This is a genomic window from Rhodococcus pseudokoreensis, assembly GCF_017068395.1.
In the GTDB taxonomy this organism is placed as follows: domain Bacteria; phylum Actinomycetota; class Actinomycetes; order Mycobacteriales; family Mycobacteriaceae; genus Rhodococcus_F; species Rhodococcus_F pseudokoreensis.
Genome location: NZ_CP070619.1, coordinates 3,726,433 through 3,838,766, shown reverse-complemented (window position 1 = coordinate 3,838,766; position 112,334 = coordinate 3,726,433). Strand labels below are relative to the sequence as shown.

Annotated in this window: 114 protein-coding genes, 5 tRNA genes and 1 other RNA gene (1 of these 120 running past the window's edge); 57 read left to right on the top strand and 63 right to left on the bottom strand. The window is 68.5% G+C overall.

The annotated features are described in order from the left end of the window. Window positions 1-187: 187 nt before the first annotated feature. Window positions 188-895 (top strand): MspA family porin, encoded by a 708-nt coding sequence (locus JWS13_RS22675; RefSeq protein WP_206011692.1) that lies wholly within the window; start codon window positions 188-190, stop codon window positions 893-895. On the opposite strand, the gene JWS13_RS22670 is transcribed toward JWS13_RS22675, so the two are convergent. The 4 genes from JWS13_RS22670 to JWS13_RS22655 form a co-directional block, all read right to left on the bottom strand. Further along, window positions 892-1,167: a hypothetical protein gene (locus JWS13_RS22670; protein WP_124390688.1), complete on the bottom strand. Its 276-nt coding sequence runs from the start codon at window positions 1,165-1,167 to the stop codon at window positions 892-894. The genes JWS13_RS22675 and JWS13_RS22670 overlap by 4 nt on opposite strands. 111 nt (window positions 1,168-1,278) lie before the next feature. Continuing rightward, window positions 1,279-3,171 (bottom strand): galactan 5-O-arabinofuranosyltransferase, encoded by a 1,893-nt coding sequence (locus JWS13_RS22665; RefSeq protein ID WP_206007562.1) that lies wholly within the window; start codon window positions 3,169-3,171, stop codon window positions 1,279-1,281. 11 nt (window positions 3,172-3,182) lie between these two features. Then, the gene (locus tag JWS13_RS22660) at window positions 3,183-3,944 is read right to left on the bottom strand and encodes a decaprenylphospho-beta-D-erythro-pentofuranosid-2-ulose 2-reductase (protein ID WP_206007561.1); all 762 of its coding nucleotides are present in this window, start codon (window positions 3,942-3,944) and stop codon (window positions 3,183-3,185) included. Beyond that, the gene (locus tag JWS13_RS22655) at window positions 3,944-5,377 is read right to left on the bottom strand and encodes a decaprenylphosphoryl-beta-D-ribose oxidase (protein ID WP_087561249.1); all 1,434 of its coding nucleotides are present in this window, start codon (window positions 5,375-5,377) and stop codon (window positions 3,944-3,946) included. The genes JWS13_RS22660 and JWS13_RS22655 overlap by 1 nt, the downstream gene beginning before the upstream one ends. 80 nt (window positions 5,378-5,457) lie before the next feature. Here JWS13_RS22655 and JWS13_RS22650 point away from each other — a divergent pair, with 80 nt between their 5' ends. The 3 genes from JWS13_RS22650 (at window position 5,458) to JWS13_RS22640 (ending at window position 8,215) form a co-directional block, all read left to right on the top strand. Next, window positions 5,458-5,934, top strand: a complete 477-nt coding sequence (locus JWS13_RS22650; protein WP_072938553.1) for a GtrA family protein — start codon at window positions 5,458-5,460, stop codon at window positions 5,932-5,934. A 148-nt stretch (window positions 5,935-6,082) separates the two neighbouring features. Further along, window positions 6,083-7,030, top strand: a complete 948-nt coding sequence (locus tag JWS13_RS22645) for a PIN domain-containing protein (protein ID WP_206007560.1) — start codon at window positions 6,083-6,085, stop codon at window positions 7,028-7,030. Between the two features lie 147 nt (window positions 7,031-7,177). Further along, window positions 7,178-8,215: an alpha/beta hydrolase gene (locus JWS13_RS22640; RefSeq protein WP_206007559.1), complete on the top strand. Its 1,038-nt coding sequence runs from the start codon at window positions 7,178-7,180 to the stop codon at window positions 8,213-8,215. Here JWS13_RS22640 and JWS13_RS22635 read toward each other — a convergent pair whose 3' ends face one another. From JWS13_RS22635 to JWS13_RS22625, 3 genes are read right to left on the bottom strand one after another with little or no spacing between them, the layout of a single operon-like run. Further along, complete coding sequence (locus JWS13_RS22635) at window positions 8,216-9,292, bottom strand: S1C family serine protease (protein ID WP_206007558.1); 1,077 nt, start codon at window positions 9,290-9,292, stop codon at window positions 8,216-8,218. A 27-nt stretch (window positions 9,293-9,319) separates the two neighbouring features. Further along, complete coding sequence (locus tag JWS13_RS22630) at window positions 9,320-9,727, bottom strand: TIGR03618 family F420-dependent PPOX class oxidoreductase (protein ID WP_206007557.1); 408 nt, start codon at window positions 9,725-9,727, stop codon at window positions 9,320-9,322. A 60-nt stretch (window positions 9,728-9,787) separates the two neighbouring features. Then, on the bottom strand, window positions 9,788-10,807 hold the full coding sequence (locus tag JWS13_RS22625) for a LacI family DNA-binding transcriptional regulator (protein WP_206007556.1): 1,020 nt from the start codon (window positions 10,805-10,807) through the stop codon (window positions 9,788-9,790). Window positions 10,808-11,113: 306 nt separating this feature from the next. Here JWS13_RS22625 and JWS13_RS22620 point away from each other — a divergent pair, with 306 nt between their 5' ends. The 9 genes from JWS13_RS22620 to JWS13_RS22580 all read left to right on the top strand — a co-directional run bounded on the left by JWS13_RS22620 (window position 11,114) and on the right by JWS13_RS22580 (window position 22,384). Next, complete coding sequence (locus tag JWS13_RS22620; RefSeq protein ID WP_206007555.1) at window positions 11,114-12,625, top strand: sugar ABC transporter ATP-binding protein; 1,512 nt, start codon at window positions 11,114-11,116, stop codon at window positions 12,623-12,625. Then, window positions 12,622-13,677, top strand: a complete 1,056-nt coding sequence (locus JWS13_RS22615; protein WP_206007554.1) for an ABC transporter permease — start codon at window positions 12,622-12,624, stop codon at window positions 13,675-13,677. Before JWS13_RS22620 ends, JWS13_RS22615 begins: the two co-directional genes overlap by 4 nt. After that, window positions 13,667-14,716 carry an ABC transporter permease gene (locus JWS13_RS22610; protein WP_206007553.1) on the top strand — a complete coding sequence of 350 codons (1,050 nt, stop codon included), beginning with the start codon at window positions 13,667-13,669 and terminating at the stop codon, window positions 14,714-14,716. Before JWS13_RS22615 ends, JWS13_RS22610 begins: the two co-directional genes overlap by 11 nt. A 69-nt stretch (window positions 14,717-14,785) precedes the next feature. Further along, complete coding sequence (rhaS, locus tag JWS13_RS22605) at window positions 14,786-15,862, top strand: rhamnose ABC transporter substrate-binding protein (protein ID WP_206007552.1); 1,077 nt, start codon at window positions 14,786-14,788, stop codon at window positions 15,860-15,862. A 9-nt stretch (window positions 15,863-15,871) separates the two neighbouring features. Then, window positions 15,872-16,234: an L-rhamnose mutarotase gene (locus JWS13_RS22600; protein WP_206007551.1), complete on the top strand. Its 363-nt coding sequence runs from the start codon at window positions 15,872-15,874 to the stop codon at window positions 16,232-16,234. Window positions 16,235-16,240: 6 nt separating this feature from the next. Then, entirely contained in the window at window positions 16,241-17,422 is a 1,182-nt protein-coding gene (gene rhaI, locus JWS13_RS22595; RefSeq protein WP_206007550.1) for an L-rhamnose isomerase, read from the top strand. Continuing rightward, the gene (locus JWS13_RS22590) at window positions 17,422-18,867 is read left to right on the top strand and encodes an L-fucose/L-arabinose isomerase family protein (protein WP_206007549.1); all 1,446 of its coding nucleotides are present in this window, start codon (window positions 17,422-17,424) and stop codon (window positions 18,865-18,867) included. The genes rhaI and JWS13_RS22590 overlap by 1 nt, the downstream gene beginning before the upstream one ends. 29 nt (window positions 18,868-18,896) lie before the next feature. Next, entirely contained in the window at window positions 18,897-20,936 is a 2,040-nt protein-coding gene (locus JWS13_RS22585; protein WP_206007548.1) for a bifunctional aldolase/short-chain dehydrogenase, read from the top strand. Beyond that, on the top strand, window positions 20,936-22,384 hold the full coding sequence (locus JWS13_RS22580) for a rhamnulokinase (RefSeq protein WP_206007547.1): 1,449 nt from the start codon (window positions 20,936-20,938) through the stop codon (window positions 22,382-22,384). The genes JWS13_RS22585 and JWS13_RS22580 overlap by 1 nt, the downstream gene beginning before the upstream one ends. Here the strand turns inward: JWS13_RS22580 and JWS13_RS22575 are convergent. The 3 genes from JWS13_RS22575 to rfbA form a co-directional block, all read right to left on the bottom strand. Beyond that, window positions 22,381-23,190 (bottom strand): enoyl-CoA hydratase, encoded by an 810-nt coding sequence (locus tag JWS13_RS22575; RefSeq protein WP_206007546.1) that lies wholly within the window; start codon window positions 23,188-23,190, stop codon window positions 22,381-22,383. The genes JWS13_RS22580 and JWS13_RS22575 overlap by 4 nt on opposite strands. 77 nt (window positions 23,191-23,267) lie before the next feature. Next, window positions 23,268-23,855, bottom strand: coding sequence for a dTDP-4-dehydrorhamnose 3,5-epimerase family protein (locus JWS13_RS22570; RefSeq protein WP_206007545.1), 588 nt, complete (start codon window positions 23,853-23,855; stop codon window positions 23,268-23,270). 1 nt (window position 23,856) lies between these two features. Beyond that, window positions 23,857-24,732 carry a glucose-1-phosphate thymidylyltransferase RfbA gene (gene rfbA, locus JWS13_RS22565; RefSeq protein WP_206007544.1) on the bottom strand — a complete coding sequence of 292 codons (876 nt, stop codon included), beginning with the start codon at window positions 24,730-24,732 and terminating at the stop codon, window positions 23,857-23,859. 63 nt (window positions 24,733-24,795) lie between these two features. Between rfbA and rfbB the strand changes: the two genes are divergently transcribed. Then, on the top strand, window positions 24,796-25,800 hold the full coding sequence (rfbB, locus tag JWS13_RS22560) for a dTDP-glucose 4,6-dehydratase (RefSeq protein ID WP_087561232.1): 1,005 nt from the start codon (window positions 24,796-24,798) through the stop codon (window positions 25,798-25,800). 10 nt (window positions 25,801-25,810) lie between these two features. Here the strand turns inward: rfbB and JWS13_RS22555 are convergent, their stop codons facing one another. From JWS13_RS22555 to JWS13_RS22545, 3 genes are all read right to left on the bottom strand, one after another. Next, on the bottom strand, window positions 25,811-26,602 hold the full coding sequence (locus JWS13_RS22555; protein ID WP_206007543.1) for a class I SAM-dependent methyltransferase: 792 nt from the start codon (window positions 26,600-26,602) through the stop codon (window positions 25,811-25,813). A gap of 10 nt (window positions 26,603-26,612) precedes the next feature. Then, window positions 26,613-27,605: a lysylphosphatidylglycerol synthase transmembrane domain-containing protein gene (locus tag JWS13_RS22550; protein WP_206007542.1), complete on the bottom strand. Its 993-nt coding sequence runs from the start codon at window positions 27,603-27,605 to the stop codon at window positions 26,613-26,615. A 69-nt stretch (window positions 27,606-27,674) separates the two neighbouring features. Further along, window positions 27,675-28,394, bottom strand: a complete 720-nt coding sequence (locus tag JWS13_RS22545; protein ID WP_206007541.1) for an LbetaH domain-containing protein — start codon at window positions 28,392-28,394, stop codon at window positions 27,675-27,677. Between the two features lie 105 nt (window positions 28,395-28,499). Between JWS13_RS22545 and JWS13_RS22540 the strand changes: the two genes are divergently transcribed. Then, the gene (locus JWS13_RS22540) at window positions 28,500-29,600 is read left to right on the top strand and encodes a DegT/DnrJ/EryC1/StrS family aminotransferase (protein WP_206007540.1); all 1,101 of its coding nucleotides are present in this window, start codon (window positions 28,500-28,502) and stop codon (window positions 29,598-29,600) included. After that, window positions 29,600-30,565 (top strand): Gfo/Idh/MocA family protein, encoded by a 966-nt coding sequence (locus JWS13_RS22535; protein WP_206007539.1) that lies wholly within the window; start codon window positions 29,600-29,602, stop codon window positions 30,563-30,565. The genes JWS13_RS22540 and JWS13_RS22535 overlap by 1 nt, the downstream gene beginning before the upstream one ends. On the opposite strand, the gene JWS13_RS22530 is transcribed toward JWS13_RS22535, so the two are convergent. Continuing rightward, on the bottom strand, window positions 30,555-31,511 hold the full coding sequence (locus JWS13_RS22530) for an NAD(P)/FAD-dependent oxidoreductase (protein WP_206007538.1): 957 nt from the start codon (window positions 31,509-31,511) through the stop codon (window positions 30,555-30,557). The two genes, JWS13_RS22535 and JWS13_RS22530, sit on opposite strands and share 11 nt — an antisense overlap. Window positions 31,512-31,605: 94 nt before the next feature. Here JWS13_RS22530 and JWS13_RS22525 point away from each other — a divergent pair, with 94 nt between their 5' ends. After that, window positions 31,606-32,220: a helix-turn-helix domain-containing protein gene (locus JWS13_RS22525; protein WP_206007537.1), complete on the top strand. Its 615-nt coding sequence runs from the start codon at window positions 31,606-31,608 to the stop codon at window positions 32,218-32,220. 61 nt (window positions 32,221-32,281) lie between these two features. Then, window positions 32,282-33,136, top strand: a complete 855-nt coding sequence (locus tag JWS13_RS22520; protein WP_206007536.1) for an SGNH/GDSL hydrolase family protein — start codon at window positions 32,282-32,284, stop codon at window positions 33,134-33,136. Here JWS13_RS22520 and JWS13_RS22515 read toward each other — a convergent pair. Then, a complete protein-coding gene (locus JWS13_RS22515) occupies window positions 33,108-35,324 on the bottom strand; it encodes a glycosyltransferase family protein (protein ID WP_206011691.1) in 2,217 nt (738 codons plus the stop codon). The two genes, JWS13_RS22520 and JWS13_RS22515, sit on opposite strands and share 29 nt — an antisense overlap. Window positions 35,325-35,373: 49 nt before the next feature. Here JWS13_RS22515 and JWS13_RS22510 point away from each other — a divergent pair, with 49 nt between their 5' ends. From JWS13_RS22510 to JWS13_RS22500, 3 genes are all read left to right on the top strand, one after another. Next, window positions 35,374-36,177, top strand: a complete 804-nt coding sequence (locus JWS13_RS22510; RefSeq protein ID WP_206007535.1) for a glycosyltransferase — start codon at window positions 35,374-35,376, stop codon at window positions 36,175-36,177. 81 nt (window positions 36,178-36,258) lie between these two features. Further along, a complete protein-coding gene (locus JWS13_RS22505) occupies window positions 36,259-38,148 on the top strand; it encodes a glycosyltransferase (protein ID WP_206007534.1) in 1,890 nt (629 codons plus the stop codon). Further along, a complete protein-coding gene (locus JWS13_RS22500; RefSeq protein ID WP_206007533.1) occupies window positions 38,145-39,668 on the top strand; it encodes a glycosyltransferase family 39 protein in 1,524 nt (507 codons plus the stop codon). The genes JWS13_RS22505 and JWS13_RS22500 overlap by 4 nt, the downstream gene beginning before the upstream one ends. On the opposite strand, the gene JWS13_RS22495 is transcribed toward JWS13_RS22500, so the two are convergent. The 6 genes from JWS13_RS22495 to JWS13_RS22470 all read right to left on the bottom strand — a co-directional run bounded on the left by JWS13_RS22495 (window position 39,640) and on the right by JWS13_RS22470 (window position 45,150). Then, entirely contained in the window at window positions 39,640-40,515 is an 876-nt protein-coding gene (locus JWS13_RS22495; RefSeq protein ID WP_206007532.1) for a class I SAM-dependent methyltransferase, read from the bottom strand. The genes JWS13_RS22500 and JWS13_RS22495 overlap by 29 nt on opposite strands. A gap of 64 nt (window positions 40,516-40,579) precedes the next feature. Further along, window positions 40,580-41,620, bottom strand: a complete 1,041-nt coding sequence (rsgA, locus tag JWS13_RS22490; RefSeq protein ID WP_206007531.1) for a ribosome small subunit-dependent GTPase A — start codon at window positions 41,618-41,620, stop codon at window positions 40,580-40,582. A 198-nt stretch (window positions 41,621-41,818) separates the two neighbouring features. Further along, window positions 41,819-42,730 (bottom strand): galactofuranosyltransferase GlfT1, encoded by a 912-nt coding sequence (glfT1, locus tag JWS13_RS22485; protein WP_206007530.1) that lies wholly within the window; start codon window positions 42,728-42,730, stop codon window positions 41,819-41,821. After that, entirely contained in the window at window positions 42,727-43,623 is an 897-nt protein-coding gene (wzt, locus tag JWS13_RS22480; protein WP_124394231.1) for a galactan export ABC transporter ATP-binding subunit Wzt/RfbE, read from the bottom strand. Before wzt ends, glfT1 begins: the two co-directional genes overlap by 4 nt. A gap of 12 nt (window positions 43,624-43,635) precedes the next feature. Next, complete coding sequence (wzm, locus tag JWS13_RS22475) at window positions 43,636-44,508, bottom strand: galactan export ABC transporter permease subunit Wzm/RfbD (RefSeq protein ID WP_124394232.1); 873 nt, start codon at window positions 44,506-44,508, stop codon at window positions 43,636-43,638. Window positions 44,509-44,556: 48 nt separating this feature from the next. Beyond that, window positions 44,557-45,150: a bacterial proteasome activator family protein gene (locus JWS13_RS22470; protein WP_124394233.1), complete on the bottom strand. Its 594-nt coding sequence runs from the start codon at window positions 45,148-45,150 to the stop codon at window positions 44,557-44,559. A gap of 132 nt (window positions 45,151-45,282) precedes the next feature. On the opposite strand from JWS13_RS22470, the gene JWS13_RS22465 reads away from it, so the two are divergent. Continuing rightward, window positions 45,283-46,485, top strand: a complete 1,203-nt coding sequence (locus JWS13_RS22465) for a cysteine desulfurase-like protein (protein ID WP_012691164.1) — start codon at window positions 45,283-45,285, stop codon at window positions 46,483-46,485. Between the two features lie 68 nt (window positions 46,486-46,553). Here the strand turns inward: JWS13_RS22465 and JWS13_RS22460 are convergent, their stop codons facing one another. Continuing rightward, window positions 46,554-47,549, bottom strand: a complete 996-nt coding sequence (locus JWS13_RS22460) for an NAD(P)H-quinone oxidoreductase (protein ID WP_206007529.1) — start codon at window positions 47,547-47,549, stop codon at window positions 46,554-46,556. Between the two features lie 122 nt (window positions 47,550-47,671). Between JWS13_RS22460 and JWS13_RS22455 the strand changes: the two genes are divergently transcribed. The 4 genes from JWS13_RS22455 to JWS13_RS22440 all read left to right on the top strand — a co-directional run bounded on the left by JWS13_RS22455 (window position 47,672) and on the right by JWS13_RS22440 (window position 49,673). After that, window positions 47,672-48,154, top strand: a complete 483-nt coding sequence (locus tag JWS13_RS22455) for a MarR family winged helix-turn-helix transcriptional regulator (protein ID WP_087561581.1) — start codon at window positions 47,672-47,674, stop codon at window positions 48,152-48,154. 42 nt (window positions 48,155-48,196) lie between these two features. Beyond that, window positions 48,197-48,283 (top strand) — tRNA-Ser (locus JWS13_RS22450). Between the two features lie 227 nt (window positions 48,284-48,510). Next, window positions 48,511-49,035: a hypothetical protein gene (locus tag JWS13_RS22445; protein ID WP_206007528.1), complete on the top strand. Its 525-nt coding sequence runs from the start codon at window positions 48,511-48,513 to the stop codon at window positions 49,033-49,035. Next, window positions 49,032-49,673: an RES family NAD+ phosphorylase gene (locus JWS13_RS22440; RefSeq protein WP_206007527.1), complete on the top strand. Its 642-nt coding sequence runs from the start codon at window positions 49,032-49,034 to the stop codon at window positions 49,671-49,673. Before JWS13_RS22445 ends, JWS13_RS22440 begins: the two co-directional genes overlap by 4 nt. Before the next feature lie 453 nt (window positions 49,674-50,126). On the opposite strand, the gene JWS13_RS22435 is transcribed toward JWS13_RS22440, so the two are convergent. The 4 genes from JWS13_RS22435 to JWS13_RS46475 are packed head-to-tail and all read right to left on the bottom strand — an operon-like array spanning window position 50,127 to window position 52,604. Continuing rightward, window positions 50,127-50,489, bottom strand: coding sequence for a TfoX/Sxy family protein (locus JWS13_RS22435; protein ID WP_206007526.1), 363 nt, complete (start codon window positions 50,487-50,489; stop codon window positions 50,127-50,129). A gap of 1 nt (window position 50,490) precedes the next feature. After that, window positions 50,491-51,282, bottom strand: coding sequence for a VOC family protein (locus tag JWS13_RS22430; protein ID WP_206007525.1), 792 nt, complete (start codon window positions 51,280-51,282; stop codon window positions 50,491-50,493). A gap of 24 nt (window positions 51,283-51,306) precedes the next feature. After that, on the bottom strand, window positions 51,307-52,290 hold the full coding sequence (locus JWS13_RS22425) for a TIGR03086 family metal-binding protein (RefSeq protein WP_206007524.1): 984 nt from the start codon (window positions 52,288-52,290) through the stop codon (window positions 51,307-51,309). Further along, window positions 52,290-52,604: an ArsR/SmtB family transcription factor gene (locus JWS13_RS46475; protein WP_225858314.1), complete on the bottom strand. Its 315-nt coding sequence runs from the start codon at window positions 52,602-52,604 to the stop codon at window positions 52,290-52,292. Before JWS13_RS46475 ends, JWS13_RS22425 begins: the two co-directional genes overlap by 1 nt. A gap of 94 nt (window positions 52,605-52,698) precedes the next feature. Between JWS13_RS46475 and JWS13_RS22415 the strand changes: the two genes are divergently transcribed. Continuing rightward, window positions 52,699-53,331 carry a maleylpyruvate isomerase family mycothiol-dependent enzyme gene (locus JWS13_RS22415; RefSeq protein ID WP_206007523.1) on the top strand — a complete coding sequence of 211 codons (633 nt, stop codon included), beginning with the start codon at window positions 52,699-52,701 and terminating at the stop codon, window positions 53,329-53,331. Window positions 53,332-53,475: 144 nt separating this feature from the next. After that, window positions 53,476-54,477: an alpha/beta hydrolase gene (locus JWS13_RS22410; protein WP_206007522.1), complete on the top strand. Its 1,002-nt coding sequence runs from the start codon at window positions 53,476-53,478 to the stop codon at window positions 54,475-54,477. Window positions 54,478-54,486: 9 nt separating this feature from the next. Here the strand turns inward: JWS13_RS22410 and JWS13_RS22405 are convergent, their stop codons facing one another. Then, entirely contained in the window at window positions 54,487-56,184 is a 1,698-nt protein-coding gene (locus tag JWS13_RS22405) for a bifunctional metallophosphatase/5'-nucleotidase (RefSeq protein ID WP_206007521.1), read from the bottom strand. Between the two features lie 89 nt (window positions 56,185-56,273). Next, window positions 56,274-57,350, bottom strand: coding sequence for a histidinol-phosphate transaminase (hisC, locus tag JWS13_RS22400; protein ID WP_206007520.1), 1,077 nt, complete (start codon window positions 57,348-57,350; stop codon window positions 56,274-56,276). 61 nt (window positions 57,351-57,411) lie between these two features. Between hisC and JWS13_RS22395 the strand changes: the two genes are divergently transcribed. The 3 genes from JWS13_RS22395 (at window position 57,412) to JWS13_RS22385 (ending at window position 58,455) form a co-directional block, all read left to right on the top strand. Then, window positions 57,412-58,137, top strand: a complete 726-nt coding sequence (locus JWS13_RS22395; protein WP_206007519.1) for a dienelactone hydrolase family protein — start codon at window positions 57,412-57,414, stop codon at window positions 58,135-58,137. A gap of 99 nt (window positions 58,138-58,236) precedes the next feature. Next, window positions 58,237-58,328, top strand: a tRNA-Ser gene (locus JWS13_RS22390). Between the two features lie 54 nt (window positions 58,329-58,382). Continuing rightward, window positions 58,383-58,455, top strand: a tRNA-Arg gene (locus tag JWS13_RS22385). Window positions 58,456-58,529: 74 nt separating this feature from the next. On the opposite strand, the gene JWS13_RS22380 is transcribed toward JWS13_RS22385, so the two are convergent. After that, window positions 58,530-59,003, bottom strand: a complete 474-nt coding sequence (locus JWS13_RS22380; protein WP_087561568.1) for a hypothetical protein — start codon at window positions 59,001-59,003, stop codon at window positions 58,530-58,532. A gap of 74 nt (window positions 59,004-59,077) precedes the next feature. After that, complete coding sequence (locus JWS13_RS22375; protein WP_160096199.1) at window positions 59,078-59,443, bottom strand: YybH family protein; 366 nt, start codon at window positions 59,441-59,443, stop codon at window positions 59,078-59,080. Between the two features lie 101 nt (window positions 59,444-59,544). Here JWS13_RS22375 and JWS13_RS22370 point away from each other — a divergent pair, with 101 nt between their 5' ends. Continuing rightward, window positions 59,545-60,450 (top strand): LysR family transcriptional regulator, encoded by a 906-nt coding sequence (locus JWS13_RS22370; protein ID WP_206007518.1) that lies wholly within the window; start codon window positions 59,545-59,547, stop codon window positions 60,448-60,450. A gap of 4 nt (window positions 60,451-60,454) precedes the next feature. Here the strand turns inward: JWS13_RS22370 and JWS13_RS22365 are convergent, their stop codons facing one another. The 3 genes from JWS13_RS22365 to JWS13_RS22355 are packed head-to-tail and all read right to left on the bottom strand — an operon-like array spanning window position 60,455 to window position 63,356. Further along, window positions 60,455-61,222, bottom strand: a complete 768-nt coding sequence (locus tag JWS13_RS22365) for an SDR family oxidoreductase (protein ID WP_206007517.1) — start codon at window positions 61,220-61,222, stop codon at window positions 60,455-60,457. Next, window positions 61,219-61,959, bottom strand: a complete 741-nt coding sequence (locus tag JWS13_RS22360) for a fumarylacetoacetate hydrolase family protein (protein WP_206007516.1) — start codon at window positions 61,957-61,959, stop codon at window positions 61,219-61,221. Before JWS13_RS22360 ends, JWS13_RS22365 begins: the two co-directional genes overlap by 4 nt. Next, complete coding sequence (locus JWS13_RS22355) at window positions 61,956-63,356, bottom strand: MFS transporter (RefSeq protein WP_206011690.1); 1,401 nt, start codon at window positions 63,354-63,356, stop codon at window positions 61,956-61,958. Before JWS13_RS22355 ends, JWS13_RS22360 begins: the two co-directional genes overlap by 4 nt. A gap of 227 nt (window positions 63,357-63,583) precedes the next feature. On the opposite strand from JWS13_RS22355, the gene JWS13_RS22350 reads away from it, so the two are divergent. Beyond that, window positions 63,584-64,657, top strand: coding sequence for a D-2-hydroxyacid dehydrogenase (locus JWS13_RS22350; RefSeq protein WP_206007515.1), 1,074 nt, complete (start codon window positions 63,584-63,586; stop codon window positions 64,655-64,657). Between the two features lie 78 nt (window positions 64,658-64,735). Here the strand turns inward: JWS13_RS22350 and JWS13_RS22345 are convergent, their stop codons facing one another. After that, complete coding sequence (locus tag JWS13_RS22345) at window positions 64,736-65,074, bottom strand: SHOCT domain-containing protein (RefSeq protein WP_206007514.1); 339 nt, start codon at window positions 65,072-65,074, stop codon at window positions 64,736-64,738. 28 nt (window positions 65,075-65,102) lie between these two features. After that, on the bottom strand, window positions 65,103-65,531 hold the full coding sequence (locus JWS13_RS22340) for a DUF6325 family protein (RefSeq protein ID WP_124394252.1): 429 nt from the start codon (window positions 65,529-65,531) through the stop codon (window positions 65,103-65,105). A 183-nt stretch (window positions 65,532-65,714) separates the two neighbouring features. Between JWS13_RS22340 and JWS13_RS22335 the strand changes: the two genes are divergently transcribed. From JWS13_RS22335 to JWS13_RS22320, 4 genes are all read left to right on the top strand, one after another. After that, entirely contained in the window at window positions 65,715-66,959 is a 1,245-nt protein-coding gene (locus JWS13_RS22335) for a cation:proton antiporter (protein ID WP_206007513.1), read from the top strand. Continuing rightward, window positions 66,956-68,524, top strand: coding sequence for an MFS transporter (locus JWS13_RS22330; RefSeq protein WP_206007512.1), 1,569 nt, complete (start codon window positions 66,956-66,958; stop codon window positions 68,522-68,524). Before JWS13_RS22335 ends, JWS13_RS22330 begins: the two co-directional genes overlap by 4 nt. A gap of 103 nt (window positions 68,525-68,627) precedes the next feature. Beyond that, on the top strand, window positions 68,628-69,950 hold the full coding sequence (locus JWS13_RS22325) for a serine hydrolase domain-containing protein (RefSeq protein WP_206007511.1): 1,323 nt from the start codon (window positions 68,628-68,630) through the stop codon (window positions 69,948-69,950). 76 nt (window positions 69,951-70,026) lie between these two features. Continuing rightward, complete coding sequence (locus JWS13_RS22320) at window positions 70,027-70,848, top strand: NAD(P)H-binding protein (protein WP_206007510.1); 822 nt, start codon at window positions 70,027-70,029, stop codon at window positions 70,846-70,848. Here the strand turns inward: JWS13_RS22320 and JWS13_RS22315 are convergent. The 5 genes from JWS13_RS22315 to JWS13_RS22295 all read right to left on the bottom strand — a co-directional run bounded on the left by JWS13_RS22315 (window position 70,823) and on the right by JWS13_RS22295 (window position 73,960). Continuing rightward, window positions 70,823-71,254, bottom strand: coding sequence for a nitroreductase family deazaflavin-dependent oxidoreductase (locus JWS13_RS22315; RefSeq protein WP_206007509.1), 432 nt, complete (start codon window positions 71,252-71,254; stop codon window positions 70,823-70,825). The genes JWS13_RS22320 and JWS13_RS22315 overlap by 26 nt on opposite strands. Before the next feature lie 54 nt (window positions 71,255-71,308). After that, window positions 71,309-71,965, bottom strand: a complete 657-nt coding sequence (locus JWS13_RS22310; RefSeq protein WP_206007508.1) for a class I SAM-dependent methyltransferase — start codon at window positions 71,963-71,965, stop codon at window positions 71,309-71,311. Window positions 71,966-72,026: 61 nt separating this feature from the next. Next, complete coding sequence (locus tag JWS13_RS22305) at window positions 72,027-72,296, bottom strand: hypothetical protein (protein ID WP_206007507.1); 270 nt, start codon at window positions 72,294-72,296, stop codon at window positions 72,027-72,029. Window positions 72,297-72,397: 101 nt separating this feature from the next. Then, complete coding sequence (locus tag JWS13_RS22300; RefSeq protein WP_160096219.1) at window positions 72,398-72,799, bottom strand: very short patch repair endonuclease; 402 nt, start codon at window positions 72,797-72,799, stop codon at window positions 72,398-72,400. A 15-nt stretch (window positions 72,800-72,814) separates the two neighbouring features. Next, window positions 72,815-73,960: a DNA cytosine methyltransferase gene (locus JWS13_RS22295; protein ID WP_206011689.1), complete on the bottom strand. Its 1,146-nt coding sequence runs from the start codon at window positions 73,958-73,960 to the stop codon at window positions 72,815-72,817. 175 nt (window positions 73,961-74,135) lie between these two features. On the opposite strand from JWS13_RS22295, the gene JWS13_RS22290 reads away from it, so the two are divergent. Genes JWS13_RS22290 through JWS13_RS22280 form a run of 3 tightly spaced genes read left to right on the top strand, consistent with a single transcriptional unit; the run spans window position 74,136 to window position 77,439 of the window. Further along, window positions 74,136-75,716 carry a cation:proton antiporter gene (locus JWS13_RS22290; RefSeq protein ID WP_206007506.1) on the top strand — a complete coding sequence of 527 codons (1,581 nt, stop codon included), beginning with the start codon at window positions 74,136-74,138 and terminating at the stop codon, window positions 75,714-75,716. Window positions 75,717-75,757: 41 nt separating this feature from the next. Next, window positions 75,758-76,855 carry a hypothetical protein gene (locus tag JWS13_RS22285; RefSeq protein ID WP_206011688.1) on the top strand — a complete coding sequence of 366 codons (1,098 nt, stop codon included), beginning with the start codon at window positions 75,758-75,760 and terminating at the stop codon, window positions 76,853-76,855. After that, a complete protein-coding gene (locus tag JWS13_RS22280; RefSeq protein ID WP_087561551.1) occupies window positions 76,852-77,439 on the top strand; it encodes a putative glycolipid-binding domain-containing protein in 588 nt (195 codons plus the stop codon). The genes JWS13_RS22285 and JWS13_RS22280 overlap by 4 nt, the downstream gene beginning before the upstream one ends. Window positions 77,440-77,488: 49 nt before the next feature. On the opposite strand, the gene JWS13_RS22275 is transcribed toward JWS13_RS22280, so the two are convergent. Further along, window positions 77,489-78,457, bottom strand: a complete 969-nt coding sequence (locus tag JWS13_RS22275) for a prephenate dehydrogenase (protein WP_206011687.1) — start codon at window positions 78,455-78,457, stop codon at window positions 77,489-77,491. Window positions 78,458-78,506: 49 nt separating this feature from the next. Here JWS13_RS22275 and JWS13_RS22270 point away from each other — a divergent pair, with 49 nt between their 5' ends. From JWS13_RS22270 to JWS13_RS22250, 5 genes are all read left to right on the top strand, one after another. Continuing rightward, entirely contained in the window at window positions 78,507-79,046 is a 540-nt protein-coding gene (locus tag JWS13_RS22270) for a tRNA adenosine deaminase-associated protein (RefSeq protein WP_087561549.1), read from the top strand. Window positions 79,047-79,057: 11 nt separating this feature from the next. After that, the gene (locus tag JWS13_RS22265) at window positions 79,058-79,516 is read left to right on the top strand and encodes a nucleoside deaminase (protein WP_005561213.1); all 459 of its coding nucleotides are present in this window, start codon (window positions 79,058-79,060) and stop codon (window positions 79,514-79,516) included. A 139-nt stretch (window positions 79,517-79,655) separates the two neighbouring features. Then, window positions 79,656-79,847, top strand: a complete 192-nt coding sequence (locus tag JWS13_RS22260) for a CsbD family protein (RefSeq protein WP_009477222.1) — start codon at window positions 79,656-79,658, stop codon at window positions 79,845-79,847. 56 nt (window positions 79,848-79,903) lie between these two features. After that, window positions 79,904-79,994, top strand: a tRNA-Ser gene (locus JWS13_RS22255). A 124-nt stretch (window positions 79,995-80,118) separates the two neighbouring features. Beyond that, window positions 80,119-80,802, top strand: coding sequence for a YceI family protein (locus JWS13_RS22250; RefSeq protein ID WP_087561547.1), 684 nt, complete (start codon window positions 80,119-80,121; stop codon window positions 80,800-80,802). Here the strand turns inward: JWS13_RS22250 and JWS13_RS22245 are convergent. After that, window positions 80,734-81,702 carry a sterol desaturase family protein gene (locus JWS13_RS22245; protein ID WP_206007505.1) on the bottom strand — a complete coding sequence of 323 codons (969 nt, stop codon included), beginning with the start codon at window positions 81,700-81,702 and terminating at the stop codon, window positions 80,734-80,736. The genes JWS13_RS22250 and JWS13_RS22245 overlap by 69 nt on opposite strands. A 107-nt stretch (window positions 81,703-81,809) precedes the next feature. On the opposite strand from JWS13_RS22245, the gene JWS13_RS22240 reads away from it, so the two are divergent. Next, window positions 81,810-82,307 carry an RrF2 family transcriptional regulator gene (locus JWS13_RS22240; protein WP_124394269.1) on the top strand — a complete coding sequence of 166 codons (498 nt, stop codon included), beginning with the start codon at window positions 81,810-81,812 and terminating at the stop codon, window positions 82,305-82,307. Here JWS13_RS22240 and JWS13_RS22235 read toward each other — a convergent pair. The 5 genes from JWS13_RS22235 to JWS13_RS22215 form a co-directional block, all read right to left on the bottom strand. Continuing rightward, window positions 82,273-83,025, bottom strand: a complete 753-nt coding sequence (locus JWS13_RS22235) for an IclR family transcriptional regulator (protein ID WP_206007504.1) — start codon at window positions 83,023-83,025, stop codon at window positions 82,273-82,275. The genes JWS13_RS22240 and JWS13_RS22235 overlap by 35 nt on opposite strands. Before the next feature lie 15 nt (window positions 83,026-83,040). Next, window positions 83,041-84,000, bottom strand: coding sequence for a PDR/VanB family oxidoreductase (locus JWS13_RS22230; protein ID WP_206007503.1), 960 nt, complete (start codon window positions 83,998-84,000; stop codon window positions 83,041-83,043). 17 nt (window positions 84,001-84,017) lie between these two features. Then, window positions 84,018-84,233 carry a hypothetical protein gene (locus JWS13_RS22225; RefSeq protein WP_206007502.1) on the bottom strand — a complete coding sequence of 72 codons (216 nt, stop codon included), beginning with the start codon at window positions 84,231-84,233 and terminating at the stop codon, window positions 84,018-84,020. A 3-nt stretch (window positions 84,234-84,236) separates the two neighbouring features. Further along, on the bottom strand, window positions 84,237-85,304 hold the full coding sequence (locus tag JWS13_RS22220) for an aromatic ring-hydroxylating oxygenase subunit alpha (RefSeq protein ID WP_206007501.1): 1,068 nt from the start codon (window positions 85,302-85,304) through the stop codon (window positions 84,237-84,239). Between the two features lie 140 nt (window positions 85,305-85,444). Then, window positions 85,445-86,260: a class I SAM-dependent methyltransferase gene (locus JWS13_RS22215; protein ID WP_206007500.1), complete on the bottom strand. Its 816-nt coding sequence runs from the start codon at window positions 86,258-86,260 to the stop codon at window positions 85,445-85,447. Window positions 86,261-86,381: 121 nt separating this feature from the next. On the opposite strand from JWS13_RS22215, the gene JWS13_RS22210 reads away from it, so the two are divergent. From JWS13_RS22210 to JWS13_RS22195, 4 genes are all read left to right on the top strand, one after another. Beyond that, window positions 86,382-86,984 carry a TetR/AcrR family transcriptional regulator gene (locus JWS13_RS22210; RefSeq protein WP_206007499.1) on the top strand — a complete coding sequence of 201 codons (603 nt, stop codon included), beginning with the start codon at window positions 86,382-86,384 and terminating at the stop codon, window positions 86,982-86,984. A 51-nt stretch (window positions 86,985-87,035) separates the two neighbouring features. Continuing rightward, on the top strand, window positions 87,036-89,384 hold the full coding sequence (locus JWS13_RS22205) for an MMPL family transporter (protein ID WP_206007498.1): 2,349 nt from the start codon (window positions 87,036-87,038) through the stop codon (window positions 89,382-89,384). A gap of 146 nt (window positions 89,385-89,530) precedes the next feature. Then, window positions 89,531-91,264, top strand: coding sequence for an ABC transporter ATP-binding protein (locus tag JWS13_RS22200; RefSeq protein ID WP_206007497.1), 1,734 nt, complete (start codon window positions 89,531-89,533; stop codon window positions 91,262-91,264). Beyond that, window positions 91,261-93,207, top strand: a complete 1,947-nt coding sequence (locus JWS13_RS22195) for an ABC transporter ATP-binding protein (protein ID WP_206007496.1) — start codon at window positions 91,261-91,263, stop codon at window positions 93,205-93,207. The genes JWS13_RS22200 and JWS13_RS22195 overlap by 4 nt, the downstream gene beginning before the upstream one ends. 42 nt (window positions 93,208-93,249) lie before the next feature. Here JWS13_RS22195 and JWS13_RS22190 read toward each other — a convergent pair whose 3' ends face one another. Next, window positions 93,250-94,491, bottom strand: a complete 1,242-nt coding sequence (locus JWS13_RS22190; RefSeq protein WP_206007495.1) for a hypothetical protein — start codon at window positions 94,489-94,491, stop codon at window positions 93,250-93,252. 5 nt (window positions 94,492-94,496) lie between these two features. Then, entirely contained in the window at window positions 94,497-96,380 is a 1,884-nt protein-coding gene (locus JWS13_RS22185; RefSeq protein ID WP_206007494.1) for a sulfatase-like hydrolase/transferase, read from the bottom strand. Window positions 96,381-96,486: 106 nt separating this feature from the next. Here JWS13_RS22185 and tgt point away from each other — a divergent pair, with 106 nt between their 5' ends. After that, the gene (gene tgt, locus JWS13_RS22180) at window positions 96,487-97,731 is read left to right on the top strand and encodes a tRNA guanosine(34) transglycosylase Tgt (protein WP_206007493.1); all 1,245 of its coding nucleotides are present in this window, start codon (window positions 96,487-96,489) and stop codon (window positions 97,729-97,731) included. A 43-nt stretch (window positions 97,732-97,774) separates the two neighbouring features. On the opposite strand, the gene JWS13_RS22175 is transcribed toward tgt, so the two are convergent. From JWS13_RS22175 to JWS13_RS22165, 3 genes are all read right to left on the bottom strand, one after another. Further along, on the bottom strand, window positions 97,775-98,503 hold the full coding sequence (locus tag JWS13_RS22175; RefSeq protein ID WP_206007492.1) for a queuosine precursor transporter: 729 nt from the start codon (window positions 98,501-98,503) through the stop codon (window positions 97,775-97,777). 134 nt (window positions 98,504-98,637) lie between these two features. Further along, complete coding sequence (locus tag JWS13_RS22170) at window positions 98,638-99,306, bottom strand: RDD family protein (RefSeq protein WP_206007491.1); 669 nt, start codon at window positions 99,304-99,306, stop codon at window positions 98,638-98,640. Window positions 99,307-99,450: 144 nt separating this feature from the next. Next, window positions 99,451-100,458, bottom strand: a complete 1,008-nt coding sequence (locus JWS13_RS22165; RefSeq protein ID WP_241032264.1) for a DUF2189 domain-containing protein — start codon at window positions 100,456-100,458, stop codon at window positions 99,451-99,453. 207 nt (window positions 100,459-100,665) lie between these two features. On the opposite strand from JWS13_RS22165, the gene JWS13_RS22160 reads away from it, so the two are divergent. Beyond that, window positions 100,666-101,253, top strand: coding sequence for a DUF4190 domain-containing protein (locus JWS13_RS22160; RefSeq protein ID WP_206011686.1), 588 nt, complete (start codon window positions 100,666-100,668; stop codon window positions 101,251-101,253). On the opposite strand, the gene gluQRS is transcribed toward JWS13_RS22160, so the two are convergent. The 3 genes from gluQRS to JWS13_RS22145 form a co-directional block, all read right to left on the bottom strand. Beyond that, window positions 101,222-102,178, bottom strand: coding sequence for a tRNA glutamyl-Q(34) synthetase GluQRS (gene gluQRS / locus JWS13_RS22155; protein ID WP_206007489.1), 957 nt, complete (start codon window positions 102,176-102,178; stop codon window positions 101,222-101,224). The two genes, JWS13_RS22160 and gluQRS, sit on opposite strands and share 32 nt — an antisense overlap. 12 nt (window positions 102,179-102,190) lie before the next feature. Next, window positions 102,191-102,802: a TetR/AcrR family transcriptional regulator gene (locus JWS13_RS22150; protein ID WP_206007488.1), complete on the bottom strand. Its 612-nt coding sequence runs from the start codon at window positions 102,800-102,802 to the stop codon at window positions 102,191-102,193. Window positions 102,803-102,882: 80 nt separating this feature from the next. After that, a complete protein-coding gene (locus JWS13_RS22145; protein WP_206007487.1) occupies window positions 102,883-103,461 on the bottom strand; it encodes a dihydrofolate reductase family protein in 579 nt (192 codons plus the stop codon). Window positions 103,462-103,543: 82 nt separating this feature from the next. Here JWS13_RS22145 and JWS13_RS22140 point away from each other — a divergent pair, with 82 nt between their 5' ends. Continuing rightward, on the top strand, window positions 103,544-104,125 hold the full coding sequence (locus tag JWS13_RS22140; RefSeq protein ID WP_206007486.1) for a TetR/AcrR family transcriptional regulator: 582 nt from the start codon (window positions 103,544-103,546) through the stop codon (window positions 104,123-104,125). Here the strand turns inward: JWS13_RS22140 and JWS13_RS22135 are convergent. Beyond that, window positions 104,109-104,777, bottom strand: coding sequence for a lysophospholipid acyltransferase family protein (locus JWS13_RS22135; protein ID WP_206007485.1), 669 nt, complete (start codon window positions 104,775-104,777; stop codon window positions 104,109-104,111). The two genes, JWS13_RS22140 and JWS13_RS22135, sit on opposite strands and share 17 nt — an antisense overlap. 52 nt (window positions 104,778-104,829) lie before the next feature. On the opposite strand from JWS13_RS22135, the gene JWS13_RS22130 reads away from it, so the two are divergent. Continuing rightward, window positions 104,830-105,417 carry a TetR/AcrR family transcriptional regulator gene (locus tag JWS13_RS22130; protein ID WP_206007484.1) on the top strand — a complete coding sequence of 196 codons (588 nt, stop codon included), beginning with the start codon at window positions 104,830-104,832 and terminating at the stop codon, window positions 105,415-105,417. On the opposite strand, the gene JWS13_RS22125 is transcribed toward JWS13_RS22130, so the two are convergent. From JWS13_RS22125 to JWS13_RS22115, 3 genes are read right to left on the bottom strand one after another with little or no spacing between them, the layout of a single operon-like run. Continuing rightward, window positions 105,401-106,939, bottom strand: a complete 1,539-nt coding sequence (locus JWS13_RS22125; protein WP_206007483.1) for a metallophosphoesterase — start codon at window positions 106,937-106,939, stop codon at window positions 105,401-105,403. The two genes, JWS13_RS22130 and JWS13_RS22125, sit on opposite strands and share 17 nt — an antisense overlap. A gap of 48 nt (window positions 106,940-106,987) precedes the next feature. Further along, entirely contained in the window at window positions 106,988-107,548 is a 561-nt protein-coding gene (locus JWS13_RS22120; protein WP_206007482.1) for a TIGR03086 family metal-binding protein, read from the bottom strand. Further along, window positions 107,545-108,354 (bottom strand): helix-turn-helix domain-containing protein, encoded by an 810-nt coding sequence (locus JWS13_RS22115; RefSeq protein ID WP_206007481.1) that lies wholly within the window; start codon window positions 108,352-108,354, stop codon window positions 107,545-107,547. Before JWS13_RS22115 ends, JWS13_RS22120 begins: the two co-directional genes overlap by 4 nt. Window positions 108,355-108,509: 155 nt before the next feature. On the opposite strand from JWS13_RS22115, the gene JWS13_RS22110 reads away from it, so the two are divergent. Continuing rightward, window positions 108,510-109,025: a COG4315 family predicted lipoprotein gene (locus tag JWS13_RS22110; RefSeq protein ID WP_206007480.1), complete on the top strand. Its 516-nt coding sequence runs from the start codon at window positions 108,510-108,512 to the stop codon at window positions 109,023-109,025. Here JWS13_RS22110 and JWS13_RS22105 read toward each other — a convergent pair. The 4 genes from JWS13_RS22105 to JWS13_RS22090 form a co-directional block, all read right to left on the bottom strand. Beyond that, window positions 109,000-109,683 (bottom strand): YoaK family protein, encoded by a 684-nt coding sequence (locus JWS13_RS22105; RefSeq protein ID WP_206007479.1) that lies wholly within the window; start codon window positions 109,681-109,683, stop codon window positions 109,000-109,002. The genes JWS13_RS22110 and JWS13_RS22105 overlap by 26 nt on opposite strands. Before the next feature lie 84 nt (window positions 109,684-109,767). Then, entirely contained in the window at window positions 109,768-110,727 is a 960-nt protein-coding gene (locus JWS13_RS22100) for an alpha/beta hydrolase (protein ID WP_206007478.1), read from the bottom strand. A gap of 209 nt (window positions 110,728-110,936) precedes the next feature. Beyond that, window positions 110,937-111,024 (bottom strand) — tRNA-Ser (locus JWS13_RS22095). Window positions 111,025-111,083: 59 nt separating this feature from the next. After that, on the bottom strand, window positions 111,084-111,578 hold the full coding sequence (locus tag JWS13_RS22090) for a DUF3558 family protein (RefSeq protein WP_206007477.1): 495 nt from the start codon (window positions 111,576-111,578) through the stop codon (window positions 111,084-111,086). A 124-nt stretch (window positions 111,579-111,702) separates the two neighbouring features. On the opposite strand from JWS13_RS22090, the gene ffs reads away from it, so the two are divergent. Together ffs and JWS13_RS22080 are read left to right on the top strand one after the other, a co-directional pair. Further along, an RNA gene (gene ffs, locus JWS13_RS22085) (signal recognition particle sRNA small type) lies at window positions 111,703-111,797 on the top strand. A 43-nt stretch (window positions 111,798-111,840) separates the two neighbouring features. After that, on the top strand, window positions 111,841-112,334 hold the beginning of the coding sequence (locus JWS13_RS22080; RefSeq protein WP_206007476.1) for an aspartate aminotransferase type Ic. The gene runs 805 nt beyond the window's last position; the window shows 494 of its 1,299 coding nt (coding positions 1-494); its start codon is at window positions 111,841-111,843; its stop codon lies beyond the right edge, outside the window.

Sequence of the window (112,334 nt, the reverse complement as noted above, 5' to 3'; positions counted from 1 at the left end):
ATGTCAATCGGTCGAGGGTACCGGAGGTCGCTGAGAGCTTCCTGGGTTGCGATCGGGTAATTGTTGCGTGTATCACATCAAGTTGATTTGTGAACTTCTGATCAATACAGGGATATTCTTCTGCCCCACTGGTTACGCTCAGCATGCTTTTCCGTATCGGTTGCAGTGCATTCTGAATGGGGTCGGCATGACGGACATCAGCACATCTCGATTTGGGTACAAACGCTTCACACGGACGGTTGCAGTCGCAGGCATCGCAGCGCTTGCCATGGTAATAGGCAACGGCTCGGCGTCGGCCGGCGTGGACAATTCCAGCTCCGTGATCGATTCACGAGGAAATCGCATCGAAGTCGTCCAGGGCGACACGCAATATCAGACCGTACCGCCGCTCGACGGCGTACCAACCAGCGTGGAGTTCTTCCACAACGGTTACGCGGGGGTCGCCATCACCGGCCCGAACTCGGAGGAGTTCGAGGGAACGCAGCTCACCGTCGGCTATCAGATCGGTTACCCGGTCTCGTTGGCAGGCGCGACGATCGTGTTGAACACGCCCGGACTCGGGTTCGCGATCGGGTCGAGTAATGGAATCGACATCGGTTTCGGCACGATGGGGTTCGAAAGTCTCAACCTGAACGCAGGAACCAACGCGGAACTCGCCGGTGACATCATTCCGTCGCAGGAACTCGACATCGACCTGGAGCCCGGCGGAATCACCACGGTTCCGATCCTGGAGGGTCAGGAGTTCGACGGATCGGCGGCTGTGGTCAGGATGCAGGGAGTTCACGGCTCCATCTCCGGTGCTATCGGGCCGGTCACCATCCGTCCGTACGCCATGGCAGTGACGGAGAACGGTGACACCGTGATGACTTACGGTGTGCCGCAGAAGCTCAACTAGGCAGCCCGCCCGACAGGGTGCCTGACACGGGTCGCCGGACCGAGGTCCGGCGACCTTTGTCGGCTCATGTGGACGACGACGTCGCCGGCGACGAACACGGCGGCGCCGAGCAGTGCGATCACGAAAAGCGCCCAGTGCCCGACGTAGACACCGATGATCGCGCCGATCGTCGCGGCTAGTCCGGCATGCACGATCACCTCACCGGGAGCGGTGCCGAGAAGATAGTCTTCGGCACCGCTACCGGCGCGTCGAGGCTCCACTGCATCCGGCATGACCGCTCCTCGCGACGACCCGACATTTCCCCTCGGGTCGCGGAAAATACCCGCTTCCCTGATTGGCTGCGGTGTTCCCGCGGCGCGGCGAAATAAACGCGAACAGACCGATCAGTTTCTTGTGACGACGACGAACGGCCCGGTCTCCGACACGGTGAAGCGCGGGTCGTCGAACAGTTCCTTCGGGAACGTGACCGTGTAGCGGCGCACGTTGGGGTCGTTGGGATACACGTCCTCGGCGAGCCGCAGCGTGTACCCGTCGGGGCCCTGGCGGAACACGAACGCGTCGGGCGCCCGCCACGGCGCCGCGTCGAGTGCGGACACCAGCTGGCCGGGGGTCTCGAGCTCGCTCCACTCCGCGATGGTCCGGGCGCGTCCGGCGAAGTCCGCCAAAGGATTCGAGTAGTGCGACGTCAGCGCCTGGAACCCGAGGTAGGGGTAGAAGCTGAGGAAGCTGGTGTCGGCGGTGAGGACCACCGTGTCGTCACGGTCGCGGGGGACCTGCGCCCGGATCAGCTCGTCGACTGCTCCGTAGTGGGCGGCGGCACCGGGCGGACGCTGGTCGGCGCGTTCGCCGTTGCCGTCGGTGTCGGTGTAGGCGACGGCGATGTCGGAGTCGAGAAACTTCGGGATGTTCTGGACGAACGACAGCGCACCCAGCACGCCGATCACCAGGACCGCCCCCTTGACCCGCGGGTTCTCGCTGGTCGCGAGCACGAGCCACCCGGCGAATTCGACGAATCCGAAGACGCCTGCCGCGCCGAGCAGGACGATGAGCACTGGCTCGAGCCGGAACGAGAGGAGGGTGCTGCCGAGCACTGTGAACGCCATCGACAGCAGCGACCACAGGTAGATGGCCACCACTCCGACGCCGAGTGCCTGCGCGCGCCGCGACGTCGACGCGCGGGCGACGAGCCAGATGGTGCCGAGCAGGCACAGCGCCCCGGTGAGGGAAAAGTGGATCATCGGCAGCGGCAGTTGCGCGCCTGCCTCGGGCAGGTAGTGCATCGCGGTTCCCGACGCGGCGGGCGAACCGCTCACGACCTCCAGTAGATACGGCAGCCACACGGTGAGGGCGAGGAGCCCGGACACGGCGGCGATCACGATCAGCCGGACCAGCGGGTCGATCGCCGCCCGCCAGGACTTCCGGTCGCGCACCCGCAGCGCCGCCGCCAGCAGTGCCAGCAGGGTGATCGCGAAGGCGGCGAGTCCGAGATACAGCGTGTAGAACGTGGCGGCGAGACCGAGAAACAGGCCGGTGCCGATCACGGCACCCCAGCCGCCACGGCCGTCGACGCGATTCAGGCCGCCCCAGGCGAGGACGAGCGCGGGACCGATCAGCAGCGTGATGACGGCGCCGTACGGCTCGGGCGAACCGTAGGCCAGGACGAGGGCCGTCGTCGCGAGGGACACGACAATGGCGAGGTCGTGGCGGATCAGGTTGCTCCACAACACCAGTGCCACGACGGCGGCGACGGCGAGGGACCCGATGGCGTACGGCTTGAACGCTTCCCAGCCGTCCATGCCGAGGAGGTTGGCGACGCGTCCACCGGCCCAGAACCAGCCGGCCGGGTAGTACGGCGGCAGGTCGGCGTACGTCATGTCGCGCAGGGCGGCCGAGTCGGTCAGCCGCGTGAGGTATTCGGTGCGGAACTCCTGGTCGACGGAGACGCCGTGCAGGTACAGCTTGGTCGCGGCGAGCGGCAGACCGAGCGTGACGGTGACGAACCCGGACAGGCTCGCCCACGACAGCAGCCGGGCGAATCGCGCGGCCCGGTGCAGCCGAACCAGCAGCACCGACACCGCGATACCCGCGATGGCCACGACCTGGCCGACCGTCGTGACGGCCTGGGTCACGTTGGACGAGTTGAACGCCGGCCACTGCACCCGCCCGAACGCGAACAGTCCGACCGCTGCCACCACCGCGGCCACGACGGCCCCCAGTAGCATTTCGACAGCTGTCGACAGGGACCGTCGGGCCGGTGCTACGTCTGCTTCCGTCACGAGGGCGAAGCTTAGATGGGCAGCTTCTTGAAGATCGGTCGCGGGATGTGCCGCAGGATCATCATCACGTACCGGAATGCGCCGGGCGCCCAGACGAGATCCTTGCCCTTCTCCGCCGACGTGACGGCGAGCTTGGCCACGTCTTCCTTGTTCACCGTCAGCGGGGCTTCCTTCACGTCCGCGGACATGCGGGTGCGGACCTGACCGGGACGGATGACGAGGACGCGCGGACCGAACTCGCGCAGGGCCTCACCGAGTCCGAGGTAGAAGCCGTCGAGTCCGGCCTTGGTGGAGCCGTAGACGAAGTTGGAGCGGCGCACGCGCTCGCCGGCGGCGGACGACATGGCGATGATCTGGCCGAAGCCCTGTGCCTTCATCTTCTCGCCGACGAGGACGCCGACGGACACGGCCGCGGTGTAGTTGACCTCGGCGATCTGGACGGCCTTGCGCTGGTTCTGCCACAGTTCCTCGGCGTCGCCGAGCAGGCCGAACGCGACGATGGCGACGTCGACGTCGCCCTTCGCCCAGGCGTCGTCGACGACTTTCGGGTGGCTCTCGGTGTCGACGGCGTCGAAGTCGATGACATCGACGGCGTTGGCGCCTGCCGCCTTCAGCTGGGCGACCGCGCCGTCGCGACCGGGGTCGCCCGGCAGTGCGGCGAGGATCACCCGCATCGGCGCCTTCTTCAGGTACTCCTCGCAGATCGCGAGACCGATCTCGGAGGTGCCACCGAGCAGCAGCAGGGTCTGGGGGTTCCCGACAGCGTTGATCACTACAGTTCCAACCTTCTGGACATATCGGAGGCGAAGACATTGGTGGGGTCGTACTTGCGGCGGGTGGCGATCCACTCGTCGATCCGCGGGTACATGGCGTGGAACGTCTCGGCGGTGGTCCGCGAGTCCTTGGCCGTGTAGAGACGGCCGCCGAACTTCAGGACCCGCTTGTCGAGTTCGGTGACGAACTCGTTCAGGCCGGGCTTGATACGGAAGTCGACGCAGATGTTCCAGCCCGGGATCGGGAAGCTCAGCGGCGCCTGGTTGCCCTCGCCGAACAGCTTGAACACGTTGAGGAACGAGTAGTGCCCGGACGTCTGGATGTCGCGGATGATGGCCTTGAACTCCTCGACCGCGGTGGTCGGCACCACGAACTGGTACTGCAGGAATCCGTTCGACCCGTAGGCGCGGTTCCACTCACCGAACATGTCGAGCGGGTGGTAGAACTGCGTCAAGTTCTGAACCTTGTCGCGGTAGGTGCCGGACTTCCGGAACCACAGCTCGCCGATCATCGAGAAATTGAATTTGTTGGCGAGGCCGTTCGGGAACACGTCCGGGAACGTCAGCAACTGCGGCGCGTCGAACGCCAACGGGTTCTTCTGCAGCTTCGCCGGCAACTGGTCGAGTTTCGCCAGCGAGCCCCGGGAGATCGCGGCCCGGCCCAGCTTCGGCGGCGCGGCGATGGCGTCGAACCACGCGCTCGAGTACTCGTAGTTGGCCTCGCTGCCGTCGCTGTGCAGCGCGATCGTCTCGTCGAGCGTCTGGGTGACGTCGCCGTCGGCGATGAAATACGCCGTTTCGGTCGGCGTCATCTTGATGGTCGCCTTGAGGATGATGCCCGTCAGGCCCATGCCGCCGATCGTCGCCCAGAACAGCGCGCCCTTGGGGTCGTTGCGGCCGCCCTTCGGCGTCAGCGTCCGCACCTTGCCGTCGGCGGTGAGCAGGTCCAGCGACACCACATGGTTGCCGAAGCTGCCGGCGCTGTGATGGTTCTTGCCGTGGATGTCGGAGCCGATGGCCCCGCCGACGGTGACCTGGCGGGTGCCCGGCAGCACCGGAACCCACAGGCCGAACGGCAGCGCCGCCTTCATCAGCTGATCCAGGTTCACACCGGCGTCGACCTCCACCAGGTGGGTGTCGCGGTCGATGCGATGAATCCGGTTCAGCGCATTCATGTCGATGACCAGGCCACCGGCGTTCTGCGCCGGGTCGCCGTACGAGCGGCCGAGGCCACGGGCGATCACCCCACGCTGCAGGTGAGCCGGCTTCGACTCGTTCTGCTCCGCGACCTGGGCGACCGCTTGCGCGATCACCTCCACGTCGGGAGTGGACAGCACCTGCGCGGTGGTGGGCGCGGTGCGTCCCCAGCCGGTGAGGGTGCGGGTCTGTGTGGGGAGCGCCTGGGTGGGCGTCTCTTCTGCTGTCGTGGACATCGGCATAGAGGCTACCGCCTGTGAGTACTTGTTAACCGCGGGCGGTTAAGAAGTACTCACGGGGCGCTAGCCTCGTCGTCGTGTCAGAAACCCAGCCGAGTCACGAGCACGAACCTCACGTTCCGCTCCCCGTCGAGATCCCCGTCACCGAGAACATCGCCGACGACGCACTGGACCTGAAGACGCAGATCGTCCGTTTCGTCCTGACCGGTGGGCTGTCGGCGGTCGTCGACTTCGGCCTGTACTTCCTGCTGTTCGAGGTGGTCGGGCTGCCCGTCAACGTGGCGAAGTCGATCAGCTTCATCGCGGGCACCACCACCGCGTACCTGATCAACCGCCGGTGGACGTTCAAGGCCGAACCGAGCCGCGCCCGCTTCGTCGCTGTCGTGATCCTGTACGCAGTCACGTTCGCGGTGCAGGTGGGCCTCAACTGGGTGATGTACCACGCATTCCCCGACGAATGGTGGCGTCTGCCGCTGGCTTTCGTCATCGCTCAGGGCACGGCGACGGTCATCAACTTCGTGGTGCAGCGCGCGGTGATCTTCAAGATCCACTGAGGCGGCCGCCGGAAGATCCACTGAGGCGGCCGCCCGGCAACCGGACGGCAATGCCCCGGCGGGTGCTGCGATACCGACTGGTCGGGTGTTTCGGTAACGACTCAGCAACTTCCCTGGCGCTGCCGACGCGTTCGGTGAGAATCGATCAATGCTGATTGTTCTCGATACCTCGGCCGTCACGCGAGACGCGCGCTTCGAGACGTTCGTCCGCGACACCCTCGACCGGGGCAGCCGTGTGCTCGTCCCCCGACTCGTCCTCGTCGAGGTCGCGCACCGGTACCAGCGGGAGTCGGTCGCGATGATCGAGGCCCTCACCGTGCAGGCGCGGATGTACGACCGGCTCGGGCTCCGCGACGACCTGTCGGTGTTCGTGGACGCCGCCCGCGCCAAGGCCGACGGCTACGTCGACTCGCTGGCCCGGCAGCTGGAGGCGATGGGCTGCGACGTGATCGAGCCGGCGTACACCTCGCACCTCGAGGTTGCCGCCCGTGAACTGCAGCGCCGCCGCCCGTATGTGGATCGGAAGCGGCGGGGCTACACGGCCACGGTGAACTGGCTGACGGTCCTGGACATCGCGGACCGCCGTCCGTCCGAGGACGTGGTGTGGGTCAGCGCGAACTCCCGGGGGTTCGGTAGCGGCGAGCCCGGGGTGTGGCACGACGAGATCTGGGCCGAGTTGCAGGACCGCGGTCTCGACCACCGGCTGCGGTGGGTGACCGGTCTCGACGACGTGGATCTGCGGGACACCGGCCGGCCCCGCGGAGAACGGGTCTCCGTGCCGCTCGCCACGCCGCCTGTCAAAGCCCCGCCGATTGCACCGCCGCCGGCCCCGGTCCCCGCCAAGCCTGCCGCCTCCCCGCCCGCCGCGGCACCACGGCCCGTGGTCGCGGCACCGCCGCCCCGGTCGCCCCTCGTCGTTTCCGACCCCGTGGCGCCTCCGGTCGCGCAGGCGCCGCGCCCCCGGGTGGCGCCGCAGCGGATCCTGCCCTCGGCCAGTGCGGACACCGGCGGACGCCGCGGCATCGGCCGGATGAGGGGCGGCCGCAAGCGCAAGGTCACCGTGGTGGAGGAGCTGGACGACCTCGATTTCGGCTGAGCCGACCCGCCGGTAACGATTCGGGCACCGGGCATAACGACTTGGGGCCGAAGCCGCCATCAGCGACACACGAGCGTGGCAGGTACTCCAAGGTTGAACTTACGTATCCGTCAACGGCGACGGGTATCGGCGACCAGGGGAGAAGGCATGAAATCTGTGCCGAACGACCGCAAGCCGTCTGCGCAGCAGCGGAACGGGACACCGACCGTCCAATACCGCTCGGGGGCGCGGCTGGCGGGGCCGAGTATTGAATCCCAGGTTCTCTACCAGGCATGCAGATGGTTCCTCCGGCCCGTGGTGCGGATGGCGCCGATCAACGAGTCGGCCATCCGCAGGGCCGCGCTGCTGGACCTCGCGGCGGGGATCCGCCCCGCTTCCGGTATCCGCCGCCAGAAGGTGCGGCTTCCCGGATTCGACGCGGAGATCGTGCGCGCCCCGGGCGTCTCACCCGAGCTGAGCGACGGCGTCGTCCTCTATCTCCACGGCGGCGGGTTCCTGTGCTGTGGACTGAACACGCACCGGCCGGTGGTCGCGACCATCGCGAAGCTGACCGGACTGCCGGTGATGCACGTCGGCTACCGGCAACTGCCCGACACGAACATCAGCGGTTCCGTCGACGACTGTCTGACGGCGTACAAGTGGTTGCTGGAGACCGGAGCCCGCGCGGACGGGACGGTGTTCGCCGGTGATTCGGCGGGTGGGTTCCTCGTGTTCGCGACGGCGTTGAAGGCCCGCGAGGAGGGCGTCGATCTGCCTGCCGGACTGGTCGGGCTGTCGCCGCTGCTGGACCTGGACTGCGCCGACAAACTGGTGCACGCCAACGCCGCCCGCGACGTGTTCGCCCCTGTGGAGGCGCTCGTCACCATCGGCAAGCTGGGCGGCGAGGTGGACGGCGTGCTCGACCCTGCGCTGTCACCCGTGAACGGCGCGCTCGAGGGTCTGCCGCCCTCGTTGCTGTTCGCCGCGGAAGGTGAGGTGCTGCGGTCGGATTCGGAGCTGATGGCGCATCGGCTGAGCGCTGCGGGTGTGCCGACGACGCTGCAGATCTGGGACGGTCAGGTGCATGCGTTTCCGGCGTTGTGGCCCGGTCTGCCGGAAAGTCGTGTGGTGCTTCGGCGTATCGCGCGGTTCGTCGCGTTGCGGGTGCGGCCGGACGACGGTGTCACCCGCGACAAGTCTGCCTGACTACCGCGGCGGGCCCTTCTCCAGGACGATCTTCGTCGACCGCGCACTCCCGGCCTCGTCGAGCCAGCGCAGTTCGACCGCGTCGCCGGGGTGCCGCGCGATCATGAGCCCGCTGAGGTCGTCCGAGGAGCGGATGGGGATTCCGTCGAATTCGGTGACGATGTCCCCGATCTCGATGCCTGCGTCGTCGGCGGGGCTGTCGATGCTGACCCAGAGGACCTCGGCGCCGCGGGCGTCGTCGGTGACGCTGATCCCGAGGAGGGGAGTGTCGCCGATGTGCACGGTGGCGGACGCCGTCCCGGCGCGGACCTGATCGACGATCGTCATCGCGGTGTCGATGGGCACCGCATACGACCTCGGCTGGGCGGGAGCGGGTTTCGTGGGATCGGAGTCGGCGTTGCCCGCGGTGTTCACGCCGATGACGGCGGCGGTGGCGTCGACGAGCGGGCCACCGGAGTCGCCGGGCCGGACCGCCGCGTCGATCTGGATCAACCCGTTCAGCCGGTTCCGGGAACCGTCGGTGGAACTGCGGGCGGTGATCGCTTGCCCGAGATCGGTCACGAATCCCCGTGCCGCCACCGGGACTCCGCCCCCTTCGGCGTTGCCCACCGCGGTCACCGGGTCGCCGATGCCGATGGCGGTGTCCTTCGCGAGGGTCGCGGCGGGGAGGTCGCCCGCGCCCTGGAGCCGGAGGACCGCGATGTCGCGCGAACTGTCGTAACCGAGCACGTCCGCGACGTACTCCGCACCGTTGCCGAGGCTCACCGCGCTGATGTCGAGCGCGCCGTCGATCACGTGATGATTGGTGAGGACGACGCCGTCGGGGGTGAGCACGATCCCCGTCCCCGCGGTTTCGACGAGCCCCGAATCGGCGACGAGGGTGACGATCGCCGGGACCACCCGGGCCTCGACCTCCTCCGGCGACAGGACGACGGGCGGCGGTGGCGGAGGCGGGGCGGGCTGGGCCACCGTCGCCGCGGTCAGTCCCGATTCGCGGACAGTCGGTGCGCTCAGCAGCAGGCTGCCGATCACCGCCGTGGCCACGGCGAGGACCGTTGCGGCGCGGGGCGTCGTCATGCCTGGGTGTCGTCGTCGCGGATTCGGTCAGGACTGTTTCAGCGACCCCCAGCCGTGCCAGGTGTCGATCTCGATCCACGCGCTGACCCGTTTCCGGTCGCGGACGGGGTACGGCTTGCCGCTGTAATGCGTCGCGAGGCGGTCGATGTCGGCGAGGTCTTCGTCGTCGACGAACTCCGTCACCCGGCCCTGGACGCTGACGTGGGTGATCCAGTCGCCGGGGTCCATCGCGGTGAGGCTGACCCGGGGATCGCCCCGCACGTAGTCGAGGCGCCTGCGCTCGGCGTCCATGTTGACCAGCACCCGGCCGTCCTCGTACAGATACCAGGTGGCCACGGACACGGGCTGCCCGTCGGGCCGGACGCAGGCGATGGTGGCGTAATTGGGCCGCGCGAACATCTCGGCGGCCTTCGGTGTCAGAGGTGGCTTCGACATGTCCGAAAGATACTCCTGGGGCCCTCGCCCCTGTGCGTGGTTGACGAGTCTCTGCGCTCGTCAACCACGCACGGGGCGGGGGGCGGTGGACTCCCGGACGACGAGGGTCGGGGTGAACGAGAGCTGCTGGTGCTGGTGGGTGTCGGGGTTGTTGACCTGATCGAGCAGGAGTTCGGCCGCCGCCCGCCCCAGTTCGTTCCTCGGCTGGGCGACTGAGGTGAGCGGCACGGCCGCGCCGGCGGCGTAGTCGATGTCGTCGTACCCGACGATCGCGAGGTCGTCGGGCACCCGCTTGCCGTGCTGGATGAACTCCTGGAGCACACCGAGCGCGAGCAGGTCGTTGGCGCAGAACGCTGCCGTCGGCCGGTCCTCGCCCGACATCGCGAGGATCTCGCGGGCGGCCTCGGCGCCGGCCTCGATGCTGAGGGATCGGGTGGCGACGGTGCGCATGCGGGTGTTCGCCGATTCCGCGACGGCGCCGATCGCCCCGTCCCGGCGGTCGCGGACCTGCCGGATGCTGTCGGGTCCGCCGACGAACACGAGGTTCCGGTGCCCCCGGTCCATCAGGTGGCGGGCGGCGATCCGACCGCCGTGGACGTCGTCGACGGCCACCGAGGATCGGCCGGGTGTGCGGGACCCGCGGTCGAGCAGGACCACGGGGGTGCCCTGGCGGTCGAGGTTGGCGAGCATCGGGGTGCTCTCCCCGGTGGGGCAGAGCAGGATCCCGTGGACGCGTTGCTCCATGAGCTGGCCGAGTTGCCGGTTCTCGCGTTCTTCCGATTCGCCGGTGCTGACCATGACCATCAGCAGTTCGTTCGCCTCGGCGACTGCCTCGGCCCCCGACGCGACGTCGACGAAGAAGGGGTTGCGCGCGTCGAGGACGACGACGGCGAGCATCCGTGACTGGCCGGCGCGGAGTTGGCGGGCGGCGTCGTTGCGGACGAAGCCGAGCTGGGTGATGGCGGCGTGCACCCGTTGACGCGTCGCCTCGGACACCAGTTCGGGGTGGTTGAGGACGTTGCTGATGGTGCCCATCGAGACGCCCGCGAGTGCGGCGACCTCGCGCATGGACGCTGCCATCCGATTCCCCCTCCAACCCGCTCGTGTCGCTTCGGCTCATTCTCGCTTCGGCCGGCACCCGAGGACAATCCGGCATCTTTGAATCGCTTCAGAGCCAGTATCGCCGCATATCGGAGTGCAATCAAGCCCGGTACCCAGGTGGGGCCGGTGAAGTCCATTCCGAATGGACCTGGCGTGCTGTTATAACGATCAGATAACGGCAGAGGCCGGATTCAGTGATCCCCTTGACTTGTGTCGCCCATCACTCCTAGCTTCATAAACACGAAATGAACCGTTTCAATTCATCGTTTCAATCGGAGGTGCTGAATGAGCGTCCCCCCTGCGGTGCCGTTGCTGGAAGTACGGGACGTCACCAAGTCCTTCGGCAACGTCGCTGCTGTTCAGGGTGTGTCGTTTCCGCTCTACGGCGGCGAGGCGCACGCCCTCGTCGGAGAGAACGGTGCAGGCAAGTCGACCATCGTGAAGATGCTCGCCGGCGTGCACGGCCCCGACACCGGATCGCTGCTCGTCGGCGGCGAGGAAGTGTCGCTCGGGTCGCCCTCGGATGCCAAGGCCCGCGGTATCGCGGTCATCTACCAGGAGCCGACCCTGTTCCCCGACCTCACGATCGCGGAGAACATCTTCATCGGCACCCAGCCGCGGGCCCGGTTCGGCATGATCGACCGCGGCGCGATGAACACCGCCGCCCGCGCGCTGTTCGACCGGCTCGGGGTACCGATGGACCCGGACCGGCCGGCCAGCGGACTATCGATCGCCGATCAGCAGCTGGTCGAGATCGCGAAAGCGCTGTCCACCGACGCCAACGTCATCGTCATGGACGAGCCGACCGCTGCCCTGTCCGGCAACGAGGTGGACCGGCTCTTCAAGGTCGCCCGGTCCCTGTGCGCGTCCGGCGCCGCGATCATGTTCATCTCGCACCGCTTCGAGGAGATCTTCGCACTGTGCCAGCGCGTCACCGTGATGCGCGACGGACGGCACATCTCCACCTCGGAACTGGCGGGCCTGACGGTCGACGACCTCGTCCGCAGCATGGTCGGCCGCGACCTCGGCGCCCTGTTCCCCAAGATCGACGTGGAACCGGGGGCCGTCGTCCTCGAGATCGAGAATCTGTCGCGCACAGGGGTGTTCTCCGACATCAGTTTCCAGGTGCGCGCCGGCGAGATCGTGGCGCTGTCCGGGCTGGTCGGCGCCGGTCGCTCCGAGGTCATGCAGTCGGCGTTCGGTGTGGACCCCCGCGACAGCGGCGACGTCCGGGTGCGAGGTAAGAGCCTGCGCAAGGGCGATCCGAAGGCCGCGATGCGCGCGGGAATGGCGCTCGTCCCCGAGGACCGTCGCCAGCAGGGCCTGATCCTCGACATGTCCATCGAGCGCAACGCCACGCTGACCCGGTCGTCCGCCCTCGCCCGGTTCGGGTTCCTCTTCGGGGGACGCGAGCGCCGGTCCGCCTACGAGTGGACGAAGAAACTGCAGACCAAGTACGCGCGCATCACCGACCCCGTCGGGGTGCTGTCGGGCGGCAACCAGCAGAAGGTCGTGCTCGCCAAGTGGATGGCCACCGCGCCGAGCGTCCTGATCGTGGACGAACCCACCCGTGGGATCGACGTCGGCACCAAAGCCGAAGTACACCGGATCATCTCGACGCTCGCCAGTGAAGGCGTCGCCGTCGTGATGATCTCCTCCGAACTGCCGGAGGTGCTCGGGATGGCCGATCGCGTCCTTGTGATGAGGGAAGGACGAATCGTGTCGGAACTGAGCAGGGCCGAGGCCGACGAGGAGAAGATCATGTTCGCTGCAACGGGTTCGGAGGCCGCCGCATGAGCGCGCCCACCCGCGTTGCGCCCGCGGGCGCCGCGACGCCGCCGGTGAAGTCCGATGACGGGCCGTCGCTGATCGAGAAGGTGCTGCAGGTCCGTTCGCTCGGCATCCTCGCCGCGCTCATCGTGCTGGTCGTGGTCACCACGATGCAGAACGGCAATTTCCTGTCCTCCCAGAGCATTCGCGACATTCTGCTGGCCGCGTCGATCGTCGGGGTGCTGGTGGTCGGGCAGACCGTCGTCATGATCACCAAGAACATCGACCTCTCGGTGGGCTCGGTGCTCGGGCTGTCGGCGTTCGCCGCGGGCAGCGTCATGTCGGGCGCCGACGGCGCACCGATCGTGGTGGGGATTCTCGCGGGCGTCGCCGTCGGCGCGGTCTGCGGACTCGCCAACGCGCTGCTGGTGCGGTTCGGCGGCGTTCCCGCCCTGGTCGTCACGCTCGGCACGATGTACATCTTCCGCGGTATCGCCTATCTGTGGGCCGGCGGCGAGCAGATCACCGCCGACGAGATGCCGCCGGACTTCCTGACGCTCGGCACCGCAACGCTTCTCGGCGTGCCGGTGCTCGTGATCGTCGCCGTGGTGGCCGTCGTTCTCGCCGGTGTGTATCTGCGCCGCTACCGCAGTGGACGCGACCTGTACGCCATCGGGTCGAACGGCCACGCCGCCGAACTCGCGGGCATCGCGGTCGGCAAGCGCATCCTGCTCGCCTTCGTGTTCTCCGGTGCCATGGCCGGAGTCGCCGGGGTCATGTTCGCGGCGCGGTTCGGCACCGTCGACGCCGCCGCCGGATCCGGGTACGAACTCAACGTGATCGCGGCCGCCGTCGTGGGCGGTGTGGCCGTGGTCGGTGGCGTCGGCACCGTCTGGGGCGCCGCGCTCGGCGCGCTGCTCCTGACCACCATCAACAGTTCGCTGCCCGTTCTCCAGATCAACCAGTTCTGGCAGCAGGCCATCGTCGGCGCGCTGATTCTCATCGCCATCGCGGCCGATCGGCTGCTCGCGGTGCGTGCCGCCCAGCAACTTCGGAAGAGGAGCGCCCATGTCGACTGACACCATCGAGCCGGCGACGATCGCGCAGTCGGACTCCGACGGCCGGACGTCGACGGCCGGCCGGATCCGCGAGTTGCTCGCCGGCTGGGACTCCGCGATCATCGCCATCACGGTCGTCGTGCTGGTGGTCGCGTCGGTCACCAACCCCGACTTCGGGAGCAGCCGGAACTTCACGTTCCTCGTGCTCGACCTGGCGCCGATCTTCCTGATCGCGTTGCCGATGACGTTCATCATCATCACCGGGGAGATCGATCTGTCGGTGGCGAGCGTCCTGGGGCTGAGCGGCGCCGCGATGGGCTGGATGTGGAACAACGGCTTCGCCATCGAGGCGATCATCCCGATGTGCATCCTGCTCGGCTGCGTCCTCGGTGCCCTCAACGGGTTCCTGGTCGCCAAGCTGGGGTTGCCGTCCCTCGCGGTCACGATCGGCACCCTGGCGCTGTTCCGGGGGCTCGCGTTCGTCCTCCTCGGTGACCAGGCGGTGTCCAACTTTCCGAGGGCGTACACGTCGTGGGTGACGGGAACGGTGGGCGGCACGGCCATCCCCAACCTCGCCATTCCGCTCGTCGTCGCGGCCGTCGTGTTCGCGGTGATCCTCCAGGCCACCCCGCTCGGCCGCGACATCTACGCCACCGGCGCCAGCGACACCGCCGCACGCTTTGCCGGCATCGACGGGGCGCGGCTGAAGTTCTGGCTCTACGTGGTGTGCGGGGCGGTCGCCGCCCTCGCCGGCGTGCTGTGGAGCCTGCGGTACTCGAGCGCCCGGGCCGACAACGGATCCGGTCTCGAACTGGCCGTGGTGGCGGCGGTGCTCCTCGGCGGGGTGTCGATCTTCGGCGGCAAGGGCAGGCTGGCGGGCGTGCTCGCCGCGGTGGTGCTGCTCGCCACGCTGCAGAATGCGCTGCGCCTCGAGGACATCTCGAACGAGGCACTCACCATCGTCACCGGGGTTCTCCTGATCGTCGCGGTTCTGCTCCCGAACCTGCTGAAGACCGTGCGGACGTCCGCGCAGCGTCGAAAGCTGCAGAACACGAACTGAATTCCCTGCTTTACCGCTCTTTCTCACTTCAGCGTTCGCAGTGACGCGAACACGAGGAAAGGATCCACCATGACCCGATTCCGCCGGACCTTCGTTCCCCTGGCGGGGATCGTCGCAGTCTCGATCGGCCTGACGGCCTGCGGCGGCACCACCCAGGATTCGGCATCGAACTCGGGGGGTGGCGACCGCGCCACCGGGACCGCGAATCCCGACGCGCCGATCCAGGACGGTCTGCAGATCGCGTTCCTCCCCAAGCAGCTCAACAACCCGTACTCCGACATCGAGGTCGGCGGCGGGAAGACCGCCGTGGAGGAGTTCGGCGGCGAATACAAGCTCGTCGGCCCCAACGATGCGAGCGCGTCGTCGCAGGTGTCGTACATCAACACGCTGATCCAGCAGGGCCAGAACGTCATCAACATCGCCGCCAACGACCCGAATGCCGTGTGCCCCTCGCTGAACCAGGCCCGCGACGCCGGCATCAAGGTCGTGACGTTCGATTCCGACGCCGCCGAGGACTGCCGCGACCTGTTCATCAACCAGGCCACCACCCAGGGTGTCGGCGAGACGCTCGCGAAGATGACGAGTGAGCAGATCGGCGGCACCGGCAAGATCGCGGTGCTGTCCGCAACACCCAACGCCACCAACCAGAACGCGTGGATCGAGGTGTTGAAGGCGGAACTCGCGAGCAAGCCGGAGTACCGGAACATCGAACTGGTGGCCACGGTGTACGGCAACGACGACGACCAGAAGTCGTTCCAGGAAACGCAGGGCCTGCTGCAGACCTACCCCGACCTGAAGGCGATCGTGTCGCCCACCACCGTCGGCATCGCCGCCGCGGCGCGCTACATCTCGTCGTCGAGCTACAAGGGCAACGTCGTCCTCACCGGTCTCGGCACCCCGAACCAGATGCGGGAGTATGTGAAGAACGGCACCGTCAAGGAATTCGCACTCTGGGACCCGACCAACATCGGCTACCTCTCCGCGTACGCCGGTGCCGCGCTGGCCTCCGGTCAGATCACCGGCGCCGAGGGACAGAAGTTCACGGCAGGCAAGCTCGGCGAGTACACGATCGGCGCCGGCGGCGAGGTCGTGCTCGGCCCGCCCACCGTGTTCGACGCGAACACCATCGACCAGTACAACTTCTGAACCGGCGCGATGAACAAGTACTGCTTCACCCTGCAGCTCCGGCCGGACCGGATCGACGAGTACGTCCGTCGCCACACCCCGGTCTGGCCGGAGATGCTGGAGGCCCTGAAAGCCTCCGGCTGGCACAACTATTCGCTGCACATCCGGCCGGACGGGCTGATCGTCGGCTACGTCGAGTCGGAGAATCTCGAAGAATCGCAGGCGGCGATGGCGCGCACCGACGTCAACCGGCGGTGGCAACACGACATGGCGCCGTTCTTCGAACTCGACGGGGTGGCCCCCGACGAGGGATTCACGCTCCTTACCGGGATCTTCGACCTGGACGCCCAACTCCACACCCCTCTCGACCACACCATCTCCACCGAAGGATGATTCACCATGACGGCAACTGACATTCGGCGCACCGCCGGCGACATCTCCGCCCTTGCCGACTTCGGAATCGAGGTTCCCAGTTGGGCATACGGGAACTCCGGCACCCGATTCAAGGTGTTCGCCACGGCAGGCGTCCCGCGCGATCCGTACGAGAAGATCGAGGACGCCGCACAGGTGCATCGCGTGACCGGGGCGGCGCCGCGGGTGTCGCTGCACATTCCGTGGGACCGTGTCGACGACTTCGGCAAACTCGCCGCGTACGCCGCCGATCAGGGGGTGTCGCTGGGGGCGATCAACTCCAACGTGTTCCAGGACGACGACTACAAACTGGGGTCGCTCACCAACGCCGACCCGAAGATCCGTGCGAAGGCCGTCGCCCACCACGTCGAATGCGTCGACGTCATGCGCGCCACGGGATCGAAGGATCTGAAGTTGTGGCTGCCGGACGGCACCAACTACGCAGGCCAGGATTCGATCCGCGCCCGTCAGGACCGGCTCGCCGACTCGCTGCAGAAGATCTACGCCGAACTCGACGACGATCACCGCCTGCTGATCGAGTACAAGTTCTTCGAGCCGTACTTCTACACCACCGACATCCCGGACTGGGGCACCTCACTGCTGCACTGCCTGGCGCTGGGCGAGAAGGCGCAGGTCGTGTTGGACACCGGCCACCATGCGCCGGGCACGAACATCGAGTTCATCGTGGCCCAGCTGATCCGGCAGGGACGGCTCGGCGCCTTCGATTTCAACTCCCGCTTCTACGCCGACGACGACCTGATCGTCGGCTCCGCGGACCCGTTCCAGCTGTTCCGGATCATGCACGAGATCGTCCGGGCGGGCGCGCATCTCCCGGACTCGGGCGTGAACTTCATGCTCGACCAGTGCCACAACATCGAGCCGAAGATCCCCGGCCAGATCCGGTCGATCATGAACGTCCAGGAAGCCACGGCCAAGGCACTGCTCGTCGACGGGGACGCCCTCGAGGCGGCCCAGCAGTCGGGTGACGTGCTCGGCGCGCACGCGGTGCTGATGGACGGCTACAACACCGACGTCCGGCCGCTGCTCGCCGAACTGCGCGAATCGCAGGGCCGCGACGCCGACCCGATCGGCGCGTTCGCGCGCTCCGGTTACCTGGAGCGGATCGAGTGCGAGCGGGTCGGCGGAAACCAGGCGAGCTGGGGCGCGTGATGACCGCTGCGACGACGAATACCGTGCCCGCTGGCCTCGACCGTGTGCGTCACCGGAAGACCCGGCTGGGGTTGGTGTCGGGCGGGCTCGGCGCCTACTGGCCGCAGTTCCCCGGTCTCCTCGACGTCCTGCAGGAATCCGCCCGCTACGTGACGGGCCGATTCGAGGAACGGGACTGCCAGGTGGTCGATGCCGGATTCGTCTCCGACCCGCAGGAGTCGGCCGTCGCGGCCGAGACGCTGAGGCAGGCCGACTGCGACCTCGTGGTGATCTTCCTGACCACCTACCTGACGTCGTCGATGGTGCTGCCGATCGCGCAGCGCACCAACGTCCCGGTGCTGCTGATCGACCTGCAGCCGACGGAGGCGATGGATCACGCGAACACCGACACGGGGACGTGGCTGGCCTACTGCGGTCAGTGCCCGCTGCCGGAGGTCGCGAACGTGTTCCGGCGCAGCGGCATCGACTTCCGCTCGGTGTCCGGGTACCTGCACGACGAGAACGCGTGGCGGCGCATCGACGCCTGGGTGAGCGCCGCCTCGGCACGGGCTGCGCTCCGGCACGCCCGGCTGGGGCTGATGGGTCACCTTTATCCGGGGATGCTCGACATCTCGACCGACATGACGCTGCTGTCGTCCCAGTTCGGCGCACACGTGGAGGTCCTCGAATTCGACGACCTCCGGGTGCGGGTCGACGCGGTCTCCGAACGTGAGACCGCGGACCGCATCGCACTCGCGAAAGAGGTGTTCGCGCTCGACAGTTCGGTGAACGCGGACGATCTCGCGTGGGGAGCCCGGGTTTCCGTGGGGCTCGACCGGCTCGTCGCGGACTTCGAACTCGACGCCATGGCGTACTACCACCGCGGGCTGGGTGGTGAACTCCACGAACAGCTCGGAGCCGGAATGATTCTCGGAGCGTCCTTGCTCACCGCCCGCGGCACTCCGCTGGCCGGGGAGTACGACATCCGCACCGCGGTCGCGATGCTGGTCTCGGACCGGATGGGCGCGGGCGGATCGTTCACGGAACTGCAGGCGCTGAACTTTCGCGACGGGGTCGTCGAAATGGGTCACGACGGACCGGCTCATTTGCAGATCTCGTCCGCCGGACCGCTGCTCCGCGGTCTCGGTGTCTATCACGGCAAGCGGGGATACGGCGTCAGCGTCGAGTTCGACGTGAAACACGGTCCCGTCACGACCTTCGCGGTCGGGCAGAACCGCGACGGCTCGTACTCGTTCATCGCGTCCGAGGGCGAAGTGGTGCCCGGCCCGCTGCTGGCGATCGGCAACACCACGTCCCGTGTCGACTTCGGCCGGGACCCGGGGGAGTGGACGGATGAGTGGAGCGCCACCGGGACCGGTCACCACTGGGCGTTGTGCGTCGGACACCGTGCCGGCGCGATCAAGGCCGCAGCAGAGTTGCTCGGCATCGAATTCATCCGGGTCTGAAGTAGAGAATCTCGAGGGAGAAACCAGAAGTGAACGCCACGAGCACCATCGCCGAACTGATCGCACGGTCCAACAGACTGGGCGCCGACGCTCGCAACACCAACTACGCGGGCGGCAATACCTCCGCCAAGGGCACCGACGTCGATCCCGTCACCGGCGCCGAGGTGGAACTCGTCTGGGTGAAGGGATCCGGGGGAGACCTCGGCACACTGAAGCCCTCCGGTCTCGCCGCGCTGCGTCTCGACCGGGTCCGCGCGCTGACCGAGGTCTACCCGGGCCTGGGCGCCGAGGACGACATGGTCGCCGCCTTCGACTACTGCCTGCACGGCAAGGGCGGCGCGGCCCCGTCGATCGACACCGCCATGCACGGTCTGGTGAACGCGCCGCACGTCGACCACCTGCACCCCGATTCCGGTATCGCGTTTGCGACCGCGGCGGACGGTGAAGAGTTGACCCGCAAGTGCTTCGGCGACCGCGTGGTGTGGGTGCCGTGGCGCCGCCCCGGTTTCCAGCTGGGCCTCGACATCTCGGCCATCGCGGAGACGAATCCGCAGGCGATCGGCTGCATCCTGGGCGGTCACGGCATCACCGCGTGGGGCGCGACGAGCGAGGAATGCGAGCAGCATTCGCTCGAAATCATCCGCACCGCAGAGCAGTTCATCGCCGACAACGGCCGGGAAGAGCCGTTCGGTCCCGTGATCGCGGGCTACGCGGCGCTGCCCGCCGAGGAGCGTCGCCGCCGCGCCGCCGCACTGTTCCCGCTGCTGCGTGGACTGGCCTCCACCGACCACCCCCAGGTGGGGCATTTCACGGACAGCGACGAGGTGCTGGATTTCCTGTCCTCGCAGGAGCATCCGCGCCTCGCCGCACTGGGCACGTCGTGCCCGGACCACTTCCTGCGCACCAAGGTCCGGCCCATGGTCCTCGACCTGCCGCCGGCCGCGTCACTCGACGACGTCACCGCGCGACTGCGTGAACTGCACGCCGCCTACCGGGAGGACTACGCCCGGTACTACGCCGAGTACGCGGAACCGGGCAGCCCGGCGATGCGCGGCGCCGACCCGGCCATCGTCCTGGTCCCCGGCGTCGGAATGTTCTCGTTCGGCGCGAACAAGCAGACCGCCCGGGTGGCCGGTGAGTTCTACGTCAACGCGATCAACGTGATGCGCGGCGCCGAGGCCATCTCCACGTACCAGCCGATCGACGAGCGGGAGAAGTTCCGCATCGAGTACTGGGCGCTCGAGGAGGCGAAGCTGGCCCGGATGCCGAAGCCGGCGCCACTCGCCACCCGAATCGCCCTGGTCACCGGTTCGGCGTCGGGAATCGGCAAGGCGATCGCGCAGCGCCTCGCCGCGGAGGGCGCGTGCGTGGTGATCGCCGACCTCGACCGGGCGAAGGCCGCCGAGGCGGCCGCCGAGATCGGGGGCAGCGACGTCGCCGTCGGGGTCGCCGCGGACGTGACGAGCGCCGAACAGGTGGCCGCGGCGTTCGAGGCCGCGGTCCTGGCGTTCGGCGGCGTTGATCTCGTCGTGAACAATGCGGGACTGTCGATCTCCAAGCCGCTGCTCGAGACCACCGAGAAGGACTGGGACCTGCAGCACGATGTGATGGCGAAGGGGTCGTTCCTGGTGTCGCGGGAGGCGGCGCGGGTGATGACCGCCCAGGCGATGGGCGGCGACATCGTCTACATCTCCTCGAAGAACTCGGTGTTCGCCGGGCCCAACAACATCGCGTACTCGGCGACGAAGGCCGACCAGGCACACCAGGTGCGTCTGCTCGCGGCGGAACTGGGCGAGTACGGCATTCGCGTCAACGGCATCAACCCCGACGGCGTGGTGCGGGGCTCCGGAATCTTCGCCGGCGGCTGGGGTGCCAAGCGGGCCGCCGTGTACGGCGTCGAGGAGGAGAAGCTGGGTGAGTACTACGCCCAGCGCACCCTGCTGAAGCGCGAGGTGCTGCCGGAGCACGTCGCCAATGCGGTGTTCGCGCTCACCGGCGGCGACCTCACCCACACGACCGGGCTGCACATTCCGGTGGACGCCGGTGTCGCTGCGGCCTTCCTGCGCTGATGGACGCATTCGCCGCGATCGATCTGGGCGCCTCGAGTGGGAGGGTGATGCTGGGCCGCGTCTCGGGCGGGGTGATCACCCTCGACGAGGTGGCGCGTTTCCCCAACCGGCCGGTGCGGCTGGCGGGATCCCTGCACTGGGATCTCGCCGGCCTCTACCGAGGTGTCCTGGACGGACTGCGGGCTGCGGTGACGGAGGCCGAGGCCCACGGCGACGCCGTCGTGTCGATCGGAATCGACACGTGGGCCGTGGATTACGGGCTGCTCGGCGGCGACGGTTCCCTCCTCGGGATGCCGTGCCACTACCGCGACCAGCGGACGGGGGGCGTCGCGGCCGAGGTGCGGTCGTCGATCTCGGATCGGGAGCTGTTCGGGCGCAACGGCATCGCGCAACTGCCGTTCAACACCGTGTACCAACTGCTCGCCGAACGGAAGAGCGGCGCGCAGCGGCTCGACGTCGCAGAGCAGTTGCTGATGATCCCCGACATTCTGGCGTACTGGCTCAGCGGAGTGCGGGCCGGCGAGGTTACCAACGCGTCCACCACCGGGCTGCTCGATCCGGTGCGCCGCGACTGGGACCGTGCGCTCGTCGCCCGGCTCGGTCTCGACGACCGCGTGCTGCCGCCGTTGGTGGAGCCCGGTTCGGCGATCGGACCCGTCCGGCCCGACGTCGCCGAAGAGATCGGGGCCGCGAACCGTCCCCCGGTGGTGGTGGCCGTCGGCAGCCACGACACCGCGTCGGCCGTGGCCGCAGTACCCGCTTCGGGTCCGCGGTTCGCGTACATCGCATCGGGCACCTGGTCGCTGGTCGGGACGGAACTGCCCGCACCCGTGCGCACCGAGGCCGTGCGCACGGCGGGATTCACCAACGAGGCAGGCGTCGACGGCACCACCCGGCTGCTGCGGAACGTGATGGGCATGTGGCTGGTGCAGGAGTCGATGCGGCAGTGGCAGGCCGACGGGCTCGACGTGTCGCTGCAGGACCTGCTGGACGACGCCGCGGCCCTGACCGACCTCGGTTCGGTGATCGACCCGGACCTGCCGGTGTTTCTACCGCCGGGCGACATGCCCGCCCGCATCGCCGCCGAATGCGCGCGGACCGGTCAGCGCGTGCCCGACGGTCCGGCCGAGGTGATCCGCTGTGTGATGGACAGTCTCGCGGACGCGTACCGGCGGTCGGTGCAGTCGATCGTCGAACTGACCGGAACCCCGATCGACGTGGTGCACATCGTCGGCGGCGGTTCCCAGAACGCACTGCTGTGCCGGCTGACGGCGGACGCCACCGGGCTGCCCGTCGTCGCCGGACCCGTCGAGGGGTCCGCCCTCGGAAACGTCCTGGTGCAGGCGCGGGCGGCGGGCGCACTGTCCGGGGGACTCGCCGCACTGCGTGCGGTCGTGGCGAATTCGTTCACCCTGCGCGAGTTCGTGCCGTCGCTGTCCCGGGCCTAGCGTCGGTCCCGGAACTGCGGTTCGCGCTTGTCCTTCCGCGCGGCGGTGGCCTCCTCGAAGTTGTCGGTCAGCAGCCGCACCAGCAGCTGTCCGAGACCCTCCTGGTGGATGTGGGCTTCGAGGGAGGCGGCGTCGAGTCCCGACCACAGCGTGCGTTTCGTCAGCTCCAGGCCCGGGCGGGAGAAGCGCGACATGCGTTCGGCGAGGTCGAAGCATTCGTCCAGGAGGTCCTCGCCGGGTACGCACCGCGACACGAGTCCGATCCGCTCCGCCTCCGCGGCGTGCACGTCCCGCCCGGACAGCATGATCTCGAAGGCCCGGGACGAACCGATCGCGCGGGGCAGCAGGTAGCTCAGCCCCAGTTCGCTGGCCGTCAGTCCGTTGTTGATGCCGGCCGCGCGGAAGTACGCGTCGTCGGCCGCGATCCGGATGTCGGAGGCGAGCGCCAGGCACAGCCCACCGCCGATGGCGGCACCGTTGACGGCGCTGATCACCGGCTGATGCATCCGGCGGAGCGAGAGCACCACGTTGTCGAGCATCTCCATGGCCCGCAGCGCCACGGTCGGCGGGGTGAGGCCGTCGACGTGGGGGAGCGGGCCCGCGGACCTCTGGTCGGCGCCGGAGCAGAAACCGCGGCCCGCGCCGGTGACGACCAGTGCGCGGACCGAGTTGTCGTTGCTGATCTCCTCCAGCGCGTCGCGGAACGGGATCATCACGTCGAACGCCATCGCGTTCATGCGCTCCGGGCGATTGAGCGTGACCAGGGCGATACCCGGCCGGGGGTGGTCGACGACGACGAAGGTCACGCCCTCGATACTAGAACACGTTCTCGTCCGTCACCCCCCATGTGAGTGTTTTCGTGTACCCGGGCACACGAAAACACTCACGTGGGGAAGGTGGGGAGCGCTCCGGCGGAGATGGCCTGCTTCAGCGACGGCGCCGCCGAATCCTTCTCGGACAGCTGGAACGTCAGCGGGTTGCCGTCCCGGCCCGTCGTGGGCCAGTCGATGCCCAGGTCGGGGTCGAGCGGGTGCAGGTCGTGGTCGAGGGCCGGGGCGTACTCGATCGAGCACAGGTACATCACCGTCGACGCGTCCTCGAGGGACAGGATCGCGTGGCCGACACCGGCCGGGAGGTAGACGGCGCGGCGGTCGACGTCGTCGATGAGCACCGAATCCCACTGCCCGAACATCGGCGACCCCACCCGGAGATCGACGATGACGTCGAGGAACGCGCCCTTGACGCAGGTGACGTATTTCGCCTGCCCGGGCGGGTTGTCGGTGTAGTGGATGCCGCGCAGGACACCGGCGGCGGACACCGAGCAGTTGGCCTGCGCGAGTTCGAGGGGGTGCCCGACGACGGCTTCGAACTCCGACCCCTTGAACCATTCGAGGAATACGCCGCGGTCGTCGCCGAACTGCCGTGGGGTGATCTCCCACGCGCCGGGGACCTTCAGTTCCCGATACTCCACGTCACCAGTCCTTGCCGCGTTCGAGAAGTTCGAGGAGGTAGTCGCCGTAGCCTGATTTGCCGAGAGCCTCCGCACGCGAACACAGTTCGGCGTCGGTGATGAACCCGCGGCGCCACGCGACCTCTTCCGGGACGCCGATCTTCAGCCCCTGCCGGTGTTCGAGCGTGCGCACGAAGTTCGACGCCTCGAGCAGCGAATCGACGGTGCCGGTGTCGAGCCATGCGGTTCCGCGGGGCAGCACTTCGACCTGCAACCGTCCGGCCTGCAGGTAGGCCTGGTTGACGTCGGTGATCTCGTACTCGCCGCGGTCCGACGGCTTCAGGTCGCGGGCGATGGCGACGACGTCGTTGTCGTAGAAGTACAGCCCGGGGATCGAGAAGTTCGACTTCGGGGTGGCGGGCTTCTCCTCGATCGACATGGCGCGGCCGGTGTCGTCGAACTCGACCACACCGTAGGAGCTGGGATCGGACACCCAGTAGGCGAACACGGCGCCGCCGTCGATGTTCTCGAAGCGGTTCAGCCGGGAACCGAGACCGGGGCCGTAGAAGATGTTGTCGCCGAGCACGAGGGACACGGACTGGTCGCCGATGTGGTCGGCGCCGAGGACGAACGCCTGCGCGAGGCCGTTCGGTTCCTCCTGCACCTTGTACGTGAGATTCACCCCGAACTGGGAGCCGTCGCCGAGGAGCCGGCGGAACTGCTCGGCGTCGTGCGGGGTGGTGATGACGAGGATGTCCCGGATGTTGGCCAGCATCAGGGTGGAGAGCGGGTAGTAGATCATCGGCTTGTCGTAGACCGGGACCAGTTGCTTGCTCACTCCGAGGGTGATCGGGTGCAACCGGGACCCGGTGCCGCCTGCCAGGATGATTCCACGCATGTGCGCAGTGTTCCAGTGTTCGCGCCGGATAGAAACTCGGGCTCGCCACTAGGGTGGGTGCACATGAGGCTTCTCGTGACCGGCGGCGCCGGGTTCATCGGTGCGAATTTCGTGCACCAGACGGTCGCCGAGCGGCCGGACGTGCAGGTGACGGTGCTCGACGCGCTGACGTATGCCGGCAACCGGCGCTCGCTCGACGCGGTGGCCGACCGCATCGAGTTCGTGCACGGCGATGTGGCGGATTTCGCGCTGGTGGATCGCCTGGTCGCGGAGTCGGACGCGGTGGTGCACTTCGCCGCGGAATCGCACAACGACAATTCGCTGGCCGATCCGACGCCGTTCGTGCAGACGAACGTGATCGGCACGTTCTCGCTGCTGCAGGCCGTCCGCGCCCACGACGTCCGCTACCACCACATCTCCACCGACGAGGTGTACGGCGACCTCGAACTGGACGACCCCGAGCGCTTCACCGAGTCGACCCCCTACAACCCGTCGAGCCCGTACTCGGCGACCAAGGCGTCGAGCGACCTGCTGGTGCGGGCGTGGGCGCGGTCGTTCGGGGTGCGGGCCACGCTGTCGAACTGTTCCAACAACTACGGCCCGTACCAGCACGTCGAGAAGTTCATTCCGCGCCAGATCACCAACCTGATCGACGGGGTGCGCCCCCGCCTGTACGGCAGCGGGAAGAACGTGCGCGACTGGATCCACGTCGACGACCACAACGCGGCCGTCTGGACCATCCTGGAGAAGGGCAGTCTCGGCCAGACGTACCTGATCGGCGCGGACGGCGAGGTCGACAACCGGACCGTCGTCGGGACGCTGCTCGAGCTTTTCGGCCGCGACGCCGACGACCTCGACTTCGTCACCGACCGCCCGGGCCACGACCTGCGTTACGCGATCGACTCGACGCGTCTGCGCACCGAATTGGGCTGGACGCCGCAGTACGAGGATTTCCGCAGCGGGCTCGAGGCCACCGTGCGGTGGTACCGCGACAACGAGTCGTGGTGGCGGGCGCAGAAGGAATCGGCGGAGAAGGCGTACGCGGCTACGGAATCCGTCATCGGCTGAGACGCGCCGGTCAGACCGGGACCGATCCGCGGAACGCCCACGCCCGCGCGGCGAGTGCGATGCGTCCGGCGTCGTCGCGCGGCAGTCGGGCATCGAGCAGGTCGCGAAGAGCTGTTCGACGTCCGGCAGGCAGAGATGCGCAGTAGCCGGGCGCAGGGCCTTGACCGCCGAGGAACGGCCGCCAGAAGTCGTCGAAGCCGGCGAACACGGTGGGAACGTCGAGCGGGTGGACGGCCACCTCGGTGAACCCGGCGGTGGCCAGCGCGTCGCGGAGTGGCTGCGGCCGGCAGAGCGGGAAGCGGACACCCTCGTCGAGGGTCGCGGCACCCTCGTCGAGTTCGCGCGCGGCGTCCCAGAAGACGCGGATCATCTGCATGCCCCCCGCGTAGTCCCACACGTATCCGGCGATGGTCCCGCCGGCCCGGGTGACGCGGCGCATCTCGGCGAGCCCGGCGACCGGATGCGGCACGAAGTTGAGGACCAGCCCGGACACCACGCGGTCGAACTCGCCGTCCGCGGCGGGGATCGCTTCGGCGGTGCCCGGCCGCACGTCGAAGCGGGGGTCGTCCGCGCCCGCCCGGGCCGCCGCGGCGAACGGCTCCGAAGGCTCGACCCCGACCACCCCGGCGGGATCGAATTGGCGGAGAACGGTGTGGGCGAGGGCGCCGGTCCCGCATCCCACGTCGCACCAGACGCCGCCCGGACCCGCGGCCAGCCACCGCAGGAACTGCGGCGCGACCAGCCTGCTCCAGCGACCGATGTAGTTCTCGTACGCGGGATCGACGTCCCAGGCGTCCGTCATCGCGGTCTCCTCACGACGGCTGCGGCACCCGGGAATCCTCGTGCACGAGGGCGTTGCGCAGCGAACGCGAGCCGGCGACCGCGGCGACGAAGCCGGCGAGCACCTCGCACAGCGTGAACACCAGGCGGGACGCGAGGGCCAGCCCGAGCGCCACCCCGCTGTCCATGAACGGCGACAGCGCCGCGACGACGACGGCCTCGCGGACCCCGATGCCGGACGGTGCGACGACCACCAGCACCCCGGCGCACATGCCGAGGGCGATCGCGCCGATGCATTGCACCAGGGTGCCCACCGCGAACCCCGACGTGCTCGACGCGAGGAGCCACAGATGCACGCCGTACAGCACCCAGCTGACGGCGCACCAGCCGAGCGCCCGCCCGATCTTGTGCATCGTCAACTGCCGGTGCAGCGGGGCGCGCCGCAGGATCCTCAGGGCCAGGTTCACCAGCCGGGTGAGGATCGGGGGATAGCAGCAGACGAGGGCGATCGGGACGAGCACGATCACCGCGACCGCCGCGACGGTGCTGATGTGGAACAGGGCCGGCAGCGCCAGCAGCCCGACGACCAGCGCGGACGTGATGCTCAGCCCGACGGTGACGAGGACGGCGACGAATCCGTTGGCACGCGACACCCCGGCCCGGCGGACGAGTTCGGTCTGGAGGACGAACGCCCACACGCTGCCCGGCAGATACTTGCCGAGCTGGCCGACCAGATAGCAGCGGGCGGCGTCGAACGCGGGAATCGGGTGTTCGAGGGCGCCGAGCGCGTGCTGCCACGCGCGCACTGCGGCACCCATGCCGAGGAACACGAACACCGCGGAGGCGGCGAGCGCCCACCAGTCCAGCTGGGTGATCGTGTCCCGGACCTCGGCCCACTGCGACTTCACGGCAAACACGACGGCGACGACGATCGCGAGGGTGACGAGGACCCGCAGCGCGTTCATCAGAACAGCGCGGCCGCCGCGGTCGGGGACGATCTCGGGATCGGTGTCCACGAGGACCACCCCCTCACCGGCAGTGCGCTGCGGCAGTGCAGCGTTCGTTTCCGACGATAGCAATCAGGGGGCGCAGGATCAGGAAACGAGCGGTTTCACCGCAAGCTGCCGCCACCACGCGAACGCGTCGGCGAGCGACTGCGGGAGTTCCGCGTCCGCCTCGAGCCGCCCCGACGCGAACAGATTCGCCACCGCCTCGATGTCCCGGTCGGCGATCCCGGACCGGCTCATCCCCACCCGGTTGGTGCCACGCAGGGCGGCGGGATTGCCGAAGACCGTGGCGAACGGCGGAATGTCCTTGGCGACGACCGATCCCATTCCGACCATGGCGCGCGCCCCGATCACCCGCCGCTGATGCACCACCGCGCTCATGCCGATATTGACGCCGTCGCCGAGGGTCACGTGACCGCCGAGGGTGCTCGACGGTGACAGGACGCAGTCTTCGCCGATCCGGACGTCGTGCTCGACGGACGTGTGGTTCATGACGAATCCCCCGCGACCGATGGTCGTCGGCCGCTCGGCGCCCTGCTGGACGGCGCTCATCTCCCGGATCACGGTGCCGGCGCCGATCACCACACCCCGGTGCGGGCTCACCTCCGTCCACGTGCGCGGATGCGTCTTCCCGATCCACTCCGGCGGCGCCCCGAGCGTCGCGTGGGCGCCGATCCAGCAGTCGTCGCCGACGTCGAGGGGGCCGGTGAGGACGGCATACGGTCCGATGCTCACACGGTCCCCGACGGTGACGCCGTCGCCTATCACGACGGTCGGGTGGATCTCGCAGTTTTCACCGATGGTCATGAAAGTTTCGGATTCCTTCCAGGAGCCGTGCAGACCGTGGGAACCTTCAAGGGGTTGCAATCTGTGAAGACGGTGTGAACTGCACGTCAATCTATCGGAGGAACCGTGATCGCGATCTCGAGTATTTCCTTCGGAGAGGATGTCGAGCGCGAGGTCCTCGACACCCTGCGATCCGGGATGGTCGCGCAGGGACCGAAGGTCGCGAGGTTCGAGGAGGGGTTCGCCGAACTCGTCGGCACCCGGCACGCGGTGGCCGTCAACAGCGGGACCACCGCCCTGATCGCGGCGCTGCGGGTGCTGGACCTCCAGCCCGGGGACGAGGTGCTCACCACCCCGTTCACGTTCGTGGCCACGCTCAACGCGATCCTCGACGCCGGCGCGACGGCACGGTTCGCCGACATCGGGGAGGCCGACTTCGCGATCGACCCCGACGTCGCGGAGCAGTGCGTGAACGAACGCACCCGGGTGCTGATGCCGGTGCACCTGTACGGGCAGACCGCCGACATGGGTGCGCTGATGCCGCTGGCCGAGTCCCGGGGACTGGCCGTCGTCGAGGACGCGGCGCAGGCGCACGGCGCCACGTTCGACGGTAGGGGTGCGGGCAGTTTCGGGCTCGGCTGCTTCTCGTTCTACGCGACGAAGAATCTCACCACCGCCGAGGGCGGCATGGTCACGACGGACGACGACGCGGTGGCCGACCGGTTGCGGGTGCTGCGGAATCAGGGCATGCGCAGGCGTTACGAGTACGAGATGGCGGGCCAGAATTTCCGGATGACGGACCTGCAGGCGAGTCTCGGGTTACCGCAACTGGGTTCGTATCTGCAGCAGGTGGAGTCGCGCCGGCGCAACGCGGAGGCGCTGCGGACGGGGCTGAAGGACGTCGAAGGTCTCGTTCTGCCTTCGGAACTCGCGGGCCGCGGGCACGTGTGGCACCAGTTCACCGTCGTCCTCGCGCCGGACGCAGCGATCGACCGCGACACCCTCGCCCGGCGTCTGGGCGACCGGGGAGTGGGCAGCGGCGTCTACTACCCGAGGACCGTCTACGACTACGACTGCTACCGCGAGCATCCCCGGGTGATCGTCTCGCCGACCCCGATCGCGACGTCGGTGGCCCGCCGATGCCTCAGCATCCCCGTTCACGCCGCACTCTCCACCGACGACGTCGACCGGATCGTCGCGGCGGTCCGCGAGGCGATGGAGGCGTGATGACGTCCACGCGACCGCGGATCGCGCTCGTCGGATCCGGGAAGATGGGTTCGCTGCACGCCCGCGTCCTCGCGCAGTCGCCGCTGTGCGACCTGGCGTTGCTGGTGGAACCGCGGGAAGAACACGGACGGGACGTCGCCGCACGGTTCGGCGCCGCGTGGGCCGCGGATTTCGACGACCTGGACGGCATCGACGCCGTCGTCGTCGCGGCCGCGACCCCCGCACACTACGAGGTGGCGGGCCGCGTGCTGGACCTCGGGAAGCCGCTGCTCGTCGAAAAGCCGCTCGCCGCAACGTACGAGGAGAGCACCGATCTGGTGAAACGCGCCGCCGCGACGGGCGTCCCGCTGATGTGCGGTCTGCTCGAGCGGTTCAACCCGGCGGTCCGGACGGCCCGCGAATTCGCCGGTGACGTGTGGCAGGTCAACGGAATCCGGCACTCGCCGTTCGTCTCTCGCATCCCCACCGGCGTCGCGACGGACCTGCTGATCCACGACGTCGACCTGGCGATCGGATTCGTCGGATCGCCACCGGTCGGGGTGAAGGCCGAATTCGGTTACTTCCACGACGGTTCGCGGCGCAACGACGCCGAGGACTGCGCGGAGGCGGTGCTGCGGTTCGAATCCGGGGCGGTGGCCACCATCTCGGCCAGCCGGGTGAGTCAGCGGAAGGTCCGGCAGTTGTCGCTGCTGGAACCGGACCGTCTGATCGAGATCGACCTGCTGCGCCGCGACATCACCATCTACCGGCACATCGACGACGACCTCCCCGCCGACCGCGACGGGTACAAGCAGCAGACGGTGATCGAGATCCCCACCATCCGCTACAGCGACGAACCCCTCGCCGCCCAACTCGCGCATTACGTCGGGCTGGTCGGCGGCGAGGGGGACGCCGACGCGGAGCGCGAGTCGATCCTGCCCGCGCACCGCGTGGTCCACGAGGCGACCGTGTCGGCTACCGGCTGAGCGCTCCGGCGACCGCCAGGCGGGTGTCTTCCGCGATGAGATCGGCGTTGAGGGTGGCGGCGGCGGTCAGTCCGGCTCCGGCGGCGACGATGACCTGCGCCTTCGGGTCCGCGACGTTGCCTGCCACCCACACGCCCGGAACCGCGGTGGCGCCGGTCGCGTCGGCGGCGACCGCGGTGCCGATCACGTGCCCGGCCATCTCCATCTCGGTGGTGCCGAGGCCGAGGGTCGTGAGGAAGTCGGCGCGGGCCCGGAACAGCGGCGGGACCACCACGGCGGCGAGGGGGAAGACCCGGCCCGTGCGCAGCCGGACACCGGTCAGCCGGTCGCCGCGCACCTCGAGTCCGGACACCGCGCCGTCGATCACGGCGACGCCGCGGGCGGCGAGTTGCTCGTACTCCTCGCCGGTGGGTTCGTTCGCATCGTTCAGGAACAGCGTCACCTGATCGGTCCACTGGCTCCACATCAGTGCCTGGTGCACCGCCAGCGGGCTGCCTGCCAGGACGCCCACCGGCTGGTCCCGCACCTCCCAGCCGTGGCAGTACGGGCAGTGCAGTACGTCGCGTCCCCACCGTTCGGCCACCCCGGGGACGTCGGGGAGGACGTCGACGAGACCGGTGGTCACGAGCAGCCGCCGCGCCCCGACGGTCCGGCCGTCGGCGAGCGTCACCCGGAACTCCCCGTCCCCGATCTTTTCGGCGGACGTGACGGTGCCGGTCACGATCTCCCCGCCGTATCCGGCGACCTCCTCGCGTCCGATCGCCAGGAGTTCACCGGGCGGGGTGCCCTCTCGGCCCAGATAGTTGTGAATGTGCCCGGCCGGTGCGTTGCGGGGTTCGCCCGCGTCGATCACGAGGACGGATCGGCGGGCCCGCGACAGGGTCAGCGCCCCGCTGAGTCCGGCCGCGCCACCGCCGATGACCACCACGTCGTAGCTGTCTTTCATCGCGTTCTCCTTCGTTCGTCGACCTCGTGACGTCCACTGTCCGGGGAGATCGCGATCCTGGCAAGAATGTTTGCCGGTGTGGCAAAATGGTGGTGTGAACGACGACCTACCCGATCTGGACGGCGTCCTCGACGCCGTGGGACCGCGGCTCAAAGCACTGCGGCAGCAGCGGGGCGCGACCCTCGCCCAGCTCTCCGAATCCACCGGGATCTCGGTGAGCACGCTGTCGCGGCTCGAGGCCGGTCAGCGCAAACCCACCCTCGAACTGATGCTCCTGCTGGCCCGCGCCCACCAGCTGCCCCTCGACGAACTGGTCGACGCGCCCGCCACCGGCGACCCGCGCGTCCACCTGCGGCCCCTCGACCGCAACGGCACGACGATCATCCCGCTCACCCGCAGGCCCGGCGGGATCCAGGCGTTCAAGCACGTGATCCCGCCGGGCGACCCGGCCGCGGTACCGAACCTGCAGGTCCACGAAGGCTACGAATGGCTGTACGTCCTGTCCGGCCGGCTGCGACTGCTGCTCGGCGAACACGACGTGATCCTGACGCCGGGGGAGGTCGCGGAATTCGACACCCACGTGCCGCACTGGTTCGGCAATCCCGGACCGCAGCCGGTGGAGATCCTCAGCCTGTTCGGTCCCCAGGGCGAGCGGGCGCACGTGCGGACAGTCCCGCGGGGAACGACGCCCGACAGCGACCGCCGGTAGAATTCGTGCGGACCGGTGACGAGCGCTACCTCCGAGGCGCAGGACGTGATGGGGAGGCCCCGTGCGACGCTGGATTCTCGGTGTTCCCGTAGCGGTTCTGATTCCGCTCCTCGCCGGCTGTTCCACGTCGACGACACCGCCGGTGGCGCAACCGCAACCGCAGCCGGAGTCGCCCGCGGTCGCGACGCTCGTGGGCCTGGGCGATTCGATCCCGGCAGGCGACGGATGCCCCGGATGCACACCGTTCGTGGAACTGTTCGGTGATCAGCTGTCCGGCGACTCCGCGCTGCCCGTCCAGGTGGCGAACCTGGGTGTCGGGGGCTGGACCAGCACCGATCTGCTCGATTCCCTCGAACCCGGTGCATACGACGCCGACGCCGTGAGTGCCGCCGACCTCGTCACCGTCACGATCGGCGCCAACGACTTCTACACCGAACTCGACGACTACCTGGACGGCGACTGCGGCGGCGACGACGGGCTCGGCTGCTTCGCGCCGGTGCTGCCGGAGTTGCAGACCACGTTGACGTCCGTGCTCGACCGCATCGCCGAACTGCGGGCCGGTCAGCCGACCGCGGTGCTGGTCACCGGGTACTGGGACGTCTTCCCGGACGGCGACGTGGCCCGCGAGTTGTACGGCCCGCAATTCCTCCGGGACAGTGCCGCGCTGACGTTGCGCGCCAACGACGTCATCTCGGGGGTCGCGGGCGCGGAGGGCGCCACGTACGTCGACCTGTTCAGCACGTTCAAGGGGACGTGGGGCGACGGCGACCCCACCGGTCTGCTGGCCGACGACGGTGACCACCCGAACCAGATCGGCCACCAGTTGATCGCCGACGCGTTGTCGTCGGCGGCGGCCGCGGGATCCGGCTCCACCGACGTGTCGGCGTTCACGTCGTCCGAGTGGTCGCCCCGCTGAGCTTCCGGCGGCGCACCACCGGGTCGACGACGGACAGGATCAGCACCACGACCGTCGCGGCCCCGAACGCCGCGACGGACAGGTTCTGCCGCGGCGGCCGGAACGTCACGACCAGTTCGTGGTCGCCCGGCGGCACCGGCACCTGGAGCAGACCGTGCCAGCCCGCGGTCGCGTCCACCGGCACGCCGTCCACGGTCGCGGAGTAGCCGGGCCACGCGAGGCGGGCGAACGAGACGGTGCCGCCGCCGCCAGTCACCCGCACGGTCTCCGTCGCCGCGTCGGTGTCGGACGAGAGCACCCGGACGCCGCCGGACACGAACGACACCCGCCCGGGCAGGGTCAGCGGCCGGTCGCGCTGCAGCACCGTCCGGGAGTCGCTGCGTTCGGTGACGTGCCAGCCGGGTGGGGGCGGCGCCGTTTCCACCTCGGGCACCAGGTGGTGCTCCACCACCAGCGTCGACACCCGCAGGTAGTCGATCAGCGGAATCGGAATGTCCGCGTTCACCGGCTGCCAGAGCGCCCCGTACACGCCGGGGCAGACGGCGCCCCGATAGTCCATGCACAGGGCCTCCTGGAATTCGGTGAACCCGATGCCGGTGTACGCGTTGATGCTGCCCTCCGCGGACGACGCCATGATCTCGTTGCCGAACAGGATCCTGCCCGCGGTGACGTCGTCGGGGGAGGTGTCGGCCAGGTCGGCGAGTTGCAGGACGGTGCCCTGGTAGCGGTCCGTCTGCGCGGACAGCAGCGACGTGCTGGACGGGTCGACGCGGCTGTCGCGGTCGACGTCGAAGGTGAGGGACCAGACCTGCGCGGCGGTCACCGCCACCGTTCCCACGACGAGGGCGGCGACGAGACCGCTCGGGCCCAGAGTGCGCCACGCGAAGTACGCGATCGCGCACAGCGCCGCGACGAGCAGCGTGAACAGCGCGTGCCTGCCGGTCAGGGCCGGGGAGGACGCGAACGCCAGGTAGAAGCCCAGCGCGATCAGCACCGCCGACGCCGTCGCCCGCCGGCGCACCCGGTCGCGGGACAGTCCCAGCGACAGCGCGAGCGACAGCCCGATCACCACGCACAGGTACAGGTATTCGACCAGGCGGATCGGCCACCGGAACATCCCGACGTTCGACGGTCCGAACGTGAACAGGAAGTAGACGACCGTGATGATCGCCAGGCTGACGAGCGGTCGCCCGTGCGTGCGGCGGAACCCCGGGGACGCGAACAGTGCGCGGATCCGTCCCCACGGCAGCCACGGCAGCAGCGGCAGCACGAACCACGCGAGGTACAGCGACGGGATCACCTCGACGGGACCCCCGAACGTCATGATCACGGGCAGATACGACGGGCTGCTCATTCCCGCGGGGCCGCCGATCTGCGGCTGCAGGAACGTGTCGTTGAAGATGCCGGTGCTGCCGGCGCGGGTGGTGACGTCGACGCTGAGGAACAGCGGCAGGTACGTCACCAGCGCGGCGGTGCCCGCGCACGCGCCGGTGATCACGAGCACGAGCAACCGGAAGAACTCCCGCTGGATCAGGAGGCCGATCCCGAGGCCGAGGAGGATCACCACGGCGCCGAGCGCGGCGTACGGGTTGCCCATGCTCACCGTCAGCGCACCGATCAGGAATGTGATCAGCGGGTTCGTGCGACCGCGGGAGAGGCGGAGCGCCGACCACCAGAACAGCGTCACCCATGCGACGGCCATCATCCCGGACGGCCAGCCCGCAGCCTCGTAGAACAGGGTGAAACCGCTGAACGGAATCGTCAGCCCGGCGAGGATCGCGGGACCGCGCCGGGCGCCGTATTCGCGGCACAGCAGGTACGTGCCGAGGGCGAACAGTGCGAGGAACTCGGCCATGATCACGAACGACGCGACCGACAGGTTCTCGAATTTCGCGGCCAGCATGTAGTTGGCGAGGTTGACGGGGTTGTAGAGACCGTAGGCGGCCTCGCCCGCATAGTTGCCGCCGATCCAGGCGTCGGGATTGACGGCGAGCCACCGCCCGGCGAGCAGTTCCCCGCCGATCCGGTGCCAGGACGGCACGAACGATTCGAGCATGTCGCCGCCGTAGTAGAAGCGGTCGTACACGATCCGGGGAACCGTGGCGATGGCCGCGGCAGCCACCGCGACCGCGAGTGCCACCGCCCATTCGGGGACGCCGCGTATCGATCGGGTGAACGTCGAGGACACGGACGCGGAGGGTGCCACGGACTCCGAGCCTACGAGTTAGGCTGCGCCCGTGCGCCTTTTCGGTTGTTCCCACGACCAGAAAGGCGCACGTGCGCCGAAGGCGCTCTCCGTCGTCGTGCCCGCCTACAATTCCGCCGCCGTCATCGAGCAGACCGTCCGCCGCGTCGCCGAACGACTGGCCGGCCACGACGTCGAGATCATCGTCGTCGAGAACGGCTCCACCGACGGCACCGTCGACATCTGCACCCGCCTCACCGCGGACTGGGCGCCCGGGCCCGTGACGCTCACCGTCCTGCGGAGCGAGAAGGGCATGGGCAACGCGTTGCGGGCGGGCGCCGAGGCGAGTCGCGGCGCGCACGTCCTGCTGACCGCCGACGACCTGCCGTTCGGGTTCGACGACCTCGACGGCGCCGAGAAGTTCGCCGACGACCACGACGGCCGGCTGCCCGAAGTGCTGATCGGGTCCAAGGCCCACCCCGACTCGCAGGTGCGGCGCGGCGCGCTTCGGGGCACCCTGACGTGGGGTTTCGCGGCGCTGCGTCGGGTGGTCCTCGGGATGCGCACCGGCGACCCCCAGGGCACCGTCCTGATGGACGGGGACCTGATCCGCGGCCTGGTTCCCGACCTGGTCGAGCCCGGGTTCCTGTTCACCACCGAACTCGTCTACCTCGCGGAGCGGGCCGGCCTCGTCCCGGTCGAGGTGCCGGTGCGTCTGAGCGCCGACCACGACAGCCACGAAACCCGCATATCCAGGGCCGATGTGCTCGCGATGGGGGTGGGACTGTTCCGGCTGCGGGCCCGTCACCGGGACGGAGGTCGCCTCGCATGGTCGGGGAGCGCGCCGCGAGGTTGATACCCTGCGAACCGAGAAGAGGATCGTGCCGTCGCGTTGGCGCGGTCCAGCCCACCTCTCGCGGGGAACAGTAGGAGCACTATGAACGAGTCTGCGTCGGTAGCACCTGTGGACGGGAGCACGGCCGCGGTCCGGAGTGCTCTCACCGAGCATCGCGCACCCGACCGCCTGGTGGTGGCGCGAGGTCTGTTCACGGGACCGACCACCCGGGTGAAGGACGACCTGTACGCCAGGATCGTCAAGGGCCGCGCCCACCGCGAGCGGCACGTCGTGCACCTCGAGAAGGGTGCGACGGTCGACACCGACACCTACTTCGGCCGGTTCGCGGCCAGCTACTACCAGCGCTGGACCACGGTCACCGACGTGACCGTCGGTTTCCGCCACGAGGCCGACGGCCACGCCGTGGTGGCGCTGCGCGGCTCCGATTCGGGCGGCAACTCCCGCATCCTGTCGACGACGGAGATCGACGGCACGGGCACGGCGACGCTGTCCGCGAAACTCGACGCCTACCTCGACGGCGGCTCCCTGTGGGTGGAGTTCACCGCCGTCGACGGCGCCCTCGCCGTGAGCGAACTGGAGTGGACCGTCGCCGCGCCGTCGGTGATCCGTCCCGCCGCGATCGCGATCTGCACGTTCAACCGCGCCGACGACTGCGCCGAGACCGTCGCCGCCATCGCGAACGACCCGACGATGGCGTCCGGCATCGACGCCGTCTACGTCGTCGACCAGGGCAGCGACCACGTGTCGGACCGGGAGAAGTTCACCGAGGTCGCCGAGATCCTGGGCGACAAACTCGTCTACCTGCGGCAGCCGAACCTCGGCGGGGCCGGCGGCTTCACCCGCGGCATGTACGAGGTGTCGGGCATCAACGAGCACGCCAACCTGATCCTGATGGACGACGACATCCTGTGCGAGCCGGAGTCGATCCTGCGGATGAACGCGTTCGCCAACGTCACCACCGAGCCGACGCTCGTCGGGGCGCAGATGCTGTACCTGATGAACCCGGAGCACCTGCACGTCAGCGCGGAGGAAGCGGACCTGTCGAAGCTGAAGGCGGGCCGCTGGGCGGCCGGGTCGCGGCACGACATCAACCTGCTGAAGAAGAAGCAGCACAGGCGCGTCGACGCCGGCTACAACGCGTGGTGGTCGTGCCTGATCCCCGCGGAGGTGGTCGCGCAGATCGGGCTCCCGTTGCCGATGTTCTTCCAGTGGGACGACATCGAGTACGGCATCCGCGCCCGCGCGGCCGGATTCGTCACCGTCACGCTGCCCAATGCCGGTGTGTGGCACGCGGACTTCCACTGGAAGGACCGCGACGACTGGGCCAAATACTTCAGCATCCGCAACTCGCTGATCGCCGCCGCGCTGCACAGTGATTTCGACGCCAAGTCGCTGAGCAAGATGATGACGCGGGAGATCACCCAGTACCTCGTGTCGATGCAGTACGGGTTGGCGTACACCATGATTCGCGGTATCGAGGACTTCCTCGAGGGTCCGAAGGTGCTCGAGGACGGCGGTCAGGCCGTGCTGGCGGCGATCCGGGAGGAGCGCAAGCGGTTCCCGGAAACCGTCAAGCATCCCGCGACGAACATCCCCGGTGTCCGCAACTCCGACCTCGTCACCCGGTACGCCGGTTTCGAGCCGGACAAGAGCAAGATCGACCTCGTCCTCGCCAAGCGTGCGGCGTACCAGTGGCTCGGCCGCACCCAGCACGGTGTCGCGAGTATTCCTGTGGCCGAGGCGCACTGGTGGCACGTGTCGCTGTTCGACACCGCCGTCATCACAGACGCCTCCCAGTCCGGGGTGCGGGTGCGCCGCCGCGACAAGGAGACCGCGCGCGAACTCACCGCCCGGACCGCCAAGCTGATGAAGCGGTTCCGCGAGGATGCGGCGTCGACGCAGCGTCAGTACCGGGATGCGTTGCCGCAGCTCACCAGCCGAGAGAACTGGGCTCGCCTGTACGGTCAGTGACGTTGCCCGGACCGCTGCCGGCCCGCGATGTGCGTGGGCTGTCGCGAGATTCGCTGCTCGTCTTCGCTGTCGGTGTGCTGCTCGGTGCGGCGTGGAGTTGGCGTCCGTCGTTCTGGTACGACGAGGTCGCGACGCTGTATTCGAGTCAGCGGTCCCGGCCGGACCTGTCGAATATGCTCGGCCACATCGACGCCGTGCACGGTCTGTACTACGTCGCGATGCGGTACTGGTTCGCGGTGTTCGGGGCGTCGGAGTTCTCGGCACGGTTCCCGAGCGCCCTCGCCGTGGGCGCCGCGGGTGCGGGTGTGGTGGTGCTCGGTGCGCTGATCTCGACCCGGCGGGTGGCGGTGTTGTCCGGGCTCCTGTTCGTGATCCTGCCCAGCGTAACGTGGGCGGCCGCGGAGGCCCGCGGGTACGCGGCCACGGCGGCGGCCGCGGTGTGGTTGACGGTGATTCTCCTTGCGGCACTGAGACTCCGGCGGTGGTGGCTGTGGGCGCTGTACGCCGCGGGCCTGGTGGTGTCGATCGTGTTGTTCGTCTACCTCGTCACGCTGGTGCCCGCGCACCTGCTGACGCTCCTGCTGCTGCGCGCGGCCCGGCGGTCCTGGCTCGGATGGGCGTCGGCCACCGCCGTCGGGATGGTGGTCGCGGCGCCGTTCGTGGCGCTGGTGCGCCGGGAAGCCGTCCAGGTCGCGTGGATCCCGCCGCTCGACGGCCACCTGCCGCGCGCCGTGGCCGAGTACCAATGGTTCGTCGGTGCACCGTGGTTCGCGGTGCTGTTCGCCGTGCTGGTGGTGGCCGGGGCGGTGGCGCTGGTGCGCGGTCGCCGGTTGCCCCCGGTGCTGTCCGTCACGCTGCCGTGGATCGCGGTGCCGATGGCGCTGCTGCTCGCCTATTCGCTGCTGCGCAGCCCGGTGTATCTCCCGCGGTATTTCACGTTCACGACGCCGGCGGTGGCCCTGATCGGCGGACTCTGCCTGGCCGCGCTGACCCGGAGATGGTGGCAGTGCGCCGCGGTGCTGGCGGTGTTCGCGGTCGCCGCGTCGCCGGGGTACGTCGCCCAGCGCGAGCAGTGGGCGAAACCCAGCGGCATGGACTTCAGCACCGTCAACGTCTTCGCCGGGCAGCACGTCCGGCCCGGGGACTGCGTGCTGTTCGACAAACCGGCGTGGAACCCCACGTCGCTGCGGCTCGTGAAGGACGTGCGGCCCGACGCGTTCGACGGCACCCGCGACATCGGGCTCGGAACTACCGCCGCGAGCCGGGGGTCGCTGTGGGACGACGAACTCGCCGTCCCAGACCTCGCCGGCCCCCTCGGCTCGTGCACCGTGGTCTGGTTCTTCACCGACTACGAACGCGACAGCGAGCGCATCATCCGGCACACGTCCAACGAGGTGTGGACACTGCCGCCGTACCACTTCGAGGACACCGAGGCGTTCGCCGCGCTCGCCCGGTCCGGACTGCGGATCGACGAACGCGCGACATTCAACGTCACCCAGGCGGTGAAGCTGGTGCGGTGATCCGCACGACCACCTGCTCGTGGTTGGCGGTGTAGCTGAGGTACTCGAAATCGACACCGGTGCGGTCGACGAATTCCGTCCACGCCCGGTATTCGTGTTCCTGCCAGCCGGGGAAGTTGAAGAACTCGTCGAACACGATCACCGTGCCCGCGACGAGTCGGTGTTCGAGCCGGTCGAGCACCGACTTCGTCGACGAGTAGAGGTCGGCGTCGAGGTGCACGAACGACACCGGTCCGGGGTGCTTCTCGAGGAAGCCCGACAGCGTGTCCTCGAACAGTCCGGGCACCAACTCCGCGCCCCGCACCTTGGGCAGTTTCTCCTGCGCGAACTCCCCGGCCGGGAAGCCGGTGCGCCACGTCTGCGGCAGCCCGGAGAACACGTCGAACCCGAACACCTCGTGCTCGGCGTCCTTCAACTGTTCGACGATGATCCGGAGCGTCGTGCCCGACGCCACCCCGAATTCGAGGGCCAGCCCCTCGACCTCCACCTGCGACAGTCCGTACCGCAGCGTGTCCTGCGGGTTCCAGAACACGGGCGCCTTCGGCATGTGCTCGAGCACGAACTCCGCGGCCTCCTTCGTGGCCCGCACGTCCAGCGCCTGGGTGATGTCGCGGCGGGCCTGCTGCTCGAGTTCGCCGAGCCGCTGCTGGACGTCGGAGATCTCCATGCGGGCGTCGGACAGCTCGGACAGCACCCGGGCCAGTTCCTGGTTGGTCGCGCTCAGCTCGGCGAGGGTCTGGTCGTGCTGGTTCTCGGTGAGCTCGCGGGACCGCCGGTCGGACTCGGCGACAACCTCGGACATGGCACGTTGAAACTTGAGACGGGCCTTTCTCCGAAGGTCGAACATATCTCCATGTTGCCACCCGCATCCCGGCTCAGGGAGTGAACGGGGATGCGGGGCGGACGCTCGGTCAGTGACCGCGGCTGCGGTACATCTGGCGTTGCCAGCGGGCGATGGTCTTCCACTCACGCTCCCGCTCGGCCCGCAGCCGTGCGTCGCTGCGGGACGCGATCCACCCGTTCTCGCGAATCAGCTTGCGGTAGCTGGCGAGTCTGCGTTCGGGCAATGCGCCGCCGGCCACCGCTTCGAGGACCGCGCAGCCGGGTTCGGTCTCGTGCGAGCAGTCCGCGAACCGGCACTGCGCCGCAAGTTCCTCGATCTCGGGGAACGTCTTGTCGATGCCGTCGGCCGCGTCCCACATGCCGACACCCCGCAGTCCCGGGGTGTCGATCAGGGCGCCGCCGGACGGCAGCGGCAGCAGTTCCCGGTGCGCCGTCGTGTGGCGTCCCTTGTTGTCGCCCTCGCGGACGCGTCCGGTGGCGAGCACGTCCGCGCCGAGCAACGCGTTCGCGAGCGTCGACTTGCCCGCGCCCGACGGTCCGATGAGGGCGACGGTCCCGTCGATCACGGCGGTGAGGATGTCGACGCCGTCGCCGGTGTCGGCGCTCACCGCGACCACGGTCGCGCCCGGCGCCACCGCCGCCACTTCCGCGGTCGCGAGGGAAACGTCCTGCACGGTATCGGATTTGGTGAGCGCGACCACCGGCTGCGCGCCACTCTCCCACGACAGCGCGAGCAGTCGTTCGATGCGCCCGAGATCGAGGGCGGTGTCCAGTGCGGCGGCGATCACCACCGTGTCGACGTTGGCCGCGAGGAGTTGCCCCTCGGACCGGCCGGACGCGGACGACCGGACGATCGCGCTGCGCCGGGGGAACAGATCGGCGACGGCGATGTCGTCGCCGTGCCGGTGAAGTGTCACCCAGTCGCCGGTGCACAGGGTGTGCTCACCGGCGAGGGCGTGGACGACGCCGGCGGGCGCGGCGACGTCGCAGCGCCCGCGGTCCACGCGGATCACCCGGCCGGGCTCGCGGCCGTCGTCGGGGTAGCTGTCGAAGGTGTCGGAAAGAGTGTCGTTCCAGCCGTAGGGCAGGAGGTGTCCAGAATCGAACATGGTGGGTGTGATCCTCGGGTCGATGAGCCGACCGGACCACTGCGCGGGTTCGGTCAGGCGAGGGGGAAGGGGGAGTGGACGCACGCGGCGTCGACCGACGAGACAGTCATCGGACACTCACTCCTTCGCAGCACATCGGGATCTTTCGACCGGAACCCCACGATGCTCCCACCCGGCGGAACCCGGGCGCAACCGAATTTACGGCCGCTCGAACCGCTCCTGACGGCCCAGCTTGCGCAGCCGCATCCACTCCCGCAGACCCTGCGGATCACGCCTCGTGACGAGGAAGTACCACCCGAACCGCACCCATTCCTGCGGCAGCAGCTTCCGCATGCCCGGCTGGGACAGCAGATAGCCGCGGTTGCGGTAGGTGAAGAAGCGTTTCGTCTCGTTGTCCGGGTACTGGGTGTGCATCCGGCCGCCGAGGATCGGTTTGAACTCCTCCGCGCCGTTCGGGTGCACGTACGCCGTCTGCAGGCACGTGCCGAACGGCAGCCCCGACCGCACCAGCCGGCGATGCACCTCCACCTCGTCGCCGCGGACGAACAGCCGCAGGTCGGGGACGCCGACCGTGTCGATCGCCGACGCCCGGAACAGGGCGCCGTTGAACAGCGACGCGATGCCCGGCAGCAGGTCGGCCGAGTCGTCGCCGTCGGTGAACAGTTCGGACCGCAGCCGACGCCACTCGACGCCGCGGCGCAGCGGGAACGCGAGCCGGTCGGGGTCGTCGATGTCACAGACCACGGGGGACACCTCGGCCAGCCCGTGCCGCTGCGCGCAGTCGAGTAGCGTCTCCAGGACCTTCGGCCCCTCGGGCCTGCCGTCGTCGTCGGCGAGCCACACCCAGTCGGCGCCGAGCGAGAGGGCGTACAGAATCCCCAGGGCGAAGCCGCCCGCCCCGCCCAGATTGTGCTGCGACCCGAGGTAGCTGGTGGGGATCCCGGACGACTCGACGAGTGCGCGCACGTCGTCCTCGGCGGCGTTGTCCACGACCACCAGATGGTCCAGCGGACGCGTCTGCGAGCCGAGGACCTTCAGCGACTCCGCCAGCAGTTCCCGGCGTTTGTGGGTGACGACGACGCCGACGATCCGCTCGGCAGCAGCGCTCACGCGGACTCCGCCTCGGCTTCCGCGGCCGTGCGAACGGGACGCTCGTTCGATCCGACGCTACGGGCGTCCCGTTCGGCCGCGCGGGTCAGCCCGGACTTCTCCCGGTCCATCTCGTAGATCACGTGGCGGACGTGGTCGGCGGCGTCGTCGCCCTCGTACGCGCGGACGACGTCCTCGATGCCGCCCTCCTGCCGGATCTGACCGTGGTCGATCCACATGGCCCGGTCGCACAGCTGGGCGAGGAACTCGTTGGAGTGGCTGGCGAACACCAGGATCCCGGACCGCTCCACCAGGGCCTGCAACCGGACGCGCGCCTTCTTCATGAACTCCGCGTCGACGGCGCCGATGCCCTCGTCGAGCAGCAGGATCTCCGGGTCGATGCTGGTGACCACGCCCATCGCGACGCGCACCCGCATGCCGGTGGAGTACGTGCGCAGCGGCATCGACAGGTACTCGCCCAGTTCGGTGAAGTCGGCGATCTCGTCCATCTTCGCGAGCATCTGCTTGCGGGTCTGCCCGAGGAACAGCCCGCGGATGATGATGTTCTCGTAGCCGGAGATCTCGGGGTCCATGCCCACACCGAGGTCGAAGACCGGGGCCACGCGACCGCGGATGCTCGCGCTGCCGCGGGTGGGCTCGTAGATGCCGGACAGCAACCGCAGCAGCGTCGACTTGCCGGCACCGTTGTGGCCGACCAGACCGATCCGGTCGCCTTCCTTCAGCGACAGGTTGATGTCGCGCAGGGCCTCGACCACCACGACGTCCGAGTTGTTGCGACCGATGGATCCGCCGGCCTTGCCGAGGAACGCCTTCTTCAGCGACCGGGACTTGGCGTCGAAGATCGGAAAGTCGACGCAGGCATCCCGCGTCTCGATACTCACATGTTCTGTCATGTCTTCAGACCCCTAAACCCAGTAGGGCACACGGGCCCGGTACTTGCGAAGCGCGAGGATGGCGGCGGTCCAGCCGACGACGGTGATGGCCAGCACGATGTACCAGTGGTACGCCTGCTGGTCCTGCCCGATCATCGGCGCGCGCACGATATCGAGGTAGTGGAACAGCGGGTTCAGCTCGGCGAGCTTGACGCGCTCGGCGGCCTGACCGCCCTGCGCCTCCAGGCTCTGCGTGGTCCACATGATCGGTGTCAGCACGAACAGCAGCAGCGTCATGCTGCCGAGGATCGGCGCGATGTCCCGGTAGCGGGTGGAGAAGATGCCGAACATGATCGACACCCACGCCGCGTTGACGACGATCAGCGCGATCGCCGGGATCGCGGCCAGCGACGTCCAGGTCAGGTGCCGCCACACCCCGAACGCGAACAGCATGATCACGTAGATGACGAGGTTGTGGGCGAACAGCAGCAGTTGCCGCCACACCAGCCGGTACACGTGGACGCTCAGCGCCGACGGCAGCTGTTTGATCAGCCCCTCGTTGGCGATGAACACCTCGGACCCCTCGAGGATGCTCGCGCTGATCAGGTTCCAGACGATCAGACCCACCGTGACGTACGGCAGGAACTCGTCCAGCGGGATGTCCAGCAGGGCCGAGTACAGGATGCCCATCGCCGCGGCTTGCACGCCGGTGGCGATGGTGATCCAGAACGGGCCGATCACCGACCGGCGGTAACGCTGCTTGATGTCCTGCCAGCCGAGGCTCAGCCACAGCTCGCGCTGAGCGAAGCCGTCCCTGAGGTCCTTGAACGCGCGACGGAAGGTCTGCGAGTCGGACGCCGGGAGCGGGCCGCCTGCGGCCTCGGTTTCGATAGCGGATGCTGACACGGGCACCGAGCCTACCGGGAGTCGAGTTCCATGCTGTTTCGCCCGTTGCTACAGGTACTGGCCGGTACCGCTCGACTGCGATCCCGGATCGTTGTTGTGCGGCCCGTGCGGGTTGCCCATGCTGATGCCCGGAGGCAGGGCTCCCTGACGCATCTGCTCGAGCTGGGAGCGGGCCGCCATCTGCTGGGCGAACAGGGCCGTCTGGATACCGTGGAACAGTCCTTCGAGCCACCCCACCAGCTGTGCCTGCGCGATGCGGAGTTCGGCGTCGGTGGGGACGGTGTCGTCGGTGAAGGGCAGCGTGAGGCGTTCGAGTTCGTCGCGCAGTTCGGGGGCCAGGCCCTGCTCGAGTTCGCGGATCGACGACTTGTGGATCTCCTTCAACCGGTTGCGGCTGGCGTCGTCGAGCGGTGCTGCGCGCACCTCCTCGAGGAGTTGCTTGATCATCGTTCCGATGCGCATGACCTTGGCCGGCTGCTCCACCATGTCGGCGATCGACTCGGTGCCGTTCCCGTTCTCGGCGGCGGCGGCTCCCGCGGCGTCGGAGCCCTCGGGCTTGCTCGCCGCCTCGGCGACGGGAATCGCCATGGGCTGACCGTCGGGGCCGATCACGACTACGTGTTCATTCTCCGAGTTCGTCATGCCTCCATCTTGGCTGTTCCTGCGCGGCAGTGCGAAAGTGCGTCCGATTTGGCCCTTTCCATCTTTGTTGCATCTGGCAACAATCGATGGCTGGCTTCGACCGTATTGACTTGGGGTCTTAGAGTGTCGGGCATGGCTTACGACGTTGCCCGCGTTCGGGGACTCATCCCCTCACTCGGCGACGGTTGGATCCATCTCGATCCGCAGGCCGGCATGCAGATTCCGGACGCGGTGTCGCGCACTGTCTCCACGGCCTTCCGGGCTTCTGCCTCTTCGTCGACCGGACGACATGTGTCCAGCCGGCGCAGTGCGGCGGTTCTCGATGCGGCCCGAGCAGCCGTCGCCGACCTGGTCGGAGGCGATCCCGCCGGGGTCGTGCTCGGACCCGACCGATCCGTTCTCCTGGCCTGGCTGGCGGAGTCGCTGAGCACGCGACTCGGTCTCGGAACCGGGCTCGTGCTCTCCCGCCTCGACGAGGAAGCGAACGTGGCCCCCTGGTTGCGCGTGGCCAGCCGCTACGGCGCCCAGGTGCGATGGGCGGAGGTCGAGATCGAGACCTGCGAACTCCCCAGCTGGCAGTTCCAGGACCTCATCACCACCACGACGCGCCTGGTCGCACTCACCGCCGCCTCCCCGATCGTCGGCTCGGCGCCCGACGTCCGCGTCGCCTCGGACCGCGTCCACGAAGTCGGCGGACTGATGGTCGTCGACGCGATCGGCGCCGCCCCCTACGCGCACGTCGACATCAACGAACTCGGTGCGGACGTCGTCGCCGTCGGCGCCACCTCCTGGGGCGGACCGCAGGTCGGGGCACTCGTCTTCCGCGACCCGTCGCTCCTCGACCGCATCCCGGCCGTGTCGCTCAACCCGTATGCGCGGGGTGTCGAACGTCTCGAGGTCGGGGTGCACCAGTTCGCGCTCCTCGCCGGCCTCACCACGTCGATCGACTTCCTCGCGAACCTCGACGAGTCGGCCACCGGTTCCCGGCGCGAGAAGCTCGAGGCGTCCATCAGCTCGCTGCAGAACTACCAGGACACCCTGTTCGACCACCTCATGTCCTCGCTGAAGCGGCTACCGCAGGTGATGGTCATCGGCCGGTCGCCGAGTCGGGTTCCGACGCTCAGCTTCACCGTCGCCGGAGTCTCGGCCGACAAGGTCGCGTCGCACCTCGCCGACAAGCGCATCGCCACCGTCAGCGGCGTCCACGGCGGCTCCCGGCTGCTCGACGCCCTGGGTGTCAACGACGAGGGCGGCGCCGTCACCATCGGTCTCGCGCCGTACACCACCCGCTACGAGATCGACCAGCTCGTCAACGAGCTCGCCACCCTGGGCTGAGCCCGCCCGATGTGACATTCGTTTCGTCGGGACGAATGTCACACCGGACTGTCACACCGGACGAGGCGTCAGTTCCGCGGGATCGTCAGGATCACCTTGCCGACGGTGTCCGCGGAGTCGAGCAGTTCGTGTCCGCGCGGAGCCTCGGTGATGGGTAGTTCGGCCGAGACGACGGGCTGGACCGCGCCCTCCGCGATCAGCGGCCACAGCCGCTTGCGGACGTCGGCGACGATGTCGGCCTTGCCCTCGCGACCCGACTCGGGGCGCCCCCGTAGTCCGGCGGCCGTCACGTGGGCGCGTTTGGCCAGCACCTTGCCCAGGTCCAGTTCGCCCTTGCGGCCGCCCTGCATGCCGATCACGACGAGCCGGCCGTCGGCGGCGAGCGCGTCGACATTGCGGTCCAGGTAGGCGCCGCCCATGTTGTCGAGGATCACGTCGGCGCCGTGTCCGTCCGTCGCCTTGCGGATCTCGTCGACGAAATCGGCTTCGCGGTAGTTGACGAGGATGTCGGCGCCGAGTTCGCGGCAGCGCGCCAATTTCTCCTCGGATCCGGCGGTGACGGCCACGCGGGCCCCCAGCGCGACGCCCACCTGGATGGCGTGGGTGCCGATGCCGCCGCCACCGCCGTGCACCAGCAGCACGTCGCCGCGGGACAGTCCGGCGCCCATCACGACGTTCGCCCACACCGTGCACGCGACCTCCGGCAGCGACGCCGCGACGAGCAGATCGACGCCCTCGGGCAGCGGCAGAAGCTGCGAGGCGGGGACGGCCACCTTCTCCGCGTAGCCGCCGCCGGCCAGCAGCGCACACACCTGGTCGCCGACGGACCAGCCGGACACTCCCTCGCCGAGTTCGGCGATCGTGCCGGAGCATTCGAGCCCGAGGATGTCGCTGGCCCCGGGCGGCGGCGGATAGAACCCCTGACGCTGCAACAGGTCGGCGCGGTTGACGGCCGTCGCGGCGACGTCGAGGAGAACGTGACCGGGGGGAAGTTCCGGGTCCGGCTGCTCGGCCCACGTCATGACTTCGGGGCCGCCCGGCTGGTCGATCGTGATCGCATACATAGGAACGACGCTAGCGAAACGCACCCGCGTCCGGTGCCCGCGACCGGTCCAATCGACCGCTCGGCCTCTTCGGCCACCGCACGCTACTGGAAAGTAATGTCGGACTACTAGAATGTGAACCTGTGACAGCAGAAACCTCCGACGCCGAAGCCGCAACCAACTGGTTGACGGCGGCCGAGATGCGCGCCTGGCGCGGATACATGGACGGCAACCAGCGGCTGATGGACGTCCTCAACCGGGATCTGCAGGAGAAACACGACCTCTCCCTCGCGGACTACCGGATTCTGGTGCTGCTGTCCGAGTCGCCGGACGGTTCGCTGCGCATGAGCGACCTCGCGGACGGCGTCCTCTCCTCCCGCAGCCGCCTCACCCACCAGATCCGGCGGATGGAAGCGCAGGGCATGGTCACCCGCGACACCTGCCTCGAGGACGGCCGCGGGGTGCTCGCCGTCATCACCGACGAAGGTCGCGCCCGGCTCGCCGACGCGGCCCCCACCCACGTGGCCGGCGTGCGCAGCAACCTCGTCGATCTGCTCACCAAGTCTCAGCTCAAGGTTCTCGCCGAGGTGTTCGAACGCGTCGACAAGGCCATCGGCGACCGCTGACCGGTTGCCCGATGCCGCCACCGTACCGATAAGATCGCCCACGGAAGCGTGGCAGAGCGGCCGAATGCACTCGCCTTGAAAGCGAGCGTGGCGTTAAACCCACCGGGGGTTCAAATCCCTCCGCTTCCGCGGAGTGAAAAGGCTCTGATGTGGCGCTGGACGCCAGGTCAGAGCCTTTTTCGTTGCGGTGACCAGTGAGGGTCAGTCGGCCCGTGCCCACGTTTTGCCCACACTTGCCGCGGATCGAGCCTGATCGAACATTGGACGGGATTGGAGCAACGAGCTCTAATGGCGTTGACGTGGTTGTCGGATCTGAGGACACTTGGGTTGACACAGTTGACCCGAAAGGGGATCACATGGACACCCTGGTCGAGCAGGAACGCAAGCTCATGGCCCTTCTCACCCGCCGCGTCCACGAGACGTTCACCGACGCGCGCGCGGCCGGCGTCCCCGCCGAGGTCTTCGACGATGTCGAATCGATCGCCGCGTCGATGGCCGCGGCACTGCCCACCACCCACGTCTACGACTTACTGGTGGGCCCGTTCTACGACACCGGCGGCCTGACCCGGTGGTGGGGCATCAGCCGCCAAGCGGTCAACAAGGCTGTCGCCGCAGGCACCGTGATCGCCTGCCGGCTCGACGACGGCCAGTGGGTCTACCCGACGTGGCAGTTCACGGACGCGAGAACGGTGCATCCGCACCTGATCGCCCTGTGGAAGGCTCTGCGCACAGCCGCCGACCCGTGGACCTGCGCGGTCTGGCTGCGCAGCCCGCAGCCCGAACTCGGCGACCGCACTGCGGTCGACTGGGTCACCACCGGCCGCTCGGTCGAGGAGCCGCTAGCGCTGGCTCGGGCCGACGCGGAGCGGTGGGCCGCGTGAGCCGAGACTCCGTTGCCCTCCGCCCTCCGGCCCGTCCACTGCAGCATTTCCCCGGTTGCGAGCTCACCGCGGCGCAGGCGCTGCACCGCGGACACAACAAGGGGAACGGTCCGTGGTGGTTCTCCTCCTCCGGCGGCGGCCGGTTCGATCTGACACCGCCACGGGGCACCTGCTACCTCGCGCTCGACGAGCTCACCGCGATCCGGGAGACCGTCGGGGCGGCGCTGGCGGCGACCGGGATCATCAGCGAGGACTTCGCCGCATTACGCCAGCTGTCGACCCTGGTCGTGCCTCACGCACACCGCGTGGCCGACACCTGCGCGGAGGCGGCCGCGGATTTCGGTCTGACCCGAGAACTGTCGTCCATGACCCCCTACTCGGTGCCGCAGGAATGGGCCGCCGCGTTCGAGGCCGTCAGCTTCACCGGCCTGCGGTACCAGACCCGCTTCACCACCGGCCCGAGCGCCAACGCAGTGGCGCTGTTCGGGGAGGCGGGTGAGGCGGACTGGCCGACCGACCCGAGTTCCGAGCCGCTCACGGTGGCCGCTCGCCGGCACGGCTTCACCGTCGCACGCCCGCCGCGGTCGGTGCGCATCGTATCGCCGCCGACTTCAGGTCAAGGCCTGAGCGAACTGTGAACCTCGGCGATCGCGAGGCATCGACGGACCCGGTCAGGATGGGCTTGGGCGTAGCGCGACAGTGCTGACCACTTCGCCGAGGTGTCGGCGAGGTCGAAGCGGTGGGGTCGACGATGTCCATGACGTACTCGCTGTCACCGTCCTCGTGCCGGAAGCTCGTACACCATGTTCGGCACGCTGTTCGCGCCGTTGTAGGCATCGCCGGCCTCTGCTGTACCGAGCACCGCCGCCGGCGCGAGAGTCCAGATGAAAGCACCTTCGTCCTTGCAGGTCGAATGTCAAAGTTCAGGCAGATTTGACGTTGGTTGGACTTTCGGCCGCCGGAGTGGTCGGGACGGGATAAGTGAATTCGCCCGCGCCCCCGCCGGTGGATACCGAAACCGGACATGCTGCAGATTCTCGAGCAGCACTGCCCCGACCTGGTTTCACTCCAGGTCGGGGCTGCTGTCGTTTCTACTTCTTCTGCGGCTTCGGCTGTTTCGGTGGCAGTTCGGCGACCTCGGCGAGCGCGCGTTCGATCCACGGGGTGGCGAGGTCCGGGGTGTCCCGCCACCGGTCGGGCAGAGCCAGGTATTCGCGCATCGGCTTCTCACCCGGGCCGAATCCGCCGACGCCGTCGGTGGACGCCAGTTCAGCTTTCGCCTGCTCGTTCAGGAGCCGCACCCCGACGCTCGGCCCGAGCAGTCCGGCGAACATGTTGCCGTTGACGAACGCGCCGAGGTTGCCGAACATCGGCTTCACCTCGACGCCGGGGGTGTCGGGGATCAGCGAGCGGAAGAACTGCTTGTCCTCATCGGACGGTTTCGGCATCTTCACGCTACTGATCCTGACGTTCCTCGGGCGTCATGATGCTGAACGTCGCGCCCTGCGGGTCGGCGACACCGGCCATGCGGCCGACGGTGGGGATGTCCATCGCTTCTTCGACGATCGTGCCGCCGAGTTCGACGACCTTGGCGGCGCTCGCGTCCACGTTCTCGACGGCGAAGTACACCCGCCAGTGATTGGGGGTGCCGGGCGTCATCGGCTGACCGCAGCCCCCGACCTGATCCTCACCCACCTCCAGCAAGTGGTACGTGTACTCCGGCCCCATGGACATCGTCGACGACGTGATCCCGAAGACGCTGTTGTAGAACGCGAGTGCCTTGTCGACGTCGCCGGTGTTCAGTTCGTTCCACAGGCACGCGCCCGGGTCGCCGACGAGCGAGGCCCCGATGTGCCTGTTCGCCTGCCACAGTCCGACGGCCGCTCCGGTGGGGTCGGTGACGAAGGACATGCGGCCGGCGTCCGAGATGTCGAACGCCGGCATCAGCACCTGGCCGCCGGCGCCGGGGACCTTCGCGACCGTCGCGTCGACGTCGTCGACCGCGATGTAGGTGTTCCAATTCGCAGGCGCCCCCGCCTTCGCGGCGTCGGGCGGCAGTGGCGCGATGGCGGCGACGTTCTCGCCGCGCACCGTGGCCATCGAGTAGACGGGGCCCTCGGGCATCGGCCGGTCGTCGTATTCCCAGCCGAGCAGTTCCGAATAGAACTTCTTGGCCGCGTCCTGATCGCTGGTTTGGAGGTCTACCCAGCTCGGTGTTCCCTGGGCGTATTCCGACTTGTTGGGCATGACTGGACCTTTCCGTGTGAGGTGTCAGGCCGCCGGGACGGGGTGGCGGCCGGTGTAGGCGATGAGCCGGGTCACAGCGTCGCTGGTGTGCTCGACGGGTAGGGGGTCGTCGAACCCGACTGCCTTCCTGCCTTCGGGCGAGATGATCTTGTGTGTCAACGCCAGCACGTATTCGGCGAGCGGCTCCGATACTGCCACGTCACCACCGGTCGCCGCCGCGAAATCCCAGGCGTGAACCAGGAATTCGATCGACAGGATCCCCGCTGCGACGGTCGCGGGGAAACTGTTCGTCCCGAGCGTCACGGTTCCGTCGACGCCGCGATTGCGCCACGCCTCCAGCGCGGGCTGGGCGAGGTCGGCGATTCTGGCCTCGACGGGTTTGCCGGGGTCGTCGTCGAACGTCGCGCCCGCCGCGCCGCCGAGGGAGGTGATCGAACCGACGAGATGATCGGCGAGCTGCGAGACGGTGAACTCGGTGCACGGCGTCTGCTTGGACATGTCGTCGGCCGTGACGCCGCGGAGGACGCGTTGCACGACGGCCAATGTCGCCTCGGCGCTGGACAGTTCGTCGAGTGGGTCCGGTGCGGCCGCCCAGTCGTCGGGCCCGGCGTCGCTCGTCTGCGCGGCGGCGACGAGCCGGTCGAGGTAATGGTTCCAGCCCTCCGCGTGGCGGGCGGCCTGTTCGGCGTTCAGCCCGTCGTGCACGAGGCGCACCTCGGTGCCGCCGGCGGTCGGGGTGAGAGTGACCGTCACGGTGGACGATCCGGGTGGGAGTTCGTCGTCACCTTCCCAGCCCCACCCGAACACCACCCGCTGTCCGGGCACGACCTCCCGGAAGGTGCCCGCCGCCGAGTGTCCGGGAACCACGGTCCACCGGTATTCGCCGCCGGCCTGCAGGTCGACGCGGGCCGCGACGGTCTGCCACCGCCGCAATCGGTCCGGTCTGGTGACGAGATCGAACGTGGCGTCCGGGTCCAGCGGGACGACGACGGTCTTGTCGAATGGCATCAGCTGTCTCCTTTGGATCCTGCTTCGTCGGTGGCGTCCGCGACGAGGCGGTCGAGTTCGTCGATCCAGAAGGAGTCGAACAACGTGCGGAGCTGTGCGAGTCCCTGAGGATCGAGCCGGTAGTACCTGAAGCGTCCGTCCTTGCGCGCGGTGACCAGCCCGGCCTCGGTGAGCACCCGGAGATGTTGCGAGATCGCAGACCGGCTCGCGGGGAAGTGTGCGGCGAGGTTGTTGACGGTCTGTTCACCTGCGGTCAGCAGTTGCATGAGGCGTCTCCGGGTGGGCTCAGCTGCGACTTCCAACTGATCGAGCACGACCAATACGTTAGTCGTGACTAACGCGTTGTGCAATGGGTCTCGCCGCCGACGCCGCGAGGTGGGAGAATTCTTGGCGACGAGGGAGTGAAAAATGACAACGTCAAGCCCCTGGCCCACGATTCACCAAGAACGCCGCGCCCTGGTGGACGACCTCGAACCGCTGACCGACACTCAGTGGTCGACGCCGTCGCTCTGCGAGCGGTGGACAGTGCGGGACGTGTTCGCGCACATGACGGCGACGGAGAAGATGACGCCGCCGAAATTCGTCGGAAAGCTCGTCGGGTCGGGATTTCGGATCAACACCATGTTCGAGAAGGACATCGCACACGAAGAGGAAGGAACACCGGCGGAGGCGCTCGACGAGTTCCGGGCGCACATGGCCGACTCCACCCACCCGCCGGGCCCGATCGACGCCATGCTGGGCGAGATGATCGTCCACGGCGAGGACATCCGCCGGCCGCTCGGCATCACGCACGAGTACCCGATGGACGCCGTCGTCCGGGTCGCCGACTTCTACAAGAATTCGAACCTGCTGATCGGGTCGAAGTCGCGGGTCGCCGGGCTGACGCTGCGGGCCACCGACACCGACTGGACCACCGGATCGGGACCCGAGGTCTCCGGCCCGATGCTGGCGCTCGTGCTGGCGATGACGGGTCGCGGCGCCTCGCTCGACGAACTCGGCGGAGACGGCTTGGACAAGCTGAAGTCGGCGCTGTCCAAGTAGCGGTCCTCCGAGCGAACCGTGGTGACTACAACGTGATCACGGTGGAGCACACAGGTGTCACAAACCCTCTAAGCTCTTGTTGACCGGACGCATTTTGTACTGTGCAATCGGGGTCCACACAGTCCGGGGAAGAGGGTTTACCTTATGCGTCGCGAAGCAATGGCTGCTGTCGGTCTGGCAGTGTCACTGACCCTCCTGGGGCCGGCGTTCACTGCTGTGGCCGATCCGGTGCCTGCTCCGGTCGCGCCCCAGGGCCACGGCGTCGCGAGCGTCGACAAGATCGTCCCGCTCACCGACACCCGTAGCGCCGTCTTCATCAATTCCCCCGCCATGGGCCGTGTCGTCCAGGTGCAGGTCCTGCATCCCGCCGGTGGCGGCTCGCGGCCGTCGCTGTATCTGCTCGACGGCGTCAGTGCGGGCGCCGAGTCGGACTTCCGCGAAAGCACGTGGACGCAGAAGACGGACGTCGTCCAGTTCTTCGCCGACAAGAACGTCAACGTGGTGCTCCCGGTGGGGGGCACGGCCAGCTACTACACCGACTGGCTGCAGCCCGACCCCACGCTGGGAATCAACAAGTGGGAGACGTTCCTGGCCGACGAACTCCCGCCGATCATCGACAAGAACTTCAGCGGCAACGGCGTCAACGCCGTCGCCGGTGTGTCGATGGGCGCGATGGGCGCCGCCAACCTCGTCACCAGGCACCCGCAGCTCTACCGCGGACTCGCGGCCTACAGCGGATGCCTCGACAACTCGAACCCCAGCTCGCGTGACTCGGTCCGCGGCACGGTCGCGTTCAAGGGCGGGAACCCGGCCAACATGTGGGGTCCCGACACCGATCCCGCCTGGACCGCGCACGATCCGTCGGTGAACGCCGAAGCGCTGCGCGGCAAGCAGATCTACATCTCCACCGGCAACGGGCTTCCCGGACCGTACGAGATCACCGGAGACATCGCGTCGACCATCGCGGTCGGCGGTCCCCTCGAGGCGGCGGCGAACCTCTGCACGCAGACGTTCCAGCGGCGCCTGACCCAGCTCGCGATCCCGGCGACGTTCACCTACCGCAACTTCGGCACGCATTCGTGGCCGTACTGGCAGGACGAACTGCGCACGTCGTGGCCGGTCCTGAAGAGCGCGCTCGGCGTTTGACCAGCGTTCCTAACCGACCACGGTGATCCGGTCGATGTTCGGGGCCGTGACCGGTGAATTCGCTCCCAGATACGTCGTGAGGGCGTCGAGGTCGCAGCCGGCGTGCACCGCCTCGATGCGGGTGCGGAACGCATCGAAGCCGTCGCCGCCGTCGGCGAGGAACTTGTTGACCGCCACCCGGTAGGGGCGCGCGGGGTCGACGGGTTCGCCGTTCACCCGGAGGTCCGAGATGCGTTCGCCGACGATCGCCGAGCGGTTCAGGGCGTACGTCAGCGAACGCGACGGCGCCAGGATCCGTTCCGTGACCGTGCCGTCGCCGCGGGGCTGGAACTGCTGCTCCAGGGCGGCCTTCAGCACCGCGCCGGTGACGGTCAGGACCTCGAGGGTGTTGCCGAACGGCTGAGCGGCGTACGTCTGCCCGTAGGTGACGGCCCCGTCGACGCCCCGCAGTAGGTCTTCGCGGAGTCCGCCGGGGTTGGTGAGCGCCACCTGGGCGCCGTACCCGGACCCGGCGGCCAGCTGGGCGTCGGCGACGACGTTTCCGAGGGTCGATTCACCGCTGGCGGCCTCGTCGCGGGTGAGGTCGCCGGACAGCGACGCCACCCGCGCCGCACCGATCCGGGACGCCTGGGCGGTGGCGCTGTCGGCGAGTGCCTGGACGTCGGGGTCGGGCGGGATGTCGTGGGTGACGACCTGATTGAACGCGGACGCGCGGTCGCGCAGGACGTCCCGGGTGGTGCGGTCGATCGACACGTCGACCACGGAGACGATGCGGCCGTGGGACGCGCCCTGCATCATGACGCGCGGGTTCCCCATCGGGTCGGGAAACGAGCAGTTGTACTGCTGGTGGCTGTCGGCCGTGAAGATGACGTCGACCTTCGGGGACGCCCGCAGCGCGAGGTCGCGTGCCGGTCCCGACGTCACCTCGCACGAGTTCGGGCCGTTGTCGGCGACGGGTTCGGCTCCCTTGTGCAGCAGCAGCACGATGGCCCGCACGCCGAAGAAGTCGAGGAGATCCGCGGTCCGGTCGACGGCCGCGAGCTCGTCCGTGAAACGCAGCCCGCCCACGCCCTCCGGTGTCACCATCGTGGCGGTGTCGGCGGGCATGGTCGCGATGACCCCGACCGGGATGCCCTCCACGTAGTCGACGGTGAACGGCAGTGTCGCGGGCGCGCCGTCGTCGAACTCCATGTTCGCGGCGAGGAGCGGGAAGTTCGCGCCCGCGAACGTGTTTCCGAACCGGCAGCCGTCGACGGGATGGCAGCCGCCGGTCTGCATCCGCCGGAACTCCGTGTATCCCTCGTCGAGTTCGTGATTGCCGATCGCGGACGCGTCGACGCCCATCTCGTTGAGCAGTTGCACGGTCGGTTCGTCGTGGAACATCGCGGATTCGAGCGCCGACGACCCCCAGTTGTCGCCCACCGAATACAGCAGTGAACGGGTGGCCTGCCCGCGCAGCTGGGCGACGTAGGCGGCCAGGTAGGCGGCGCCGCCGGCCGGGACCAGCGAACCGTCGGCGTGCTTGACCTGGCTGCGGACGCCGGGCGGCGGTTCGAGACTGCCGTGGAGGTCGTTGAAGGCGAGGAGCCGCACGGAGACCGCCGAATCCTGGGCCTGCGCCGACAGCCCCGACGTCACCGAGATCGCCAGCGTCGTCGCCAGTCCGGCCGCCAGCACGGCGGTGCGGAGCGCGGTGCGGCGACGCATGGACGGTCTCCCTTCGGCAAAACCTCACTGAGTCTGCCAACAAGGAGTCACGGGCGTTGTACCCGTGGGTAACGTTTACATCTCGAGCGTTACGCCCGGACGGCGACGTTCGCGATCGAGCGCGCCTCGGTGCTCGTCGCGAACGCAAGGAACGCGTCGTTCTCCTCTGGATCGCCGATCGTGATCCGCACCCCGTCGTCGCCGTACGGGCGCAGCACGACACCGGCCTCGGCGCTGGCCGCACCGAACGCTCCGGAGCGGGTGCCCAGCGGGAGGTAGACGAAGTTGGCGGCGGATTCGGGCACCTCGTATCCGGCGGCGAGAAGGGCGTCGCGCACCCGGCCCCGCTCGGCGACGACGCCGTCCGTGCGTGCCAGCAGTTCACCGGACGCGGCCAGCGACGCGATGGCGGCGGCCTGCGCGACGGCATTGACCGTGAACGCGATGTGGACCTTGCTCAGCGCGGTGACGACCGCGGGATCGGCGATCGCGTATCCCACGCGGAGACCCGCCAGGCCGTACGCCTTGGAGAACGTGCGCAGCACCACCACGTTCGGGTACCGGCGGAACAGGTCGAGACCGTCGGCGCCCGACCGGTTGTACTCGAAGTAGGCCTCGTCGAGGGCGACGACCACGCGGTCGGGCACGGCGTCGAGGAACCGCTCGAGCTCATCCGTGCTCAGGGCGGGCCCGGTCGGATTGTTGGGGGTGCAGACGAAGATCAGTCGGGTGCGGTCGGTGACGGCGGCCGCCATCGCATCGAGGTCGTGCCGGTAGTCGGGGGTGAGGGGCACCGTGACAGGGACCGCGCCCGCCACGCTGGTGACCACGGGGTACGCCTCGAACGAGCGCCACGCGAACATGACTTCGTCGCCGTCGTTGCAGGTGGCGTGGACGAGTTCCTGGCACAGGCTCACGGATCCGGCCCCGACGGCGATGTTCGCAGCGGTTACCCCGAAGTGGTCGGCGAGGGCCGCGATCAGCGCGACGTGACCGTTGTCCGGGTACCGGTTCGCGTTGGCGGCGGCGTCCGCGATGGCGTCGCGCACGCTCGGCAGCGGTCCCAGCGTGGTCTCGTTGCTGGCCAGCTTGATCGCGCCGGGATAGCTCTTGCCGGGAACGTATGCCGTGATCGAGTCGAGGTCTGCCCTGGTTCGCGGAGTCACCAGGCGATTATGCGCCTCCCGATCCACTGCGCCGACGCCCCCTTCGTGCCAAGGTAGGGACATGTCGGGATTCTTCAGGGACAGTGCAGCCCTGCGGACGTCCGGAGACGCGCCCGTAGACCCGCAGAGGCGCGTTCCGCTCACCGCGGTGGAACCGGACGGTCCGGCGCGGGGCGGGATCGTGATCCTGCACGAGTCGCGCACGTTCAGTGACGCTCTCCTCGATCTGATGCGTTCGCTCGCGATGGAGGGCTGGGTGACGGTGGCGCCGCACCTCTTCCACCGGGAGCCGGCGACCAGCGACGTCGAGGTGTTCGGCGACGCCCTGTTCGCCGACTTCGACGCCACCTTCGACTGGCTGATCGCGCGGGGGATCTACGCCGACTGCGTGGGGGTGCTCGGTTTCGACGACGCCGGGACCGCGGCCCTGCTCGTCGCCACCACCCGTCCCGTGGGTGCCGCCGTGAGTGTCGCCGCCCGCGGGATCGTCGAACCGCTGTCGGAGGACGCGCCCGCGCTGGTGCACGCGGCGCCCGGGCTGAAGGCGCCCTGGCTCGGTCTGTACGGGGAGGACGATCCGTACACACCGCCCGATCAGGTCGAGATGCTCCGCGACGCCACCGCCAAGTCCGACGTCGCGGGACTCGTCGTGAGTTACGCCGGGCTCGCGCACCGGGCCGACGAACCGCCCCAGGTGCTCGACGGCCGGGACGACGACCCGGGCGCGCAGGCCATCGTCGACGCGCAGCGGCGGATCTTCGACTGGTTCGACAGCAACCTGCGTTAGACCGGCCATTCCTGCGCGCTGACCAGCCGTTTTGCCTTTGTGGTGGAAAGGTGTGTAATCTTTCGCACCGGCGGTCCGAAGGGATCGGAACCACCCCAGGGAGGCGTGCCAGAGCGGCCGAATGGGACTCACTGCTAATGAGTTGTCCCTTTTACGAGGGACCGGAGGTTCAAATCCTCTCGCCTCCGCCACACCGGGCCTAGACGGCCGGTGAGAGTTAGACAAGTTCGACAACTGAAGAACATGCGCCCGTAGCTCAACGGATAGAGCACTTGACTACGGATCAAGAGGTTAGGGGTTCGAATCCCTTCGGGCGCACAAAGAAGCCCCGTCGACTGCAGTGATGCAGGCGGCGGGGCTTCTCTTTGTCGCCGGTCCGTCGGGCCGGAAGGTCACGACGTTCGCGTGCTCGATTCGAGGCCGATGGTGGTGGTCGTCGAACCGAGACCGATGCGCGGCCAGCCGGCGGTGACCGAGATGAAGCCCGACGCCGGGATCGCGTCGAGCCAGTAGTGCGGCTCCGTCCGGTACTCGGGGGGCCCGCTCCCGCACGGCTTCGACGCCGCCGCCGGGTGGTAGGGGTCGGCCTCACCTTCGATGTCGTCGACGCGCGCCCGCACCGACAGGTAGGACCACCGCGTCGAGGGATCGTCGGGGTCGGACAGCGAGCGGGTCTCGTACTGCGCCAGCTCCGCGGGCCTGCCCGTGGCGGTCAGGGCCATCCGGAGCTGGAGGCCGTCCGGGAATGCCACGATCTCGAACAGCTCGAGCGTGAGGTGGTCTTCGGCCGTGAGGAGCAGGGGGCCGTGCACCCGGTGTCCTCCGGTGGTGGGTGGTGCTACTGCCGGCCAACGCGGTCTGCGCATGACCTCTATGATCCCACCGATCCGAATGCAGATGCAATGGTGGACAACGAAGTTCATGCCGTGTAGGGGCCGGCTCAGCTGGTGGGCGGGACGAACTCCGGCTGGTCGAGGAGCCGGAGCCAGGTTCCGTCCGGCTGCCTGCGGACGACCTGCGCCCGCGCGCCGGATCCGTCCTTCGGCGGGGTGGACGTGAGCGCGATGTCGTCACTGATCAGGGTGGGGAGCGGCGTCTCGGGTTCGAAGTGCGGCGCGTTCGCGAGCACCGACTCCCACAGCTTCCGGATGGCGGCCCGGCCGACCGTCCGGCTGCCGGGCGGGTACGCCATGACGGCGTTCTCCTCATAGAGGGCGGCGACTCCGGCCGCGTCGCCTGCGTTGCTGCGCTCGACGAACAGTCGGGTGAGGTCTTCGGGGTGCTGGGCCTTCTCGTAGTCGGTCACCGGGAATCCTTTCGTGGGTGAACTGCTGTCCCTTTCCAGGGTGGTGCCGCCGCAACCGGAAGTCCAACAGATAGTTCTGCTGAATACTAGAATCATTGCTTATGGAACTGAGGCAGCTCGAGTATTTCGTCGCGGTCGCCGAGGAAGCGAACTTCACCCGCGCCGCGGAACGCGTCCACATCAGCCAGTCGGGAATCAGCGCGCAGATCCGGCAACTCGAGCACGACCTCGGCGCCACGCTGATCGACCGGTCCAGCCGGACGGCGACGCTCACGTCGGCGGGGGAGGCGGCGCTGCTGCACGCCCGCGCGGCCCTCGCCTCGGCCGACGCGATGCGGCAGGCCGTCGACGACGTCAACCAGCTGATCCGCGGCAGGCTCGTCGTCGGGATGGTCACCGCGTGCACGATCAAGCCGCTGTTCGACGCGCTGTCCGCGTTCCACGTCGCGCACCCCGGGATCGAGATCACGCTGACGGAGGACAGCTCCGACCGCCTCGTCGAACGTGTCCGCGCCGGTGCGATCGATCTCGCTCTCGTCGCCACCTCGACCGCCCCGCCGGAAGGGCTGGACGCCTTCCCGATCATCAGCGAGGGGCTGGTCGCCGCGGTGTCGCCGGATCACCCGCTGGCCGGGCAGTCGCGAGTCACGCTCGCCGAACTCGGCGACCATTCGATCGTCTGTATGCCGACCGGAACGGGCATCCGGACGGTGTTCGACGAGGCGTGTGCGGCCGCCGGCCTGCGTCCCGACATCGCCCTGCAGGCGAGCGCACCCGACGCCGTCGCCGACCTCGCGATCCGCGGGCTGGGGGTCGCGATCCTCAGCGAGTCGATGGCCACCGACTACCGGGGCCGCTTGACGGCGGTCGCCCTCGACGGCGTCGACATCCCGGCCGTGCTCGCGCTGGTCTGGAAGAGCCTCGGAGGTCCCGCGCTCCGCGAACTCGTCCGGCACACCCGCCGCTCCTTCGGGGACGTGCAGACCGCGTCCGCCGCCGCCGGGTGACTCGTCACACCACCGACGTCATCCCGCCGTCGACGAAGATCACCTGACCGTTGACGTACCGGGAGGCGTCCGACGCGAGCCACACCGCCGGACCCACGAGGTCGTCCGGGGTGCCCCACCGGCCTGCCGGCGCGCGGCCGCGGAGCCAGGCGTCGAACTCGGCGTCGTCGACGAGGGCCTGCGTCATCTCGGTGTGGATGTAGCCGGGGGCGAGGCCGTTGATCTGCAGCCCGGAGCGTGCCCACTCCGCCGTCATCGCGCGGGTCAGATTCCGCAAACCGCCCTTCGCGGCGGTGTACGGCGCGATGGTGGGCCGGGCCAGGTCGCTCTGCACCGAGCAGACGTTGACGATCTTCCCGCTGCCACGGCCGATCTGGAACCGTGCGACCTCACGCCCGACGAGGAAGGCGCTGGTGAGGTCGGTCGTGAGCACCCTGTTCCAGTCTTCGAGGGTGACATCGAGCAGGGGCTGGCGGTGCTGCAGCGCAGCGTTGTTCACCAGGATCTCGATCGGCCCGACCTCCGACTCGATCCGCTCGACGGACTCGGTCACCCGCCCGGGATCGGTGACGTCGAACGCGTACGCGTGGACCCGGGTGTCGCCGAACTCCGCGCAGAGCTGTTCGCGGGCCTGCGCGAGACGGCCGGACGAGACCCCGTTGAGCACGATCGTGGCCCCCGCCCCGGCCAGACCCCGCGCGAGTGCGTAGCCGATTCCCCGGCTCGAACCGGTGACCAGGGCGATGCGCCCGGTCAGATCGAACAGGGTCACAGCGCACCCACCGGGTTGCCGAGCGTGCCGATTCCGCCGAGCGTGATCTCGGCGCGGTCGCCCGGTTCGACCGGGCCCGACGTGAACGGGCAACCCGTGAGCACCACGTCTCCCGGCCCCAGCGTCAGATACCGGGTGAGATGGACCAGTTGCTCGGACACGTTCCACGCCAGCTGCCGGGTGGACGCCTCCGCCACGGTGACCCCGTTGACGCGCACGGCGATCGGCACGTCGCCGGGGTCGAGGTCCGTCTCGATCCACGGACCGAGCGGGGTGAAGCCGTCGCCGTGCTTCGCTTGAGTGAGCTTGTCGTCGAGCGCGATCTGCTCGACGGCGGTGACGTCGTTGCCGATCGTGTAGCCGAGGATCGCGGAAGGCACGTCCTCGGGGCGCAGGTTGCGGCACATGCGCCGGATGACGACGGCCAGTTCGCCCTCCACGACGACCTTCCCCAGCCCCTCGTCGACGACGATCGGATCTTCGGGGCCGATCACCGTGCGCGCCGACTTCATGAACGCCTGCAACGGGAGGTCGCGATCTCCGGGTGCGCCGTTGTGCGCCATCCCGAGCAGGACCCGCGGTTCGGCAGGCGCGAGCAGGCGCGCCCCGTCGACGTCGTGTGCGGGTCCGGTGAACGTCAAGGTATCCGCGAACGGATCGGCCACCTCGTGCCAGCGACCGTCGCGCAGGCACACCGGCCGCGGTCCCGAATCGGTCGCGATGCGGGCCAGTCTCATGCGTCGACCCGATCCTTCGACGGGGCGACGGCATCCGGTCCGTGGACCGGGTCGGCCATCGCGTCCCACGCGAGCCCGAGGTCGCGGCCACGGGTTTCGGGGGTCACGAACGTCGTGGCGAACGAGATGACGCTGAGGACCAGCACGTAGATCGCGAGCGGCACCCACGAGTTGTTCGTCAGCGACAGCAGCAGCGCGCCGACGAAGGGGGCGATGCCGCCGGCGAGGATTGCGCTCGTCTCCCGGGCGACCGCGACGCCGATATAGCGGTGACGGTTTCCGAACAGCTCGGGCAGGGCCGCGCACTGCGCGCCGAGCATCACGTTGACGCCGATCCCGTAGCTGACGGCGAGGGTCGCGACCACGAGGTAGGGGTTGCCGAGCGAGAGCAGCCACCACGACGGGACGGCGAGGACGAGTTGCAGCGCCGCACCGAACCGGTACACCCGCATCCGGCCGAAGCGGTCCGACAGCGCGCCCGAGAACGGGATGACGAGCATGCCGATGGCGGCGCCGCACGCGATCGCGAGCGGTCCGATCGACTTGCTGACACCCACCACCGTCGTCACGTAGCTGATGCCGAGGGTCTGGAAGATGTACGAGCCGCCGTTCTCGGCCATCCGCAGGCCGATGCCGCGGAGCACGCTGGGCATCGAACTGCCGATCAGTTCCCGGAACGGGCTCTCGCTGATTTGATCCTGCTTCTCCAACTTGATGAACGTGGGGCTCTCCTGCATGCGGAGCCGGATGAACACGGCGACCGCGATGAGGAAGATGGAGGCCAGGAACGGCACCCGCCACACCCAGGCGAGGAGCAGTTCACGATCGATCTGACCGAGGATCGCGAAGACCCCCGACGCCATCAGGGTGCCCACCATGATCCCGACGAACGGGAGTGCGGAGAAGAACCCGCGTCGCTGGGTGGGCGAGTACTCCGCCATCAGTGTGGTGGCACCGGCCTGCTCGGCGCCGGCGCCGAAGCCCTGCAGCAGTCGCAGCGCGACCAGCAGGATCGGCGCCCAGATGCCGACCTGGGCGCCGGTGGGCAGCACGCCGATCAGAGTGCTCGCACCGCCCATGATCGCGATCGTGATCATCAGGACGGCCTTGCGTCCGAGACGGTCGCCGAGGGCGCCGAAGAACAGACCGCCGACGGGGCGGGCCAGGAATCCGACGGCGTACGTGCCGAAACTGGCCATCAGCGCGGCCGACGCGCCCATCGCGGGGAAGAACAGCTCACCGAAGATCAGCGCCGACGCCAGGCCGTACAGGGCGAAGTCGTAGTACTCGAGTGCGCTGCCGATGGAACTGGCGAGCGTCGCGCGTTTGAGGTTCGCGGCGTAGTCCGGGTCGTCCGAGGCGCGCACCGGTCGGGTGGATCCACTGCCTTCCGGCATTTTCGATTCTGGCGACATCTTCTGCTCCGTTGTGGGACGGGACCACGTTCAGCGCGGTCACAAACAGGTCGGTGCAGTGACCCAGGTCACTGGCATGGCGAGGACCCTACCGCGCAACGAGTTATTTGTCATACGTAATTGGAAGTGTTGACTGAATCACATGATTAGTGCAGAGTTTTTACTCTGAACATATGGCCAGAGTTGGTCCTGTACCGAAGGAATCCGCAGTGAGTGCACACGACCCGAAGCCGCACGAGCGGCGACTCCGCGTAGTCGCCGCGACCCCCGTGAGCGAGGAACTCATCGACCTCGTCACGCGGGCGGAACCGCGCATCGACTTCATCCGCGAGCAGGATCTGCTGCCGCCCTCCCGATTCCCGGGTGACCACTCCGGCGACCCGTCGTTCACCCGGACCGCGGAGCAGCAGAAGGCCTTCGAGGATCTGGTCGATTCGGCGCAGGCCCTGTACGGCGTGCCCGACGAGACGCCCGCGGCACTGACCAGAACGGCGCGGGTCAACCCCGGCCTCCGCTGGGTGCACACGATGCCGGCCGGCGGCGGCGCCCAGGTGAAGGCGGCCGGACTCGCCGACGAGCAACTCGCCCGCATCGCGTTCAGCACCTCCGCCGGCGTGCACGCGGAACCGCTCGCCGAGTTCGCCGTCTTCGGACTGCTGGCCGGCGCCAAGACCCTCCCGCGGCTACTCGCCCAGCAGCGCGACAAGGCGTGGAGCGGCCGGTGGGCCATGGGAACCGTGTCCGGGCAGCGCATCGTCATCGTCGGGCTGGGCAGCATCGGCCGCGCGACGGCGCTGAAGCTGAAGGCGCTCGGCGCGACGGTCGTGGGAACGAGCCGGCGCGACACCGCGGTCGAGGGCGTCGACGAGATCGTGCACCCCGACCGGCTGGCCGACGTGGTCGGTGACGCGGACGGCATCGTCGTGACGCTTCCCGGAACCAGCGCCACCGAAGGTCTCGTCAGCGCAAAGGTATTCGGCGCCGTCAAGCCCGGAGTGACGGTGGTGAGCGTCGGCCGCGGCAGCGTCGTCGACGAGGCCGCCATGACCGCGGCCATCGAGGACGGGCGGGTCGGCTTCGCCGCGCTCGACGTGTTCGCGTCCGAGCCGCTAGCGTCGGACAGCCCGCTGTGGACGCATCCGAACGTGCTGGTCAGCCCGCACACCGCTGCGTTGAATCCCGCGGAGGATCGCCTGATCGCGGAACTGTTCGCGCGCAACGCCACCCGGTTCCTCGACGGCGAGGAACTGATCAACCGCGTCGACACCGTCGAGTTCTACTGACGGAGTTCTACTGACGGAGTTCTACTGACGACGCGGGGCTACGACGGCGCGTCCGGTGGGCGTGTCGTCGTGGTCTGTTCAGGACCCGAGCAGTTTCGCCTTCGCCGCCGCGAATTCCTCGTCCGTGAGCACGCCGGCCTCCTTCAGGCCGGCGAGTTCCTGAAGGCGGGACACCAGGTCGCCTCCGGCCGGCGCTGGCGGCGGAGGCGGAGGTGCCTGCTGTTGCGCTGCTTGCTGTTCCGCGTACTGCTGCTGCGCCGCCTCGTCGATCCGGGCCTGTTGCTCCGCATCCTTGTTGGCGGCGCGCCGGTTCATCGCGTTCGACGTCGCCCGCGCGGTGCCGGTGATGACCGCCGTCCGGGCCACCGTGCCGAGCAGCCCGGGACGTCCCATGCGGCGTGGACCCCTGAAAACCATGTCGTTGCTCCGTTTCCGTTCGTGACCGTCAGACCGCGGCGGCGATAGCCGCCTCGACCACCTCGCGCGGGATGTGCAGGTGCAGAGCCACCTCGCCGCCGGCGTGCCGGGACGCGGCCGCGAGCTTGCGCGCCCACGTCTGCTCGTACACGAGCGCCACCGCCGACGTGCCCGGCTCCAGTGACTCGCGTACCACCTCGAGATCCTCGTCGCTGATCAGCGCCTTGGCTTCGAGGGACAGGGCGGCGAGTCCGATGCTGTCGAGATCCTCGTCCACCTCCACCTGGCTCAGTGTGCCGTCCGCCCCCTTGGAGACGAACACGAGATCGAGGATCGTGATCACGCCCTGGGCGACCACCTCGCGGAACGTGTCGATCACCGCGGGATCGGCCCGCTCACCCGGAAAGGTGAGGAACAGGAACGCGACCGGACCGACATCTTCAGCTGAAATCGACATCTTCTCTCCCTGCGCTGGGGTGCCCTGCTGTCGATGATCGCGACCGGCCGGCGGGCGCGCATCATCCACGACGGGTGATTCCGCGCAGCGCCGTTCATCCCCTACGGATGATGCCCCGGAGTCCCGGTTCTGTGAGGCTCGAGCGCAGTGCCGTTGCCGGGTGGTTCGAGAGACGGGTGATGCATGCCTTCCGTGGGAGCCTCGCTTTTCTGGATCGTGGCCTGCGCGGTGATCGCCCCGCTGCTCGCCGGGCTGTTCCCCCGGAAGCTGGTGCCCGAGGTCGTGCTCCTCCTCGTCGCCGGGATCGTCATCGGCCCGCACGTCTTCGACCTCGCGGTCGCGGGCAGCGAGATCGACCTGCTGCGCGAACTGGGGCTGGGACTGTTGTTCCTGCTGGCCGGCTACGAGATCGACACGGCCGAGATCACCGGTCGCGGCGGCAGGCGGGCGCTGCTGACGTGGCTGATCTCGCTGGCGCTGGCGTTCACGGTGGTGTCGCTGCTGAGCCTGGCCCACGTGGTCGACGCGGGGACGGCGGTGGCCATCGCGATGACGTCGACCGCGCTCGGCACGCTCCTGCCGATCCTCCGGGACGCGGGCGGACTCGACACCCGGCTGGGCCGGACGATTCTCAATCACGGCGCGTTCGGCGAACTCGGACCCGTCGTCGCGATGGCGGTGCTGCTCGGGTCGCGGGGGTCGGTGGCGTCGATCGTGGTCCTCGGGCTGTTCACGGCCGCGGCGGTGCTGGTCGCGTTCATCCCCGCCCGTGTGCGGCGCGAGGGCTCCCGGATCACGGCGATCATCCGGTCGGGGTCGGAGACGACGTCGCAGACGACGGTCCGGCTGACGATGCTGCTTCTCGTCGCACTCACCGTGCTCGCGGCGGAGTTCGGGCTCGACACCATCCTCGGAGCGTTCGCGGCGGGATTCATCCTGCGGCGCGCCACACCCGAGGGCGACGAGACCCTCGAAACCAAACTCGACGGCCTGGCGTTCGGTTTCCTGATTCCGATCTTCTTCGTGACGTCGGGTATGGCCATCGACGTCGCCGCCGTGGCGTCCGAACCCGGCGTCCTCATCGCGTTCGTCCTGCTGATCCTGCTGGTGCGGTCGGGACCGGTCTACTTCGCCGGAAGATTCGACCGCGGCGCCGACGGCACCGACCCACCCTTCACCGTCCGTGAACGCACCCAGCTGGCGCTGTACGCGGGAACCGGTCTGCCGCTGATCGTCGCCGTCACCGGAGTGGCCGTCGACTCGGGCGACATGACGCCCGCCAATGCCTCCGTGCTCGTCGCGGCGGGTGCGATCACCGTCCTCCTCTTCCCGCTCGCGGCGTCGTTGCTCGCGTCGACCCCCGAACCGGTCGCCGACCCGACCGTCCCGGGCACACGAGGAGACACGAACCCCGGGAGCAGACCATGACTCGAACCGAAACGACGCAGGCGCCGGCCCGGGCGACGCTGACCCTCGCGACCCTTATCCTCGTCGCCGCCGTCGCCAACCTGAACCTGTCCGTCGCGAACGTCGCGCTCCCCGACATCGGCCGCGCATTCGACGCGAGTCAGACGCAGCTGAACCTCATCGCCGTGGCCTACTCCCTCGGGCTGGCCGCGTCGGTCCTCTACCTCGGGGCGCTCGGCGACCGCTACGGGCGCAAGCAGATGCTGGTGCTCGGCATGGCGCTGTCGCTGCCGGCGTCGGCGATCGCGGGGTTCGCCGGTAACTTCGAAATACTGTTCCTCGCACGCGTTCTCGGCGGCGTCTCCGCCGGGCTCGCGTTCCCCACCACCCTCGCGATCATCACCGCGCTGTGGTCGGGACCGCCCCGCACCAAGGCGATCGCACTGTGGTCGGCTCTCGGTGGCGCGATCTCCTCGCTCGGGCCGATCGTGTCGGGGGCGCTCCTCGAGCAGTTCCATTGGGGCTCGGTGTTCCTCGTGACGCTTCCGCTCGCCGGCCTCGCCCTCGTCAGCGCCATCCTGTGGGTGCCCGCCCACGTCAACGAAACGACCGATCCCGTCGACAATCTCGGCGGCATCATCTCCGTCGTCTTCATCGCCGCCCTCATCCTCGCGATCAATTTCGCGCCCGTGGACGGCTCCGGGGCACTCGCCGTCGGTCTCGGCCTGATCGCCCTCGCCGCGGGCGCCGCGTTCTTCCTGCAGCAACGGCGGGCGGCGCACCCACTGTTCGATCTGCACGTCGCCGCCCGACCGACGTTCTGGGTGGCCGCCGTCGGCGGGGTGATCGTGTTCGGCGCGTTGATGGGAGCGATGTTCATCGGGCAGCAGTTCCTCCAGAACGTGCTCGAGTACTCCACGCTCGCCGCCGGATCCGCGATCATCCCGGCCGCCGTCGCGATGGTCGTCGTCGCACCCCGCTCCGCGAAACTCATCGAATCGCACGGCTCCCGGTTCACCCTGCTCCTCGGCTACCTGTTCGTCGTCCTCGGACTGGTCGTCGCGCTGGTGTGGTGGGACGAGAACGCGACGTACTGGTGGGTCGCGCTGGCCTACGCGTTCGTCGGCATCGGGGTCGGGTTCGCGGGAACCCCGGCGTCGCGGTCGCTGACCGGGTCGGTGCCGGTGTCGCGGGCGGGCATGGCGTCGGGCACCTCCGACCTTCAACGCGACCTCGGTGGCGCGATCATGCAGTCGATCCTCGGCGCGGTGCTCACCGCCGGTTACGCGAAGTCGCTGTCCGCCACGATCGCCTCGTCGCCGGACGCCGACCAGATCAACGCGGAAACCCAAGCGGCGCTCACGAAGTCGTACTCCAGCGCCGAGGTGCTCGCGGAACGCTATCCGCAGTACGCCGAGCAGATCATCGCGGCCGCCCGCAACGCCTTCCTGGACGGCGACGACCGCGCGTACCTCGCCGCGATCCTGGTGGTGTGCGCCGGGGCCGTGGTTGTGTTCTTCTTCTACCCGCGCCGCGACAAGGAGAAGCGACTGCTGGCCGAGTACGCGACCGAGAGTGCGCAGTAGGGCGAATGTATCGTCGGTCGCCTCGGAAGCGCCGAAAGGTACATTCGCCCGGCGGTTGCGGGGTAAATTCCCGAGAGGGGCACCTCGACGACGGGACCGCACGATGACAGCTCAGGTCGTGACCAAGACGAATCGGCGACGAGGCCTCGCGGCGGTCGCGGCAGCATTGCTGCTGGTGGTGACGGCGGCGTGCTCCGACGACTCCTCCTCCACGGGCACCTCCGCGACCTCGACGACGACGCAGGCGGAATCGCCGGGTGCCGAGGCGGGCGCCGCGCAGATCGACCCCGGTGTCGCGGACCGACTGAACGAGGCGATCGAGAAGACGATGTCGATGGCGGCGATTCCCGGCGCGATCGTCGGCGTGTGGGGTCCCGACGGCGACTACGTGAAGGCGTTCGGTGTCGCCGACAAGTCGACGGGCGCGCCGATGGAGACCGACTTCTATCACCGGATCGGCAGTGTGACAAAGACGTTCACGGTCACGGGTCTGCTGCAACTGGTCGACGAAGACAAGGTGGCCCTCGACGACCCGATCTCGAAATACGTGGAGGGTGTGCCCGCGGGAGACCAGATCACGCTGCGCCAGCTGGCGCGGATGCAGAGCGGGCTGCCCAACTACACAGCCAACAAGGACTTCCAGCAGGCGTTGCTCTCCGACCCGATGAGGGAATTCACGCCGCCAGAACTGCTGGGTTACGCGTTCACGCAGCCCGCGTCCTTCCCGCCCGGTCAGGGATTCGAGTATTCGAACACGAACACCGTCCTGCTGGGGCTCGTCGTCGAGAAGGTCAGCGGAATGCCGCTCCCGGAGTACGTCTCGCAGAAGATCCTCCAGCCGCTGAAGCTGGCGGACACCAGCTTCCCGACCACCAACGCGTTCCCCGAACCGCACGCGCAGGGCTACACCGAGCAGACCCTGGACGAGAAGGAAGCCGTCGCCACCGACTGGAATCCGTCCTGGGGATGGGCGGCAGGCGCCATGATCTCCACCCTCGACGACCTGCGCATCTGGGCGCCCGCGCTGGCCACCGGAACACTGCTGCAGCCGGCCACGCAGGCGCAGCGGCTCGAGACGGTGACCGCGCCGGGTCTGGCGTCCGACGTCGGCTACGGCCTGGGCATCTTCGACATCGCGGGCTGGATCGGGCACAACGGCAGCCTCCCCGGCTACCAGACGGTGTGCATGTACCTGCCCGAGACGGAGACCACGGTCGCGATCATGCTCAACACCGACATCCCCTACGAGGACAGCGAACCGAGCACGGCGCTGGCGGGAGCCGTCACCGAAGTCATCTCGCCCGAACACATCTACCGCCTCCGGCCGGAGGTGCAGAACCCGGACGCGTCGTCCCCCGCCACACCGACGCCGTCGGAGACTCCGGCGCAGGCGCCGTCCACGACCCCCGCCCCGCCGACCAGCTGACCCCCAGGTGAGTGGCAAAGCGTGCCCGGGCGCACTTTGCCACTCACGTGCCCGGGCGCGGTAGTAGCGTGCAGACATGACGATTCTCGTGACGGGGGCAACCGGGAACATCGGCCGAATGCTCGTCGACCACCTGCTCGCGCGGGGTGCGCCGGACGTCCGGGCCCTCACGAATCATCCTGACAAGGCGCAACTTCCGGATTCGGTCACCGTCGTCGAGGGATACCTCCGCAGACTCGACAGCCTGCCCGCGGCGTTCGACGGCGTCGATTCCCTCTACCTCGCACCGACTCCCGACACCGCCCCGGACGCACTGCGCCTGGCGAAGCAGGCCGGAGTCCGGCACGTCGTCGACCTCTCCGGCCCCCACGACGGCCATTGGGGTGACGTCGCACGCGCCGTCGAGGCGTCCGGCATCGAATGGACACACCTGTGGCCCGGCGAGTTCATGGAGAACGCGGGAATCCTGGCACCGCAGATCGCCGCAGGCGACACCGTGCGTGAGCCCTACCCGACGGCGGCGAACGCGCCGATCGCCATGGACGACATCGCCGAGGTTGCGGCCGTCGCCCTCCTCGACGACGGGCACGTCGGAAAATCGTACGAACTGACCGGTCCCGCGACGATCACCCGCGCCGACCTCGTCCGGGAACTGGGCGCCGCCCTCGGCCGGAACATCGAGTACCGGCAGGTGCCGCTGGACGAGGCGGTGGACGTCCTGACACCGGCGATGGGGGAGTACTCCCGCTGGTACCTGGAGGGGATGGCGAGCCTGGTCGACGCCCCGCAGCAGGCGAACCGCCTCGTCGAGCAACTCACCGGCCGCCCGGCGACCACGTTCGCGCAGTGGGCGTCGGCGCACGCCGACGAGTTCAGCGGTTCGGGGTCAGCGCGATGACGGGAATCGGGCGGTCCGTCTTCTTCTGGTAGTCGCGGTACCGGCCGTGGTTGATCTCGTTCATCTTCGTCCACATCCGGTCGTAATCCGGTTCGCCCGGAAGCACTTTCCGCGCCGCCACGGTGATGTGTTCGCGGCCCACCTGGATCTCGCAGGTCGGGGCAGCGAGCACGTTGTGCATCCACGCCGGCGACGTGGGCGCACCGCCCTTCGACGCGACGACCAGATAGCTCGCGCCGTCGCGGCCGTAGGTCAACGCGGACGTGCGCGGCTGACCGGACTTCCGGCCGACGCTGCGCAGCAACAGCGTCGGCATCCCGAACAGCAACCGATGCCCCACCCAGCCGTGGCTGTGTTCGTAGACGAACTGGTGCAGCTGAAGGGTTTTCACGAACAGATCGGCCACGGCGTCCTCGTCTCGGCACTCGGAAGAGATCGTGCCCCACAGGGTAGACCGTCGTCAGGCCCGGCGAACCGCGTGCAGGACGGTGTCGTGGATCGTGACGGGCCGGCCGTCGGGGTCGCGCGCGTCGCGGGACGGGACCGCCGACACGAGAATTTCCCACTCCGCGCGGTCCAGCACGGCCGCGACCTGTTCCGGGGTGAACAGCATGTCGGGAACATTGGGCCGCCCCACGGACGTCTCCAGATCGGACGGGTGATGTCCGACGATCAGCAGGTGCCCGCCGGGCCGGACCGCCTCCGCCAGACGACGGTGCAGGGCCTCGCGGGCAGGTCCGGGCAGATGCATGAAATGCGCCGACACCAGGTCGAATCGGCGGGCAGGCGGCTCCCACGACAGGATGTCGGCCTGCTCCCACGTCGTCCGGTCCGCGACATCGGCACCGGCCTCGGCGGCCCGGGCGGCGGCGCGGTCCAACGCGACCGTGGACACGTCGACTCCGGTGACGGTCCACCCGCGGGCAGCGAGCCAGATCGCGTCGGCACCCTCGCCGCTGCCGACGTCCAGGGCGCTGCCCGGGGTCACGTCCGCGACCTGCTCGACGAGGCGCGGGTTGGGGTTGCCGCTCCACACCGCGGTGCTCGAGCGGTAGCGCTCGTCCCAGAACTCCTGGCTGAGGAAATCGGTCGTGTCCGGTGCGTGCTCGTGGGTCATGCCCCCTCTGTGCCGCGCGGAGCGGCCCTACCGGGAATCCTGTTGCCGGAACGGCAAGCGATTACGGGCTGGAGAACGTGTAGATCCGGCACCCGCTCATGTTCGCGGCCGACACGACGCCGTCGGCACGCGCGAAGTCGCCCTTGGCGGCGAGATTGTTCGCGAGCGCGGCTTGGTCGTCGCAGAAACCCTGGTCCGAAGGGTTGGCCGGGGGATTGCTGATGTACGTGTCGCCCGGTGCAGCCACCGCAATGGGCGCCGCTCCGACGAGTGGGACGGCCGCTGCTGCAATCGCAATGGAGGCCGCCGCGACGATACGGCGGATCATCATGCGCCTCCGAATGTGGTCCGAATGGGTGCTGACACCATCCTGCACCGATCCGCAGTCGGCGACCAGACCCCCAAGGGGTGGGATTTGCAACACCTTTACCGTCAGCGACGCAGGGCGGCCTGAACCCGGTCCGCAGCGACCACCGGATTCTCGTGCTCCCAGATCCGCACCACCGTCCACCCGGCGTCGGTCAGCGTCGAGTCGGTGTCCCGGTCGCGGGTCACGTTCCCGGCGAGCTTCTCGGCCCACCACTGCGCGTTGTTCTTCGGAAACGTGGCGTGCTGCGGGCAGCTGTGCCAGAAACACCCGTCCACGTACACGGCCACCTTGCGTCGCGGAAACACCAGGTCGGCGCGCCGCCGAACCCCCTTCATCGGCGCCCGGTCCACGAAGTACCGGACCCCGCGGCGGTGCAGTTCGCGGCGCAACGCGAGTTCGGGTGCCGTGTCGCGACGCCGCTGCGCCCGCATCCGGGCGCTGGTCGCGGGGTCGGTGGCGGGCATCGCAGGTCCGTCCGGCTACGCGGCGGCCTCGGGGAAGCCGCCCATGCGGTCGAGGTGGCTCTCGACGTCGTCGATGAACCCGGGCACGAAACGCAGATTGCCCATCCGGGCCCGTTTCAGGAACCCGGCGGTCGCGCGCGCCGACAGCAGCCGGGTGTCCTCCAGAAACCCGCTGAGATCCTCGTACGGCTCCTGCACCGGCCACGTCGACGTGTGCACGCGGAAGGCCTGACGGTTGCTTCCCCACGCCGCGACGGGCCACGCGTCGCCGGGCTTCATCGGTGTCTCGATGCCCCGCTCGTACTCGGCCGGGTCGAGCAGCCGCCGACCGACCCACGACGCCATCCGCACACTCACCGCGTTGCCGACGAGCTTCCACCGATGACTGTTGCGCAGACCGGGAACCAGCGCGGCGGGCGCCGTCCAGTCGGGGTCGAAGCCTTGCAGGCGTTCCGCGTCCACCAGTCCCGGGGTAACGATCTCTCCCGACGGCAGTCGCACGGCGGGCGGACTTGCGATCCCGACGGACGAACCGCCCTTGAGCGTCGGCACCGCGTTGACCGCCCACCCGAGGCCGCGGGTGCCCTCCGTCCAGTAGAAACCGCACGGGAAGTCGGTGGGGTCGTCGACGGGGCGTTCCCCGGCGTCCTCCCCGAACAGGACCGCGCGGGGATCCTCCGTGCGGGAGGCGAGCATCAGGACCCGCTGCCGGCGCTGGGGGAGTCCGAAGGCGCGCGCGTCGACGACCCGGTACGCCCACATGTAACCGAGGTCCTCGAGGGCGTCCGTGATGTGCCTCATAGCCGCCCCGCGACCCAGTTGCAGCATGAACGGAACGTTCTCGATCAGGAGCCAGCGAGGGCCCTTCTTCCGCTTCACCAACCGGAACACCTCGTCGACGAGACCGGACCGTGCACCGGTGATGCCTGCGGTCCGGCCGGCCTGGGAGAGGTCCTGGCAGGGGAATCCGGCGGCGACGAGTTCGATGTCCTGGGGGAGGGAACGCAGCTTGGTGACGTCGGAATGCACTGGGACGTCCGCGAATCGGGTACGCAGAACCGCCTGGGCGCCCGGGTCGATCTCACAGAGCAGTTCGGTGTTCCAGCCGTGCTCCCTCAGACCCAACTCGAGCCCGCCGATACCGGCGAACAGGCCCACCATGCTCCCGGTTGACGTCACGGCACCCTTCCTCACGAACCAGTCACCCGAGAACGTTACTCGAGATCTGTGGCCGCTTTGACCAACGACCCGTGAGTACTTATTAACCTCGGGCGGTTAAGAAGTACTCACGGGTGGCGCAGCCACACATGATAACGAGCCGAGGAGGCGTCCCAGCGTGGATCAGCTGATCGTGGTGATCGGGCTCATGCTCGTCACAGTCCTGATCGTCGGCCTCGGTGACCGATTCCACGCGCCCTGGCCGGTGCTGCTCACGCTAGTCACCGCGGGCGCCGCGTTCGTCCCCGGCATTCCGCACGTCGAACTCGAACCCGAACTGATCCTGCCGCTGTTCCTGCCGCCGCTGCTGTGGGCGCTGGCCCGCCGGACGTCGTGGGCGATGTTCGTCGACCGCTGGAAGACCATCGTCGTCCACTCCGTCGGCCTCGTCATCGTCACGACGGCCGCGGTCGCGTGGACGGCCTGGGCGCTGGTGCCCGGCATCACCCTGGCGGCGGCCATCGCGATCGGCGCGATGACGGCACCACCCGACCCGGTGGCGGTCGAGGCCGTCGCCGAACCCGTCGGGATTCCGCGCCGGCTCGTCGGCGTCCTGCAGACGGAGGGCCTGTTCAACGACGCCGCCGCGCTGGTCGCGTTCCAGGCGGCGCTCGCCGCGACCATCGCCGGCGAAGACCTGCACTTCGGGTTCGAGGTGCTGCACTTCCTGTACACCGCGGTCGCCGCGGTGCTGATCGGTCTGGCATCCGGCTGGGCGGGGTCGTGGCTGGTGGTGCGGATCGTGGACGTCCCCGGTCGCAGCGGACTGACCCTGGTCATCCCGTTCGTCGTGTACCTGCTGGCCGAGGAGGTCCACGCGTCCGGCGTCATCGCCGTGGTGGTCGCCGCGGTGCAGATGAGCGCCGCCGACTCCGAGGTGGACGCCGAGGACCGCCTGGCCAGTGCCTCTTTCTGGCACGTCGCCGAACTGCTGGTCACCGGTATCGCGTTCGGTCTGATGGGTCTCGAATTCCGCCAGATCGTCGACGACGCCGGCAGCGACCTGTGGACGATGGTGTGGCACGGCGTCGTCATCGGGGTGGTGCTGGTGGTGGTCCGCGCGCTGTGGATGGGCGTCACCTGGCTGTACATCCGCGGCTACGAGGACAACGCGTCGTCCGCGCCCCGCACGCCCGCCGAAGCCGTGGTCATGACGTGGTGCGGGATGCGCGGACTCGTCACCCTGGCGTTGGCGCTGAGTCTGCCGGTCGACGACTTCCCGTGGCGGTCCGAGGCCGTCGTCATCGCGACCGTCGTGCTGGTGATGAGCATGGTCATTCCGGGATTCACGCTGCCGTGGCTGGTGAAGGCGCTCGGCGTCGCCGGGGTCGCGGACGCGGAGGACGCCGAGGAGCGGGCGCTGGTCGAGCGGGCCCGGCGCGCGGCGCTCGAGGTCGTGACCTCTGCGCCCACCACGCTGCCACCCGAATCGGTGGCCCGGCTCAAGGCCCTCTACGACCGCCTCGAGGAGGACTCCGCACCCGGCACCCACTCGCCCGAATACTCGCAGCGCATCGAACAACTCAAGACCCGCCGCGACGAACTGCGGGCGCTGCAGCGGGGGGCGCTGACCGCGGCGCAGGCCGAAGTGTTGCGGGCCCGCAACGAAAAGGGGCAGGACCCGCACGTCGTCGACCGTGTACTCGAGCGTCTCGACCGCCTGTCCTCGGCGAGCAACACGCAGACTTTCCACCACTGAGAGTCCTAGACTTCCTGTAGGTGGGAACACAGGGAGGCGGCATGATCTCGGGTTTCCGGAACCGGTCGCACCTCGTGCGTGACGCCCAGGGCAGCGGCCTCGTCGAAGCGTTCGTCATCATCGGGATCTGCACGATCCTGCTCACCCGCGCCTACCTCCACCTCACCGGGTACCCGCAGGTCGGGGGATCGTCGCTGCACATCGCGCACGTCCTGTGGGGCGGGCTCGGCATGGTCGTGGCGCTGGTGACCGTGTTCTCGTTCCTCGGGATGAAACCGCGGGTCCTCGGTGTCGTGATCGGCGGCATCGGGTTCGGGTTGTTCCTTGACGAGATCGGCAAGTTCGTCACCAAGACCAACGACTACTTCTACCGGCCGTCCGTCGCGATCATGTACGTGGTGATCGTCGTGTTGCTGCTGGTCAACCGGTCGCTGCACGACGTGCGGCCGCCGACCCCGACGGAGGACGTCGCCAACGCCGCCGCCATCGCGCTCGGCGGCCTGGACCGCGGCCTGGACCGCGCGCGCCGCGTGCAGGCGCTGGCGCAGCTGCGCCGGGCTGCCGCGGCCGGGGCGGACGAGGCGACGCTGACGTCGGTGCGGGATCTGCTCGACCACTGTCCGGACCGGACCGGCCGGACCGTGCCCACGGCCCGGGAGCTGGCCCGACGCGCGACGCCCGCGTTCGCGAAGGGCCCCGGCATGCTCTGGACGGCGGCCGTGCTGCTCACCCTGTTCTCCACCCTGGGACTGCTCAGCGCCGTGATCACGCTCGACGACGACCTCCGCGGTGACGAGGGAACCGACATCACGACGGTCGGTCAGCTCACCGGTTCTGCGATCGCGTTCGTGCTGTGCTGGTCGGCCGTCCTGCGACTGCGGAACGGCAAACTGTGGCCGCTGCAGTTTTTGAGGGCGGCAGCCCTGGTCACGGTGCTCCTCACCGAGGTGTTCGATTTCGTCGCACAGGAATTCGGGGCACTGCTGAACGTCGCGGTCGGACTCGGCGCCCTCGTCGTCTTCTCGTCGCGCATCGCGGTCACGGAACGAGCCCGGGCACTGACGCTCGACAACTCTGCTGCAACGAAACTCGGCCCGTTGCCACCCCGGGAGCCGTCGTCGCTTACCGTAGACAGGTGAGCATCCAAGCCTCCGGTGCCTCGACCTGGCCCGCAGTACTGACGTGGCGGGCGGACAACGCACCCCGAATGGAATCGGTGCGCGTCCAGCTGAGCGGCGACCGCATCAAGGCCGCAGGCCGGATCATCGGCGGCGAGTGCCCCGAGCATCCCGCGTTCAGCGCGTCCTACGACCTCGTCACCGACGAGAGCGGCATCACCCGCCGGCTGTCGCTGCGAACGTCCGTCGCGGCCGGGGAGCGGCAGATGTCGATCAGCCGCGACGAAGAGGGCACGTGGATGGTGGAGCACGGCGCCAACCACCAGCGGTCCACGTTCGAGGGCGCCCTCGACGTCGACATGGTGCTCAGCCCCTTCTTCAACGCCCTGCCCATCCGGCGGTACGGACTGCACCTCGGGTCCGAGGACGTCGAGGTTCCCGTCGTCTACGTGAATCTCCTGGACCTGCGGGTCGAGGGCGCGATCCTCACGTACAGCAGCGGTCCGGACGGCATCCACGTGTTGTCGCCGGTGTCGAGTTCCTCGGTGACGGTCGACCGCGACGGGTTCATCATCGACTACCCGGGGCTCGCGGAGCGGATCTAGGCGCTTCGCGCTCGTGCGTGGTTAACGAGTCCCTGCACTCGCCGGGCACTCACAGGCGGCGGAGCCGCCCCCCGCGCCGGCCAGCGTCGCGCATCTCCTCGATCCAGCCGTCGTGGCCGGGAACGATGCCGGTGATTTCCCAGGTTTCCTGGTTGTCGTACGTCAGGCGCGCTCCGTGACCGTCTTCGACGAGTGACGCCGCGGACGACTCCTCCGCCAGTTCGGTCCGCGCGTCCTGCAGCAGCGTCAACGCCTCGTCCAGTGCGATCAGCAGCGCGTCCCGGTTGCCTTCGCACATGGCCCGGACGAGTCCGGGTGCGCTGCCCGCCACCCGGGTGCCGTCGCGGAACGAGCCGGCCGCCAGACCCAGCGCCAGCGGTCCGCCGCGGGCGCCGGTGATCGCAAGCGTCTCGGCCAGCAGGTGCGGCAGGTGCGAGATCCGCGCGACCGCCCGGTCGTGTTCGGCGGATTCGGCGGGGACGACGACGGAACCGCAGTCCAACGCGAGTTGCGCGACCTGCGTCCAGATGCCGGGGTCGACGCCGTCGTCGGTGCCGACCACCCATACGGCCTCGCGGAACAGGTCGGCGCTGCCGACGCTCCACCCGGACGCCGACGTTCCCGCCATCGGGTGCCCGCCCACGTAGCGGTCGGCGAGTCCCTGCCGGGCCGCGGCCGCCGCGACCTCGGCCTTGACGCTGACGACGTCCGTGATCGGGCAGTTCGGCGCGTACAGGGCGATCGCGGTGAGGGTGGCGGCGACGGCGGGCACCGGGACCGCGATCACGATCAGCGCCGATTCGGAGGACGCACGCTGCAGCACCGCGACCAGATCGGTGTCGGCGTCGAATCCGTCCGCGCGGGCGGCGTCGACGGACGGTGCGGACCGGTTGTGACCCCACGCTTCGCGGCCCGCGCGCACTGCCGCACGCAGCAGCGAACCGCCGATCAATCCCAGGCCGAGCACACACACCGGAGGTGTGGAAGGGGTATCAGACACCCGAACAGGTTGGCACATTCGACGGCGGACTTCATTTACCGGCACCCAGCGGGCTACCGTTGCGCTCATGGGTGCACAGCGCGCGGAAAACAACAGCGCCTCCACGGATCGGGCAGAGGATCTGGAGGGCTTCGGTGTCGCAGTAGTACACGAGGACGGCCGGTGGAAGGTGAAGGCCCTCACGTCGGCTGCTCTGACCAGTCTGAGCGTCGCGGAGGAGGAGCTTCGGGCCCTCCGTAGCGCGGGCGCGTTCTTCGGTCTGCTGGACGTGGACGACGAGTTCTTCATCGTGCTCCGTCCGGCGCCGTCGGGAACGCGACTGCTGCTGTCCGACGCCACCGCCGCCATCGACTACGACATCGCCGCCGACGTCCTCGAGGCGCTCAACGTCGAGGTCCCGGACATCGATCCGGACGACCTCGACGACGTCGAGCCGTGGGAGGAGGGCGACCTGTCGCTGCTCGCCGACCTCGGTCTGCCCGAACCCGTGCTGGCGGTCATCACGTCCGAGACGGATCTGTACCCCGACGAGCAGCTCGGGATGATCGCGCAGCGGCTCGGGTTCACCACGGAGCTGACCGGGGTTCTCGACAAGCTGCCCCGGTAGTCCTGCGCGCTGTGACTCTTCAGGACGACGAGCGGATGATCCGCGCGGCGATCGAGGCGGCCCGGGCCGCCACCGACGCCGACGTGCCCGTGGGTGCGGTGGTGTTCGACGCGGACGGCGTCGAGGTGTCGCGCGCGGTGAACTCGCGGGAGGCGATGTCGGATCCGACGGCGCACGCGGAGATCATCGCGTTGCGCGCCGCGGCGCGGGTGTACGGCGACGGGTGGCGCCTCGAGGGGGCGACGCTCGCGGTGACGCTGGAGCCGTGCACGATGTGCGCGGGCGCGCTCGTGCTGGCCCGGATCTCCCGGGTCGTGTTCGGGGCGTGGGAGCCGAAGACCGGTGCCGTCGGCTCGCTGTGGGATGTGGTCCGCGATCGCCGTCTCACGCACCGCCCGCAGGTCAGGGGTGGTGTTCTCGAGGACGAGTGCGCCGGCATCCTCGAAGACTTCTTCCGTGAGCGGCGCTGACCGGTTTTAAACGCTTTCGTGGGGTACTCGACACATTGTGGCCGGGTCGCCGTGACCCGTGCTTCTCTGGAGGACAGGCGCCGACGAGGCGCCGCCGGACCCGTCACCGGGTTCGAAATCGGATTCACGGAGGTATCTCGTGGGAATCGCAGACAAAGCTTCGAACAAGGCGGAAGACCTCAAGGGTCAGGCGAAGGAAGCCACAGGCAAAGCGACCGGCGACCCGGACCTGCGCGACGAGGGCAAGGCAGACCAGGCTTCCTCGGCGGTGAAAGACGCCGGCGAGAAGGTCAAGGACGCCGCGAAGAACCTGAAGGACAAGCTCACGTAGAGCGGCTTCACCTGGCGATTTCAGGCTCGGGCGCCACATCCGGTAAAGTCACCGGCGGTGGCGTGTCCGAGCGGCCTAAGGAGCACGCCTCGAAAGCGTGTGACGGGTAACCCCCGTCCGAGGGTTCAAATCCCTCCGCCACCGCCAAGGCTCCCCACCTGCACATGCAGGTGGGGAGCTTTTTTGTGTCTCGGTCCCGTGATGCCCGTTCACAGCACATTCGGGGGTCGTTCCGGGTGACACCTCTTGAAGCTGCAACTAGCCTGAGCTCATGAAAAAGCTGTGGTGGTTGGTCGGCGCAGTAGTCGTTGTCGTACTCGCGGTGCTGGTGGGACCGTGGTTCTACGGCCAATTCATCGCAGAGGACGACGCACCGGCGGCGTCGGTGTCGACCGAGGGCGCGGAAGCGGCCACGGGTTCGGTCGACGGGCAGTGGACCGTCACACCCGGGCAGGGCTCCAACGAGACGGCGGCCGGATACACCGTCCACGAGATCCTCAACGGCGCCAGCGTCACCGTGGTCGGGTCGACCGGCGACGTGACCGGCAACGCGACCGTCGAGGGCGAGAAACTCACCGCAGGCGAGGTGACCGTGCAGGTGGCGACGATCGCGACCGATCAGTCCCGGCGCGACGGCCAGTTCCGCGGCAACGTGATGGACACCGCGACGTTCCCGACGGCCACGTTCACGCTCGACTCCCCGGTCGATCTGTCCGGGCTGCCCGCGGACGGTTCCGTGGGAACGGTGTCCGCGCAGGGCACGCTGACGCTGAAGGGGCAGTCGCGTCCGGTGACCGTCGACGTCGACGTGCTGCGTTCCGGCGACGACCTCATCGCGTCGGGCAGCATCCCGGTCACCTGGACGGACTTCGGTGTGACGCCGCCGTCACTGGGTTTCGTGACCGTGGACGGCAACGGCACGGTCGACTTCCTGGTCAGCTTCGCGCGCTCCTGACGGTGTCCAGCCGGGCGGGCCGAACACGTAGCCGAGCTTGTCGCGCCACGACGACGCCCGCCGCCAGTCGCGGCCGATCGCGGCGTATTCGTGGGTCTGCAGCTTCCAGATGTTGTAGGTGCCCACCGGTTTGGTGAGCCCGTAGGTGGGGCGGTGGGTTTCGGGTTGGAACGTGCCGAACATCCGGTCCCAGACGATGAGGATGCCTGCGTAGTTGCGGTCGAGGTATTCGGGATCGCAGCCGTGGTGGACGCGGTGGTGTGACGGTGTGTTGAACACGAACTCGACGGGCCGGGGCAGCTTGTCGATGCGCTCGGTGTGGACGAAGAACTGGTAGACGAGGTTCACGGAGAACCCGATGAACACCATCCACGGCGGAATGCCGATCAGCGGCAAGGGGATCCACATCAGGATCTCGGCGCTGTTGTTCCACTTCTGGCGGAGCGCGGTGGAGAAGTTGAAGTACTCGCTCGAATGGTGCGCCTGGTGGGTGGCCCAGATGAGGCGGATGCGGTGCGACATCCGGTGATACGTGTAGAACAGCACGTCGACGCCGAGGATGAGGATCACCCACGTGTACCAGGCGTCCGCGGGCAGGTGCCACGGCGCGAGGTACACCCAGATCGCGGAGTACCCGATCAGGGCCAGCACCTTCCAGAACGTCGTCGTCAGGATGGACACGGCGCCCATCGACACGCTGGCCCGGGCGTCGCGGCGCTCGTAGCCGCCGCGCACCGGGCGGGACCGTCCGTCGGGATCGACGGCCGCGTCCTCGAGGTGCCGGGCAGCGAACCACTCGAGGGCGAGGAACAGCACGAATGCGGGGATGGCCAGCGTCACCGGCTCGTGCAGAGGCGTCAGCAGTGCCGAATTCCATGCCGACGTCATGGTCTCCCACATGCGGCTTCCTCCATACAAGACGATCGTCCAGTTCAATGTACCTCGGAGTGACGCGCATCACTAAGCGCGAGTTGCCGGTTTTCATACTCGGATGGTAGGAATTCGGTGTGCACATCACCGCAAAGGTGGACTACGCCGTGCGGACGCTGATCGAACTCGCCGCGGCCGGGCCGTCCCCGTCCAAGGCCGAGTTCCTGGCACAGTCGCAGACGATTCCGCACAAGTTCCTCGAGGCCGTGCTCGCCGACCTCCGCCGCGGCGGACTGGTCAACAGTCGGCGCGGACCCGACGGCGGCTACTGGCTGGCGCGGCCCGCGGAGGACATCACGATCGCGGACGTGATCCGGACCGTCGAGGGTCCGCTGGCGTCGGTGCGCGGTGAACGCCCGGAGGACGTCGACTACGGCGGACCGGCCGCGAAACTGCAGGACGTGTGGATCGCGGTGCGGGTGAACCTGCGCGCCGTGCTCGAGAACGTGAGCCTCGCGGACGTGGCGAACGGGCAACTGCCCGGTTTTCTCACCACGTTGACGTCCGACCCGGGCGCCTGGGAGCGTCGCACCCGCCCGGCTACGTCGGTTGACGAGGGCGCAGCGCGCGGCTGATCGTCCGGCCTGCCGCGCGCACCAGCGGGGCCAGCGCGTTGAGCGACGCCCCCTCCGCCGACACCACGAGCGACACGGCCGCGACTGCCGATCCGGGACGGTCGAAGATCGGGGCCGCGACGGAGACGGCGTCCATGGTCACCTGACGATCACTGATCGCGACCTCGGACCGGCGGATCTCGGCGAGCGTCCGCCGCAGCACGACGGGGTCGGTGACGGTCCGTTCGGTGAACTTCTCGATCGGCCCGGCCAGCACCTGCTCCTGCACGTCGGTGGGCATGTACGCGAGCAGGGCCAGCCCGATGCCCGAGGCCGTCAGCGGGAACCTGCCGCCGACGCGGGTCTGGACGGGCACCGCCTTCTGCCCGGCGATGCGTTCGACGAACACGACCTCGGTGCCCTCCGCGATGCCGAGCTGCACATTCTCCCGCGTGATCTGCGACAGGTCTTCCATCACCGGCATCGCCAATTCGCGGAGCATCGTGCCGCGGGGTGCGAGCGACGCGATCTCCCACAGCTTCAGCCCGACGGTGAAGCGACCGCTGCTGTCACGCTCGAGGGCGCCCCATTCGATGAGGTCGCGGGTCAGCCGGTGCACGGTGCTCAGCGGGTACCCGGACTTGCGGGACAGGTCGCTGAGGGTCAGTCGCGGCGACGCCGGGGTGAACAGTTCGAGGAGCCGCAACGAGCGAATGGTCACCGAACCGGTGATCGCCATTGCTCGGTCTCCGTCTCACAGTTCGAGCGTCAGGCGTGGACAGCTCGCACGCGAGACGCAGATCATCATGGTGTCGTTGGCCGCCTGCTCGTCCGCTGTGAGCAGGGAATCCCGGTGATCGACAGTACCGCCGAGCACGGGCGTCTCGCAGGTTCCGCACGTTCCCTCCTCGCAGGACGACAGCACCTGGACGCCTGCGGCGGTGACGGCCTGCAGGATCGACTGTCCGGGCGGCACGGTGACGGTCCTACCGCTCAGCATCAGCTCCACCTCGAACCCCTCGGCCCGGACCGGCTCCTCCAGGTCCTTGGCCGCGAACCGCTCGAGGTGCAGCGCGCCCGACGGCCAGCTGTCGCAGTGACCGGTGACCGCGTCGAGCAGCGGCGCGGGCCCGCAGCAGTAGACGAGGGTGTCCTCCCGGACGTCGCTGAGCAGCCCCGGCAGGTCTATGAGCCCGCGCTCGTCCTGGGGGTGGATCACCACCCGGTCGCCGAACCGCTCGGCGAGCACGTCGGCGAACGCCATCGAACTGCGGCTGCGTCCGCCGTAGACGAGGGTCCAGTCGGCGCCGGCGTTGTCCGCGGCGTGCGCCATCGTGAGGATCGGGGTGATCCCGATGCCGCCGGCGACGAACACGTACCGCGGTGACGGCTCGAGTTCGAAGTGGTTGCGCGGACCCCGGATGGTGACGCGGTCGCCCTCACTCAGCTTGTCGTGCACGAACTGCGAACCGCCCCGGCCCATCGCCTCCCGCAGCACGGCAACGCGCCAGGTGCCGGTGTCGGCCGGGTCGCCGCACAGCGAGTACTGGCGGGTGAGCTCGGGTGTCAGGACCAGGTCGACGTGCGCACCCGGCGTCCACGCAGGCAGGTCGGCGCCGGACGGGTCGCGGAACTCCAGCACGACGACGCCGTCGGCGCCGAGGGTCCGGGTGGTCAGCTCCAGTTCGAGCACGGGTTCGGGTGGGATGGGCATGGCGGTCTCTTCCAGGGTCAGACGGGAACGGGAGCGGATTCCGGCGCGGCGGGCACCGGCGGGGCAACGGGGTGGTGGCCGTCGGGGCAGGCGAGCAACCACTCCCACAGGGCGGCGGGTTCCTCGGCCACGTGGCGGGCGCCGCAGTGGCACTCGCCCTCGAGCAGGTCCGAACCCGGCAGCCACACGATGCGCATCACGCGGGCGCCGCGGAGCATCCTCGTCGGTTCCATCGGTCAGCCCGCCGCGGCGACGGCCTGCGACGCGCCGGCCAGCTTCTTCAGGAGGCGGCGGGCGCCGAGTCCGCCGGCGTCGATGTTGATCGACAACTCCTGGTAGCCGTCCTTCTCGGTGTCGAGTGCCTGCTGCAGGATGTTCAGCGCCACGACGTCCTGCATGACGACGGTGCGGTTGTTCTCGGCCAGGAACGTCGTCACGGCGTCGTCGCCGAGCGCGAAGTCGCGGGCCACGGCCCAGAAGTCGAGGGTGGAGTTCTCGGTCGACGGGGTGATTGCGTAGACGATCTCGCTGTGGAACGCGTGCGGGTCGGAGCCGTCGTCGCCGGGCAGCGGTGCGCCGACCGGGGCGATGCGGCTGTGCAGCAGGTACAGGCACGGCGGCGTGTACTCGATGTCCTGCCAGCGGGTGATGCGTCCCTCGATGCCGGTGGACGTGGAGTAGAACGGCGGGCACTCGGCGTCGTCCATGTGCCGGGACACGTAGATGACGTTGCGATCCTCGTCGATCTCGGTGGTGATCGGGGTTTCCGCCACCTCGGGGGTGCCGATGTAGCCGCCGTGCAGGTACGTCTCGTGGGAGAGGTCCATCAGGTTGTCGACGAGCAGGCCGTAGTTGCAGTCGATCGGTTCCATGCCGGACACGACGGTGTAGTCGGGGGAATCCATCCACGGTGCGCGCGGGATGCGGGTGGGATCACCCTGCTCGGGGTTCTGCGGGTCGGCGATCCACACCCACACGAACGAGTCCTGCTCGACCACCTGGTACGAGCGCAGCCGGGCGGTGCGGGGGACGCGGGCCTGGCCGGGCACGAACACGCAGCCGCCGTCGCTGCCGTAGGTGAATCCGTGATAGCCGCAGACCACGGAGTCGCCGTCGAGCCGGCTCGGCGCCTCGGAGAGCGGGTAGCGGCGGTGCACGCAGCGGTCGCTCATCGCGACGGCCTCGCCGGCCTCGGTGCGCCAGAACAGAATCGGCTCCTCGCAGATGGTGCGCGAGAACAGTTCGCGCCCGACCTCACGGCCGTAGGCTGCGACGTACCACTGGTTGCGGGCGATCGTGGACATGAGTGCCTCCGGAAGATGCTGGGCTGCTGAGTAATTCGTGACGCCGGACTCGAAGAGGCGGCAGCGTCGTCCCCACCACTGTGCGGCACCGGAGGTGATCCACCACACTCGGTTTCCGAATGCCGGAAGGGTGAATTTTCTCAGGGCTTGCGGACGAGATAGGCGAACATCGTCACCGACATGTGGAAGTCGCCGCTGCGGGCGGCGGCAGTCAGCTGGTCCAGCAGGGTTTCGCGCTGCGCGTCGGTGATCGCTCCCTCCGCGACGGCGGCCGCGGTCATCATCTGGACGAGGGGACCGGTCACGTCCGCCGGATCCTGGATCAACGCCTCCGAGCCGACGTCCTCGACGACGAGTCCGGCGGCAGTGAGCTGACCCGGGAGCAGCCGCCCGGAGTGCGGGTTGGCGGTGTGCGCCAGCATCACGTCCATGATCTTCTGCAGAACCAGGGGATCGCCGGGGTGCATGATCGCCGTGCCCCAGTCGCTGTCGACGATCACGCCGCGCCCACCGGGCCGCAGCACGCGGACCACTTCCGCCACCGCGCGGTCCGGTTCGCTCAGGTGCTGGAAGACCCGCTCGCTGCGCACGACGTCGAGACGGTTGTCGGGGAACGGCAGTGAATACGCGTCGCCGATCACGAACTGCGCGGTCGAGCCGTCCGCCTCGGTCCGCTCCCGGGCGAGCAGGGCCATGCCGGGATTGGGATCGAGTCCGATCGCCCGGCCCGACGCGGTGACCGCGGCCGCGAGTGCGCGGGTCTCCGATCCGGTGCCCGAGCCGATGTCCAGGGCGCTCTCACCCGGCTGCACGTGCAGCGCGGCGAACGACCACTCGCGCAGTCGCCGGATTCCCGGGCGCGCGGCCTGCACGTCGAGAACGGACGCGAGTTGGTCCAGGGCGGCGCGGTCGATCTCGTCCGCCCGGAACGACAGCGGTGCCGTCGGATCGGACATGGATCCACCGTAGCGCCGCGGTGACCCCCGACACAGTACTGCGCGGACTGTGGCCAAGAACATCAAAATTGCGCTCTCACGCAAATTTGCAGAGCTCTGCAAGTTCTGTACCCTCGGAGTAGTGATTTCGGAAATCGGACTGCGGGACCGCAAGAAGGCCGCCACCCGCGCAGCCCTCAGCGGCGCCGCCGCGCGCCTGGCCCGCGCGCTGGGCATCGAATGCGTCACCGCCGACGCCATCGCGTCCGAGGCGGGGGTCTCCACCCGGACGTTCCACAACTACTTCTCCAGCAAGGAAGAGGCGGTCCTCGCGCACTTCGAGCAGTCCGTCCACGACTGGGTGAACCTGCTCCGCGCTCGTCCCGAGGACGAGCCGATCTGGGATTCCCTCGAACACGTGGTGGTTCAGATCGTCACCGATCCCGCGAAACCTCTCGAGGAGACCGCGGTGATGATGGAACTCGTCGAGTCCAGCCCCGCGCTGCTCGCGAAGAAACTCGAAGTGCACCTGCGCGTCACCCGGCTCATCGGCGAGGTGATCGCCGAACGCACGGGCACCAACATCGACACCGACCTCTACCCCAACCTGCTGCATATGGCGGTCGGATCGGCGTGCAAGGCGTCGTTCGACCTGTGGATGGGCGGCAAGTCGGGCGCCGACGGGCCCGAAGAACTGGTCCGCGACGCCATGCGTCAACTCCGTCAGGGAATCCCGCAGCCGTAGCCGGCTGCCTCAGAACCACTTTTCGTTCCACCGACTCAGAAGGAGCCTGTCGTGGCCACCTACCTCTATCGGATCGGCAGATTCGCCTACCGGCGAAAAGGCGCGGTCCTCAGCGTCTGGTTGGTGATCCTGGTCCTCATGGGCGTCGGGGCGGCAACGCTGTCCGGGCCCACCAAGGACTCGTTCTCCATCCCGGGCACCCCCGCCCAGCAGGCGCAGGACCTGATGGCCGAGCGCTTCCCCGAGGCCGCAGGCAGCGATCCCATGAACGCCGTCAGCGCGCGGTACGTGTTCGCCGCACCCGAGGGGCAGACGCTCGAGAGCGAGCAGAGTCAGCAGGCGATGGACGCGGTGCTCGCCAAGGTGCGCGGCATCGAACAGGTCCAGGACGCCGCCAAGGTCGATCCGGCCACCGCCTCGGGCGCCGACGCCGCGCAGGCGCTGGTCAACCCCGTCACCGCGAACGATCAACTCGTCGAGATGGCGAAGTCGACCGCGGCCGACAAGGGAATCAGCGAAGCGGACGCCGTCGCGAATGCGCAGGCGCTGTCCCCGCTCAACGCGGACAAGACCGTCGGCTACGTCACGGTGCCGTTCAAGGGCAGCATGGGCGACGTCGATCAGGCGCTGCGTGACCAGATCGACTCCGCCGCCGACCCAGGCCGCAACGCCGGCCTGACCGTCGAGATCAGTGGTTCCGCCGCCAACGAAGCCGAGCCGCCGGGAGGCGCCACCGAACTCGTCGGCATCGGCGTGGCCGCGGTCGTGCTCGCGCTGACGTTCGGTTCGCTGGTCGCCGCGGGTCTGCCGCTGATCACCGCGATCATCGGCATCATGATCGGCAGCCTCGGCATCACCGTCGCCACCGGATTCACCGACCTCAGCTCGATGACGCCCACGCTGGCCATCATGATCGGCCTCGCCGTCGCCATCGACTACTCGCTGTTCATCGTGTCCCGGTTCCGCCACGAACTCACGCTCACGGACGACCGCTCCGAAGCCGCCGGACGTGCCGTCGGCACCGCCGGTTCCGCCGTGGTGTTCGCCGGTCTCACCGTCATCATCGCGCTGATCGCGCTGCGCGTCGTCGGGATCCCGTTCCTCTCCGACATGGGTGCCGCGGCCGCGTTCACGGTGTTCATCGCCGTCTCGATCGCGCTGACCCTGCTGCCCGCGATCCTCGGGCTGTTCGGGAAGAAGGCGTTCGCAGGCAAGATCCCGTTCCTCAGCAGCCGCGACCTCGAGGACGACGAGGGCAAGCCGAGCCTCGCCCTGCGCTTCATCAGCGCCGTGGTCCGCAGGCCCGCGATCCCGCTCGTCGCCGGCGTCGTGGTGCTCGGTGCGCTCGCCATCCCCGCGACCGGCCTGAGCCTGGCCCTGCCCAGCGAGGGCACCGGCGACCCCGCCACCAGCTCACGGCAGGCCTACGACCTCGTCAGCGAGGGTTTCGGCCCCGGCAAGAACGGCCCGCTGCTCGTCGTCGTCGACGCCAAGGACGTCACCACCGGCACGCCGTCGGAGGCGTTCGGTGAGGTCGTGAAGACCATCAGGGCGCAGGACGACGTGTCCAACGCGCAGGTCGTCGGTGTGAACAGGGCCGGCGACACCGCGCAGATCCTGGTCACGCCGAGCAGTGCCCCCAGCGATCCCGCCACGATGGACCTGGTGAACAACATCCGCGGCGCGGAGGCCGATCTGCACGACTCGATCGGCGTCAACTACGGCGTCACCGGGCAAACCGCGCTCGAAGGCGACGTGTCCGAGACGCTGCAGGACGCGCTGATCCCGTACCTCGCGGTGGTCGTGGGCCTGGCCTTCCTCCTGCTGTTGCTGGTGTTCCGTTCGCTGCTCGTGCCGCTGACCGCCACCGTCGGCTTCCTCCTCAGCGTCGCGGCCACGTTCGGTGCCACCGTCGCGGTGTTCCAGGAAGGCTGGGGCGGCATCATCTCCAACCCGCAGCCGATCGTCAGCTTCATGCCGATCTTCCTGATCGGTGTCGTGTTCGGACTCGCGATGGACTACCAGGTGTTCCTGGTGACCCGGATGCGGGAGGAATACGTGCACGGCGCGACCGCGAAGCAGGCCGTCACCGTCGGCTTCAACCACGGTGCCCGGGTGGTCAGCGCCGCCGCGGTCATCATGATCTCGGTGTTCGCGGCCTTCATCGCCGAGCCGAACTCGTTCATCAAGTCGATCGGCTTCGCCCTCGCGGCCGCCGTGTTCTTCGACGCCTTCATCGTGCGCATGGTGATCATCCCGTCGGTGATGGCACTGCTCGGCGACAAGGCGTGGTGGCTGCCGAAGTGGCTGGACAAGATCCTGCCCAACGTCGACATCGAAGGCGAGAAGCTGAAGAAGGTGCTGCACGACGCGGACGAATCGTTGCAGCCCGTCCGCTAGGCGCTCCGCGCCCGTGAGTGGTTGAGGAGTCTCTGGACTCGTCAACCACTCACAAGGCCGCAGGCCCCCGAAAATCCGCGGGCCTGCGGTCGTTTCTGTTGGTAACCTTCGGACATAATGATGACCCGCCAGGATCGCTGCTGCCCATGTTGAATGCCCTGCTCACCACGTACCTCCGCCCGTACAAGCGGGAGCTCACGGCGGTCGTCCTGTTCCAGCTGGTCGCGACCGCGGCCGCGCTCTACCTTCCCAGCCTGAACGCCGACCTCATCGACAACGGCGTCACCAAGGGCGACACGGCGTACATCCTGTCCACGGGCGTCATGATGCTGCTCGTCACCGTCGTGCAGATCATCTGCTCGATCGGTTCGGTGTTCTTCGGTGCCCGCGCCGCAATGGGTTTCGGACGCGACGTGCGCCGCGCCGTCATGCATCAGGTCGGGAGTTTCTCGTCCCGGGAGTTCGGCCGTTTCGGCGCGCCGTCGCTGATCACCCGCAACACGAACGACGTGCAGCAGGTGCAGATGCTCGTCGTGATGAGCTGCACGATCCTCGTGATGGCGCCGATCATGTGCGTCGGCGGCGTCGTGATGTCGATCCGGGAGGACGCCGGCCTGGCCTGGATCCTGGCGGTCACGGTGCCGGTGCTCGCGCTGTCCATGGGTTTCGTGATCTCGCGGATGGTGCCCGCGTTCCGGGAGATGCAGACCCGCATCGACGGGGTGAACCGGGTGCTGCGTGAGCAGATCACCGGCATCCGCGTGGTGCGGGCGTTCGTCCGCGAGCGCTCCGAGATGAAACGGTTCGGCGACGCCAATGAGCAACTCACCCAGACCGCCCTGCGCGTCGGCAGGCTGACGGCGGTGATGTTCCCGCTCGTGATGGTGATCGCGAACGTCACCAGCGTCGCCGTCATCTGGTTCGGCGGTCACGAGATCAACAGCGGCACCATGCAGGTCGGCTCGCTGACCGCGATGCTCAGCTACATCATGCAGATCCTGATGTCGGTGATGATGGCGTCGTTCATCGCGATGATGGCCCCCCGCGCGACTGTCTGCGCCGAACGCATCGGCGAGGTGCTCGCCACGGATTCCACCGTCGTGCCGCCCGTCGATCCGGTCACCGTGCTGCAGCACCCCGGGGTGGTGGAACTGCGCGACGCCCAGTTCAAGTTCCCCGGCGCCGACGAACCCGTCTTGCGCGACATCAGTTTCCGCGCCGAACCCGGCAAGACCACCGCGATCATCGGCGGCACCGGCTCCGGTAAGACAACGCTGCTGTCGCTGATCCCGCGGCTCATCGACGCCACGTCGGGTGCGGTCACCGTCTCCGACACGGACGTGCGCCGCATCGACCTGGACGTCCTGCGTGCCGGCATCGGACTCGTCCCGCAGCGGCCGTACCTGTTCTCGGGCACCGTCGCCACCAACCTCCGGTACGGCAAACCCGACGCCACCGACGAGGAACTGTGGCGGGCGCTGGAGATCGCACAGGCCGCCGATTTCGTGCGCGCCATGCCCGAGGGCCTCGACACCCCGGTCGCGCAGGGCGGCACCACCGTCTCCGGCGGTCAGCGGCAGCGGCTCGCCATCGCGCGGGCGCTGGTGCGTCGTCCGTCGATCTACCTGTTCGACGACTCGTTCTCCGCCCTCGACCTCACCACCGACGCCCGGCTGCGTGCGGCACTCAAACCCGAGACCTCGGACGCGTGCGTCATCGTCGTCGCCCAGCGCGTCTCGACGATCGTGGAGGCCGAGCAGATCGTGGTCCTCGAGGACGGCGCGGTCGTCGGCATCGGAACCCACGACGAACTGCTCGCGACGTGTCCGTGTTACGTCGAAATCGTCGAATCCCAACGATCGGTCCAGGAAGCACTATGAGCGATCGCGCAACCACCACCACCGAAAGGCCCGTCGGCCCGCGTATTCCGGGACCGGTCGCTCCGGGAGCACCGGGATCCAAGCCGCACGATCTGTGGCCGTCCACCAAGCGGCTGCTGCGGCGGCTGCGTCCCCACCGCATCGCCGTCGGCATCGTTTTCCTCGTCGCCGCCGTGTCGGTGGTGCTCACGTCGATCGCGCCGCGCATGCTCGGTCAGGGCACGAACCTGATCTTCGACGGCATCATCGGCGCGCAGTTGCCGGCCGGAATGTCGAAGGATCAGGCCGTCGCCGCGCTGCGGGCCGACGGTCAGAACACGTTCGCCGACATGGTGTCCGGCATGGCCGTCGTCCCCGGAGTCGGTATCGACTTCACCGCCCTCGGCCGGGTGCTGGCGATTGTGCTGGCCCTGTACCTGGGGTCGTCGGTGTTCATGTGGCTGTCGGGTTTCCTGCTGAACATCATCGTGCAGGGCGTCGTGAAGAACCTGCGCGCCGAGGTCGAACGGAAGATCCACCGGCTTCCGCTGCGGTACTTCGACTCCCACTCCCGCGGCGACCTGCTCAGCCGGGTCACCAACGATATCGACAACGTCTCGCAGTCGTTACAGCAGACGATGAGTCAGCTGATCGTGTCGGCGATGACGGTGATCGGCATCCTCGTGATGATGATCGTCATCTCGCCGCTGCTCGCGCTGATCGCCGTGCTGACGGTGCCGCTGTCGATCCTGGTGACGGCGCAGATCGCGAAACGGTCCAAGACCCACTTCGTGTCGCAGTGGAAGTCGACGGGAGAGCTCAACTCGCACGTGGAGGAGGCGTACACGGGCCACGAACTGGTCACCGTGTTCGGCCGCGGCCGCGAGGTGGAGGCACGGTTCGAGGAGCAGAACGAGGCGCTCTACCAGGCCAGCTACCGGGCCCAGTTCATCTCGGGCCTGATCATGCCCGCGATCATGTTCCTCGGAAACCTCAACTTCGTGGCCATCGCCGTACTCGGCGGCATGCGGGTGGCGTCCGGCACCATGAGCCTCGGCGACGTGCAGGCCTTCATCCAGTACTCGCGCCAGTTCACCCAGCCCCTCACCCAGATCGGGGCCATGGTCAACCTCATGCAGTCCGGTGTGGCGTCCGCCGAGCGGGTGTTCGCGATCCTCGACGAGGACGAGGAAGACCCGGACCCGGCCGACGCACCCAATCCGGCCGAAGTCGCGGGCCGGGTCGAGTTCTCGGACGTCTCGTTCGGCTACTCACCCGACAAGCCGCTGATCGAGAACCTGTCGCTGGTCGCCGAACCCGGGCAGATGGTCGCCATCGTCGGACCCACCGGCGCAGGCAAGACCACCCTCGTCAACCTCATCCTGCGGTTCTACGAACTCGACGGGGGCAGCATCCTCCTCGACGGCGTCGACATCGCCGCAATGACGCGCGACGACCTGCGGTCCCGCATCGGCATGGTGCTGCAGGACGCGTGGCTGTTCGGCGGCACCATCCGCGACAACATCGCGTACGGACGTCCCGACGCCACCGAGGAAGAAATTCAGGCGGCCGCACGGATCAGCTACGTGGACCGGTTCGTCCACTCGCTGCCCGACGGCTACGACACCGTTATCGACGAAGAAGGCAGCAACATCAGCGCCGGTGAGAAGCAGTTGATCACCATCGCCCGCGCGTTCATCTCGCAACCGTCGATCCTGATCCTCGACGAGGCAACCAGTTCCGTCGACACCCGCACCGAACTGCTCGTCCAGCACGCGACGGCAGTCCTGCGCAGCGATCGCACGAGTTTCGTGATCGCACACCGGCTGTCGACCATCCGCGACGCCGACCTCATCGTCGTCATGGAGGACGGTCGCATCGTCGAGCAGGGCAGCCACGAGGACCTGCTCCTCACCCGCGGCGCGTACTACCGCCTGTACAACAGCCAGTTCGTCAGTGCGTAGCCACCCGTGAGTACTTGTTAACCGCGGGACGTTAACAAGTACTCACAGGCACGCAGTGCTTCCCCCTGCCTCGAAGGTGGCGGTGTCGCAGTAGGCGGAGCGCGGGTAGTACGGACCCATCGTGGTGGCGGGGTCGGTGTGATTGTTCTGCGACGCCTGCACCGACTGTGGGTAGAAGGCGTCGGACGGCAGCATGTACCGCAGGAAGAGCACCTTCTTCGCGACGTCGGTGGAGCCCCAGGGGATGACGGTGACGGTCGGGTCGGATGCGGCGCGGGCGGGTACGTCCTGCGGTGCGGCGACGACGTACGTGTAGTTGCCGTCGCTGTCGGTGCGGGTCTGGAAGTCGGCTGCGCACGCGACGACCGGGTACGGCGTCAGCTGATCGTTCTGGCACATCGACCAGTACCGCACCTGGCTGCCGGGCGTCGTGACGGGTTGTCCCGCACGGGTGTCGGGGAACGTGGGCGCCCGGCCTTGCACGACGACGATGCGTCCCGGCTGATACGTCAGTCCGGCTCCGACGTATTTGTTGTCGCCGTTCGGGAACAGGCCGGACGTGCTCGCGGGGTTCACGAACGTCGCCTCGGGCACGTTGCCGGGGAACGCGCCGGACGCGGCGCCGGCGATGACCTGATCGAACGCGGCCTCCGCGACCTGTCCGAGCGGGCCGTTGTCGTAGGCGGAGGGGTCGAATTCGGATCCGCACGTCGGCACCTGCGACGTTCGGCCCGCGGACGTCAGCGTCACGTCGGGCAGTGGGACGCCGCCCGACGGTGATGCCGGGTCGTCGGGCACGTACACCCGGATGATGAGGAAGCCGACGGGCACCGACTGCGCGCCGGCCCCGGTGGGGAGGGCCTGAATCTGGTTGCGCGAGTGATCGGCCGGACCGGTCACGACCGTGGCGTGCCAGCGCTTCTGCGCGGGAGGCAGGGATCCGGCTGCGGCGTCGGCGAACGGGTTGCCACTGCCGGGGTCGGGCCCGATCTGGTTGTCGCGCAACGTGTCGACGGTGTCGAAGTTGGTGCCGTACGTGTTGAGCGAGAAGTAGCGGGCGGCCGGGTAGGTGCCGCTCAGTTCGATGGTGTCGCCGGACGCCAACGCGTAGGGCAGAACCCAGTACGTCGCGTTGGCGTCGGGGAACGCGACATTGAGCACCGTCGAGTTGGACATGAACTGCCACGCACACTGCGCCGTCGGCGGCGGGGCCGCGGAGGCGAGGGACGCCCCGCCGCACCACAGCAGCAGAACCAGCACGGCAGCAACGATTTTCCCGGCCATGGCGGTCAGAACACCTCCCCGAACGCGGTCAACTTGGCGATGCCCTCGCGGTCGATCTCGCCGGGTGTGTACCGGTTGATCACCTGGATGTAGGTGAGGTACCGGGCCATCGCGTCGGCGCTCTGCTGAGCGAACGCCGGGGGCAGCGGCGCGGCGAGCTGAGTCGGCAGATATTGGGTCATCAGCTGGGCGGCCATCGCGGGACCGCGCGGGTCGTGATCGAAGGTGTTGTCGAGTTCCGCCCGACCGCGGTCGGTGGCGTAGTCGTAGAACTCGTACTGGAACGACGCGGGATCGACATAGGCGGTGGGTCCCAGCCACTTCGAGTACACCGCGACCTTCGCCTCCGGAGTGCGCAGAACGTAGATGTGGGTGGGGGAGTTGTTCCAGTTGATCCCCTGCGGTGCATGCTCGTTGGTGGCGAGCACCACGTGGTCGCGACCCGCGGCGGCGTTGCTCCGCAGCAGCGGCATCAGGTCGGCGCGTTCGGCGTACGTGGCGAACAGGTCCCCGGACATCCAGTTCCGGTCGCCGTGGCCGAGCGTCGCGAGCAGCGGCACCACGTCGACACTCGACGTGAGCTGCCCGCGTGGGGTGTCGGTGTCGCCGGTGAACCGCCCGGTGGGGTCGGCGACGATCAGCGGGATGTGGAACGCCTCGTCGTAGGCGGTGGACAGTTTGCCGGCGACGAAGCCGTGCGCCCCCGCGTATTCGCCGTGATCGGACGTCATGACGAAGACGGTGTTCGCCGCGACGTCTTCCGGCAGCGAGTCGATCACCGTGCCGATGTGGTGATCGACCATCGACAGCACATTGGTGTAACTGTCCAGTGCCCGTTCCCAATACGTGTACGGCGCGAACGCGATGTGCCGGTCGGGATCGGTGCCCTGACCGTACGGCTGCAGGTAGTAGTTCGACAGGTTCTGGACGTCGTCGGTGACGCCGCCCCACACCAGCGCCTGGAACTCCCGCGCGAACACCTGGGTGCTCGGTTTCGACTGCAGTGCCTTCTCGGGTTCCCAGTTGGGCGGCACGGACGGGTAGCCCAGCCGCGGCGGGTCGCTCTCACCGGTGGTCACCGACCACGACCGGGCGGGGCTGAGCGGGGGAACGTTGTTCGCGTACAGCGACTGGTAGCGTTTCGCTTCCGTTCCGGCCCAGAAGAACTGCTGGTCGTGCGGGTTGACGAAGCTCGCCGTCAGGCAGAACGGGCCGTCGGAGGGTTTGCGCGTCGACAACCACGCCGCGGCCTGGTCGGCGATGTGCCCGTCGAATTCGAAGCCCTCACCGTTCAATCCGATGATGTCGGGCATCGTCAGTCCGTCGAACCCGTACTCCTCGAGGTAGCCGGGGGCGAGCCCCGAATCCTCGTCGGGGGACGGCGACAGATGCCACTTCCCGACGTACGGGGTGACGTACCCCGCCTGCCGCAGCAGTTTGCCGTACGTCGGGAACTCCCGTCCCATCGCCGGGGACGGGACGGGCGACGCCCGATTACCGGTCCGGGTCTGCAGCATCCAGTTCTGCAGCGGGTACAGCCCGGTGACGAAACACGCACGGCCGGGGCTGCACGCCACCCCGGCCGTGTAGTGCTGCGTGAACTTCACCCCAGGCGCCCACAACTTGTAGAGGTTGGGCATGAACCGCTGCAGAAACTGATCGGGAGTGGTGATCCCGGCCGGAAAGACCTGGGGAAACCGCATCTCGTCGACGACGATGAACACGATGTTGGGCTGCACGTAATTGCCGCGCTGACGGCTCAGCGGCTTCTGCGACGCGTCCGCCCGACGGTCGAACAGACCCGACATCACGGTCACCCCGCCCGCGACCGCGGCACCCGAGAGAAACGTTCGCCTGTCGATCCGATGGCCGGTCTTCTCGTCGCTCATGGCGGTTCCTCCGGTCGAGGGGATGGGATCGTCTCACTCTCTGTACCCACTTTCGAACGAAGTAGTGATGTGTCGCCCGAAATGTCGCGCGTGATTGGATACACCCGTGAATGCCGTAGTCCCGACCCCGCCCGATCCGTTCTTCACCGTCGGCACCCGACTCGACGGACAGCTCGGCCGAACCGGAACTATTCACACCCCGCACGGCGACATCGCGACGCCGTCGTTCGTGGCAGTCGGCACCAAGGCCACCGTCAAGGCGGTGCTGCCGGAGAGCATGAAGGAACTCGGCGCGCAGTCGGTGCTCGCCAACGCCTACCACCTGTACCTGCAGCCGGGCCCGGACATCGTGGACGAGGCCGGCGGGCTGGGCAAGTTCATGAACTGGGACGGCCCGACGTTCACCGACAGCGGCGGATTCCAGGTGATGTCGCTGGGCGTCGGATTCAAGAAGGTCCTCGCGATGGAAGCGGTCGGGGTGCGCTCCGACGATGTGATCGCCAAGGGCAAGGAACGCCTCGCGACCGTCGACGACGACGGCGTCACGTTCAAATCGCACCTCGACGGCTCGCGGCACCGGTTCACCCCCGAGGTGTCGATGCAGATCCAGCATCAGCTGGGCGCCGACATCATGTTCGCGTTCGACGAGCTCACGACGCTGCTGAACACCCGCGGCTACCAGGAGCAGTCGGTGGAGCGGACGCAGGCGTGGGCGGTTCGCTGCATCGCGGAGCACGAGAAGCTCACCGTCGAACGCTCACACCGCCCGTACCAGGCGCTGTTCGGGGTGGTCCAGGGCGCGCAGTACGAGGACCTGCGGCGGCAGGCGTGCCGGGGGCTCGAGTCGATCACGGGGGAGAGCGGCCGCGGTTTCGACGGGTACGGCATCGGCGGGGCGCTCGAGAAGCAGAACCTGGGCACCATCGTCCGCTGGTGCAACGAGGAGCTGCCCGAGCACAAGCCGCGACACATGCTCGGCATCAGCGAGCCGGACGACTTCTTCGTGGCCATCGAAAACGGCGCCGACACGTTCGATTGCGTGAACCCGTCGCGGGTGGCGCGCAACGCCGCGATCTACCACCCGGACGGCCGGTTCAACATCAACACCAGCCGCTTCCGGCGTGATTTCACCCCGATCGACGAGAACTGCGACTGCTACACGTGCGCGAACTACACCCGCGCCTATATCCACCACCTGTTCAAGGCGAAGGAAATGCTGGCGTCCACGTTGTGCACGATTCACAACGAGCGCTTCACGGTGCGGTTGGTCGATCAGATCCGCGCCGGCATCGAGGGCGGCTACTTCGAGGAGTTCAAGGCCGAGACGCTGGGCCGCTTCTACCGCACGTGAGTGGGAAAGCGTCCTCGGGGACGCTTTCCCACTCACCTGGGGGTCAGAGCTGGTAGGTGGGTTCGCGCTTCTTCACGTACGCGATGACGCGGTACGTGATCGGCATGACCAGCACCTCCACCAGCGTCTTCCACAGGAAGCCGACGATCACGTAGTTGACGAAATCGCTCCACGTGCTGATACCGATCGCGCCGGCGGCGATGGAGCAGAAGATCAGGGTGTCGGCGAACTCACCGACGATGGTGGAGCCGATGAGCCGCGCCCACAGATGCTTCTCCTTGGTCCGCTCCTTGATCAGGACCAGCGTCACCGAGTTCAGCATCTGCCCGACGAAGTACCCGGCCAGCCCGGCGAGCAGCAGCCGCGGGTAGACGCCGACGACGGACCGCAGCGCTTCCTGGTTCTCGTAGAAGTCGGCGGACGGCAGTTCGATGAGCAGCCAGAAGCAGAACGCGGCGAGGATCAGGGCGCCGAAGCCCAGGTAGATCGCGCGACGCGTCGACTTGAATCCGTACACCTCGCTGAGCACGTCGCCGAGGATGTAGGCCAGCGGGAACAGGAAGAAGCCGCCGTCGGTGATGACCGGCAGGATCTGCAGCGGGCCGACGGTGAGCGACGAGTCGGCGAAGAATGCGACGCCTTTCGTCGCGCAGATATTCGAGATCAGCAGCGTCGCGGTGAAGAGGGCGACGAACGTGGGGTAGTACCCCCGGCTGACGTGCGCGAACGTCGCGTGGTCGTCTGGCTTGGTCTGCTGATCTGAGGCTGTCACGCCGCAATCCAAGCACTTGCACGTGGAGAGGCGCGAATCAGGAACGGGTGAACGTACCTTTTGTCCGATCTGAGGCGTTGAAAGGTACGTTCACCCGCGGGATGGGTTGTGCGCGGGACGGGTCGTGCGCGGGCCTACCCCTGGACGACGCGCGTGCCACCGGCCAGTTCGTCGTGCTTGCCCTGCTTGGTGGGGCTGCCGTTGATCGTCACGGCGATGATGATCGCCGCGACGAAACCCAGCAGTCCGAACAGGAACCCGAGGAACGGGAACCCGCCGAGCGCGGCGACGACGTAGAAGCCGTTCCTGGTCAGCGACTGCTGGTGGGTGGGCAGTCCGCCGTTCGGGCCCTCGACTCGCAGACCCAGAACCTGCTTGCCGACGGTCTGGCCACGCGTCGTCTCGAGGAACACGAAGTAGCCCACTGCGGCGGCCGCGGTGAGGATCGCGCCCAGGACACTGCCCAGGAAGGTGCCCAGCACCAGCGAGATGACGATGGTGACCACGCCCGTCGGGATGCCGACGATCAGGCCGTCGATCACCCGCGCGCCCAGTCGGGGAAGGAGTTCGCCCGGCCGGGACGGGTTGAACCCGAAGTCGGGCTGCGCGAACGGCTGGGTGCCGAACTGTGCAGAGTCGAACTGCTGCGCCGAATCGAACTGCGGCGCCGAATCGAACTGCGGCGGTGCGCCGAACTGCTGCCCGTACTGCTGCTGCCCGTACTGCTGCCCCGCCCCGTTGTAGTGCGGTTGCCCGCCGAACTGCTGCTGTCCCTGGTTGGGATCGAATCCGCCAGTAGTCATGTGTTCCCCCTCGAATCGTCTCGGATGACGCCTGAGCACCTTACGCAAGGGGTGGGAGTGACTCGAGTGACGGGAGTAGCAAAACGGGTGAGCGTGCTTCCGGCCCGAGGGGCGGGAGCACGCTCACCCGTGGGGAGCGAACGGTCAGGCCGCGACGTAACGGCCGGTGAGCACGCGGTACGCGTAGGTCGACGCGATGATCGTGATCGGGATCGAGACGAGAAGTCCGACGCCGCAGAGGATTGCACCGACGATGTTGATGCCGACGAGGGCCAGGGCCAGCAGCAGCACCGGTCCGACGTTCTGCGAGATCGTGCGGAAACTCGACTTGATGCCGGTGATCGCGTCCTCGTTCTGATCGATGACGAACTGCAGCGTCCACCAGGTCAGGAAGATCACGATGAGACCCGGGATGATGAGCAGGACGAAACCGATGGTGGTGGCGACACCGATGATGACGCTGGCGATGATGATCGCCCCGACGTTGGTGAACTGGAAGAACGATCCGAACGCCGGCTTGTTGCCGTCGACCTCGTGCAGTGCGCCGCGCACGAGCGCCGCGTTGATCAGGTAGCCGACGATGGTGGTGACGATCGTGCCGATGATGCGCCACACCGAGAACGCCGCACTCATGTCGGACGACGTGCTGAAGCCGCCGAAGATGAGGTTCAGCACCACCTGGATGACGGCGGCGATCAGCAGGATGCCGATCCAGATGAGCGCGTTGTCCTTGAACTTGTTCCAGCCGTAGCCGATCGCGTCACCCACGGAGAACTGTCCCGGCGTCTGCCCGGGGGCGCCGTAATCCGACATCGGCGGGGGCGGCGGATATCCGCCGGGCGGCGGTCCCTGCGGAGGGGGCGGGTAATTTCCCTGCGGCGGCGGGTAATTACCGCCGGGCGGGGGTCCTTGCGGCGGCGGTGGGTAATTACCGGGGGGCGGCGGGTAGTTTCCACCGGGCGGAGGGGGATAGTTTCCGCCGGGAGGCGGTGGCGGATATCCGCCGGGCGGCGGTCCCTGCGGCGGCGGCGGGTAATTCCCCGGGGGTGGCGGATATCCGCCGGGCGGCGGTGGAGGATTGCCCCGCGGAGGGTATCCGCCCTGGTCACCACCTTCGGGTTTGTCGTTAGGGTCGTATCCACCAGTCGTCATGTGATCCCCTCAGCAAGAGTTGAATGCTCGCGCGTGACAGTGCGAATAAACACTACGTGGACAATCCTTTACCCGCCTCCCTTTGGTCTGCTTCTTCTCCTGCGGTTTTGATGCTTTACGCTGGTTATCGTGACTAATTCTGGGGGATCGGACGATTCGAATCCGTACAACGGGCAGACACCACCGACTTACGGCGAGGTTCCGCCGTTGCCGCGCGACGGATACGGGGTCGACGAATCCGGTTATCCCACGTATTCGGCGCCCACCGAGAAGTACCCCGACTATCAGCAGCCGGGCGCGTACGGGACTTCCCCGAATCCGTATGCCGCGCCGAATCAGTACGGCGGCGACCAGTACGGGGCTCCCGGCCAGCAGCAGTACGGGACGCCCAACCCGTATGCCGCCCCGAATCAGTACGGCCCCCCGAACCAGTACGGCGGCGCCCCCAACCAGCACGGCGGCGCACCCAATCAGTACGGGGCGGCGGGCCAATACGGTGGCCCCGCCCCGCAGTACGGCGCCCCGAACCCGTACGGCGCGACCTACCCGCAGTCGCGCGGGACGAACGGTCTCGCGATCGCGTCGCTGATCACGTCGATCGTCGGCGGTTGCTTCTACGGTGTCGGCTCGATCGTCGGCATCATCCTCGGCATCGTGGCGCTGGGCCAGATCAAGCAGTCCGGTCAGGAAGGCCGCGGGCTCGCGATCGCCGGGATCGCCATCGGCGGCGCCTACGTCGTCGGATGGATCCTGTTCTTCGTGATCATGCTGATCGCGGCGGCGTCGGGGGCCTGACGACCCACGGTTCGCGGTGCAGGCGGGCCGGGTCGAACCGGGCGAGGAGGGTCGCGAGATCCACGACCTCGCCCGGTTCCGCGAGTCCGAGTGACGCTGCCAGCACCCCGAGGACGTCGCTCGGTGTGCGTCCCAACGCTTTCTGGTCGGTGAGGGTGACGGCGCCGTCGCGTTTCGCCAGCCGTTTGCCGTCCTCGTTGAGTGCGAGCGCCACGTGTGCGTAGGTGGGGGCGGTGAGCCCGAGCAGTCCCGCGAGGTATGCCTGGCGGGGCGCGGACGAAAGCAGGTCGTCGCCGCGCACCACCTGGTCGATCCCCTGGGCGGCGTCGTCGACGACCACCGCCAGGTTGTAGGCGGGTGTTCCGTCGCCGCGGCGCAGCACGAGGTCGTCCACTATTCCTGAGTAGCTTCCGTGCAGCACGTCGTCGATGGTGAACGACGTGACGGCGGCGCGCAGACGCAGGGCCGGTGGTCGCCCGCCGGCGAGACGGTCGGCGCGCTCGTCCGGTGTCAGGTTGCGGCAGGTCCCCGGGTAGGCGCCCTGGGGTGCGTGCGGGGCCGACGCCGCCTTCAGGATTTCTCTTCTCGTGCAGAAGCACTCGTACGTGAGTCCGGCGGCGTGGAGTTCGGCGATGGCGGCGTCGTACCGCGACAGCCGGTGCGACTGCGACACGACGTCACCGTCCCAGTCGAGACCGAGTTCCGCGAGGTCGGCGAGTTGCCGGTCCCGGGCGCCGTCCCGGACGCGGTCGAGGTCCTCGACGCGCAGGAGGAAGCGACGGCCGGTGGACCGGGCGAACAGCCACGCCAGCACGGCCGTCCGCAGGTTGCCGAGGTGCAGGTCGCCGGACGGGCTGGGCGCGAATCGTCCCGCACCCTCTGCGTGACGGGGCAGTGGTTCACTCTGACCGGACGGATGTGACATCGGGACGAGGGGTCAGCTGGCCAGTTCGATCGCCGACGTCGGCGCGACGTCGGCGCCCTGCAGAATCATGCCGATCTGGACTTCGAGGGCGTGCTCGAGGTACTCGGACGGGTACAGATCCGGACTGCCGATCGCCTCGAGGGCGAGGCCGTCGACGGTGGCGAGGAGAAGCGCCGCACGGGTTTCCGCTTCCGGGGTGCCGATCCCGATGAGCACTGCGGACAGTCCGGTGCGGATGGTGAACAGGGTCGTGCGGCGGATCTCGGCGAGCGACGGGGAGGTGGCCGCCCGGACGGCGAATGCCGCCCTGACGTGCGCCTCCCGCGACCGTGACTCGTCGAGGGGGAGCAACTGCGACATCGCGGCGAACAGGTCCTGGGCGGGGTCGCCGTCGCGGTCGATCTCCGACAGGCGGGTGAGCAGTTTGTCGACGAGGGTGCGCAGCGCGAACGCGAACATCTCGTCCTTCGTGGAGAAGTGGTGCTGCACGGCGCCGATGGACACACCCGCCCTCTTGGCGACCTCGCGCACGCTGGCGCCCTCGAGGCCCGACTCGGCCGCGACGTCGAACAGGGCCGCAGCCAGGTGTTCGGGGCTGGTGGACGAGTACCGGCGTTCGCGCATGCCTCGAACATTACTTGCGTATTGAATCAATACATGCGTCAGGTGCCCGTGTCGCCTCGAGTTGCGGGTGTGACTTTCGGTTATCGGCGGACGTACGTCAGGAAGATCATCCCGCTCTCGAACGCGCGCGTCGAGGTCAGCCGGAACCGCTGGGGGTCGAATTCGCCGTCGAACAGCGGAATGCCCGAGCCGATCGCGACGGGGTTGAGCTTGATCCGGAGTTCGTCGACTTCGGGTTGCACCGCGGCGGCCAGCTTCCCGCCGCCGCACAGCCAGATGTCCTTGCCGTCCTCCTTCTTGAGTTCGCGCACCTTCTCGATCGGATCGCCCGAGACGATCTCGACGTCCGGGTCGGGCGACTCGGTGATCGTCGTCGAGAACACGTATTGCCGCAGATGCGCGTACGGGCTGGTCACGCCGAGGTCGAGGCCGGGCTGGTAGCTGGCGCGGCCCATGAGCACGGTGTCGAAATGCCGGTTGGGGGCATCGATTCCCATCGCTGCCCGAACGTGGGTGGGGACCGTCTCGGGGTACTCGGCGATCATCGCGGGCATGTGATCACCCTCGAGTTCGAAGATGGTGCCGCTGGGGTCCGCGCCGTCCGCGCCGGCGATGAATCCGTCGATGGTGGTGGCGACGTAGTAGACGAGTTTTCGCATGTGAGTCCTCCCGCAGTCGGTAACTACTCCATTTGTAGTACTATGGCTGCAGTGGTTGCAAGTTCTTTTTCGAGGAGTGTCGATGGCGCAGAATCCGGAACGGCGTGCGGCGCTCGTGAACGCGGCGATCGAGGTGCTCGCGCGAGAGGGTGCGCGCGGCCTCACGTTCCGTGCCGTCGACGTCGAGGCGGGCGTCCCCAAGGGGACGGCCTCCAACTACTTCGCCAGCCGCGACGACCTGTTCGACCAGGTCGGCCAGCGGATCCACGAGCGCATGGGTCCCGACCCCTCGGTGATCGAGGAAAGCGTCCGCAAGCCGCAGGATCTCGACCTCGCGATCGAGTACATGCAGGGACTGTTCGGCCGGATCACCCGCGACCGGACGGGCTACCTCGCGTTGCAGGAGTTGCGGCTCGAAGCGGTCCGTCGTCCCGAACTGCGGACCACCCTGACGCGCACCATCTCCGGCAACCTGGAGCGGGACATCGAGTTTCATCTGGGCTCGGGACTGCCCGGCGACCGCAGCACCGTGCTGATGCTCTACCTCGCGATGAATGCGCTCATCGTCGAGCACCTGACGCTGCCCGGGGTGCTCGAGGGCGTCGACACCGAGCGCCTCATCGCCGATCTCGTGACGCGCGCCGTCGCTACGCCGGACGCCTGAGCGCGTAGTCGTCCACGTACTCCTGGCCCGACAGCGTCATGAGGGCGTGCATCAGTTCGTCCGTCGCGGCCCGGACGACGTGCCGGTTGTCGCGCAGTTCGGCGAATCGGGAGAAGTCGAGCGGCTCACCGACGGTCACCGTCACCTTGCCGAACCGCCACATCCTCGATCCGACGGGGTTGACCCGCCGGGTGCCGTGCATGGCGATCGGCACGACCGGGGCGCCCGTGGCGAGCGCGACCCGGGCGATGCCGGTCTTGCCCTTGTGGAGCCGGCCGTCGGGCGACCGGGTGCCCTCGGGGTAGATGCCCCAGACCTTGCCGTCGTCCAGGATCTTCCGCGCGGTGTTCAGGGCGGATTCCGCGGCGGAGGCCCCGGAGCGGTCGATCGGCACCTGGCCGGCCGCGGTGAAGAACCAGCGCTTCGCCCTGCCCTTCGCACCGCCCTCGGTGAAGTACTCGTTCTTGGCCACGAACGTGATCCGCCTGCGCACCATCAGGACGAGAAAGAACGAGTCGACGACGGTGAGATGGTTGCTCGCCACGATCACCGGACCCGACGCCGGGATGTGGTGCGCGCCGCGGATCGTGGGCCGCCCGAACATCCGCAGCACCGGTCCGATCAGCACAAACTTGAAGATCCAGTACCACACGGTGAACTCCTGACTCGCGCGCCAAAGGTCGTAGACAGTGTCTACTCAAGACATGTTAGACACTGTCTACATGAGTGGTGAAGTGCAACCCCTGCGCGTGCGGCTGATCGACTGCGGCCGTGAACTCCTGGACGAAGGCGGCATCGACGCCGTCGGGCTGCGCGCCGTCGCCCGGCACGCGGGGGTCTCGCACGGTGCGCCGCGGCGGTACTTCCCGACGCACAAGGCGCTGCTCGCCGCGATCGCGGCATCGGGGTTCGCCGAGCTGTCCGCAGAACTCCGAACAGCGATTGCGTCCGAGACGGATCCGGTCGCGCGACTGCGGCAGATCGCCCACCGGTACCTCTCCTTCGCACGCACCCACCGCACCCTGTTCGAATTGATGTTCCGTCACGACCTGCTCGAGGGTTCGGGCGAGGACCTGCGGCAGCACTCGAAACCCCTGTTCGAGACGGTCGCCGCGCTCGCCGCAGACGCCGGCGCCGCGGACCCGCACGTGGTCGCGTTGAACCTGTGGACCCAGCTGCACGGGGTGGCGACCCTCCGCGCCACCCGCAGCATCGAGGTGATCGCCGGCGACATCGACACGGACGGTTTCGTCGCGCAGCTGATCGACCTACATCTCAGGGCGCGGGGATGACGGCGCGCGGCAGGTCGGCCCGCAATTCCACGTCGGTGACGAAGTCGCCGTCGCCGGGCACGTAGCGGCGCTGCGGATCGAAGTCCTCCACCCGGAAGCTGTCCAGGGTGGGGGAGTGCGTCGTGACCGCGAGCGTTCCGCCGTCGACGTCGAACTGCAGCAGTCGCTGGAACCCGGTCTCGCGGAGACCGTTCACCGTGAAGTACTGGTAGTCGGCCAGCAACTCCACGACCTTCCGGTCGGTGTCGCCCACCTTCCGGTCGGTGACCGTCGTCTGCCCGTCGACGTGTCCCGCGAGGACCAGGAACACCGTGTCGAACGGGACGACGAGACGGTTCCAGATCTGCTGTCCCGCACTGGTGCCGATGTCGCCGAACCCGCTCATCCGCAGCGAGCCGTCCTCGTCCAGGTAGTAGTGGCTGCCGATCACCACGTTGCGGTCCGGGTGGGCGGCGAGTACGTCCTCCGCCCACTGCAGGACGTGCTCGGGCGGGTTGTAGCCGATGTAGAGCATCAGGAATTTCGCGCCGGCGATGTCGAGCAGGTCGTAGTGCGCCGAATTGTCCGTGTCCGTGACGGATTCACCCCAGTACGGCTGGTCGCGGAACCGCCACGGCCCGAAGAACTCGTTGTAGAGGGCGTGGTTCTTCTCGTGCTCGCCGGGAATCAGCCGTCCGCCGACGTTCCACAGGTTGTCGTGGTTGCCGGGCAGGACGCCGTACGGGATGCCGGCGTCCTCGAGCGTCGCCATCGCCCGGTCCGCCACCTCGAACTCGGGGCGGGCACGGGACTCGGGCGCCCCGGGACGTATCCAGCTCTGGACGAGGTCGCCGGTGTGCATCGCATACGCGATCTTGCGTTCGGCGGCGTTGTCGGCGGTCCAGCGGGTCATGTCGAAGTACACCTCCGGCCGGTCCCGGGACACGTACTGGGTGTCGGTGATGTGCTGCAAAGCGAAGTCGTACGTGTCCGGGTCGGCGAACTGCTGATCGGCCGTCGCGTTGGCGTCGCGGAAACTCCGGTCCCGTCGCGGGCTGTCGATGACGAGGATCTGGGCGGCGTCCTCGCCCTCGATCCGGGTGGTCAGAGAGACCGGACCGCCCGGCTCGGACGGCTGCGCCGTCGCGACCGGCTCACCCCAGCTCTGCGTCTGCTCGTCCCACACGTGCATCGCGAGGTCGTCGAGATTCACCGAACGTCCGTGCCACGTCACGTCCGAGCCCGCGGTGTCCGGACCGAACCGGACCTCGTACCGCATGTACGGGTATTCGCCGAAGCGGTGACCGGTGGCCGACATCCCGTCCGACTCCGCACCCGGAACCCGCTGCGACGGTGTGGCCTCGCCGGTGGTCCCGGCGAACATCAGCGCCGACGTGAGCGGCGCCGACGTGACCAGGCCGCGGGCGGGCAGACCGGACGCACCCCGGGGTTCGGGATCGGCCACCGCGACCACGTCACCGCCGAGCAGCGCAGCGGCCAGCGACACCGCCGTCAGCGCGGCAATCCTGCCCGGCACGCTCATGACTCGAGGTTACAAGCGCGGCCGGGCAGGAGTGAGGTGGAAGAGCCGTCAGGCCTTGCGGCCGAGGAAGGCCAGGACCCGGGTCTGCTCGTCGGAATCCGCGGGGACGTCCACGGCCGGGCCGCACACACCGGCCGTGCGGATGTTGTCGCCCAGCTGCTCAGCCACGCCACCCACCCAGGCCAGGTCGTCGGCGGGGATGGTCTCGTCGAGGCCGGTGGCCCGCGCGAGGTCCCAGCCGTGCACCACCAGGTCGAAGCAGTAGAAGCTGTCGACGGTCTTGCCGAGTTCGGTGCGGCCGAAGTGCCCGTCGTACTCGAGGCCCGCCTTGGCCGGATCGTCGAGGATCTCCTGCATGCCGTCGCGCGTCGCCGCCCAGGCGGCAACCGGGTCGTCGTCGACGGACGGCGGTTCCGGCAGTTCCAGATCGACGACGGTGACGATGTAGCGCTGCGTGTCGATCACGTGCCGCACGACGTCGCGGGCCGTCCAGCCGTCGCACGGGGACGCGTCGTCCCAGCGTGCGGCGGGCACGGATTCGACGCGCTTCGTGAACTTCGCGGCGAGGTCGCGGTAATGGGCTGCGGGGGTTTCGGTTGTCGAGGTCATGCTGCCGATTCTTCTCCCGTCCGGCGCCCGCGGGCTTGAACATTTCCGACATCGACGACGGAATCCGTCCCGTGCCAGTCGGGCGCCTCGCCGGCGAGCAGGTCGGACGGGGTGAGCGAGGAGATCCGCCGGCATTCCCGCGACAGGTGCGCCTGATCGCTGTAGCCGGCGGTGGCGGCCAACTCGGCGAGCCCGGTCCGCGTCCCCGATTGCGCCAGCGCCATGAACCGTTGCAGCCGCAGGATTCCGCGGAGCGTCGCGGGACCGTATCCGAACGCGTCGTTGCACCGCCGCTGCAGTTGCCGTTCCGTAACCGAGGCGGCGTCGGCGAGCGCACCGACGTTCCACGACTGCCGGGCCAGGGCCTGCCGCACGGTGCCGATCAGCGGGTCGGCCTCCGGTCCGCGGTTCCGCCACGCGCGCACGGCGTTCTCGAACAGGGCGATTCGTTCCGCGTAGCCGGACGCGTTGTCGAGCCGGTCGGTCAGCGTCCGTTCCCAGGTGGACCCGAGTACGTCGCCGAGGCCGACCCGGATGTTGCGGACCTCGGCCGCCGACGTCCGCAGCAGATGCGAGGCGGCGCCGGGACGGAAACGGACGCCGACGGATTCGGTGCCCGGCGGCAGGGTGAACGACCACGCCGTGGTCTCGGGACCGCACACCCGGATCCCTGCACCCCGGATCCAGAGGATGTCCATGCAGGCGTCCGGCACCAGCAGATGCTCGCCCTGCGTGCGCGCGGACCACCCGCACACCAGGGTGCCGGCGAGGTCGGGTGACGGCGAGGTCGGCGTGTACCAGCCCATGCACAGGAGCCTAATCACCGATACCGACACGTGTGGGCCCGTCACATCGCCCGAAGTGCCCGCACCGGCGCGCAACTCGAGGTGAACTGTATGCACGGGTCCGCAGAGGTTCCCCGGAGGCCCGCCACTTCGCCGTCACAGAGAACGAGGACTCCATGAGACGAACATGGGCGCTGGCAGCGATCGTCGCCGTCAGCCTGACCTTCTCGAGTTGCGCCTACGACCGCACCGATTCCGGCGACACGGGCGGCAACGCCCCGGTGTCCCCGACGCCGACGTCGCCGCCGGCCGCGCCCGGAACACCCGTCCTGAAGATGGGACCGACGACGCTCGGCGATGTGGTGGTCGACGAGGGTGGGATGACGGTGTACGTGTATGACAAGGACGAGGTCGGCTCCGGTGCCAGTTCGTGCCGGGACACGTGCCTGCAGTCGTGGCCGCCGGTCACCTCCGTGACCGAGAACCCGACGGTGCAGGGATTGCAGGAAGTCGTCGTCGACACCATCCCGGCAGCGGACGGCACCCATCAGCTCACCGTGAACGGCCGCCCCGTGTACCGGTACAAGGACGACAACGAACCCGGTGACGCGTACGGGCAGGCCGTCGGCAGCGTGTGGTGGACCCTCGACTCCGCAGGCAACCCGGTCACGACAACTGCGGGCGGCGAGTAACGCGGTCGATCCTCAGGTGGACGGTGACGGTCAGCACCGCCGACAGCGCGGCGGCGAACCACAGGGCGTCCAGCCCGATCCAGTGGTGCGCGAGAGCGCCCGTCACCGCTCCCGCCACCAGGCCCGCCCACAGCGCGAAATGTCGTAGCCACGCCCACCGCGGCCCGCCGAACAGCGCCGCCCCCAGCCGGTGGCCCATCTTCACGAGGGCGCCCGTCATGTAGGTGAGGCCGATGGTGACCTCGCCGTCCTTCTGGAAGAAGGAGTTCTCGGCGCCCATGGCGAGCAGCATCGCGCCGACGGCCACGGTGCTCGCCCCGACGGTCGCGGCGACGGCGCCTGCGATCAGCAGCCCGGACACGACGGCGAGCACCGTCGTCCGGACGGGAAGCCGCCTGCGATCCGACAGGTGCACGACCACGGCGCCCAGGACGCAGCCGAGGACGAACGTGCCGATCACCGCGGCGGCCGTCAGTGCATGCGCCCACGCCCCGTCCGCGAACCCGACACTGAACCGGGTGAGATTGCCGCTCATGAACGCGACGAAGAACCCGCCGAGCGTGATGAATCCGAGCGCGTCGACGTAGCCGGCGAGCGCGGACAGCACCACCGCCAGCACGAGCATCTGCCTGCTGTCGTCGATCGGCACATCACACATCAAACACCGCAGTGAACGACAGCGGCCCCCGATCCGGAGATCGGGGGCCGCTGTGGCGGAGTTCAGGCGGTGCGAATGCCTCGACTAGGACGTGCCGAGCGCGGGCGCGAGGGTGCTGGCCCAGGATTCGTGCAGCCGGTCCTGCCAGTAGGGCCACGTGTGGAGGCCCTCGTCGGCGATGTGCGTCTGCACGTTGGCGCCGGCGGCCTTCGCCGCGGGGACGAACGACCTACTGCTCAGGCCGGAAGCGGTCTCGAGGGGAACCGTCTGCGAGAACTTCACCGGGTCGAACGACTTGCTGTCCGGGTCGACCGTGGGATCGCCTGCCGCCGAACCCGCACCGGACGAGATGTAGACAGACTTGCCGCGCAGTGCGCCGACGTTGAGCAGCGGATCGTTGCGGATCCAGGCTGCCGAGGGCCAGAAGCCCCACATGTTCTGCGCGTTGCCGCCCATCTGGGCGACCGAGACCTGGATGCCCTGCGCGAAGCCGGGCGAGCTGGCCGTCGGGTACCCGCTGTAGGACGCGACAGCCTTGTAGAAGTCGGGGCGGTGAATGGCGAGGTTCAACGCGGAGGTGCCGCTCATCGACAGGCCCGCGACCGCGTTGTTCACGCCGTCGCTGCCGAACTGCGAAGCCATCACCGGGGGCAGTTCGTTGGTCAGGAAGGTCTCCCACTTGACGCGGCCCAGCTTCGGGTCGTCGCGCAGCCAGTCGGAGTAGAAGGTGCCGCCACCGCCGAACGGGATGACCACGTTGACGTGCTTGCCGGCGAAGAAGTTCTCCACGTCGGTCTCGATCAGCCAGCCGTTGTTGTCGTCCGGCGCGCGCAGGCCGTCGAGCAGGTACAGCGTCGGCGCGGGACCGCCGCCGGCAGCCTTGAGCACCTTGACGGGAATGTCCTTGTCCATCGACGGTGAGTACACCGAGATCAGGGCCGAGTCGGCATGCGCGATGCCGGTTCCGGCCAGTACGGACACGAGGCCCGATGCCAACACTGCGACCAGTCCCACGATCAGCGCGCGGGTGCGACGTATCGCCATCCGAATGTCCTTCTATCTCGTAACAGACACTGCACAGCGAACGCTGCACCGGAGACGATAACAGGGAGATAACGGGTTGTGCCTGTCGTGGCCTGGGATTCCCGGTGCGGAAGGGTCCGCAGGCTGCGGTCCGAGGGGGCGCCGCCGGTTTGCCCGGAGATGCAAGAAACCCCTGTGAACCACTTTTCAGCGGTTCACAGGGGTTCCTGTGGCGGAGGATAGGGGATTTGAACCCCTGAGGGCGTTAACCCAACCCGCGTTCCAGGCGAGCGCCATAGGCCACTAGGCGAATCCTCCGTGGAGGAGCATACCCAACGACGACGGCTCACCGTTAAACGACCAGGTGGCCGCCGGTTCTACGTCCACTTCAGCTCGCCGAGGGCGTGCTCGGCGAGCGGCACGGAACGGTCGCAGGACGTGTCCGGGTTCGCGGTCGCGTCCAGACCGAATTTCGTCTCGATCGACAGGGTACCCGCGTCGGTGGTGACCTCGAGGATGCACTGGTACTTGCTCTCGGCGAGCGCCCGGCCCTCGAGTCCGCCGACGTCGATCGTGCGCAGCGGGTCGACCGGTTCCGGCGCGCTCGTGGTGGTGACGGTCACGGTGTTCAGCGACTCGGGTGTGCCCCACGTGCACGCGCGACGTTCCGGACTGTCGGTGGCGGTGCCCTCGCCGGCGCCTGCCGTCAGGAGGGGTGCGAGCGTCGCATCGTCCGCGAGCGAGCACGGCTCGGCCGCGTCCCAGCTGACCGCGTCGGGCGTGGCCGCGTCTTCGCTGCTCCCGCCGCACGCCGAGAGTGCTGCGACGGCGACGGCGAGGGCCGCCACGTGTGCTGTCCTTCTGAGTTTCATCCCGATCCTTTGCCGACGGTGGCCGAATGCGGGGCGACCGTAGCACTGGCGGTGGTCTGACGTGCGGCGTCGGGCGCGGGCCGGGGTGGATCCCGGTCGCGGCTCGGGGCCGTCTACACTCTGTGGTGGATCCCGCGCGGCGCGCATCCTGTGAACTCCCCCAGGGCCGGAAGGCAGCAAGGGTCAACGGGCTCTGCCGGGTGCGCGGGGTCCCCTATCTTTCGCATACCCGACCCCCGATGTCGGTGAGAGGCCGCTCCTGATGACCAACCAGACCCAGATCGGGTTGATGAGCCATGAGGAACTACTTTCGGAGCATGAGCGCCAGACTGCGAGCTACGCGCAGCTGAAGACGGAGAAGCTCACGCTCGACCTCACCCGCGGTAAGCCCTCGCCCGAGCAGCTGGATCTGTCGGCGGCGCTGCTGACGCTGCCCGGTGACGGCGACTTCCGCGACGGCAACGGCACCGACACCCGCAACTACGGCGGGCTCACCGGTCTGCCGGAACTACGGGCGATCTTCGGTGAACTGCTCGGCATCCCCGTCGAGAACTTGCTCGCCGGCAACAACGCCAGCCTCGAGATCATGCACGACAACGTCGTGTTCGCCCTGCTGCACGGCACGCCCGACTCCCCGCGCCCCTGGGCGCAGGAGGAGAAGGTCAAGTTCCTGTGCCCGGCCCCCGGCTACGACCGGCACTTCGGCATCACCGAGACCTACGGCATCGAGATGATCCCGGTGCCGATGCGCCCGGA

Coding starts and splice junctions, on each gene's coding strand:
- JWS13_RS22165 (WP_241032264.1), bottom strand. CDS start 100,458: ATGACGACTGGTGGATACGACCCTAACGACAAACCCGAAGGTGGTGAC.
- JWS13_RS22635 (WP_206007558.1), bottom strand. CDS start 9,292: ATGACGACGCCCCGCGCCGCAACGGTCCTCGCCGTGGCCACGGCGGTG.
- JWS13_RS22460 (WP_206007529.1), bottom strand. CDS start 47,549: ATGTATGCGATCACGATCGACCAGCCGGGCGGCCCCGAAGTCATGACG.
- JWS13_RS22445 (WP_206007528.1), top strand. CDS start 48,511: ATGGACACCCTGGTCGAGCAGGAACGCAAGCTCATGGCCCTTCTCACC.
- JWS13_RS22395 (WP_206007519.1), top strand. CDS start 57,412: ATGTCGGGATTCTTCAGGGACAGTGCAGCCCTGCGGACGTCCGGAGAC.
- JWS13_RS22275 (WP_206011687.1), bottom strand. CDS start 78,457: ATGTGCCAACCTGTTCGGGTGTCTGATACCCCTTCCACACCTCCGGTG.
- JWS13_RS22545 (WP_206007541.1), bottom strand. CDS start 28,394: ATGACCATCGGTGAAAACTGCGAGATCCACCCGACCGTCGTGATAGGC.
- JWS13_RS22300 (WP_160096219.1), bottom strand. CDS start 72,799: ATGCCCGCCACCGACCCCGCGACCAGCGCCCGGATGCGGGCGCAGCGG.
- JWS13_RS22470 (WP_124394233.1), bottom strand. CDS start 45,150: ATGACGAACTCGGAGAATGAACACGTAGTCGTGATCGGCCCCGACGGT.
- JWS13_RS22200 (WP_206007497.1), top strand. CDS start 89,531: ATGTTGAATGCCCTGCTCACCACGTACCTCCGCCCGTACAAGCGGGAG.
- JWS13_RS22270 (WP_087561549.1), top strand. CDS start 78,507: ATGGGTGCACAGCGCGCGGAAAACAACAGCGCCTCCACGGATCGGGCA.
- JWS13_RS22380 (WP_087561568.1), bottom strand. CDS start 59,003: ATGCGCAGACCGCGTTGGCCGGCAGTAGCACCACCCACCACCGGAGGA.
- JWS13_RS22430 (WP_206007525.1), bottom strand. CDS start 51,282: ATGCCCAACAAGTCGGAATACGCCCAGGGAACACCGAGCTGGGTAGAC.
- JWS13_RS22105 (WP_206007479.1), bottom strand. CDS start 109,683: ATGTGTGATGTGCCGATCGACGACAGCAGGCAGATGCTCGTGCTGGCG.
- JWS13_RS22670 (WP_124390688.1), bottom strand. CDS start 1,167: ATGCCGGATGCAGTGGAGCCTCGACGCGCCGGTAGCGGTGCCGAAGAC.
- JWS13_RS22235 (WP_206007504.1), bottom strand. CDS start 83,025: ATGGCGATCACCGGTTCGGTGACCATTCGCTCGTTGCGGCTCCTCGAA.
- JWS13_RS22330 (WP_206007512.1), top strand. CDS start 66,956: ATGACTCGAACCGAAACGACGCAGGCGCCGGCCCGGGCGACGCTGACC.
- JWS13_RS22340 (WP_124394252.1), bottom strand. CDS start 65,531: ATGTCGATTTCAGCTGAAGATGTCGGTCCGGTCGCGTTCCTGTTCCTC.
- JWS13_RS22425 (WP_206007524.1), bottom strand. CDS start 52,290: ATGCCATTCGACAAGACCGTCGTCGTCCCGCTGGACCCGGACGCCACG.
- JWS13_RS22190 (WP_206007495.1), bottom strand. CDS start 94,491: ATGGCCGGGAAAATCGTTGCTGCCGTGCTGGTTCTGCTGCTGTGGTGC.
- JWS13_RS22615 (WP_206007554.1), top strand. CDS start 12,622: ATGAGCGCGCCCACCCGCGTTGCGCCCGCGGGCGCCGCGACGCCGCCG.
- JWS13_RS22530 (WP_206007538.1), bottom strand. CDS start 31,511: ATGAAAGACAGCTACGACGTGGTGGTCATCGGCGGTGGCGCGGCCGGA.
- JWS13_RS22640 (WP_206007559.1), top strand. CDS start 7,178: ATGAAATCTGTGCCGAACGACCGCAAGCCGTCTGCGCAGCAGCGGAAC.
- JWS13_RS22415 (WP_206007523.1), top strand. CDS start 52,699: ATGACAACGTCAAGCCCCTGGCCCACGATTCACCAAGAACGCCGCGCC.
- JWS13_RS22320 (WP_206007510.1), top strand. CDS start 70,027: ATGACGATTCTCGTGACGGGGGCAACCGGGAACATCGGCCGAATGCTC.
- JWS13_RS22170 (WP_206007491.1), bottom strand. CDS start 99,306: ATGACTACTGGCGGATTCGATCCCAACCAGGGACAGCAGCAGTTCGGC.
- JWS13_RS22335 (WP_206007513.1), top strand. CDS start 65,715: ATGCCTTCCGTGGGAGCCTCGCTTTTCTGGATCGTGGCCTGCGCGGTG.
- JWS13_RS22245 (WP_206007505.1), bottom strand. CDS start 81,702: ATGTGGGAGACCATGACGTCGGCATGGAATTCGGCACTGCTGACGCCT.
- JWS13_RS22625 (WP_206007556.1), bottom strand. CDS start 10,807: ATGGCAGCGTCCATGCGCGAGGTCGCCGCACTCGCGGGCGTCTCGATG.
- JWS13_RS22220 (WP_206007501.1), bottom strand. CDS start 85,304: ATGTCCACGATCGCCCGCAACCAGTGGTACGTCGCAGCCTACGGCCGT.
- JWS13_RS22225 (WP_206007502.1), bottom strand. CDS start 84,233: ATGGAACCGACGAGGATGCTCCGCGGCGCCCGCGTGATGCGCATCGTG.
- JWS13_RS22090 (WP_206007477.1), bottom strand. CDS start 111,578: ATGAAACTCAGAAGGACAGCACACGTGGCGGCCCTCGCCGTCGCCGTC.
- JWS13_RS22345 (WP_206007514.1), bottom strand. CDS start 65,074: ATGGTTTTCAGGGGTCCACGCCGCATGGGACGTCCCGGGCTGCTCGGC.
- JWS13_RS22305 (WP_206007507.1), bottom strand. CDS start 72,296: ATGATGATCCGCCGTATCGTCGCGGCGGCCTCCATTGCGATTGCAGCA.
- JWS13_RS22405 (WP_206007521.1), bottom strand. CDS start 56,184: ATGCGTCGCCGCACCGCGCTCCGCACCGCCGTGCTGGCGGCCGGACTG.
- JWS13_RS22555 (WP_206007543.1), bottom strand. CDS start 26,602: ATGACGGACGCCTGGGACGTCGATCCCGCGTACGAGAACTACATCGGT.
- JWS13_RS22630 (WP_206007557.1), bottom strand. CDS start 9,727: ATGTCGAAGCCACCTCTGACACCGAAGGCCGCCGAGATGTTCGCGCGG.
- JWS13_RS22195 (WP_206007496.1), top strand. CDS start 91,261: ATGAGCGATCGCGCAACCACCACCACCGAAAGGCCCGTCGGCCCGCGT.
- JWS13_RS22645 (WP_206007560.1), top strand. CDS start 6,083: ATGCTGATTGTTCTCGATACCTCGGCCGTCACGCGAGACGCGCGCTTC.
- JWS13_RS22655 (WP_087561249.1), bottom strand. CDS start 5,377: ATGTCCACGACAGCAGAAGAGACGCCCACCCAGGCGCTCCCCACACAG.
- rfbB (WP_087561232.1), top strand. CDS start 24,796: ATGAGGCTTCTCGTGACCGGCGGCGCCGGGTTCATCGGTGCGAATTTC.
- JWS13_RS22360 (WP_206007516.1), bottom strand. CDS start 61,959: ATGAGACTGGCCCGCATCGCGACCGATTCGGGACCGCGGCCGGTGTGC.
- rhaI (WP_206007550.1), top strand. CDS start 16,241: ATGACGGCAACTGACATTCGGCGCACCGCCGGCGACATCTCCGCCCTT.
- JWS13_RS22250 (WP_087561547.1), top strand. CDS start 80,119: ATGAAAAAGCTGTGGTGGTTGGTCGGCGCAGTAGTCGTTGTCGTACTC.
- JWS13_RS22675 (WP_206011692.1), top strand. CDS start 188: ATGACGGACATCAGCACATCTCGATTTGGGTACAAACGCTTCACACGG.
- JWS13_RS22215 (WP_206007500.1), bottom strand. CDS start 86,260: ATGTCCGATCCGACGGCACCGCTGTCGTTCCGGGCGGACGAGATCGAC.
- JWS13_RS22295 (WP_206011689.1), bottom strand. CDS start 73,960: ATGGTGGGCCTGTTCGCCGGTATCGGCGGGCTCGAGTTGGGTCTGAGG.
- JWS13_RS22115 (WP_206007481.1), bottom strand. CDS start 108,354: ATGGGCTGGTACACGCCGACCTCGCCGTCACCCGACCTCGCCGGCACC.
- wzt (WP_124394231.1), bottom strand. CDS start 43,623: ATGACAGAACATGTGAGTATCGAGACGCGGGATGCCTGCGTCGACTTT.
- JWS13_RS22140 (WP_206007486.1), top strand. CDS start 103,544: ATGGCGCAGAATCCGGAACGGCGTGCGGCGCTCGTGAACGCGGCGATC.
- JWS13_RS22495 (WP_206007532.1), bottom strand. CDS start 40,515: ATGTTCGACCTTCGGAGAAAGGCCCGTCTCAAGTTTCAACGTGCCATG.
- JWS13_RS22410 (WP_206007522.1), top strand. CDS start 53,476: ATGCGTCGCGAAGCAATGGCTGCTGTCGGTCTGGCAGTGTCACTGACC.
- JWS13_RS22600 (WP_206007551.1), top strand. CDS start 15,872: ATGAACAAGTACTGCTTCACCCTGCAGCTCCGGCCGGACCGGATCGAC.
- JWS13_RS22620 (WP_206007555.1), top strand. CDS start 11,114: ATGAGCGTCCCCCCTGCGGTGCCGTTGCTGGAAGTACGGGACGTCACC.
- JWS13_RS22185 (WP_206007494.1), bottom strand. CDS start 96,380: ATGAGCGACGAGAAGACCGGCCATCGGATCGACAGGCGAACGTTTCTC.
- JWS13_RS22325 (WP_206007511.1), top strand. CDS start 68,628: ATGACAGCTCAGGTCGTGACCAAGACGAATCGGCGACGAGGCCTCGCG.
- JWS13_RS22370 (WP_206007518.1), top strand. CDS start 59,545: ATGGAACTGAGGCAGCTCGAGTATTTCGTCGCGGTCGCCGAGGAAGCG.
- JWS13_RS22230 (WP_206007503.1), bottom strand. CDS start 84,000: ATGCCCATCCCACCCGAACCCGTGCTCGAACTGGAGCTGACCACCCGG.
- rhaS (WP_206007552.1), top strand. CDS start 14,786: ATGACCCGATTCCGCCGGACCTTCGTTCCCCTGGCGGGGATCGTCGCA.
- JWS13_RS22465 (WP_012691164.1), top strand. CDS start 45,283: ATGGCTTACGACGTTGCCCGCGTTCGGGGACTCATCCCCTCACTCGGC.
- JWS13_RS22580 (WP_206007547.1), top strand. CDS start 20,936: ATGGACGCATTCGCCGCGATCGATCTGGGCGCCTCGAGTGGGAGGGTG.
- JWS13_RS22610 (WP_206007553.1), top strand. CDS start 13,667: ATGTCGACTGACACCATCGAGCCGGCGACGATCGCGCAGTCGGACTCC.
- JWS13_RS22100 (WP_206007478.1), bottom strand. CDS start 110,727: ATGGCGATACGTCGCACCCGCGCGCTGATCGTGGGACTGGTCGCAGTG.
- JWS13_RS22505 (WP_206007534.1), top strand. CDS start 36,259: ATGAACGAGTCTGCGTCGGTAGCACCTGTGGACGGGAGCACGGCCGCG.
- JWS13_RS22535 (WP_206007539.1), top strand. CDS start 29,600: ATGACGTCCACGCGACCGCGGATCGCGCTCGTCGGATCCGGGAAGATG.
- JWS13_RS22110 (WP_206007480.1), top strand. CDS start 108,510: ATGAGACGAACATGGGCGCTGGCAGCGATCGTCGCCGTCAGCCTGACC.
- JWS13_RS22355 (WP_206011690.1), bottom strand. CDS start 63,356: ATGCCGGAAGGCAGTGGATCCACCCGACCGGTGCGCGCCTCGGACGAC.
- JWS13_RS22125 (WP_206007483.1), bottom strand. CDS start 106,939: ATGAGCGTGCCGGGCAGGATTGCCGCGCTGACGGCGGTGTCGCTGGCC.
- JWS13_RS22145 (WP_206007487.1), bottom strand. CDS start 103,461: ATGCGAAAACTCGTCTACTACGTCGCCACCACCATCGACGGATTCATC.
- rfbA (WP_206007544.1), bottom strand. CDS start 24,732: ATGCGTGGAATCATCCTGGCAGGCGGCACCGGGTCCCGGTTGCACCCG.
- JWS13_RS22310 (WP_206007508.1), bottom strand. CDS start 71,965: ATGACCCACGAGCACGCACCGGACACGACCGATTTCCTCAGCCAGGAG.
- JWS13_RS22285 (WP_206011688.1), top strand. CDS start 75,758: ATGATCTCGGGTTTCCGGAACCGGTCGCACCTCGTGCGTGACGCCCAG.
- JWS13_RS22150 (WP_206007488.1), bottom strand. CDS start 102,802: ATGCGCGAACGCCGGTACTCGTCCACCAGCCCCGAACACCTGGCTGCG.
- rsgA (WP_206007531.1), bottom strand. CDS start 41,620: ATGTTCGATTCTGGACACCTCCTGCCCTACGGCTGGAACGACACTCTT.
- JWS13_RS22120 (WP_206007482.1), bottom strand. CDS start 107,548: ATGACCTCGACAACCGAAACCCCCGCAGCCCATTACCGCGACCTCGCC.
- gluQRS (WP_206007489.1), bottom strand. CDS start 102,178: ATGTCACATCCGTCCGGTCAGAGTGAACCACTGCCCCGTCACGCAGAG.
- JWS13_RS22590 (WP_206007549.1), top strand. CDS start 17,422: ATGACCGCTGCGACGACGAATACCGTGCCCGCTGGCCTCGACCGTGTG.
- JWS13_RS22130 (WP_206007484.1), top strand. CDS start 104,830: ATGTTAGACACTGTCTACATGAGTGGTGAAGTGCAACCCCTGCGCGTG.